The organism is Mesorhizobium sp. P2_E9, from assembly GCF_056403815.1.
The window spans coordinates 1-91227 of record NZ_JBFUET010000022.1 but is presented as its reverse complement, the minus strand read 5'-3'; the positions used below and the strand labels follow the sequence as shown (position 1 = coordinate 91227).

Sequence of the window (91227 nt, the reverse complement as noted above, 5' to 3'; positions counted from 1 at the left end):
GGCCAGTCCAGCCTCGCCCTCGATCCGATAGCGCGAAAGCAACTTGTGGCCACAGGTCCGGCCGATACCGAAGCGCCGGCACAAAAGGCTCACATTCGCCCCAGGCGCTAGCGCCAGGCGCACGAACTCTTCCTTCTGTCTCATAGCGCTTCTGTCCTCGAATGGCATCCCGAACCCCCTCGCGCAAAAAGCGCAAAACTGTTCGCGATGTCCTCGCACACCTGTTCGCGATGTCACCGGTCCAAACAAAGGGGAGAAGGGAAGAGGCGTTTCTCACAGCGCCTTCACTGCTACCTTCACCGGCTGCTCAATCTCGAGCGGGTTGCGCAGCGGAAGGCCGAAATCCCCGGCCTCGATCTCGAACACATCGCCGGCCTCGGTCTTGACGCCGTCGGCGAAGGATAGTGTCGCCGTACCGAACATGTGCACATGCACGTCGCCGGGCTGGCGGAACGCCGAATATTTGAAGTGATGATGTTCGAGATTGGCGATGGTGTGCGACATGTTCGCCTCGCCCGACAGGAATGGCTTTTCCCACAGCGTGTTGCCATCACGCACGATGCGCGACGTGCCGCGGATGTCGGAAGGCAGGTCGCCGATCAGGATCTCCGGTCCGAACGAGGCATTGCGCAGCTTGGAATGGGCAAGAAAGAGATAATTCACGCGCTCGGTCACATGGTCGGAAAATTCGTTCGACAGCGTGAAGCCGACACGGAAGGGGGCGCCGTCATCGCCGATGACATAGATGCCGGCAACCTCGGGTTCCTCGCCGGCGTCCTTGGCGAAGGCCGGTGACAGGAGTGCCGCACCTGGCGCCACGGCCATCGTGCCATTGCCCTTGTAGAACCATTCCGGCTGCACGCCGACCTGGCCTTTGGCGGGTTTGCCGCCTTCCAGGCCCATGCGGAACATCTTCATGGAATCGGTGAGCTGCTCCTCGCCATCGGTGCTGAGCTTCTTGTGCATGGAATCGCGTGTCGCCGCCGAGCCGAGATGCGTCAGCCCGGTGCCGGTGAGATGCAGGTGTGCCGGATCGGGATGGTTGATCGGCGACAACAGCCGCCCCTTCTTGTAGGCGGCATCGAGATCGACCGTCTCGCCAAGTCCCTTGCGCTCGATCAGCGCGACGAGGCCGACGCCGGTGCGGGCAGCCTCCATCGCCAGCGAGTAGACGCTGCGGGCGCCGTTGATGATCCGGGTCTTGCCGCCATTGCGGGCAACGACGCGGATGGTCTCGGCGTCGTCGAGAATCTGCGAGATCAGCATGATCAATCCTCTCTCATGTGTCTTGGCCTGGTTGCCTCTCGGCAAACCCTGACCTGCGCGGCTCGGACCTCGCCGCGCCACGGGTGAAATTCTTCGTCCGGATTGCGCTCGCGGGCTTGATCCCCGGGGGGACTTCTTGATGCCGACTATTTGCCGGCAGCATCGCGATCTAGACCCGTATGCCTTCCTCGTTACCTCGCCGGAGCGGTTCAACCCGCTCCAAGTATTTTGTTTCGAGTCAATCCCTGTGGGAAAACCACGACGCAGTTTTCCTGGAATTGCTCCTGTCAGGCCTTGTTCTTGTTATAGACGTCGAAGATCACGGCGCCGAGCAGAACCAGGCCTTTGACCACCTGCTGCCAGTCGACATTGACGCCCATGATCGACATGCCGTTGTTCATGACGCCCATGATGAAGCCGCCGACGACCGCGCCGATGACCTGGCCGACGCCGCCCATCGCCGAGGCGCCGCCGATGAAGACGGCGGCGATGACGTCGAGCTCGCTGCCCAGACCCGCCGCGGGCACCGCCTGGCCGAGGCGAGCCGCGATGATCAGGCCGCCGAGCGCCGACAGCACGCCCATGTTGATGAACACCATCAGTGTCAGCCGCTCGGTGTTGATGCCCGACAGCTGTGCCGCCTTGGGATTGCCGCCCATGGCGTAGATGCGGCGGCCGATGGTCATGCGCTTGGTGACGAAGACGAACAGCGAGATCAGCACGCCCATAACGAGCAGCACCACCGGCAGGCCCCTGTAGCTGGCGAACTCATAGACCAGGAACAACGCCAGCGCGCTGGCGACCAGCGTCTTGATGATGAACAGGGGGAACGGCTCGGCCTCATAGCCGTGACGTTCGCGCTTGCGCCGCGTCCTCACTCCGAAATAGGCATAGGCCACGACGGCGACCAGACCCAGCACGATCGTCGTCATGTGCAGCGTCAGGCCGCTGCCCATGATGGTCTTGCCGGCCGCATTCACCGTCGGCGGGATCAGCGTCAGCGGGCCGATGACATCCGGGATGAAGCCGGAGCTGAGCATTTTGAAGTCGTCCGGAAGCGGCCCGACCGAGGATCCGCCGCCCAGCAGCGCCTGGCAGATGCCGCGGAAGATCAGCATGCCGGCCAGCGTGACGATGAAGCTCGGTATTCGGTGATAGGCGATCCAATAGCCTTGTGCCGCGCCGATCAGGCCGCCCACGACCAGGCAGACGATCGAAACCACCAGCGGATTGCTGAGCGGTCCGAGCTGCCAGATGACCATCATGTTCGCCGCCAACGCGCCGATGAAACCGGCGACCGATCCGACGCTGAGGTCGATATAGCCGGAAACGATGACCAGCAGCATGCCCAGCGCCATCACGATGATGAAGGAATTCTGCTGCACCAGATTGCTGAGGTTGACCGGCTTGAACAGCGTTCCCGACGTGGTGAACTGGAAGAACAGCATGATGACGATCAGCGCGATGATCAGACCGTATTCGCGCAGGTTCGTCGTCAGCGCCGAGACGGCGATACGTGGACGCTGTTCTTCGGCGACATTACCATGCGGGGCGGGGGCGCTCTCGGTGCTCATGCTGCTTTTCCTTCTCCGCGAACGATGGCGCGCATTATTTTTTCCTGGCTTGCGTCCGCCGCCGGCATTTCGCCGACGATGCGGCCTTCGTTCATGACGTAGATGCGGTCAGTGATACCGAGCAATTCCGGCATTTCCGACGAGATGACCACGATTGCCTTACCTTCGGCAGCAAGGCGCGCGATGATCGTGTAGATTTCATACTTGGCGCCGACGTCGATGCCGCGTGTCGGCTCGTCGAGGATCAGCACTTCAGGATCGGCGAACAGCCATTTCGACAGCACCACCTTCTGCTGGTTGCCGCCCGAAAGATTGCCGGTCAACTGATAGACGCTGGAAGCGCGGATATTGGTCTTCTTGCGATAGTCGTTGGCAACGGCGAGCTCGCGCATGTCGTCGATGACGCTGTGGCGCGAGACGCCGCCGAGATTGGCGAGCGTGATGTTGTGCTTGATATGGTCGATGAGGTTGAGGCCGTAGGTCTTGCGATCCTCGGTCACGTAGGCGATGCCGTGTTGGACCGCCTTGCTTACCGAGGAGACATCGACCGGCTTGCCCTTGAGCAGCACCTCACCGGTGATGCGGCGGCCGTAGGAGCGGCCAAACAGGCTCATGGCGAATTCGGTGCGGCCGGCGCCCATCAGCCCGGCAATGCCGACCACCTCGCCCTTGCGCACGTTGATGTCGATGCCCTTGATCACCTGCCGCTCGGCATGGATCGGGTGATAGACCGACCAATTCTTCACCTCGAACACGACCTCGCCGATGTGAGGCTCGCGCGGCGGATAGCGGTCGTCTAGCGAGCGGCCGACCATCGAGGTGATGATGCGGTCTTCCGAGATGTCCTTCTTGGCCAGCGTCTCGATGGTGCGCCCGTCACGGATGACGGTGACCTTGTCGGCGACCCGGTTGATCTCGTTGAGCTTGTGCGAAATCAGGATCGAGGTCATGCCTTGCCGCTTGAATTCGAGCAGCAGGTCGAGCAGCGCCTGGCTGTCCTTTTCGCTGAGCGACGCCGTCGGCTCGTCGAGGATCAGCAGCTTCACTTCCTTGCTGAGCGCCTTGGCGATCTCGACCAGCTGCTGCTTGCCGACGCCGATATTGGTGATCAGCGTCTTGGGGTCTTCCTTGAGGCCCACCTTTTTCAACAGCGCGCTTGTGCGCTGCTCGTTGGCGTCCCAGTCGATGACGCCGAATTTGGCGTGCTCGTTGCCGAGGAAGATATTTTCGGCGATCGACAGCATCGGCACCAGCGCAAGCTCCTGGTGGATGATGACGATGCCCTTGTGTTCGCTGTCCTGGATGCCTTTGAACTGGCATTCCTGGCCCTGGAAGATGATCTGGCCGTCATAGGTGCCGGAGGGATAGACGCCCGACAGCACCTTCATCAGCGTCGACTTGCCGGCGCCGTTCTCGCCGACCACGGCGTGGATCTCGCCTTCCTCGACGCTGAGGTTGACGTTCGACAGCGCCTTCACGCCGGGAAACGTCTTGGTGATGTCGCGCATCTCCAAAATCGTCGAGGCCATGGTAACTACCGCTCCTTGAGAGGTCGGCAAACACTGCCGGCGAGGTCGGTAACAATACCGGGCTCGCTGGTGAACGAAAAGGGGCCCTGCGTCGCGCAGGACCCCTGATTTTAGAACCGAAATTACTTCAGATCTTCGGCCTTGATGTAGCCGGAGTCGACGACCAGCTTCTGGTAGTTCGACTTGTCGACCTCATGCGGCGTCAAGAGGATCGAGGGAACGACCTTGACGTCGTTGTTGTAGGTCTTGGTGTCGAGGCCATCCGGCTTGCCGCCCGAGAGCACCTTGTCAACCAGACCGACGGTAGCCTTGGCCAGGTCGCGGGTGTCCTTGAACACGGTCGAGTACTGCTCGCCCGTGATGATCAGCTTGACCGAAGCGGTCTCGGCGTCCTGACCGGTCACGATCGGCCAGGGCTGAGCGGCCGTGCCGTAGCCAACGGCGCGCAGCGAGGCGGTGATACCACGCGACAGGCCGTCATAGGGCGACAGAACGCCGTCGACGCGGCTGCCGTCCGAGTAGTTGGCGGAGAGCAGGTTGTCCATGCGGGCCTGGGCGGTCGCCGCCAGCCAGCGCAGCGTGCCGACCTTGTCCATGCCCATCTGGCCGGACTTGATCTTGATCGAGCCGTCGTCGATCAGCGGCTGCAGGACGGAAATCGCACCATTGTAGAAGAAGAAGGCGTTGTTGTCGTCGGGCGAGCCGCCGAACAGTTCGACGTTCCACGGCTTGGTGTTCGGGAAGCGCTCCTTGAGGCCCTTGACCAGCGAATTCGCCTGGATCACGCCGACGCCGAAATTGTCGAACGTGGTGTAATAGTCGACATTGGCGGTCTTCTTGATCAGGCGGTCATAGGCGACGACGACGACGCCCGCATCAGCGGCCTTCTGCAGCGCATCCGAGAGCGTGGTGCCGTCGATCGAGGCGATGATCAGCGCCTTCGGGCCCTTGGTGATTTCGTTTTCCAGCTGGCTGAGCTGGTTGGGGATGTCGTCCTGCGCATACTGCAGGTCAACGGTGTAGCCGAGAGCCTCGAGCTGGGACTTGACGGCATCGCCGTCGTTGATCCAGCGCTGCGAAGTCTTGGTCGGCATCAGCACGCCGACAAGACCCTTGTCGGCTGCGTGCGCCGAATAGGTCATGGCAGCGATGCCAAGCGCCGCGACTGCGGCCAGTGTCTTGATGATTTTCACATAACTCTCCCTGGTTAATGGACGCGGCACCCCGGGGGTCGCGGGCCGCGCAATCGTGCAGAAGCGCCAAGGCACTGCTGCCGTCATATCGATCTCCGGTATCCTCCCATGGCCCCGAGGCGCTGATTTCAATCGATACGATTTTTATCGTCGGCGACCGTCACGTCTCGAAGCGCCGTGAAGTTGCGACCCTTTTGCCATAACTGTCAAATGCGATCTTTGATGGTTGCTATACCGCAAGTGGTATATGTTATGGGCCGTGGCAGGTTGCTGGCAAGTGCCAGAGGGTCGCGCAAGAGGCAAGGAAAATCCATGGCGGCGTTACGGAATCCGACTGAGATTTCAAATGGTTACAATGAGACTCCGGGCGATGGCGAAACCCTGCTGCGCAGTGGTCTCAGCCTGCGTCACATGCGCATGATCGTCGCGCTCGACGACCATGGCCGGGTGAGCGCGGCGGCGCAGGTCATGAACATTTCGCAGCCGGCGGCATCGCGCATGATCGCCGAGATGGAGGCGGTGCTCGAGGTGAAGCTGTGCGAGCGGCTGCCGCGTGGCATCACGCTGACGCCCTACGGCAAGGCGCTGGCCAGGCGCGCACGCTCGATCCTGCTGGAGATGCGCGAGGTCGATCGCGAGATTTCCGAGCTCAAGGCGGGCAAGGGCGGTTCCGTGTTTCTCGGCGCCGTGACGGCGCCGGCGATCGAACTGGCGGTGCCGGCGATTCGCGAAATCCGCCGCATCTACCCGCGCATCGAGATCACCATGCAGGTCGAGACCTCCAATGTGCTGGCGCGCGAACTGATCGCCACGCGCCACGATTTCATCATTGCGCGCATCCCCGACGACCTCAATCCGCGGCTGTTCGAATCGCGTGTCATCGGCGTCGAGAAAGCCTGCCTGATCGTGCGCCGTGGCCACCCGCTGACCAGGGGCGACGTGGTGCGGCTGGAAGATACTGCCGCCTATGACTGGGTTTTCCAGTCGGGCGGTTCGCCCTTGCGTCAGGCGATGGAGAGCAATTTCCTCAACCGCAACATCGCGCTGCCGGACCGGATCCTCAACACCAGTTCGCTGCTCCTCACGCTGGTCATGGTCGCGCACTCCGACGCCATCGCGCCGGTCTCGGTACAGGTGGCGAAATTCATCCAGAATCCCGACGGACTCGCCGGCGCCATCGACGTGGTCCAGACCGAATTCGACATCGAGGTCAGGCCCTACAGCCTGATCACCGTCAGGAATCGCGCGCTGTCGCCGGCCGCCAAGATGCTGCACGACTTCATTCTGCGTGAAGTGGGATGATGGAACAAGACGTGCAGTCGCGCGTTCAGCGAAATCGGCATGCTCGCTGGAGCCCGTTTTGGGCGAGGGAACGGGTGCTGATGTCAACAACTTGGGAGGTTCTGATGGAACGTCGGTTGTTTCTCACTGGAATGCTAGGCGTTGCGGGGGCCGCGGCGTTTGCGAGCCTAGCCGGACCCGGTCGCGCGGTTGCCGGCGTTCCCCAGGGCAATGGAATTCTCGATGAGCTGGACAAGCAGGATGCGGCTGTCTTGGAAGGCGATGACGGCGTCGAGCTCGAGCAGGTTTCCCATCGTCGTTGGCATCATCGCTATTACGGAGACCGCTACTACGGAGAGAGGCGGCGGCGGCGGCGCGGTTGGAGACGAGTTTGCCGCCGCTACTGGCGCCACGGACGCCGTCATGTGCGTTGCTGGCGCGAGCGGGTATGGCTCGGCGTCTGGCTGTAATTAACCGTTGACGAAAAAGGGCCGGCCACCGCAGCGTGGCCGGTGTCGTCTCTGCACAGACGCGTAGGGTCCAAGGCTTGCGTGTTGTAATGCCTGGCTTGGCACAAACCACCCAACCGTGACGGAATCGTCCGTCCCAGTTATCCTAAGATCGAATTGACGGAATCATATTAGACTTTACTAATTGAAATGCCCGTCAGATAGAGGTGTGACCATGCCGAGTGGCCATTAAGGAGCAGAACCATATCCCGTAACACCGGCCACACGTTTGCAGACCAGGGGCAATCGGCACGCATGAAAGGCGTGGCGATACTGACCGAAGCCCGCAGCGGCTCCGAATGGCTTGGCAGCCTGGCAAACAGCACCGGAATAATGGGTCAATCGGCAGAATGGCTCGACACGGGCACGCTGGGGTCCAAGCCGAAATCTTTCAATGAACTCCTGTCCGCGGTGATCGATCGCGGCGGGACCGCAAATGGCAGGTTCGCTGTAAAGCTGTTTCCGCGGCATCTTCACTGGTCGCAGGCGAAATATGGAGCCGACTTCCTCGCGGAATGCGTCCGGCGCCATGACATGGGTCTGGTCCTGCTGGAGCGGCGGGACCGTCTTCGCCAGGCGATCTCCTATTGCAGGGCAAAGGCGTCGGGCCGTTGGCGAAGCACGATGGACGTTGCTGATCTGGTGCCGCAATACGATTTCGCCGGTATCTGCCAGGCCTATTTCCTGATCGAGCAGAGCTATGCCTTCTGGGAGGCCTACTTGCGTCTGGCCGACCTGCCTTACGACCATTTCTTCTATGAAGATCTTCTGGACGATCCTCATCCTTACGTCGCATCGGTTGCCCGGCAGTTGTCTGTTGAAATGCCCAGCGGGAAGCTTGCGACGAATTTGCGGTTACAGCGAGACAGCCGCACCGAAGAGTGGGCCGAGCGGTTTCGGAACGACGCCAGGTCCGGGGACCTGCTGGCGCATCTCCCCAAGAAGGTGGCGCCGCGAAACATCAGCAACCTCGCCCGGTTCCTCCTCAAGAAGCAGATGCGCGTTGGCCAGGCTTAGCTTCGCTGCATCGGCAGGATTCGGCTCAGTGAGGCCGTAAAGAGAACATAGGCTGTAAAACTGTCAGTTTCAGGGTTCTCCAAATCAGGTGCAACCCTTGCGGCTTATGCTGGAGCGGGTAGCGGGAATCGAACCCGCGCGTTCAGCTTGGGAAGCTGACAGGCTACCATTACATCATACCCGCGCGTGCCCTCGTTACCATGAGGTTCGGCCTTCGGGCAATCGCAAAGCGATCCCTGAACAGACGCTTTCGCGGTTCCCCCAGCGCTGGTCCGCGATTTCTATTTCGCCTTCGCGACTTTGTTGCTGGCGGCAAAGCTTGGCCAGTATTTCGAGATGGCGAGCGTCGCGCCGGCGGAAGAGAAATGGCCGTAGTCGAAGTAGAGAAACTGCCTGGTGCCCGCGTCGGCATAGGAACAGCCGGCCGAGTCGCAGAGATAGGCCAGCGGGTCGATGAAGGTGGCCCCTTTGGTAAACGGCAGCACCTGCTTATTGATGTCCGGATCCATGGCCATCGGCCAGGATGTGTTGGCGACATGGTCCCGTCTCGCGAAGAAGGCGATTTTCTGGACGTCGGCGATGAATTCCGGAGACTGGCCGATGACATAGACCTTGACGCCCATGTCGCGCAGCCGGTCAATCGTCTTCTGCAGGCCGTCAAAACCCCTGGCCTGGTAGTCGGTCCATCGGCCGCTCAAGATCACGGCCTGGATGTTGGCTTCGCGGATGATCGACAGCGCCCGTTCGTTGAAGCGCGTGCAGGCCGGCCGGGCGTAGGAAAAGTAGCTCAGGTTGGGTGGGCAGCCAGCATAGGTGTACTGGATGACATTGGCCTGGATCTTCTCGGCATTGGCCTCCAGCCCCGACACATAGTGAGCCGCGAAGGAATCGCCCCACAGCAGCACGTTGGTGGCAAAGCCATGCGTGCGGGTGCAGTCGGCGAGGTTCCAGTCCTCGATCCGGTTCGCGCCCTCGTTGAAACAGACGCCGTTGCGCCAGTCACCCACCACGACCCGTTGCGTCGAGAAGTCCGGGAACCGTTGCGGAAAACCCTTGCCCAGCACATCGGCCAGGCCGCCGACGCACAGCAAGGCGATCGCCGCGGCTGAGAAAGCGAAGATGGGCAGCGGGGCGGTGAAGGCCCCCTTCTGGCGGAAGGGCTGCTCGACATACTTCCACGAGAATGTCGCCAGCGCGACGCTCGCCACCGTCATCGCCATGATCGTCGGCACGTCGATGGCTTTCAGCGAGAGGTAGTGGACGAACGAATTGATCGGCCAGTGAACGAGGTAGAGCGAATAGGAGATGAGCCCGACCCAGACCAGCGGAGTGAGCTGAAGCACGCGCGTCGCGACAGGCACCGGCCTGTCGGCATGCGCCTGGCCCGCATAGATGAGCAGCGCCGTTCCGATGCAGGGGAACAGGGCATTGTAGCCCGGAAACGGGTCGCTCTCCGAAATCGTCAGGAAGCCGAATGCGATCAGGCCAAAACCGGCGAGGCCGATCAGTTCCGTCAGCGGACGGCTGGTCAGTGCCGGCGGTTTTTTCAGCATCAGAATGGCGCCCAGCGCCAGTTCCCAGATGCGTGTCGGCAGGAGGTAGAAGCCGGCAGTCGGCGCCAGCGTGGTTGCCATGACCGCCAGGGCAAAACTGCCGATGGCGATCGGCAGCAATATCGTCAGCCAGCGCTTCGAGGCGTATCGGTAGATCAGATACACCAGGATCGGCGCGAAGATATAATACTGCTCTTCGACCGAAAGCGACCATGTGTGCAGCAGTGGCCGCAGTTCCGCGTCGATGGAGAAATAGTTGGTCGTCTTCCAGAAATAGATGTTCGACCAGAAGGTCGAGGCCGCGATCACGCTGAGGCTGTATTCGTGAAGGTCGGACGGCAGCAGGATGAACCAGGCGGCGATGCTCGCGAGCAGGATGACGAAAGTCAGCGCCGGCAGGATGCGCCGCGCACGGCGCCAGTAGAAGCGGCCGATCGAGAACTGGCCGCGCTCGAGATCGTCGAGCAGGCTGCCGCTGATCAGATAGCCCGATATGACGAAAAAGATGTCGACGCCCGTGAAGCCGCCGGGAATGGCGGACACGCCGAAATGGAAGAGCACGACGGGCAGCACCGCAACGGCCCGCAGACCATCGATATCGCGTCTGTAATTCATTCGGCCGGTCCGTACGCCGTGGCCCATGGCAGTCGTGCGGCGGAACCTGACATGCTGCTCATACGGCGATCCCCGTCGTAGTCGTGGCTTGTGGGGCCCCGGACTGTGCTCTGCAGCAGAAGTTTGCTGCACTGCAACATGCATGTCAAGGCATATGCCGCCCTTTGAACGCTGGCGAAGCCGTTTCGCGGGAGGTAGATCAGGCGCCGGGCAGGTAGATCACGGCGTCGTCGTCCGCATAGGCCCGCTTCCAGCCCAGCTCCGCGAAGAACGGAATGCGGGTGTCGTCGGCCGTAAGAAGTGCCCAGCCTATCGCGTATTTCTTCAGCTGTGCCTCGAGCAGCGGTTTTCCGTCGCTGTGTCCCGTTGCCTCGTCGGTTTTCGTGAACCCGCCCAGGAACAACTGGTCCGTCCTGCCGTCGATATAGGTCTTGATGCCGTGGAAGATCAGCGTGCCGCCGAAATTGTAGGAATTCAGCACGTTGCCTGTGAGGTGGTGATCCCTGGCGAATGCGAGGGCGCCACTGGCCGATGTCTTCGGGCTCGGCGCCACCTGATAGGCACTGCCGAGGACCAAGACCGAGCCGAACAACAAGACAGCCATCGCGCCGCAGATCGCGTAGAACCGGCTGGCGAAGAGTTTTTCCAGCCCGTCACGCTTTTCGGCCAGCCAGCTCGTGGTTGAGAGCGAAGGGTATTGCAGTGCGACCTCGACCGCGATCACCAGGGGAATCAACAGGAAGGGCAGATATACAAATCGCAGATGGGCGAGATAGACATGCAAGGCGAAGACGATGAACAACGCCTTGGCCCAGCCGATCCGCAGCCTCGATACCAAAAGCCCGAAAAGCGCCAGCAGCATCGCCGCTTCCTGGAAGAGCTGCTCCTGGGCATTGAACGGTCGCCACTCCAGGATAAGGGGCACGGCCTCGTTGCCATAGGCCACGGTGAACGTCGCCAGGATGGCTTTCACGCCATAGGGATGCAGCAAGCTGACCAGTGGGCAGAGCAAGCCGAAAGCGACCCATTTTGCCAGCAGGACGGGTTTCGACAGGCCCAAGCGCGCCAGCAGAGCGAGCCCGGCAAAGGCGGCGATGACGAAACTCAGGGTGAACGTGGCATGCAGGTTGGCCCACAAGACGACGAGCACGAGCAGCCACAAAGGCGGGGCCTTCTCTTCTTGTGCGGCACGAAACAGCATTGCCGTCCAGACGACGATGATCGGCAAGGTGAGGACGTGGGGGCGCGCCGTGTAGATCGGGGCGATCAGGAAAGCCGCCGCGAAGGCCAGCGCTATCGCCAGTATCGGCTTCAGCCATGCGCTGAGGAACCATCCCATCAACAAGACGGTCAGGCCGACCGTGGCGATGATCAGGGTGACGACGCCATTCCAGCCGCCCGCACGGTAGGCAAGGGCCAGAAAGACCTGCCCCAGCCATTCCTTGGCGATCCAGGGCTGGCCGGCGAACGTATAGGAATAGGGATCGACGGCCGGAAACGTCCGGTTTTCCAGGAAGTCCAGTCCGACCTTCACTTGCCACCAATTGTCGGGATCCTGCAGGATCGCACCGGCAAAGGCGGTGAGCACGAATGCCACGATGCAGGCGCCGAGAAGGCAGAATACCAGCCGTATGCGTTGCGCGTCCCCGAGTGAAGGCGTCGCCGTCACGATAGTTGCGGCCTGGTTCATGTTATCGCCATTTCGCGTTCGTTGCGGCCACGGGATCATCCGCGCCGCCGACAAAGACGAACCGGGCCGAGCCAAGATAGAAGATTATCGAGTAGAGGCAATTTCCCGCCAGATGGACAAACGGGTTCTCGATGAAGCCGGCAGACATGGCGGTAATCACGACGCCCAGATTGGCGCCATAGGCGACGACGAAAGTGATCGCGTATCGAGTGACCCCGCCGGGGCGAAAGCCGCCGGCACGTCCGAATGTCCATTGACGATTGAGGAAGAAGCCAAGCGTGAGGCCCGCGGCATAGCCTGCCGCATTGGAAAGGATATCGCCGAGGCCCAGCGCCAGCCCGGCCAGGATCAGCGTATATCCAAGCGCCGTGTTGACAAGCCCGACGGCGCCGAAGCGCAGCATCTGCGAGATATCAGACGGAAGAGCCGACCGCATCCTGCCCATGCCGTTCCCGTTGCTTCCGGTCGACCTTCGCCTCAGCCACGCGCGGCTCTTTTCGCCATCTCCTGCAGGCGATGGACGGGCAGGTCGCTGTCCTTGGCCGGCCGGTCGCGCGCAACGATTTCGTTGACGAAGTAGAGCGGCCGCCGCTTTGTCTCCATATACATGCGGCCGAGATACTCGCCGAAGATGCCGAGCACCAGAAGCTGGACGCTGCCCATGATCAGCATGATCGCGGCAAGACTCGTCCAGCCGGGCACCACATTGCCCCTGGACCATTCGAACAGCGTGTAGCCGAGCACGACCAGTCCGAGCAGACCGAACATCATCCCCAGCAGCGAGGCAAACCGCAACGGCACGATCGAAAAGCTGGTCATCGCGTCGACCGCCAGAAGAACCATCTTCTTCAGGGGATAGTGGGTGGTGCCGGCAAAGCGCCGGTGCCTTTCATAGGGAAAGGCGACTTGCCTGAGCCCTATCCAGCTCACCATGCCGCGAATGAACCTGTAGCGCTCGGGCATCGCATTCAGATGGTCGAGCGCACGGCGGCTCATCAGCCGGAAGTCGCCGGAGTCCGGTGCGATCTCGACATCGACCATCCGGCCGAGCAGGCGGTAGAACAGCGACGCGGAAGCAAGCTTGAACCAGCTTTCGCCGTCGCGCTTCACCCTCTGGCCGTAGACGACGTCGAAGCCTTCATCCATCTTCGCCATCATCGCGCTGAGCAGTTCGGGCGGATCCTGGAGGTCGGCGTCGAGAATGAGAATGCGCTCGCCGCGGCAGAATTCCAGCCCGGCGCTGAGCGCGATCTGGTGGCCGTAATTGCGGGCAAGGTCGATGGCGACGACATGGTCGTCCTTTTCGGCCAGTTCGAAGATCGCCTCGCGGGTGCCGTCGGTCGCTCCGTCGATGACAAGCACGATCTCGTAGGAAGGGCTTTGCTCGAGGCACACGGCGCTGACGCGTCGGTGAAGCTCGGCCACGCCGTCGCGTTCATTGTAGCATGGCACCACGACCGACAGGGCGATTGCGCGGTGCGCGCCGATTTTTCCCGTTCCCACCAAAGCCTGGCTCCCGCTCTTGGAATGGCAATAGCCGCAATTGGTTAGAAAACAGATAAGCCAGGGATCGACACGGGGTCATCGGCCGGCCGACGCCATGGGCCCGACACCGTCACGAAAGCACCGGCAACTCCATGCGGATGCGGGCGCCGCGCCATGAGCCCGTCAGGATGCGGATCGTGCCGTCATGCAGCAGCGCGATCTGCCGGGCGAGATTCAGTCCTAGCCCCGCCCGGCGCGACTGCGGCTGCAAGCGGTAAAAGGGTTCGAAGACGTTCTCATGCTCTTCCGCCGGAATGCCGGGGCCTTCGTCGCGCACCTCGACGCCACCGGTGCCGTCGATGGCGATCGTGATCGTGCCGCCGCCGCCGCCATGCTCGATGGCGTTGCGCACGAGGTTGGCGAGCGCGCGCTCGATCTGCAGGACATTGACCTCCACCTGGGCCTTGCCGGGTGGAGGCTCGAAGGCGAGGTCATAGCCGGCCTCGATGGCCAATGGGGCGAAGTCGGCGGCGACCCGGCTGACGAGATCGTCGAGATCGATGAACTGGCGCTGGTCCGACGGCCGGTCGAGCAACTGATGGTCGAGCAGTTGCTGGGCAAGATGCGACAGGCGCTCGATGTCATGCAGCAGGCGCACGCTCTGCGGCTCCTGCTTCAGCAGTTCGGCGCGTGTGCGCAGGATGGCGATCGGCGTGCGCAGTTCATGCGCCGCGTCGGTGAGGAAGCGGTTGTGGCGGTCGTAGCCTTGGGCGACGCGGGCGAGCGCCTCGTTGAAGGCATGCACCAGCGGCGCGATTTCCTGGGGCACCTGCTTGACCGGCAACTGCATGGCGCGGGTGCCGATGTCGATGCGCGTGGCCTGGCGGACCGTTTCGACAAGGCCGGCGAAGGAGCGGCGCACCACGGCTGGCGTCGTCACCAGCGTCGTGGTTCCCATGACCAGGACGATCGGCAACAACAGGATGAGGATGATGACCGCAAGCGCGGGGAGTGCCTTCTCCCAGTTCCTGCTGCCATCGGGGTTCCTGGCGACGTCGATCGTGGCCGAAATGCTGAGCTCGAGGCCGTCGGTTTCTCGCGACGACCGCGTCCCGGCGATGATCTGTACCGTGCCGGCCCTGGTCGCGGCCTTTTCAAGATAAGCCTCCGGCCTCAAATCATCTTCGGAAAATCCGATGGTGGCGTGATCGGCCTCGCCCAGCAGGTCGCCAAAATTCCGGGCGTAGACGTCAGGCACGGTGCCAAAGCGCACGCTCTGGCCGCTGCCGTCGCGAACGATGTACCAGACATTGGGGAAGCCCTCGCGAAAGCTGGTAAGCTCCTCGGTCTCAAGCACGATCAGTTTGCCGTTGCCGTCACGGCCGACCGCTTCCTTGATGGCGGCAACGGCCGCCTCGTTGTCGATCAAAAGGCGCGGATTGGCGATCCAAAGCGCTGCCGCGCAAAGCACGATGAAGATCAGCAGCGTCGCCGCCTGCAGCAGGATCAGCCGCCGGACGAGGATCCACTGCAGCGAGCGCGTGCGGACCTTCTTCACGAGACCGCCCGCAAGAGGTAGCCAAGGTTGCGGATCGCCCGGATCTCGATGCCGGCGGCGACATCGTCGAGCTTGCGGCGCAGCCGCGAAATATGCGCATCGAGTGCATTGGAGCCGATCTCGTCATCCAGCGCGTAGACGGCTTCCTCCAGCGCGCTGCGCATGATGGTCCGCCCCGGCCGGCGGATCAGCGTTTCGAGCACCAGCCTTTCGCGCCGCGGCAGATCGAGCGTCTGGTCCTCGACCAGCGCCTCGCGATGGCGGAAATCATAGGTGAGGCGGCCGACCATCGTCTGGTTGGCGCGCGACGTGAACGAGCGCCGGTGCAAGGCATGAAGCCGCGCGACGAGTTCCACCGTGGCAAAGGGCTTGACCATGTAATCGTCGGCGCCGGCATCGAGCCCGGCGACCCGGTCGTCCAGCCCGCTCATCGCCGTCAGCGCGATGACCGGCACATCCAGATGCAAGGCGCGCAGGCGCGGTATGAGGCTGAGGCCGTCGCCATCCGGCAGCCGGCGGTCCAGCACCACCGCGTCATGATAGCCCAGGCGGGCCATCGCCTCGGCATCGGCCAATGTCGCGGCATGGTCGACGATGATGTCCAGACGCTCGAGAGCGGCCTTCAGCACGGAGGCCATTTCCGGTTCGTCCTCGATCAACAGGACGCGCATGAATATTCTCCTTTATCCGCGGCCGGTCTGGGTCTTCGGCCGCGGCAAATCATTCGCATTCCAGCTTTGGCTGGCGGAAATTGGTGATGAACCAGCGGCCACCGGAGGCGCGGGCGTAGAATGTGTAGAAGCATTCCTGATGCTCGATATAGCCGGGCATCTCGGTCTCTTCATAGACGGTTCCGTGTTTTGTGTGGCGAACCTCACCGCTCGAGGTCCCGGAAACCGCTGACGTCGATACCTTGCGCCACTGATAGGCGCGTTCGCCCTGGCCAAGATCGACGATCGCCGTTGATGGACCGTAATCCAGGATGACCGATTCGACCGGCTGTCCGACATAGTTCTTCATGATGTCGGAGGCACAGCCCGCGAGCGCGAGCGCGACTGCGACGAACACTATCTTCGAGCCCCGTATGAGGAGGCCGGCGCCATATGTGAACATATCGGAACAGATTCCCATCATGAAAATTCACGTGCGGGGACCTAGATCGCGAAGATTGCATCGACATTGCGAAGAGGCGCGGGAACTGGGTCCGTTACGGAAAAAGCCGACCGCCGCCTCAGGTCTTGGCGCATGCCGAAACGCAGGATTGCGCGATGCCGGCTGGCATCGCGCAATCCGACCCAACTGTTCTAGAACCGGTAGTTGATGCCGGCCTTCAGCTCATGGCTGCCGATCGTCGTCTTGGACGTGCCAAGGGCCGATGTCGTCTCGACGCCGGGGGTGCGGACATAGTCGTACTCGACCTTGGCGGATAGCCCACCGGCAAAGCCCTGCTCGATGCCGGCGCCCAGCAGATAGCCCACCTTCCATCCATCGGCGCTGCCGACATTGTCACCCTTGTCGAATTTGGTCAGGGCAACGCCGCCGGTTCCAAACAGCAGCGTCTGGTCGAAGCTCACGCCTGCCTTGGCCTTGGCGGCACCACGCCATTTCTCCTTGATCTTGCCGCCCTGGACGTCATGTTCGGCGCCGCCCAGATAGGAGCCTTCGATCTCGGCGCCGAGGACCGCCGGACCCATCTGCTGGTTGTAGCCGGCCTGAACGCCGCCGCTGAAGCCATTTCGATCGGCGAACGGATTGGGCATCCTTGTGAACGCCGTGCCGCCATGGACGCCGACATAGGCGCCGCTCCACTGGAAGGCGGGGGGATCATTGTAGGTCGGTGAAAGGTCGGCGGCCATCGCCGGCCCGAGAAGGCAGATGCCAAGGACACCGGCCGTCAAGACGATCTTTGCTTGAGAGGACACGAGCATTACTCCAACACAAACGCGCATCCGGCAAATCGGTACGCAGGTTAACTCCCGGGGAGCCTGGCCGTTGCGGCGGTCGGGCTCCGATTTGGTGTCTTTCAGGGATGGCTGCACGGTCCTGAAACTGGCGTTCGCCAGCTGTGGTAGGGGGTCGGAGCGTCATGCAATCAGTCACCTGAAAGACGCCGACTGTCTCGCAGGTGAAAATTGCACGCACATTGCGCAAAATTCGAAAATGACGATTTTGTACTTTATTTTCAATAAATTAAAGTGATTTTGTTTACCTATATTTAAGAATTGCGGGCCTTCGCAAGCCCGGAATTTCGATCACTTGTTCGAGATGAACAGTCCCTCCAGTTGCTCGACTCCCATGCGGCAGCGTACAAAATCCGTGGGCAAATGGCCTCCGGCCGGAGGCTTCGGTTTGCTGTGCCCAGGGCAATTCGGGGGAATTTGCTTTGCGGATCATCTATTTCCATTCGGATACGCATCCGTATGACAAGGCGATCTACCCGGGTGTAGGCCCGGCCTTCGCCAGACCGTTGTCGTGGGAGGCCCGGCCGATCAGCCAGATCGGCCAGGGCGATTGCGAGGTCGCCGTCGTCGACAATCGTCTCGAACCCGGCGATGTCGAGGTGCTCAAAAAGCATCTGGCGGTTGCCGCCAGCCGGCGGCCACTGCTCTTCTTCCGGGTCAGCGATCCGGACATGCCGGAGACGGCCAATCCCTGTGTCAGGTACATCTTCGATTGCGCCGACCATCCCGGCGTCCACTATGCGACGACCTACGATCCCGAGGGACCATTCCTGGCCTTCGTGACGACGCTGAAAGTCTCTCGCGTCGTCCACTTGCCCTACGCATACGATTCCTCGCGAGAACTCGATACTCCGCTTTCTGGCCGTCGCCGAAAGATCTTCCTGTCGGGCAGCAATTCCAGGACCCTGTATCCGTTGCGCTATGCCCTGCGTCGCAAGCGCTCCCGGTTTCCCTGGTTGAGGCCGTTTCTTTTCGATCTCAAGCATCCCGGCTATCCGGAGGATGGAAAGCCGCCGCGTCACGACATCACGCACGCGCGCTTTGTCAGCCTTGCCTCGCAATTCACCCATTTCTTCCTTTGCGGGGCGCTCCACAATGTCGAGCTGATGAAATATGTCGAATGCGCCTATGCCGGCTGTGTGCCGGTTGGCGTGCCCGCAACCTCGCTGAATGCAACGGCTGGACGGTATTTTCGGCCATACAACGCCCGCGGGCTCGATCTCGTCAGGGATGTTTTCCAGGCAATGCCCGTGCTTGAGGAACGGGCGGCGGGCTACAGGGCCGCGATGCGTGAACTGAGGTCGCCAGCCAGGATCATCAAGGATTTCTCGGCCGGGGTCAGGAGCATCGAGCGCCAGTGACCGCCCTGGATACCGAACGTCCAGCAACAAGGCCGGACAGCGCCATCGAGCCAGTCGTCAACGCCGTCTGGATCGGCGCGTCTCTGGACGATCTTCACGCCTCCTGCTTGCGTTCCTTCGTGCTGGCTGGGCACCGGATGGTTCTCCATTGCTATGACATCCCGCGCAATGTTCCGCCCGATGTGGAAACCGCCGACGCGTCGAAACTGATGTCGAGGGAGCGGGTCGTCTATTACAAGTCGAACGGAAGCCCGTCGCTCTTTTCCAATCTTTTTCGTTTGAAGATCCTGGAGGCCGGGCTCGGTCTGTACGTCGATTGCGATGTGTTCTGTGTCAGACCAATACCGAAGCAGGACTATATTTTCGGCTATCAGACGGGTGATCAGCTCAACGGCGCGGTGCTGAAATTACCGGTCGGCAGCCAGACACTGATCGAGATGCTGAAGTTCGCGGACGACCCCTACTACATCGTGCCATGGCTCGTGCGCTCCAAGCTGCTGCGCTACAGGTTCCGCAAATTCATCGGCTTGCCGATCCATATCTCCAATTACAGCTGGGGCAAGCTGGGACCCGAGGCGATCACCTATTTCGCCCGCGAGGCCGGTACCATTCATCACGCGGCACCGATCGACGTCTTCTACCCGGTCAGCCATCACCAGGTCGCCTTGCTGGTCGATCCGCATCTCTCGCTTGCCGACATCGGAACGCCGCGCACCCTGTGCATCCATTTGTTCGGTCATACGCTCAGCCAGTGGATGAAGGGCCGTGCCATTCCGGCGAGCTCGCCGCTCGGCCAGATGCTGGAGCGGTGCGGATTGACCGTCAGAAGCTAGCAACGGATACCGGCTCGGCGCACCCGGTTCAGCGCACAGGCCGCCCTGGCTTGATGGATGGCCGCCAAGCACGTATCTCTGGACTGTGCCCATGAGTCCGGGCATCTCAATCGGGAGACGGCCTTGTCCGCACTGACGCGCTTTCTCGGCGACTCGCCATTCAGGGTGATCCTGAAGCTACTGGTGGTGTCGTTCCTCGTCGGCCTTGTCATGAATGCCTTTGGCTGGTCGCCGATGGATGTGTTCTACGGCATCCAGAAATTCTTCATGGACCTGTGGAATCTGGGCTTCCATGCCATCGACCGCTTCCTCGGTTACATCCTGCTGGGTGCCGCGATCGTCGTGCCGGCTTTCATCCTGCTCAGGATCGCCAACTACCGGAAATGAGCTTCTAGGCGTAGCTCGACGCGACCTCGAACAGAATGGCGTGCCGCGACGCGAGTGTCGGCACATCCGTGGAATAGCCGCCGCCGATGACACCGCAGACGGGAATGCCGATCGCGCGGAAATGATCGATCACCATCGTATCGCGGGCGCGTAGCCCGTGATTGGAAAGCGCCAGCCTGCCAAGCCGATCCTCGGCATGGACGTCGACGCCGGCATTGTAGAAAACGATGTCCCAGTGCCCCCGGGCAGACAGTTCCGGCAGGGTGGCGGCCAGCCTTTCCAGATAGGCAGCATCGCCCGTGCCGTCGGGCAGCGCGATGTCGAGGTCGGAAGCGATCTTGCGCACGGGGTAGTTACGCCCGCCATGCATGGAGAAGGTGAACACGCGTGGCTCATCGCTCAGAATGTCCGCGGTGCCGTCACCCTGATGCACGTCGAGATCGACGACCAGGATGTTTTGTGCGGCACTCTCGGCGAGCAGCACCAGCGAGGCGACGGCGACGTCGTTGAAGGTGCAAAAGCCGGCACCTTGCGCGCGCCGCGCATGATGGCTGCCGCCGGCGGTGTTGCAGGCAATGCCGTGGCGCAAGGCAAGCCGCGCCGCCAGTATCGTGCCACCGGCGGCAAGCTGCGCGCGCAGCGAAACGCGGGGGCCGACCGGAAAGCCGATCTCGCGTTCGATTTTTTCCGGCACCGAACAGCTGATGACCTGGTCGACATAGTCGGACGCGTGGGCAAGCTTCAGCCATGACGCCGGCGCGGGTTCCGCTGTGTTGAGCGCCCCGGGCCCGGCCAGGCCGCGTGTGCACAAGGCCTCCATCAGCAAGGGATACTTGCTCATCGGGAAGCGGTGGTTGGTGGCAAAGCCGGCGTCGTAGTCGGGGTGGTGGACGATCTGCAGGGGCATGAACAGGATCCGGCGGCTACGCGCCAGACCGGGATTTCGGTTGGCCATCGCGGGAAGAGTGATTGCGCGGTGGCCGGAAAATGGGGCACATCGGCTCTTCGATCAAGCCGCAATCAGCAAGGTAGCAATCCCTTGGACAAGGGTGCAATTCCAGCCGACGCCAGATCTTTCGTCGTCACCAACCGTTCCGTGCTCGCCATTGCGGTGCCGATGACGCTTGCCTATCTGACCACGCCGATGCTCGGCCTCGTCGACACGGCTGTTGTCGGCCAGTTCGGCGACGCGGCCCTTCTCGGCGGCCTGGCTGCGGGATCGCTGGTGTTCAGTGTCGTCTTCACCAGCTTCAATTTCCTGCGCTCCGGCACCACCGGCCTTGTCGCCCAGGCTTTCGGCCGTGGTGATGCGCTCGAGGAACAGGCGGTGTTCTGGCGCGCCGTGCTGATCGCGGTCGTTGCCGGCATTGTCCTGGCGGCGCTTTCACCGCTGATCGCTGTCGGCGGCCAGTGGTTCATGGGCGCCGAACCGCGCGTCAGCGAGGCGATGAGCGTCTACATCAGGATCAGGCTGCTTGCCGCACCCTTCTCGCTGATCAACTATGCCATCCTCGGCTATGTGCTGGGGCGCGGCGAGGGCGGGCTCGGTCTTGTGCTGCAACTGGTGCTCAACGGCATCAACATCGCGCTCTGCTTCCTGCTTGGCCTGAAGCTCGGCTGGGGCGTTGCCGGCGTCGCCTGGGCGACCGTCACCGGCGAATTCCTGGCCATGCTGCTGGGTCTCGCCATTGTGGTCCTCCGCTTCCGCTCGACCCCGCCCTTGCCGCGCCATCGGCTGCTCGACATGAGCGCCTTCCTGCACATGCTGTCGCTCAACCGGGACATCATGATCCGCTCGTTCTCGCTGCTCGCCGCCTTCGCGCTGTTCACTCGCCAGGGCGCGCAATTCGGTACGGTGACGCTCGCCGCCAATGCGGTGTTGATGAACTTCTTCCTCGTCGCCGGCTATTTCCTCGATGGTTTTGCCACCGCCGCCGAACAGCTCGCGGGCCGTGCCGTCGGCGCGCGCGCCGAGCAGCCCTTCCGGCAGGCGGTGCGGTTGACCCTGTTCTGGGGTTTCGGGCTGGCCGGCGCCGCCACCCTGGTGCTGCTCTTGGCCGGCGCCAATCTGGTCGCCGTCGTCACGACGTCGCAGGAGGTGCGCTCGGTGGCCGACATCTATTTGCCCTGGGCGGCATTCACCGCGCTCAGCGGCGTGCTGGCGTTTCAGATGGACGGCGTCTTCATCGGCGCCACCTGGTCCCGCGACATGCGCAACATGATGCTGCTGTCGTTCCTTGTCTTCGCCGTCGCGCTGCTGACCTTGGCGCCGGCCTTCGGCAATCACGGCCTGTGGGCGGCACTGCACGTGTTCCTGCTGGCGCGCGGCTTCAGCCTGTTGACGATCCTGCAATTGCGGGTGCGCACGGCGTTCTAGTGTCTGATTTTTCAGTAAGGTGGAAAATGGACCTAGACTGTTTTACCCTTCAGGAATTGAGGGCGACTGACATATCGGGGGCAATGGAGACATGGTCGAACTGGTCGAGCCAAGGATCATAAGAGGATCACGAGGTAAAACATTCCTGTTGCTTCTAGCATGCCCGCTTGTCTTCTTGGCAGGAATTGGGACGGTGCGGAGCCCAGCTGGCGTGCATGCAGTCGGATGGATCGGGATATTTTTCTCTGGGTTGAGCGTGCCATTCCTGATCCGGTCGCTCATCCGCCCTCACACTTTGACCTTGGACGATAGCGGCTTCATGATAGATGCTGGTCCGAAGAAAGTTGCATGGCAAGATATAAAGGGGTTCCACGTCTGGAGGCCGCGTAACCGCAGCAAGCTGATCGGTTACAACTTCGAACCTGGCGCCAGGAAGGAGACCTCGCTCATGCGAATTAACAGAGGTCTTGGAGCCGAGGGCTGCCTTCCCGGAGGATGGCAATTTTCAACCGACAAGATGGTAGAGATTCTGAATGCCTACCGGGTGCAAGCCTTGCCACGACAAGCCGAACACGCTCGGTTGAATGGACTTGGATTGGTCGGAACGCGGAGCTGAGATTGTCTCAGGAAGGTCGCGAGCCGACGGATTCAAACCAAGGCCGGTCATCTTTCGAGCAAACGCTTTAGAGCGGCCTCATTACCCATTGATCGAGATGGCTGTCGCGCAATTCGCGAATGGACTTGAGCTGTGACGTCTCGACGAAGCGTGCCATCCCGGCAATGATCCTGCCCGGAAGCACCGGCCCGGCATAGATCATGCTGGTATAAAGCTGGACGAGATCGGCGCCCGCGCGGATTTTCTCCAGTGCCGTCTCGGTGGAATCCACACCGCCGACCCCGACGATGGCGATATCCGGGCCAAGCAGCTTGCGCATCTTCGCCAGCACGATGGTCGAGCGCTCGAACAGTGGTTTTCCCGAAAGCCCGCCGGTCTCGCGCGCGGCGTCGCCGCTGCGCAGCGGCGGCCGCGAAATGGTGGTGTTGGAGACGATGACGCCGTCGATCTGTTTTTCAATAACCTCGGCGGCGATGTCCTCCAGCTCGGCCTCGACCAGATCCGGCGCGATCTTCAGGAAGATCGGCGGTTGTGCTGTTGCAGCTGCGCGCGCGGCCATGGCCCGCGACAATAGCTCGCCGAGCTGTTCGCGCGCCTGCATGTTGCGCAGGCCAGGTGTGTTGGGCGAGGAGATGTTGACCGTCAAATAGTTGGCATAGGGCGCAAAGCGGGCGACGCCGCGCTCATAGTCCCTGACGCGGTCGGTGCTGTCCTTGTTGGCGCCGATGTTGATGCCGACAATGCCGGAGCGCCCCTTGCGCGCGGCAAGGCGTTTTTCGGCCGCCGCATGGCCTTCATTGTTGAAGCCCAGCCGGTTGATCACCGCTTCGTCCGCCGTCAGCCGGAAGATGCGCGGTTTCGGATTGCCGGCCTGCGGCAGCGGCGTGACCGTGCCGACCTCGGCAAAGCCGAAACCGAGGCCAAGCAGCGCGTCCGGCACCTCGGCGTTCTTGTCGTAGCCGGCCGCCATGCCGAGCGGGTTGGGGAAATCGAGGCCGCAGAGGCTGACCTTCAGCCTGGTGTCGCGCATCGTCCGCGCACCGACCGGCAGGCCGCAGCGCAACGCCGCGATCGACATGCCATGCGCGGTTTCCGGATCGAATGTGAACAGCAGTTTTTGGCCAAGCCGGTCGAACAGACTCATTCGGCCTCCAGTGCCGGGAAGAGGTGGGTGCCATCGGCGCCGAGCGGCAAGGGTTTGACCCACAGCACGGTGTCAAGTTCCAGAACGCCGTAAAGGTGCGGAAACAGCGCGCCGCCGCGAGAAACCTCGTATTTCAGCGCGTCGCCCAGGCTGGCGCCGTCTATGGCGACCAGCAGAAGGTCCGTCTGGCCGGAAAAATGCTTTGCCGCGGTTTCCCGGACCTGCGCTGCCGTGGAGAAATGGATGAAGCCGTCGGCGACGTCGATCGGCGCGCCGGTGAAGCGGCCACTGGCTTCGGCCTCGCGCCAAGGCGCTTGCGGGGTTATCTTGTAGATAAACTGAGACATGGTTGCGCTATAGTCCGAACCAGCCACTCGGGAAAGGCCACGCCAAGGGTCTTCCCCATTTCCGGCGCAAACATGCGATATTTCAGGCCTTGGCCATGGAGGACAACATGCGTCTGCAACACATCTTGATCCCTGCCGCGCTCGTTTCACTGGTCGCGGCCTCCGCCTATTCGGAAGAAACCGACCGCTACCGGTTGGAAAAATCCGCCAACGGCTATGTCCGCTTGGACACGCAGACCGGTGCGATGTCGATCTGCGAGGAACGCTCCGGTCAACTCGTCTGCAAGGTGGCGGCCGACGAACGCGCCGCTTTCCAGGACGAAATCGACCGCCTGCAAACCTCGATGAAGGCAATGGACGAACGCGTCACCAAGCTCGAGAATTCGCTGTCCGCCCAGCTGGAATCGAAACTGCCGAGCGAGGAGGATTTCAACAAGACGATGAGCTACATGGAGCGCTTCCTGAAGGGCTTCATGGGCATCGTCAAGGATATGGACAAGGACAACGGTGGCGGCGCGCAGCTGAATTCGCAGAAGACCTGAGCGCTGTAGACAAGGGAAAACGCGGCGCGCTGGTTTTGCCGCTTGAAAACAGCGCGCAGCCTCTCATAATCGTCCGACTGGTCCCGAAAAGCTTAAAAATCATCGACGGGATTCGGGGAGGGACATTTGCCGTCAGGCTATTCTTTCGTCATCGCCGACGATCATCCGCTGTTTCGCGGTGCTCTGCGTGAGGCGCTTGCCGGCATCGGTAATGTCGCCACCATTCACGAGGCCGGCGATTTCGAAAGCGCAAAGGCGCTGGTCGTGGCCAATGAGGATGTCGACCTAGTGCTGCTCGACCTGTCGATGCCGGGCGCCAGCGGCCTCTCCGGCCTGATTTCGCTGCGCGGCATCCATCCGGCGGTGCCGCTTATCGTGGTTTCCGCGCATGACGATCCGGCGACCATCAGGCGCGCGCTCGATCTTGGCGCCTCCGGCTTCATCTCCAAATCGGCCAGCATGGAGGAAATCCGGAACGCCGTGCAATCGGTGCTGGCCGGCGACATCGCCGCGCCCGTCGGTGTCGATCTCGGCGTCGAGCGCGATCCCGAGATATCGGACCTCATCAAGCGCCTGCAGGCGCTGACGCCGCAGCAGACCCGCGTGCTCGGCATGCTGGCGGAAGGCCTGCTCAACAAGCAGATCGCCTATGAGCTTGGAGTCTCCGAGGCGACGATCAAGGCGCATGTTTCGGCCGTTCTGCAGAAGCTCGGCGTCGACAGCCGCACCCAGGCGGTGATCCTTTTGTCCAAGATCGGCAGCGATCCGTTGCAGACCACCAGCTGAGTGCCTGCGTCGCCCGCTCAATCGGAACACTGAGCCTCTCTCCGCGCCGGCTGGGCGTTGAAGCTCACGAAGCTGATGGCGGCCATGATCCAGACGCCGATGCCGCCATAGAGCATCACCCAGCCAAAGCCGTTGCGCAGTGCATCGTCGACGACGGATGCGGCAAGACCGGGGTTGGGATTTCCGGCTGAGATCCCCTCGGCGAAGAGACGCAGCTGGCTGCCGTCGAGATTTGGCAGCGCTTCGCTGAGATGCGCCAGCACGCCGCTCACCAGGATGAAACCCATCACCGCTATGTTTACCGCCAGCGAAACCATGCGGGCGCTCATGTCGATGCCCGAGGCCATGCCGGCGCGGTCGCTCGAAACGGAGCCCGTCGTCGTGTTGGTGACGGGCGTGTTGGTGATCCCGAGGCCGGTACCGGCGATCAGGCAGCCGGGCAGCATCGTCAGCCAGTCCGGCCGAGCGGCGGCGCTGCCGAACTTCATCAGGATGAAGCCGACGCCGATGGTGGCGAGCCCGGCCGGAATGATGATGCCGGGCCGGTAGCGCAGCGAAAGCCGCTCCGCCAAGGGCGGCATGATGAGCGTCGGCAGCGTATAGGCAAGCAAGGCAACGCCGGTCGAGATGCTGTCATAGCCGAGCCCGGCATGGAACCAGATCGGCAGGTAGATCATGAAAGGCCAATAGGAGAGGTTCATCGCCGCCGAACCGACGATGGCGCCGGAAAAGGGCCGGATCCGGAAAACCGAGAAGTCGAACATGGGCCGCTTGCTGACCTTCTCGGCGATGAGGAAGGCGATGAAGCTGGCGATCGAGATGCTAAGAATCGTCAACGCGGCCGGACTGGCGAAACCCAGATCCGGTCCCTGCGTGATGTAGAAGACGAGACAGAAGACCGATGGCGACAGCGTCACGATGCCCGCCAGGTCGAGCTTGCCCGCCTGCGGGTCCTTCGATTCATGGACGCCCGTCAAAGCCAGCACGAACGCCACGACCGCTGCCGGCACATGGGTGAGGAACACCCATTCCCAGCTCGAGGCCGCGACGATGCCGCCGCCGATGATGGGTCCGAAGCCGAGGCCGACACCGAAGATGACGCCCCACCAACCCCAGGCGACGGCGCGTTCGCGCCCGTCCCTGAATTCGTGCGACAGCACGGCGAGCTGGCAGATCAGCATCGCACCGCCGCTCAAACCCTGCAGGAACCGAGCAACGATTAAGGTCGATACGTCGTCCGCCATGCCGCAGATCAGCGACGTCAGGCCGAAGGCGGCGATGGAAACCAGGAAGACACGTTTGCGTCCATAACGGTCCGCGATGGTGCCGACCGCCATCAGCACGGTCGTGACCGCGATCGTGTAAGCGTACATCACCCATTGCAATTGCTTGAAGTCGGCGTGCAGCTCTTGCTCCAATGTCGGCAGGACGGTGGGAACGCTTGAAATCTCCAGCCCGAACATCAGGCACGCCAGGCATGCGGCGGACAGAACGACGATGCCTCGACGGGTCAGGGCAGTGGGCATGATTGAAACCTTTCGACTTCTTACGCGGGACGACTCGGTATGACGGCCGCCGCGCCCAACCCAAACTAGGGCAGGCTTGATCATTTTAGAATTGCATGATTGGCTATTTCAGAGACAACAAAGCGAGATAGCTGACATGACGCTGGACGTAGATGCGGTGAAGGCTTTCGTCGCCGTCGCCGAGTTGCGCAGTTTTACACGCGCGGCCGAGGCGCTTGGCAGCACGCAAGGCGCAATCAGCGTCAAGCTGAAGCGGCTGGAGGATCGGGTGGGGCAGAAGCTGATCGAGCGGACGCCGCGACTGGTGCGCCTTTCAGCGCGTGGTGCGGTGTTCCTCGAACCGGCGCGCGATCTGCTCGCTGCGCACGACCGTGCCGTCGCCAGCCTCGCCGCTGTTCGCCGCCACTTTCGGCTGGGCATTGCCACCCATGTCGGCGGTGCCGAAGTGCCGACCTTGCTGGCGCGCCTCAATGCCCATGATCCGGCCTTGACCATCGAGGTGCGGCTCGACGATACGCGCGAGTTGATCGCCGCGTTCGATCGTGGCGACCTCGATGCCGCGATCGTCCGGCGCGAGGACGACCGCCGCGACGGCGAGGTACTGGCGCCCGAACATTTCGGCTGGTACGCCACGCCGGATTTCGTCTACCGTGCCGGCGAGCCACTGCGGCTGGCGGCCTCCGCCCCATCTTGCAGCATCCGCGACGTCATCACCGGCACGCTCGATTCGGTTGGAATACCGTGGACGCAGGTTTTCCTGGGCTGCGGCTCCTTCGCCGTTGCCGAGGCCGTTTCCGCCGGCCTCGCCGCCGGAGCCTTCTCGTCTCGCCTGGTTCCGCCCGGCACCATCGAGGTCAGCCGTAAGTTCGGCCTGCCGCCGCTGCCGGCGTCGGAGATTGTGCTGCTGTCCACGCTCTCAGACCCCCAATCGCGCGATGCATTGCGCACCCTTGCCATGGCGTTTCGTGAGCATCGTCCGTCGCCGGCGGCCAACCGCGCGAAGCCCCGGTTCCCCAATTCGCAGATGGTCGACAGCCCCTTTTGAGGCTGCGGACCCGCGTCTGTGCGATGATGCCGGACAGGTATCTCAGCGATAGTTTTCGACAGCTGCGCCCAGTTGCAGCGTGGCATCATCCTCGGTCTCCCGCGAAGGGCGCCGCGCCCGGCCGATTGCCGCGCCAAGGCCGAGCGATGCGATCGCCACCAGCGGAATGCCGGCGATCCAGGGCAGGCGCGGTGCCAGCGCGTAAAGCGCCGTGCCGATCGATGGCCCCAGCGAGTCCTTGAGGTCGACCGCCACCGACGAAGCAGCCATGTAGGAGGCGCGTCGTGCGGGCGGCGCCAGCGCATTGACGGCGGTCGGCACCAGCGGTCCGACCAGCATCTGCGCGATCGAACACAGGCTGACCGCCCCGATCAGCGTCAGCATCGCAGGCGACGCGGCCAGCAGCGCAAAGGCGAGTATCGTCGCAAGGCCGGCACCGACCGTCAGCCACAGAGCGGACCGTGCCTCGACCATGCGGCTGACCAGCATCTGCAGGCCGACCGTCAGCGCGGCGGCGTAGGCGAACAACGCGCCGACGCCTGATGGCGTCAGCGTTCCGGCGTCATGCGCATAGAGCGGGATCACCGCCTCGATCCAGTTGCCGGCGACTTCGAACAGCACGACCCAGAGCAGCAGCTTTGCCAATCGGCCGTCGCGAAAGGCCGGCAGCAGCGCGGACAGGCCTTCCTCCTCTTCATCGGCCTCACCGTCGTGGCGATCGTCGCCGGCGGCGCGGCCGATGCCGATCGTCTCGTTGAGGGCGAAGAGCATCACGATGCCGCCCAGCACGAGCATCGCACCGCCGGCAAGAAACACGCTGCGCAGCGACATGAGCGCCAGCAGGGCGCCGCAGGCTGGCCCGAGGATCTGCCCGGCGCTTGAGCTCACGCGCGCCAGGCTGAACCAGCGCGGATGCGCGGATGGCGGGGTCATGTCGGCGATCGCGGTCAGGATCGTCGGATGAAGCACCGACTCGCACATGCCGGTCAGCAGCAGCATGATTGCGGTAACGGCGACACCGTGCACGAAGAACAGGGCCAGGAAGCCGGCGCCGACGCCGAGCGACGAGGCAATCAGCACCGGCCGCCGGCCGACCCGGTCGGCGATGCCGCCGACCAGCGGCGCCGCCAGAAGTTCGCCGCCCGCATAGCAGCCGAACAGCAGGCCGATCGCGCCGACAGGAATGCCGGCCTCGCTGCTCGCCCAGAGCGGAAAGAAAGGCATCAATGCGCCATCGGCGAAACCGGCACAGAAGAAGAGCAGAAGTCCCAACAGGGCTGGGCGCGGGGCAGCGCGCCAGGAGGAAAAGAGTGTTTTGATCATGACGTCACCTGCGCATGGAGGCCCGACTGTCGTCGACGGCCCGGAAGATTGCGCGTTGGTTGACGTAAACGCCTACGGCCGCCCTGGAGCGACATGGAGGTTTGAGCCGCGTGGTTGAATCCCGTGCGGCGATGGGACCGGCTTCAGCCGAGCCGCACGGACAGTTCGACGTCCTCGCTGAAGGGCGAGGACATGTAGCCCGATGCCGGCGAACGCACCCGTTCCAGATATTCGGGAGAGAAATCGGCATTGTCGGCAATGATCAGTGCGCCTGGCCTCAAGCGGCTCTCGACCAGGCTGAGGATCTCCGGATAGATCGCCTTGGCGCCGTCGAGCAGCAACAGGTCGATTGTCTCCGGCAGGTCGACGCCCAACGTCTCAAGCGCATCGCCCTCGCGGATCTCCACCAGGTCGATGAGGCCGCCCTCGGTCAAATTGGCCTTGGCCCGCATCACCTTGGACGGTTCGAATTCGGTGGTGATCAGGCGGCCACCGCCATTGTCCCTGAGTGCTGCGGCAAGATAGAGCGTCGAGATGCCGAACGAGGTGCCGAACTCAATGATGATGCGCGCGCCGCTGCTGCGCGCCAGCATGTAGAGCAGCGTGCCGGTCTCCGGCGAGATCGCCAGCCAGAGGTCCTTCAGCCGTCCGTAGAAATCGACATATTCGGTCTTGCTGTTGAGCAGGCGCGCCCGCTCCTCGTGCGAGAGTGCAGCCACCGCCGGACTGGTTGCGGCATTGGCTTCTTTGAACAGGCGATCCAGCAAGGGGGCCAGCGGGGCGTTGGTCAGCGTCGTCATGAAAGTCTCCGGTCGAAAAGGACTGCGTTCTTGTGTGTTGTGCTGAACAATACGAATAATCCTTCAGGTTTCCAATTCGCATTGCCGAGCCGAGACATGACCGGACGCTCAAGCCCTTCGATTTCCTCACGAAAACAGCCCAAACAGGCACGTGCCACGGACCTTGTCGCGGCGATTTTGGAGGCTGCTGTTCAGGTTTTGGCGAGCGAAGGCGCGCAGCGTTTCACCACCACGCGCGTGGCGGAAAAGGCCGGCGTCAGCGTCGGTTCGCTCTATCAGTATTTCCCCAACAAGGCGGCGCTCCTGTTCAGGCTGCAGAGCGATGAATGGCGGCAGACGGGTGGCCTGCTGCGCACCATACTCGAGGACGACCGACGCCCGCCGCTCGAACGGCTGCGTGGCCTTGTCCACGCCTTCATCCGCTCGGAGTGCGAAGAGGCTGCGGTGCGCGTCGCACTCAATGACGCCGCACCGCTTTATCGCGACGCGCCAGAGGCGCACGCGGCAAGGGCGTCGGGCGAACACACCGTCCAGATATTCCTGAGGGAGGCATTGCCTGATGTCCCGAGTGCTGTCCGTGCCCTGGCGGGCGAGCTGATCATCACCACACTCAGCGCGGTGGGAAAGGACTTTTCGGGAAGTCCGCGAACACCGCTCGAAATCGAAACCTATGCCGACGCCATGGCCGACATGTTCTGCGCTTACCTCGAAAGTCTAGGACATCGCTAAGACAGAACCGGGCTTGGGCCTATTCGGCGGCCGAGGCCAGCGGCCTGACCCGGGCCATCATCGAGCGCAGCACCGCCGGTTTCAGCGGCTTGTTGATCACCGGAACGTCGAGTTCGCTTGCTGCGGCGCGCACCTCGTTGGAACGGTCGGCGGTGACCAGCACGCACGCAAGATCCTGGCCGTAGGCCACGCGCAGGGTCCTGATCGCGTCGAGCCCGGTAGCGCCGTCGAGGTGATAGTCGGCAAGCACGACATCGGGCCGGCGCGCGCCGGGCCGCAAAAGATCCCCTGACCCCGAGGCGGTGTCGACGCTGCACCCCCAGCCTTCGAGCAGCAGCCGCATGCCGTCAAGGATACGCGCGTCGTTGTCGATGCAAAGCACGGTCAGCCCGGCAAGCGAAGAACCCGCGCGCGCTGGTGCTTTCTCGGTCTCGCGCCGCGCTACCGCCACCGCCGCCACCGGCAGGATGACCGAGAAGCGCGTGCCCTTGCCGGGATTGGAGAAAATGCGGATTTCGAGCCTGAGCACCCGAGCGATGCGGTCGACGATGGACAGGCCGAGACCGAGTCCCTCGGCCTCCCTCGCGCCTTCGTCCAGCCGGGTGAACTCATGGAAGACTGTGTTCAGCTTGTCGCCGGCGATGCCGATGCCGGTGTCGATCACCTGGATTTCCGCCAGTTCGCCGCGCCGCCGCACGCCGACCAGGATGCGGCCCGTGCGTGTGTATTTGATCGCGTTGGAGACCAGGTTCTGGATCAGGCGACGCAACAAATTGCGGTCGGTCATCACGGTGAGCGACGAGGCCATTATGGCCAGCTCAAGCTTCTTTTCGGCTGCCATTGGCCGAAAATCATTGCCGATCTGGCGCAGCAATCCGTCGAGGTTGAAGGCGGTATCGTCCGGCTTCATCGCACCGGCGTCGAGGCGCGAGATGTCGAGCACGGCGCCCAAAATGGTCTCGACCGATTCCAGCGAGGATTCGATGTTGATCGCCGCCTTGCCGGCCGGACCTTTACCGGCCTTCTCGATCAGCGACGAGCAATAGAGCCGGGCGGCGTTCAGCGGCTGCAGGATGTCGTGGCCGGCGGCGGCGAGGAAGCGTGTCTTGCCGAGATTGGCCTCCTCGGCCAGCATCTGCGCCTGCGCCAGTTCCTCGTTGACCCGGGTCAACTCGATGGTGCGGGTCTTGACGCGCTGTTCCAGCGATTCATTGGCGCGCTTCAGCGCCAGATCCTGTTCGACGCGCCCGGAAATGTCGGCATAGGTGGCGACTATGCCGCCATCCGGCATCGGATTGGAGCGCAGCTCCAGGATGCGGCCGCTGGTCTTCAACTCCATCTGCCAAGGGCTGACGAAGCTGGTCAGCCGGTTGAGCATCGCCACGCGCTGGTCGGCGGGGATGTCGCCGCGCTCGGCGAGATGGCGCAGGATCTGGTCGAGCGAGACGCCGACCTGGCCCATGTCGTCGGGCAGGTCGAACAGCGCCCGGTATTGGCGGTTCCAGCAGATCAGGCGGAAATCGCGGTCGAAGACGGTGATGCCTTGCTCCATCTGGTCGAGCGCGATCTGCAAGAGGTCGCGATTGTGCTGCAGCGCCTCGGTGGCGTCGTCGAGCAAGCGGAAGGCATCGCGGGATTCGCGGTCATGGCGCCGGAACAGCAGCGACAGGATCAGCCGCGCCGAGGAGGAGCCTACGGCACTGGCCAAAAGCTGCTCGGAGAAGCGGATGACGTCCATGCTCGCCTGCTCCTTGCCGAGCAGCGTGGTGCCGTTGGTCTTCTCGAACGACTGGAAGGAGCGCTCGGTGCGCTCGACGCCGAGGTAGCGCCCGATCGTGTCCTTGAGGTCGTTGACGGTGATGGCGGTGCGGAAGCGGCGCAGGCTCGGCATCGGGCCGGCATCCCTTGGCACGAAGATCGACGCCTGGATGCGCTCCAGCGGCACCGACGCGCGCGACAGCGAGCCAAGCACGAAAAACAGCGTGTTGATTGACAGGCTCCACAACACGCCGTGATTCAGTGGTTCGGCCACGGTGCCGAAGAGCGCCTGCGGCCGCAGCGCCTCGAAGCCGAATAGCCCGTGCAAGAGGATATCGGTATCGGGCGCGACAAGTGACGGCAAAAGCAGCGTGTAGCCCCAGACCAGGATGCCGGCGACCATGCCGAGTGCCGCACCTCGGCCGTTGGCGCCGCGCCAGATCAGCCCGCCGACCAGCGCCGGCGCGAACTGCGCGATCGCCGCGAAGGACATCAGGCCGATCGATGATAGGCGCGCGCTGTTGGTGCTCTCGCGGTAGTAGAGGAAGGCGATGAACAAAAGGATGAAGATCGCCCCGCGTCGCACATTGAGGATCAGCGTCGACCAGTCCTCGTTCTCCGAGGTCGAAGTCTTGAGCAGGCGGCGCACGAACAGCGGAATGACGAGGTCGTTGGAGATCATGATCGACAGCGCCACGCTTTCGACGATGACCATGGCGGTTGCCGCCGACAACCCGCCGATGAAGGCCGCCATGGCGAGCACATCATGGCCGCTGAACAGCGGCAGCGACAGCACGTAGAGATCGCTGCTGGTGCCGGTGCCGACGAGCGACAGGCCGGCGAACGCGATCGGCAGCACGAACAGGTTGATCGCCACGAGGTAGAGCGGAAACACCCAAGTCGCGGTGCGCAATTCGGCCTCGCCGCGGTTCTCGACGATGGTGACGTAGAACTGCCGCGGCAGCATGATGATGGCGCAGCCGCTGAGGCCCGTCAGCACCAGCCAGGTGGCAAGCGAGGTGTTGTAGCCCATCGCCTGCCGCACCTGCCCATTTTGCGCCAGCTTGGCGAACATGTCGCCCGGGCCGCCGAAGATCAGGAAAGTGACCATCAGGCCGATCGCCAGGAAGGCTGCGAGCTTGACCACGGTTTCGACCGCCACCGCCAGCACCAGCCCATCCTGATGCTCGGTGGCGTCGGCATGCCGCGTGCCGAACAGCACGGCAAACAGCGCCAGCAGCATGGCGACGACCAGCGAGATGTCGCTGACGAACGGATCGAAGGAGGGCGGTGAACCCGTATAATGCTCGACCATCAGGCTGACCGAACCGGAGATCGCCTTCAGCTGCAGGGCGATATAGGGCACCGCGCCGATGGTGGCGATCAGCGTGGCGATGGCCGCGACGGTAAAACTCTTGCCGTAGCGCGCGCCGAGGAAGTCGGCGATCGAAGTGATCTTCTCGGTCTTGGCCAGCCGCACGATGCGGTTGAGCAGCGGAAAACCGAACACGAACACCAGCACCGGGCCGGTATAGATGCCGAGGAATTCGAGACCGCGTTCGGAGGACAGCCCGACCGAGCCGAAGAAGGTCCACGAGGTGCAGTAGATGGCCAGGCTGAGCGCGTAGATGAAAGGCCGCGCCCGGCTCGGCCCTGAAATCGCCGAGCGGCGGTCGCCCAGGCTGGCGATGGCGAACAGCAGTGTCACATAGGCGATCGCAATGATGACGATGAACAAGCCCTGCACGCCTGGAATTTCCTCCTTTGCCGTCTTTTTATCCGGCTTGTCTAAACGCAATCACAGCTTGGCGCTGGAGTCCATTGCGGCTTTGGCAGCATGATCGCGGCCAGGGAGCGGGCCTGGGTGCCGCCCAAGTTGCCGTAACGGAAGGAGAAAGCGGTTGTTTTCCCCTTTTTGCCCCATGTTGCAACCGGAGGTTTTTGTTATGTTGCCTTCAGGTCGATGCCGCAAGGACGGAGCGGCAGCGCGGCCTGTCATGACAAGGAGGGTCGAATGCTGAAAGAATTCCAGGAATTCATTTCCAAAGGCAATGTGATGGACCTTGCGGTCGGCGTCATCATCGGCGCTTCCTTTGGCACTATCGTCAAGTCGCTGGTCGACGACGTCATCATGCCGATTGTTGGTGCGATTTTTGGCGGACTGGATTTCAACAATTATTTCCTGCCTCTGTCCCTGGACAACAAGGCCACGACGCTGGTTGATGCCAAGGCGCACGGCGCCGTCCTCGCCTATGGCAGCTTCCTCACCGCGGTGCTGAACTTCCTCATCCTCGCCTTCATCATCTTCCTCATGGTCAAGGCCGTGAACAATCTGCGTAAGAAGCTCGAGCGCGAGAAGCCTGCGGCCCCCGCCGCACCGCCGCCGGCCGATATCGCGCTGCTCACCGAAATCCGCGATCTGCTCGCGAAGCGATAATTCAGCCAACTATTGCTGGACCAAAACCCCGGTCGTTCGCGGCCGGGGTTTTCTGTTCTCGTATCTGGTAAGAGCGACAAAACTGAGAGGAAACGGATTTGTCCATGCGCCTGATCGACAGCTTTCGCGCCGAAGCCCGTGCCGCACCGGAAAGCGGCATTGTCGCCGTCGTCAATTACGGCCGCCTGCGCGAGGGTCTGATCCCGCTCTGGGCTGGCGAGGGCGACCTGCCGACGCCCGCCTTCATCACCGATGCGGCGTCGAAGGCGCTGGCCGGCGGCGAGACGTTCTACACTTGGCAGAGGGGTATTCCCGATCTCAGGCAGGCGCTGTCACGCTACTACGCCAGGCATTTCGGCAAGACGTTCCCGGAGGAGCAATTCATCGTCACCGGGTCGGGCATGCATGCCATCCAGATGTCGCTGACCGCTCTTGCTGGTGCCGGCGACGAGGTGATCTATCTGTCGCCGGCCTGGCCGAATTTCGATGCCGCCGCAGCCCTGTCGGGAGCTGTTCCGGTGGCGGTCACGCTCGACCATTCCGGCAATGGCTGGTCCTGCGACGTCGAGAAGATCGCCGCGGCGATCACGTCGCGCACCAAGGCGCTGTTCATCAACACGCCGTCGAACCCGACCGGCTGGACCGCCGATCATGAGACCTTGCAGGCGATCCTCGATCTCGCGCGCGCCAGGAATGTCTGGATCATCGCCGACGAGATCTATTCGCTGTTCCACTATGGCCATGGCCGCGCGCCGTCCTTCCTCGACATCGCGACACAGGAAGACCGCATCCTGTTCGTCAACTCCTTTTCCAAGAACTGGTCGATGACCGGTTGGCGTGTCGGCTGGATCAAGACGCATCCGAGCCTGCAGCAGGTGTTCGAGAACCTGATCCAATATTCGAATTCCGGCGTCGCCCAGTTCATGCAGCGCGGTGCGGTCGCAGCCCTTGACGAGGGCGATGGGTTCGTTGCCGAACAGGTGGAGCGGGCGAGGAAGGCGCGCGATCTGGTCTGCGGCATTCTCGGCGCTACCGGCCGCGCCCGGTTTACCGTGCCGCAGGGCGCGTTCTATTTGTTCTTCACCGTCGATGGAATCGCGGATTCCCGCACGGCGGCCTTCGACATCGTCGACAAGGCCAATGTCGGCCTGGCGCCGGGCACAGCCTTCGGTCCCGGCGGCGAAGCCTTCCTCAGGCTGTGCTTCCACCGCCGCCTCGACCAGGTCGAGGAAGCCGCGCACCGGCTGGCAAAGTGGATGAAGACTGTCTAACTGAGCCGCCGACGAAGCCCGAATTGAAAATCGCTCCGACGAGTCAGCTGGCGTGGGTTTCGAGAACCGGAGCGCAGCGGACATTCAGGTCCGTGAGCACCGGAAGCGCAGAAACCTGCGTCAGATGGCCGTCGGAGTAGAGTTTCAAACGGGCTTCAGCCGCCTGACTTGGGCACCAGCAGGGGAACAATCCGATCGCTTTTGGCCACGGCGGGCCGGCCGGCGGAACCGTAGGGAATACCGAGCGCATCCCAGGTCTCGACCAGCGCGTCCTGCAACCCCGCGATCAGCGTGTCCGAATGGAACGGCGTCGGTGTGATGCGCAGCCGCTCGGTGCCGCGTGGCACGGTCGGGTAGTTGATCGGCTGGATGTAGATGCCGTGCACGCCAAGCAGGCGATCGCTGGCCATCTTGCAGAGCTCGGGGTCGCCGACCAGCAGCGGCACGATATGGGTTGGCGACTCCATCACCGGCAGGCCGGCCGCCGACAGGATCTGCTTGGTCCGGCTCGCYTGCTGCTGYTGCGCGTCGCGCTCGGCCTGCGAGCGCTTCARATGGCGGATCGAGGTGGTGGCCGCTGCGGCGATCGCCGGCGGCAGCGCCGTGGTGAAGATGAAGCCCGGCGCATAGGAGCGCACCGCGTCGATGACTGCACTGGTGCCGGTGATGTAGCCGCCCAGCGTGCCGAATGCCTTGGCCAGCGTCCCTTCGATGATGTCGATGCGGTCGGCGAGGCCCTCGCGCTCGGTGATGCCGCCGCCGCGCGGYCCGTACATGCCAACGGCATGGACCTCGTCGATATAGGTCATGGCGTTGTAGCGCTCGGCGAGTTCGACGATCTGCCTGATCGGCGCGATGTCGCCGTCCATCGAATAGACGCTTTCGAAGAYGATCAGCTTGGCSCGTTCGCGCCCGGCCGCCTGCAACAGGCTTTCCAGATGCGCGACGTCATTGTGCCGGAAGATCTTCTTCTCGGCGCCCGAGCGCCGCACGCCCTCGATCATCGAAGCGTGGTTCAGTTCATCCGAGATGATCAGGCAATTGGGCAAAAGCCGCGCAATGGTCGAAATCGACGCCTCGTTGGAGACGAAGCCGGAGGTGAAGACCAGCGCCGCGTCCTTGCCATGCAGGTCGGCAAGCTCATGCTCGAGCTCGACCAGCGGGTTCGAAGTGCCGGAAATGTTGCGGGTGCCGCCGGCGCCCGAACCCATCTTGCCGGCCGCTTCCTGGAAAGCGGCGATGACGTCGGGATGCTGGCCCATGCCGAGATAGTCGTTGGAGCACCAGACGGTGATTTCCTCGGCACGGCCATTCGAACGCCATATGGCGCGCGGAAACTTGCCCGCGATACGCTCAAGGTCGGCGAAGACACGATAGCGACGCTCCGCGTGGAGCTGGTCGATCGCTTCTTCGAAGAACCGCTGGTAGTTCATGTCGGCTTCCCAATTTTGCGCGGGATCATAATCATTGCCCTATTGGTCGTCCACCGGACCTTTTTGGTCAAAATGCCACGCCCCGGACCTGTTCCTAACGACCACGGATCGTGGCCTATTCCCTTGATGTGGATCAACTTTGTTTCAGGACGATGCCACATGCCGGTCATGCCGGTTACCACGAGTTCTAATGGCCATGCGGCGGGCTTTCCAGTAGAGCGGGGGTTGAGACAGTTTCCGATAAATCTTGAGATGCGAGGTCGCGGATGACAGTGTTGGTGACAGGCGGGGCCGGCTATATCGGCAGCCACATGGTCTGGGAGTTGCTGGATGCCGGCGAAAGCGTGGTCGTTCTCGACCGTCTTTCCACCGGCTTCGAATGGGCGGTGGCGCCGGAGGCAAAGCTCGTCGTCGGCGATGTCGCCGACAAGGAATTGGTCGGATCGATCATCCGGGACAATCATGTCGACGCCATCATCCATTTCGCCGGCTCCATCGTGGTCCCGGAATCGGTCGCCGACCCGCTTGCCTATTACGAGAACAACACCTCGAAGACACGCACGCTGATCGAAACCGCTGTGCGCGAGGGTGTGCCCAATTTCATCTTTTCCTCGACCGCCGCCGTGTATGGCGGCGCCGGGTTGGAGCCGGTGCGCGAGGATGCCCGCCTGGCGCCGGAATCGCCTTACGGCCTGTCCAAGCTGATGAGCGAATGGATGCTGCGCGACGCGGCGACAGCGCATCCCATACGCTACACCGCGCTGCGCTATTTCAACGTCGCCGGCGCCGATCCGAAGGGCCGCACCGGCCAGTCGACGCCAGGCGCAACTCATCTGATCAAGGTCGCCTGCGAGACGGCACTCGGCAAGCGCCCGTTCATGCAGGTGTTCGGCACCGACTATCCGACGCCGGACGGCACCTGCATGCGCGACTATATCCATGTCAGCGACCTGGCGGCGGCGCATCGCCTCGCCCTGCAACGGCTGCGCGCCGGGGGCACGAGCCTCGTCGCCAATTGCGGTTACAGCCATGGCTATTCCGTGCTCGAAGTCATTGAGAGCGTGCGGCGCGCCTTCGGCCATGATTTCGAGGTCAAGATGGGCGACCGGCGTCCCGGCGATGCGGCGGCCGTGGTCGCCAATTCGGATCTCGCACGAGCGGAACTCGGCTGGACGCCGCAACGCGACGACCTCGACCAAATCGTCGCCGATGCGCTCGCCTGGGAGCGCATCCTGACCAGCAAGAACTCCGCGCGCGGCTGAGCCAGACTTTCCCGAGGGCTCGCAAGGCGCGCGGTGACGCGCTATGGAAGGCGTTCGCGGCAAGCGTGGAGGCGCTGCGCCGCGAACAGCTTTGGGGGATGGCATGAAGATAGTGGTGCTTGGAGCCGGCGTTGTCGGTACGGCGGCCGCTTATTATCTGGCCGCCGATGGCCACGAGGTCACCGTGATCGAGCGCCATCCGGCGCCGGCGCGGGGCACCAGCCAGTCCAATGCCGGCCTGGTGTCGCCGGGCGATGCCACCGCCTGGGCCTCGCCGGCGGCGCTGAAGACTTTTTTGCGCGCGCTCTACAACCATGATCTCGGCATCAAGGTGCGGCTGCGCTTCGATCCCTATTTCCTCGCCTGGAGCCTGCGCTTCCTGCGCCAATGCACGGTGGCGCGCCTGCGCGCCAACAGCCAGGTCAAGCTGCGGCTGGCGCTCTATTCGCGCGACTGCATCAACGCCATCTCCGCCGACACCGGCATCCACTATGATGAGCGCAAGAAGGGCATCCTCTATTTCTTCCGCTCGCAGCACAGCCTCGACACCGGCACCGACAACTACCGCTATCTGGCCGAGCATGGCCTGCCGATCGAGATCGTTGGTCGTGACCGGCTGGTCGAGCTCGAACCAGGGCTTGCCGGGGTGAAGGAAAAGATTGCCGGCGGCGTCTATTCGCCGATCGACCAGACCGGCGATTCCAGAATGTTCGTCGACAATCTCGCCGCCTATGCGCGCGAAAAGCTTGGCGTCAAATTCCTGTTCGACACCACGGTCGAAGGCCTCGATATCGACGGCGACCGCGTGCGCGCTGTGATGACCTCGGCTGGTCCGATTGCAGGTGACACCGTGGTCATCTCGATGGGGCCGGAAAGTGGCCTGCTCGGCCGCCGCTACGGCATCGACCTGCCGGTCTATCCGGTGAAGGGCTATACGGCGACCATTCCGCTGGAAGACGAGAGCAAGGGACCGACCATGGGCGGCGCCGACGAGGACCAGCTGATGGCCTATTCGCGCCTTGGCAATCGATTGCGGTTGGCTTCGACCGCCGAATTCACCGGCTTCGACCGCACCCACAAACCCAGCGACTTTGCCACCATGTTCCGGACCGGCAAGGACCTGTTCCCCGGCGCCTTCGACGAGAAGAAAGCCGTACTCTGGGCAGGCCTGCGGCCAATGATGCCGAACTCCGTGCCGGTCATCGGCCAGGCGCGCTACAAAAACCTCTATCTCGACACCGGCCACGGCCATGTCGGCTGGACCATGGCCTGCGGCTCCGGCAAATTCCTGGCCGACCTCGTCGCCGGCCGCAAGCCCGAGATCGACCCGCAAGGGCTGGTCTACAGGGGATAAAGATGTCGGGACCGCAAGTTGCCATCGACCTTGGCCGCATCGAGCGCAACGCCCGCACCATCGTCGACCGCTGTGCACTTTCGGGCATAAAGGTGTTCGGTGTCACCAAGGGCACCTGCGGCATGCCGCAAGTGGCGCGCGCCATGCTGCGCGGCGGCGTCGCCGGCATTGCCGAATCGCGTTTCGAAAACATCCGCCGGCTGCGCGACAGCGGCATCAACGCTCCGATCATGCTGCTGCGCAGCCCGCCCATGGCGCGCGTCGAGGAGGTGGTGCGCACCGTCGACGTCAGCCTGCAATCGGAACTCGCCACCATTCGCGAGATTTCGCGCATCGCCGAGCGCATGGGCCGCGTCCACGACATCATGCTGATGATCGACCTGGGCGATCTCCGGGAGGGCATCTGGCCGAGCGACCTGATCCCCACCGTCGAGCGGATCCTCGAGTTCAAGGGCGTGCGCATCGCCGGCATCGGCACCAATCTCGGCTGCTTCGGCGCCATCATGCCGACGCCGGAAAATCTCGGGCAACTCGTCGCCCATGCCTACAAGACCGAGCGCCTGTCGGGCAAAAGCCTCGACTGGATTTCGGGCGGCGCCTCGTCGTCGCTGACACTGCTGCTCGAAGGCACGCTGCCGGCCGGTATCAACAATCTCAGGGTCGGCGAGGCGATCCTGCAAGGCGGCGTCGAGACCTTCCGCGATGTGCCGTGGCCGCAACTCGAGCCGGATGCCTGCCGCCTGACCAGCGACATCATCGAGGTCAAGCTCAAGCCCTCGCGGCCGATCGGCGAATCCGGCTACGATGCTTTCGGCAACCAGCCCGTCTTCCCCGATGAGGGCGACCGGCTGCGTGCCATCGCCAACATCGGCCGCGAGGACGTGCTGGTCGAAGGGCTGACTCCCATCGCAAAAGGGATACGTGTGCTCGGCGCCTCCAGCGACCACCTGCTGCTCGATGTGCAGGATGCCGATCCGCGGCCCACCGTCGGCGACCGCGTCGCCTTCCGCATGAGTTACGGTGCCATGCTGTTGGCGATGACCTCGGAATATGTCGAGAAGGCGCCGATGCACGATGTCGCCGACTTTTCCGGCCGCAGAATGGTGTCGATCTCCGCCGAACAGGAAGCCGCCGGCATCCTCGCTCGTGAGGGAACCGGCGCGCGACTGGAGGCGATGAATTTCGATGTCGTCGAACTCGCGGACATCGAGCGGCCACCCTCCGGGCTGATCCGACTGAGTGTTGGCACCGACCGCCGTATCGCCCACAAGGCGCTGACCGCGACGGCGCGCGCGACCCATTCGTTCGGCCTGATCTGGATCGATTCCATCGCCGCCCTGATGCCCGAGGATGAGGACGGCATAGACCTGCCGGAAGGCTCGGTGCTGGCGCGTACCCTTGGTCTCGACCATAAGGCCGGCGCGCTGCAGCCGCAGCTGTCGCCGGAAAATGTCGTCATTGTCGGCCTGCGCCATGCCGATCCGGCGGAGGCGCGGGTGCTGAAGGATTCGCGGGTGTCGGCCTTCACCATGACCGATATCGACGCCATGGGCATGCGCGACCTGATGCATGAGGCGATTCGCATCGCCACATCGGGCACGCAGGGTTTTCATGTCAGCTATTCTCCGACGGCCACCGAATTCGCCGGCTGGGCTGCCGGCTCCGGCGGACTGACGGTGCGCGAGACGCATCAGGCGATGGAGGCGATCGCGCTCTCCGGTGGCCTGCTGTCGATGGATGTTTCTGGCCTGACCGCGGATCTGGATCCGCGGATCGGCACTGACACGGTCAACTTCGTCATGTCTGCCTTCGGCAAGCGGATCCTGTGATCACCCCAGCGCTTTGACCGCCGCGCGCCATGCGTTGACATAGTCGATCCAGACCGGGTCGGTTGGCGGCTCTGTTCTTTCGCCCGTGCCGTGCGTCGTTACCTGATCCGATGCCAGCAATGCTGCGCCTATGCTGGTGCCGGTGGCGGCCTCCGATGCGACGACACTGCGTGCGGTCGCCGCCGCCAGCATGCCGACAAACAGCCGGTTGCGGGCAAACGGCCCTTCGACAGTGGTTGGGCCGTCGGCGCCGATCAGGTCGAGACAGGTCGCCGTCATCAGCGCCAGATAGAACGAGATGGCGGCAAAACGCCGGCCGATGTCGATGCCGTCGGCATTGAGCCACGTCGCGGCATGATGCGGGAACGGCCCTGATCCCTGCTGGGTCGACGGCAGCAGCAAGGTCTTGTCTGCCAGCACCGCCAGCACATCGCTGCCGCTGCAATCCTGCGGCTTGTCCGCAGTGAGCAGCGAAAACTCGCGGCCACCCATGAATCGGGCCGACGGCACGGGCTCACCCAGCGCGCTGACATTGACCAGCGTATCGCGCGCCACGTCGAGTGCAATCTCTCTGCCGCCCACCGCCATCGATACGACCCAGGTGCCGGTCGAGACGACCGAGAAGGGCGGCGCGTCGGACAGGAGATGTGGCAGCAGCGAGGCGTTGGAATCATGCAGGCCGCAGAACACAGGTGTTTGCGGATCAAGGCCGGTTCGTGCGGCCAGCGCAGGCAGGATCGGGCCAAGGCGATCCCTGGCCGGCCGCACCGGAGCCATCAGCCCGCGCCAATCCAGACGATCGACCATCGTCGAAAAGTCAGCACGCCATGGGTTCCACAGATCGGTGTGGCAGCCGAGCGACGTTACTTCGTTGGCGGCCACTCCTGTGAGCCGCAGCGCCCAGTATTGCGGGTACATCAGCATCGCGGCGGCCCTGGCGAACTCGGCCGGAAAGCGCTTCTGCTGCCAGAAGAACTGCGCGCCGAGATTGAAGCCGAGCGGCAGCCGTGGCGTGCCGGTTTCAGTGAAGGGCGGACGGATCGCGTCATACTCCGCCGCCAACCTGTCGGGGCCGTCGAACTCATAGTCAAGCACCAGCAGCACCAGTTCGCCCTTGGCATTGACCAGCGCGCCCGTCGCACCGTGCGTGGTGATCGAAATGGCGTCGATGCGCTGTTGGCGGTTGAGGCTGGCCAGGCTGTTGAGGATGAACGTCCACAGCGCCTCGACATCGTGATGCGGGTAGGGCGCCTGCCGCACCGGCGCATTGGCCATGCGGCGCAGCGCCACCTCGCTCAACGTGGCGAGATCGACCAGCGCCACCTTGGCGTTGGTCTTGCCGATGTCGATAACGGCGATATGGCGCAGAGCACTCATGCCATATGGAACACGGTTTCCAGGGGCACGGCCAGCGGCTCGTTGTCCGGTTTGGTTTCCATGATGTCGGCCATGTCAGCCCACCAGCGCTGCATCACCGGATGCTTAGGCAGGTCGGCCATGCCATGGTCGTCGCGCCGCCACAGCACGCCGAACAGGATATTGGTCTCCTCATCGAGATGGATGGAATAATCGGACACGCCAGCCTGCTTCAACAGCGCGACCAGCGATGGCCAGATCTCGTCGTGGCGCTTCTTGTATTCGGCCTTCATGCCGGGCTTGAGCTTCATCTTGAACGCATATTTCTCAGCCATCAGCGTCCCCCGCGCAGACGCCGCCAGACGATCGGCAGGGCGATGACAATGATCAGCAGCAGGCCGATGAAGATCGACATGACGATGCCGGGCACGTTGAGCAGGCCAAGCCCGAAGGTCACCAGTCCCATGATGAAGGCGGCGAGCACGACGCCGACAATGCTGCCGGCGCCGCCCAGAATGCTGACGCCGCCGAGCACCACCATGGTGATGACTTCGAGCTCATAGCCTTGCGCGATCGACGGGCGGGTCGAGCCGAGGCGCGACGTGATCAGCACCGAGGCGATGCCCGACATCAGCCCGGTCAGGCAGAACAGGATGAATTTGATGCGGCCGACGCGCACGCCCGAAAACTGGGCAGCTATCGGGTTGTTGCCGATGGCAAAGACGCGACGACCGAAACTCGTGCGGTGCAGCAGGAACCAGTAGACGACGGCCGCGATCAGGAAGAGCACCAGCTCGAACGATACCACCCACCAGACGTAGCCCTGGCCGAAGAAGGCGAAGCTCTCGGGATAGCCCTTATAGGCCTGGTCACCGAGGATGATGAAGGCGATGCCGCGGAACAGGCTCATCGTGCCGATGGTGACGACGATGGAGGGCAGGCCGAGCCGTGTGACGAGCAGCCCGTTGAAGGCGCCGCAGCCGAGCCCGACGACGAAGCCGATCAGCACCAGCACCGGCGTGCCGGCGCCAGCCTGCACCGCCATGCCCATCATCGTCGATGCGAGCGCGATGATGGCGGCCACCGACAGATCAATCTCGCCAGAAATGATCAGCAGCGCCATGGCGAAGGCGATCAGGCCCTTCTCGGTGAAGTTGAAGGTCAGGTCCGACAGCGAATAGGGGTCGAGGAAATAGGGCGAGGCAAAACTGTTGATGGCGAAGATGGCGACGGCCACCACGACCAGCAGCGCCTCCCAGGAAAAGATCGCCGAGCGGAACGGCTTGTCGAGCCGGTCGGGAATGTGGCGCGGGGCAGGGATGTCGGTCATGTCGCCTCCGCCTTTCTCAGGATGATGCGGCCCTGCTGGCGTTCGCCGCGCGCATTGAGCACGACGGCCAGGATGATGGCGCTGCCGGAAATCGCCATCTGCCAGAAGGGCGAGATGTTGATGACCGGCAGTGCGTTGGAGATAATGCCGAGGAACAGGGCGCCGAGCACCGCGCCGCCGACCGAGCCGATGCCGCCGGCGATCGAGATGCCGCCGATGACGCAAGCGGCGATGATGTTGAGCTCATAGCCGTTGGCGACCTCGACCGAGGCGATCACGTAGCGCGAGATCCAGAGGTAACCGGTAAGGCCACCGATCATGCCGGAGATGCAAAAGACGATGAATTTCGTCCGGCCGACGTCGATGCCGGCATAGACCGATGCCGTCGGGTTGACGCCGATCGCATAGATGGAACGGCCAAGCGCGGTGCGCGTCATCAGGATGAAGAACAGTACGATGACCAGGATGGCGATCCAGGACAGCACCGGAATGCCGAGAAAGGCGGCGCGCTGGAAGCCGATGAACTCCGGGCTCATCTTGTCGGCATTGACCCAGGCGCCGCCGGACAGGACGAAAGTGGCGCCGCGATAGATGGTCAGCGTGCCCAATGTCACCACGATCGAGGGGATATTCAGCCGCCACACCAAAAGGCCGTTGATCGCGCCAAGCACCAGCCCGACGGCAAGCGCGATAACGATCAGCAGCGGGATCGGGATCGCCGGATGCGCTGCGTTCAGCATCGCCACCACCATGCCGGTGAAGCAGAGATTGGAGGCCATCGACAGGTCGATCGAACGGGTCAGGATGACAACCATCTGGCCGAGCGCCAGGATCATCAGGATCGAGGTGTCGTTGAACACCTGGCGCAGATTGCCGGGGTCGGCAAAAGCCGGAAAGCGCGTCGAGATCAGGCCGATCAGCACGACGATGGCCGCAGCCAACCAGATTTCGCGGTACTTCAAAAGAGCCTTCATGCCGCGATCCCCGCTGCCGTCCGGACCAGCGTTTCGGCGTCCAGGTCCTTGTTGTCGTAGACCGCCGCGACAAGGCCTTCGCGCATGACGACGACGCGGTCGGACATGCCGAGAATCTCCGGCAGTTCCGACGACACCATGATCACCGACAGGCCTTGTGCGACGAGCTCGGCCATGAAGCCGTGCACGGCGGCCTTGGAGCCGATGTCGATGCCCTTGGTCGGTTCGTCCAGGATGATCACCTTGGGCGCGGTCGCCAGCCATTTGGCGATGACGATCTTCTGCTGGTTGCCGCCCGACAGCGTGCCGACATCCTGGCTGAGCGACGAGGCTCGGAGGTCAAGCCGCTCGGTGTAGGAGCGGGCGAGTGCAAACTCCTCCGACAGCCGCAGCAGGCCTGACTTAGACGTGCGCTTTAGTGAAGGCAACGAGACGTTCTGGAAGATCGGCAGGCCGATCACCACGCCTTGCTTGCCGCGCTCTTCCGGCACGTAGACGATGCCGGCCTCGATCGAATCCGCCGCCGATTTCGGCGCGATCGCCTTGCCGTCCAGCGTGATCGTGCCGCCCGAGGTGCGGGTGATGCCCGATATCGCCTGCATCACTTCGCTGCGCCCGGCGCCGACAAGACCGTAGAAGCCGAGGATTTCGCCCTTGTGCAGTTCGAAGCCGATGTCGTTGAACTCGGTCGGGTGCGACAGGCCGGCGACGGACAGCACCGGCGCGCCGATCTCGGCCTTGCGCTGCGGAAAGATGTGGTCGACGGAGCGGCCGACCATCATGCGCACGATCTGGCTCTGGCCGGCGTCCTTGATCAGGCCTTCGCCGACCATCTCGCCGTCGCGAAACACGGTGTAGCGGTCGGCGATCCGATAAATTTCGTCGAACTTGTGGCTGATGAACAGGATCGCCTTGCCTTCGCTCTTGAGGAACTCGATGAGCAAAAAGAGCTCCTCGATCTCCTTCATCGACAGCGCAGCGGTCGGCTCGTCCATGATGACGATCTGCGCGTCGATCGACATGGCCCGCGCAACGGCGACCAGGTGCTTGTTGGCGATGCCGAGGTCCTTCAGCCGTGCGTCGGCGTCGATATGGCCGGCATGCATGGTGTCGAGCACTTCGCGGGCATTTTTGCGCATCGTGCGCCAGTCGATGGTACCGAAGCGCGAGCGCGGCGCATGGCCGAGAAAGATGTTTTCGGCGACGCTCAGATCGTCGAACAGCACGGTTTCCTGATGGATGGCGGTGACGCCATGGCCGAAGGCGGCATGCGCGCTGTGCAGGGCGACGGCCTGGCCGTCGATGCTGATCATGCCGGCGTCGGGCTGGTAGATGCCGGTCATGATCTTGACCAGCGTCGACTTGCCGGCGCCGTTTTCGCCGATCAGCGCCGTCACCTGGCCGGGATAGAGCGACAGGCTGACATCGTGCAGAGCCCGCACGCCGGGAAAGCTCTTGGAGATGCCGGACAGCGTCAGGCGTGGCGTGGAGGCCAAAGGCCTTTCCTTCACCGTGCCGTTGTGGGCTGTCGTGTCCATATCAGTATCAAGCCCTGAAACTAGGTCCGTTTAAAGCCGCGGCGGGACGTGAGCCCCGCCGCGTCAGCTTGAGAGAGCTCCAGATCAATAGATCTTGGAGAACTTCTCGATGTTGGTCTTGTCGAACTGGAAGGGCGGAGCCATCGCAGCCGAGTTGCTGTCGTCGAGCGTGACCTTGCCAACGCGGCCGATCGACAGCGTCGCACCGGGCTTGGCCTCTTCCTTCTTCACCGCCAGATCATGGGCGAGGTAGACGGCGGAGTAGCCGAGATCGATCGGGTTCCACAGCGCAACCGCCTGGCTGGCGCCGTTGTCGATGAACTTCTTGAACTCGGACGGCAGCGCCAGGCCGGTGACATTGACCTTGCCGATCAGGTTCTCGTCGGTGACGACCTGGGCGGCGGCAACGACGCCGACGGTGGTCGGCGCGATGATCGCCTTGAGGTTCGGGTAGGACTTCAGCAGGCCCTTGGCTTCGTCGGTGCTCTTGGCCGAATCGTCATCGCCATAGACGGTGGCGACCAGTTTGATCTTGGGGAATTTCTCCGGCAGGATTTTCTTGGCCGCGTCGATCCAGGCGTTCTGGTTGGTCGCGGTCGAGGACGCCGACAGGATGGCAACGTCGCCGCCCTCGGGCAGATAGTCGGCGGCAAGCTTGATGATGGTCTCGCCGATCAGGCCGGTGTCGGACGGGTTGAGGTGAAGCTGGCGGCCTTCCTTGGCGACGCCCGAATCCCAGGAGATGACGGTGATGCCGCGCTCCATGGCCTTCTTCAGCACCGGCACCAGCGCGTCGGCGTCATTGGCGGAGATGGCGATGGCGTTGACCTTCTGGGCGATCAGCGAATTGACCACTTCGATCTGCGCTTCGGCGGTCGCCTTGGTCGGGCCGGTGTAGATGATGTCGACATCGCCGAGTTCCTTGGCCGCCTCTTCGGCGCCCTTGTTGGCGGCGTCGAAGAAGCCGTTGCCTAGCGACTTCACCACCAGCGCGATCTTGACGTTTTCGGCGTAGGCTGCGTTCACGAACATGGCGGCAGAAAAGGCCGCCGTAACCATCAATTTCTTCAGAAAGCTCATCGAATATCCTCCCTTGAGCGTTGCATTCCATCGTCGCTGCGGGCGTGAGGGTGTCTCAGGCCTGCAGTGAAGATTCTTCCTTTGCAGACTTGCGGGCGACAATCAGCGTCACGCCTGCGGTCTCCAACATCTTGGCTTCGCGATCCTCGATGCCGTCATCGGTGATGACGGTGGCAATGCGCGACAGGCCGCACAGGATCAGGCTGGAGCGCTTGCGGAATTTCGAGGAGTCGACCAGCACCACCAGCTCGTCGGCCTGGTCGATCAATTTCTGTTCGGCCTGGATCAGCAGCGGGTCGCCTTCCATCAGGCCGAGTGGCCCCAGCCCTTGCGCGCCCATGAACATGCGGCGCGCATAGAAATTGCGCGTCACGTCATTGTCGAAGGGCGACAGGATAATGTTCTGCTCGCGGTAGATCGTGCCGCCCGACAGCATCACCGTGTTCTTGGAATGCTTGAGCAGATGCTCGGCGATCGGGAACGAATTGGTGAAGATCGGCATGCGGCGGCCGGTCAGGAAATGCACCATCTGGAAGGTGGTGGTGCCGCCATTGATGATGATCGGTTCGCCATCTCCACAAAGCTCGACCGCTTCGCGAGCGATGGCCCGCTTTTGCGAAGCGTTGATTGTTTCGTTGACGGAAAAGGGCCGGCCGGCCAGGCCGATGAACTGTGGCGGCGAGATTGCTTCGGCGCCGCCGCGCACCCGGCGCAGGCGCTTTTGCACGTGGAGAGCCGCGATATCGCGCCGGATCGTCGCCTCGGAAGACTCCGTCAGGTCGACCATCTCTTGCACCGTCACCACAGGTTTTTCCTGGACGGCGGACAGAATGATCCTGTGGCGCTCTTTTTCGTGCATGGTTCCTCCCTGCCTGGCCATCTAGGCATTCAAAACGAGCAGTGTCAATCATTTCCGATCATATAATTTCATTGTGCAGTGCAATATGATCGATCTTGATCGTTTATGATTGACAAGCGACGTGCTTGCGTAGACATTCCCGGCAAAATGGACTGCGGCTTTTAGCGTCCCAGGGAGGATACCTATGCTCGACAAGCGCTCCGGCTCGCGCCTTGCCAATCTGTGGGATGATGCGAAAGCCAAGGGGATGAGCGACCCCGAGCTTCTGGTCTACCGATCGAACACGCTCGGCTCCGACAAGCGCGTCACCAACTATGGCGGCGGCAACACCTCCTCGAAAATATGGCAGAAAGACCCGCTGACCGGCGAGAACGCCGAGGTGCTTTGGGTCAAGGGCTCCGGCGGCGACAGCGCTTCGATCAAGCTTGACGGTTTCGCCACGCTCTACATGGACAAATTGCGCGCGCTCAAAGGCCTCTATCGCGGCGTTGAGCACGAGGACGAGATGGTCGGCTTCCTGCCGCACTGCACTTTCAACCTCAATCCGCGCGCGGCCTCGATCGACACGCCGCTGCACGCCTACGTGCCGAAGCCCTTTGTCGACCACATGCATCCCGACGCCATCATCGCGATTGCCGCGGCGAAGGATTCCAGGGCGCTGACCAAGGAGATCTTCGGCGACGCCATCGGCTGGCTGCCGTGGAAGCGGCCGGGCTTCGAACTCGGCCTGTGGCTGGAGAAATTCTGCCTCGAACATCCCGCCGCCAAGGGCGTCATCCTGGAAAGCCACGGCCTGTTCACCTGGGGCGACACGCCCAAGGAGTGCTACGAGACGACGATCTCGGTGATCAACCAGGCGATCGAGTGGTTCGAGCGTCGCTCCGAGGGGCTGGCGATCTTCGGCGGTGAAGCGGTCAAGTCGCTCGATGCCGCTGAACGCCGTGCCATCGCGGCAAAACTGATGCCGAAAATCCGTGGCCTGATCTCGGAAAAGAGCCACAAGCTCGGCCATTTCGACGATTCCGCTGCAGTGCTCGAATTCGTCAACTCCAGGGATTTGCGACCGCTGGCGGCACTTGGTACGTCATGCCCCGACCATTTCCTGCGCACCAAGATCCGCCCTCTGGTCATAGAATTCGATCCGGCCAAGCCCGATGTCGATGCAGTGATTGCGCGCCTTGCCGACGATGTCGCCGAATATCGCGTCGGCTACCAGGCCTATTACGACAGCTGCAAGCATCCGGATTCACCCGCTATTCGCGATCCCAACGCTGTCGTCTACCTGATGCCTGGCGTCGGCATGTTCACCTTTGCCGGCGACAAGGCGACAGCGCGCATCTCCGGCGAATTCTACGTCAACGCCATCAACGTCATGCGCGGCGCCTCGACCGTCTCGTCCTATGTCGGCCTGCCCGCGCAGGAGGCTTTCGACATCGAGTACTGGCTGCTCGAGGATTTGAAGCTGCAGCGCATGCCGAAGCCGAAGTCGCTCGCTGGCCAGATCGCCCTGGTGACCGGCGGCGCCGGCGGCATCGGCCGCGCGACCGCGAACCGCCTGCTGCGCGAAGGCGCCTGCGTCGTGCTGGCCGACATCGACGAAACAGCACTCGCTGGCGCCAATGAGGAACTGGCCAAGGTCTATGGCAAGGATTTTGTCCGGCCGGTGCTGATCAACGTCACATCGGAGGATCAGGTTGTCGCCGGCTTTGCCGAGACAGCGGTCGAATTCGGCGGCATCGACATCCTGGTGTCGAACGCGGGCCTCGCCTCCTCGGCGCCGATCGAGGAGACCACGCTGGCGCTGTGGAACAAGAACATGGACATTCTGTCCACGGGCTACTTCCTGGTTTCGCGGGAAGCATTCCGGCTTTTCAGGGTGCAAAAGATCGGCGGCAACGTCGTCTTCGTTGCTTCCAAGAACGGACTTGCCGCTTCGCCCAACGCCGCCGCCTATTGCACCGCCAAGGCCGCCGAAATCCATCTCGCGCGCTGCCTGGCGCTGGAAGGCGCGGAGGCGCAGATCCGGGTCAACGTCGTCAATCCGGACGCCGTACTGCGCGGCTCGAAGATCTGGACCGGCGAGTGGAAGGAACAGCGCGCAGCCGCCTACAAGATGTCGACCGACGACCTCGAGGAACACTATCGCTCGCGCTCGATGCTGAAGCGCTCGGTGTTTCCGGAGGATATCGCCGAAGCGATCTATTTCTTCGCTTCCGACATGTCGGCCAAATCGACCGGCAACATCATCAACGTCGACGCCGGCAACGCGCAGAGCTTTACGCGCTGAGCTGACGGCGGAGCGCTCCCTTCTCCCCGTTCACGGGGAGAAGGGAGCCCGAAGGGCCGGATGAGGGGCAGCGCTGACGCAACGCATTTGGGAGGAATAGCAGTTTGTCCGAAACCATCATCTCCGCCGATCTCGTCGCAAGCCACAACACCGCGCGCAAACCCGACCTCGAGCGTGACTACGCCTCGCTCGGCGAACGCCTCGACCGTCGCGGCATCGCCATCGACGCTATCCGCGACAAGGTCGAGAAATTCGCCGTGGCGATCCCCTCCTGGGGAGTCGGCACCGGCGGCACCCGCTTTGCCCGCTTTCCCGGCGCCGGCGAGCCGCGAGACATCTTCGACAAGATCGAGGATTGCGCCGTCATCAGCCAGTTGACGCAGGCGACACCAACTGTTTCGCTGCACATTCCATGGGACAAGGCCGATCCGAACCGGCTGAAGCAGGCCGCCTCCCGCTTCGGTCTCGGCTTCGACGCCATGAACTCCAACACCTTTTCCGATGCCAGGGATCAGAAGCTTTCCTACAAATTCGGCTCGCTGTCGCATGCCGACGCCGGCACGCGCCGTCAGGCGGTCGAGCACAATCTCGAATGCATCGAGATCGGCAAGACTCTTGGGTCGAAGGCGCTGACGGTATGGATCGGCGACGGCTCGAATTTTCCGGGCCAAGTCAACTTCGCGAGAGCCTTCGAGCGCTATCTCGACGCCATGAAAGAGGTCTATGCCGGGCTGCCCGCCGACTGGAAGCTGTTCACTGAACACAAGATGTACGAGCCGGCCTTCTATTCCACGGTCGTGCAGGATTGGGGCACCAACTACCTCATCGCCAAGGAACTGGGCGACAAGGCGTTCTGCCTAGTCGACCTCGGCCACCATGCACCCAACGTCAACATCGAGATGATTGTCTCGCGGCTGATCCAGTTCAAGAAGCTCGGCGGCTTCCACTTCAACGATTCCAAATATGGCGACGATGATCTCGATGCCGGTTCCATCGATCCCTACCGGCTGTTCCTGGTCTTCAACGAACTGGTCGATGCCGAACTGTCCGGCGCCGAGGGTTTCGATCCCGCCCACATGCTCGACCAGAGCCACAACGTCACCGATCCCATCGAAAGCCTGATGCTGTCGGCGGTCGAGGTGCAGCGCGCTTACGCGCAGGCGCTGCTGGTTGATCGCAAGGCGCTCGAAGGCTTTCAGGACGGCAATGACGCGCTGATGGCGACACAGACGTTGAAGGCGGCCTACCGCACCGATGTAGAGCCGATTCTCGCCATGGCGCGGCTCAACACCGGCGGCGCCATCGATCCGGTCGCCGCCTACCGGGCGGCGGGCTACCGCGCCAGGGTCGCGGCCGAACGCCCGGCTGTTGCGGGCGGTTCAGGCGGCATCGTCTAACGCCGAGCCAGCCCCCTCATCCGGCCGCTTCGCGGCCACCTTCTTCCCGCTGGGGAGAAGAGACGCCAGCGCCGACAGCTCCTCTCCCCTCGGGGAGGGGTCTGATTGGCAATCCGGGTGAGGGGGCTCTTTCTCCCGCTCCTCCAATTGTTAGTGGACTCAATCAGTCCAACACGGTCTTCTAGGCGTCCCCCGCCAGGAGAACCCGCAATGCATATCACCCGTCGGACACTGATCGCCGCCAGTCTTTCCATCACCTTTGCCCTGGCGCCGTTGACGAGCGTCTTCGCCGCGTCACCCGCACCAGCCAAGGGCGAACACGGCATGGTGGTGACGGCCCAGCATCTGGCGTCGGAAGTCGGTGTCGAGGTGTTGAAGAAGGGCGGCAATGCCGTCGATGCGGCTGTGGCCGTCGGCTATGCTCTGGCTGTCGTCTACCCCAATGCCGGCAACATCGGCGGCGGCGGCTTCATGACCATCCGTTTCGCCGACGGCAAATCGACCTTCCTCGATTTCCGCGAACGGGCGCCGTTGGCTGCGACCAAGACCATGTATCTCGACAAGGACGGCAATCCGGTGAAGGGCGCCAGCCTCGACGGCTATCTCGCCGTCGGCGTGCCGGGTTCGGTGGCCGGTTTCGAAATGGCCCGCGAGAAATATGGTACCTTGTCCCGCCAGGACTTGATGGCGCCGGCGATCGGCTATGCCAAGGATGGCTTCATCCTCAATCAGGGCGATTCCGCTTCTTTTGCCAGCAGCGCGGATCGGCTGGCGAAAGACCCGGCCGCGGCCGCAGCCTTCCTCAAGCCCGACGGCAAGCCCTATGGCATCGGCGAGCGGCTCACCCAGCCCGACCTTGCCGCCTCGCTCTCGGCCATCTCTGAAAAAGGCCCCGATGCCTTCTACAAAGGCGCCATCGCCGACGCCATCGTCAAGGCGAGCGGCGCCAAGGGCGGCATCCTGGCCAAACAGGATTTCGAACAATATGCGGTGCGCGAGCTGAAACCTGTGACCTGCACCTATCGCGGCTACGAGATCACGTCTTCGCCGCCGCCGAGTTCCGGCGGCGTCATCATCTGCGAAATCCTCAACGTGCTGGAAGGCTATCCGCTATCCTATCTCGGTGCCGGCTCGGCCGAGACGGTGCATGTCATGGTCGAGGCCATGCGCCATGCCTATGTCGACCGCAATTCCGCCCTCGGCGACCCTGATTTCATAGACAATCCGGTCTCGAAGCTCCTGGACAAGGCCTACGCCAAGGGCATCCGCGACAAGATCGATCCGTTCCGGGCCGGCGTCTCGCAGGATCTGATGCCGAAGGGCTTTGGCGAGTCGAAGGAGACGACGCACTATTCGATTATCGACAAGGACGGCAACGCGGTCGCGGTCACCTACACGCTGAACGGCTCCTTCGGCGCCGGCGTGGTTGCCGACGGCACCGGCATCCTGCTCAACAACGAGATGGACGATTTCACCCAGAAACCCGGCGTGCCCAACCTATACGGTCTGGTCCAGGGCGAGGCCAACGCCATCCAGCCGAAGAAGACGCCTCTCTCATCGATGAGCCCGACCATCGTCGCCAGGGACGGCAAGCCGTTCATGGTCATCGGCAGCCCGGGCGGCTCGCGCATCATCACCATCACGCTGGAAGCGATCGTCAACGTCATCGACCATGGCATGAACATCCAGGAAGCGATCGACGCGCCGCGCATCCACCACCAATGGCTGCCCGATACAGTCTATGTCGAGCCGTTCGGCCTGTCGCCGGACACCGAAAAACTGCTGGCCGGCATGGGCTACCACCTCGATCTGAGTAACCAGACCTGGGGGCAGGCGGCCGGCATCTTGGTCGGCGGCAAGAGCCTGGCGGAAATCGAGAAGGGCGGCGGCGCGCGCTACAATGGCGCCATTGACAGCCGAGCGACATCGGGCGAAGCGCTCGGATACTGATATCGGCTTGGACTCTCGGCGAGGTTCTGGCTCACGGCCTGGCCGGGCCGTCAGGTCACCAGCGTGATGGTCGATGCGATCAGCATCAGGGCGGCGATGCCGACGAACAGCGCGTAGATGCGCGGCCGGTCGAGCAGGAGCGCGTTTCCGGAGATCCAGGCTGATGTGGCGCCGCCAAGTGCGAAGAGGAACCCGTTGCGATGGCCGAAGGTCATCGATGCGGCCATCAGACCGCCAATGATCAGGGCGCCGAACACGATGATCACGGCGACAGCGTATTTCTCGAAATCGTTGTTGCCGATCCCCGGGCCGATTGCGTTCAGATTGGGCAGGTCGTCCGGATCGAAGGGGTTCGCCGACCCATATTCGTCTTGACCGATGGATTCTCGCATCACTCGTTCTCCGCTGACCGGCAACAAACCATCAACACCTGCCGAGTGCAACCCGATCGCACATCCCTCTATGTGTTGACGGTCATCTTCAACACGTTCCGGTCGCACTTGTCACCGCTTTTTCGGGCGCCTGGCTCGGATGCAACAGGCGTCCGTACGCGGATGGCACGCCACTATATCATTCCATATGGACCGAGTTCGCGGGGAAAAGATGATGCCGCCGATCAATTTGGCGTCGGCATGCGTTGCGCGACTGCGGCGGCGAGTCGCAGCGCCCGACATGCGACCGCTAGATTGTTCACTCCTAGTGGCATCTTTAATATTGACTATGAAAGTCATGTTTCATAGTCAACCGGCATGGGCCGCTCGAGGCCAGAGTTCCAGACAGGCACGCCAAATTGGAAACAGACCAGGAAACCCGGCCCTGCAGGACAGCCGATCGCGCGCCCGGCTGGATAACCCGGCGCGGCGCGTTCGCGCTGTTTGGATTGCCTTTGGCCGCACTCATGCCACGGGCGGCCAAGGCGAAGCCGCCGCTGCGTATCGTCTGCCTGGATGATGGGCTGGCGGAGACCTTGCTCACCCTCGGCGTTACGCCAATCGCCGTCGCCGACCGCGAAATCTGGGAGAAGTGGGTGGTCGAGCCGTCACTGCCGCCGCAGGTAGCCGATATCGGCACAATACTGGAGCCAAACCTCGAATTCCTGCAGCAGCTTCGCCCCGACATCATCCTCTCCACGCCCTATCTCGACGGCATCAAGCCGCTGCTCGAACGCGTGGCGCCGGTGATGACGATCGGCATCTACACGCCGGACGGCCAGCCTTATCGGCGCGCGATCGAGGCGACCCGGCAACTGGCAGCTCTTGTCGGCAAGGAAAGCGAAGGAGAAGCACTGATCGCGGCGACGGAGGCTTATTTCTCTGATGTCAGGCAGCAGCTGGAACCGCTTTCGGCGCGGCCGATCTACGTCGTCAACTTCCTCGATCCGCGCAATGTGCGCATCTATGGCGAAAAGAGCCTGTTTCAGGCGGTATTCGACCGCATCGGCATCCGCAACGCCTGGACTGGCGAGACAAATTACTGGGGATTTGCAACCGTCGGCATCGACGGCCTGGCGACCTCGAGCGACGCGCGCCTTGCCTATCTCGAACCCTTGCCCGAGGGGGCTGTGGGCACGCTGACCGAGAGCCCGGTCTGGAACGCCATGCCTTTCGTGCGCAACCGCTCGATCATGCGCCTTGCCCCAGCGCTGATGTTCGGCGCGCTGCCTTCGGCGAGCCGCTTTGCCCGGCTGTTGGCTGCGGCGCTGACGGCGGAGCACGCCGGTGGCTGAACAGCAAGCGATCTTGGCCGGCGACGCCAGCCTCGTCTCCGATCGTGCGTCGTCGTCTCGCATATCAGACAGATATCCCCTGGGCGCGATTCTGCTTTGCGTCGTGCTCCTTGGCGCTGCAGCCGCAGCGACCCTCTCCAACCTCGTCGTGCAATTGCCGCCGGCGCTCTGGCTCGATGCGCTCGCAAGCCCCGATATTGACGACATGCAGCAGGTGCTCGTCCACTATGCCTTCCTGCCCAGGCTCGCCGTCAGCCTTCTCTGCGGCGCGGCCCTCGGACTGGCCGGGACGGTGCTGCAACAGGTCCTGCGCAACCCGCTCGCCTCGCCCGAAACCGTCGGCGTCTCGGCCGGCGCCCATCTTGCGCTGGCGCTGGCGACGCTTCTTGCGCCGTCCCTGCTTGCCTTCGGCCGCGAATGGGTGGCGCTTGCCGGCGCCTTCACGGCTCTCGCCGCGGTCTTCGCGCTGTCCTGGCACAAGGGCCTGTCCCCGCTCTCGGTGGTGCTCGCCGGGCTAGTCGTCAGCCTCTATGCCGGCGCCATTGGTGCGGCCCTGGTGGTGCTGCGGCATGAATGGCTGGCCAGCCTGTTCATCTGGGGCGCCGGTTCGCTCGGCCAGCAGGACTGGTCGACGACGCTTTGGCTTTTGCCGCGCCTGGGTCCCGCCGCGCTGCTGATCGTCCTGATGGTGCGGCCGCTGACCTTGCTTGGCCTCGACGATGAAGGCGCGCGCAGCCTGGGCGTCCCGCTCGGCGCCTACCGCTTTGCCGGACTGGCGGCGGCGGTCGCGCTGATCGCCTTCGTCGTCGCCGCAGTTGGTGTCATCGGCTTCGTCGGCCTTGCCGCCGCGACGCTCGCCCGCATCGGCGGTGCCCGCCGGCTCGGCCAGCAACTGGTGATGGCGCCGCTCATCGGCGGCGCCTTGCTGTGGACCGCCGATCAGGGCGTGCAGGTCGCGATCGGACCGCAAGGCGATTTGCTGCCGACCGGCGCCATGACAGCGCTTCTCGGCGCGCCGCTGTTGCTCTGGCTGCTGCCGCGCCTGGCGCTCGGCCTGGAAACGCCGGCGCTCGGGTCGCAGCACCTGCCGCGCGCCCGTCATACCGGCCTCTTGCTGGCGGCGATCGGCGGCCTGCTGCTTCTGCTGATTGGGCTGGCCTTGCTTTATGCGCCGGGGCCACATGGCTGGACATTCGCTTCCGGCGACCAACTGCAGCCCTTGTTGTCCTGGCGCCTGCCCCGCGTGTCCGCCGCGCTGGCCGCCGGCGCCATGCTGGCGCTGGCCGGCCTGATGATGCAGCGTCTCACCGGCAATCCGATGGCCAGCCCCGAAGTGCTCGGCATCAGCGCCGGCGCCGCGCTCGGCATGATGGTGGCGCTGTTTTCGCTTTCAGATGCCGGTCGCCCGGTGCAGACTGCGGCCGCCACCATCGGCGCCTTCGCCGCCCTCTTGGTGACGCTGGCGATCGGCCGTCGCGCCGCCTATGCGCCGGAGCGGTTGCTGCTGGCGGGCGTCGCTCTGACCGCCTTGTTCGACGCGCTGATCCTGGTACTCACCGCCACCGGCGACCCACGCGCCATGCTGCTGCTCAACTGGCTCACCGGCTCCACTTATGGCGTCGACGCGGGTTCGGCGGTTTTCACCTCGTCCATCGCCTTTTGCCTTTTCCTGCTTGCCCCGCTCTTCATGCGCTGGCTGGACATGCTGCCGCTCGGATCCGCCACGGTGCAGAGCCTCGGCGTCAACCTGCGGGCAACGCGGCTTCTGGTGCTGTTGATGGTCGCAGCACTCACCGCCGCCTCGACGCTTGTGGTCGGGCCGCTGACCTTCATCGGCCTGATGGCGCCGCACCTTGCCCGCCGCCTCGGCCTGGCGCGCGCGCTGCCGCAAGCCGTCGGCGCGGTGCTCGCGGGCGCGCTGATCATGGTCTGCGCCGACTGGATCGGCCGCACCGCCATCTTTCCGCGCCAGATCCCGGCCGGCCTCGTCGCCACGCTGATCGGCGGCCCGGTGCTGATGTGGCTCTTGCGCCGCCGCTGAATTTTTGTTTCCCGGAGAGTGCCATGACCGCCCCACCGAAGGCATCGCCCGCCTTGATCGCCGACACCACCGTGCATGACTTCGTTCCAGCCGATGGCGGCGCTCCCTGGCGGGTGTTCCTGTATGTGCCTTCAGGACCGGAGCCCGAGGCCGGTTGGCCGGTGCTCTATATGACCGACGGTAATGCCGTCATCGGCACGGCGGTCGACGCCATGCGTGCACAGGCCTTCTATCCCCTGGGCACCAATGTCGGTTGGGGTGTCATCGTCGCCATCGGCTATCCCGTCGCGGGCGCCTATGATCCGCTGCGCCGCTCGTGGGACCTTGGCCCGCCGCCGGGCAAGACCTATCCGCCCTTCTACGAGGGCACATCGGAAGTCAGGACCGGCGGGGCAGGGGATTTTCTAGCCTTCATCGAGGAAGAACTGAAACCCTGGGTCGCTGGCCTGGCCCGGATCGATGAGAAACGCCAGACGCTTTACGGCCATTCCTTCGGCGGCCTGTTCGCGCTCTACGCCTTGTTCACGCGCCCGCATTCGTTCCGCACCTTCATCGCCGCCAGCCCCGCCATCTATTGGGAAGACCGCGCCATCGACCGCTTCCTCGAAGCTTTCGAGGCTTCTGTCCCCGATGGCCTGACGGCGGATGTGATCCTGTCGGCCGGCGAATACGAGACCGAGAAGCTGGCGCCGTTCCAGATCGGCGCCGATGACGAGGAAAAGCGCCTCCAGCAGAAAAAACTGACACGCACCGACGAATTCGCGCGGGCGATGGCCGAGCGCCTTGGTGCATTACCTGGGGTGCGCGCGAGCTTCGAGCTCCATGCCGGCGAAAACCACATGTCGATCCTGCCGGTGACGGTCAACCGCGCGGTGCAGGCGGCCTTCGCGGTCAGGGATGAACGCTAGGCAACCCCGGTCCGAATCTCTGAAATCAACTGTTCCTGCCTTGCGGCCTCCTCAGCCATCATCGCGCCAAAGCGCAAGCCGCAGTGGAATGTTTCCCCAGCGGCGACGCGAACCAGGCGGCCTCTTTCCTTGGCCGCGAGATAGCCATCGGGTTCGGCGGTTGCCGGCAGCACGAGGCCGAGCGCATCCTGATCGGCGCCGCGCGTGATCCAGCGAACGGCATAGTTGAGCTCGGATGGACGAAAGCTGACGAAATCCGCTGTCTGGTCCGGATGGACCTGCAAGGCATGTGCCCAGCCTTCGGCGTCCGCCTTGGCTTTCATCGTCAGCACGAGTTCGGGGTCGATCGGCTCGTTCTTGGTCAGCGTGCGATGGCGCGACGGATCGGCGACAATGGCGTCGCGATAGGCAAGGTAGCTTTCGCTTGGTGTGAAAAAGGGTGGCAGCACCTGGCGCACAACGATGTCCGCGTCATCATCGACAACGCTGTCGACCAGACGGCCGTCATCCGCCGGCCTGAAATTGATGTGCGCCAGATACATCAGCTCCATGGCAGAGCGTTTCAGATTGGTGATGGCGATGTCGACGGCAACGCCGGTGGCGTCGTGCTGCAGCCGCACGGTCGGTTGCGTCACATAGTCGTGGCTGAAGGCGACAGTTTGGCGACAGCGTCCGGTCAGGGCCATGAACGGCCCTTCGGCATTGTCCCCGATGATTAGCTGGACATCCCCATAGGGTGCATTGGGCAGGTCGCCGTGCAGCGGGTGGTGGTCGTCCGGACCCGGATTCCCCATCGCCGTGGCGCCACAGTGAAGGAAAAACGCGCCGTAGTTGGACAGATAGTCCCGGGTCGCAACCGGCTCGTCGAACATCGAACGCATGGTCAGCGAGCGGTTGAGGAACATTGCGTCCCAAATCTGCTGCCCCTGGAACGGCAGCATGACGATTTCGCCCTTCGCATTGCTGATGCGAAGACCGGCAACGCCGGTTCGGTAGCGAAAGGCAGTGGCGACAAGCCCGCGATATCGCGCCACGGTGGTGTCCAACGGACCAAACTGCTCGGGCACGAGGTCGACGAAGACATGATCGGGATAGTCGTAATGCATTGTTTCGACCTTCATCTGCCGCAGCGCACATGCCGATAGTCGCAGGAAGCGTCTGGAAATCAACGGCAGTGAGCCTCAAATGGTCCGCCAAGCCGGCTGACGTTTTCGACAGGGCGGACCGGCAGTTTGGAGATCGCACAGGGGTGTTGATCCGACCCTGGCGAATTCCACCGGACAATGGTCCCAAGTCAGTAGGTACCCGTCAAAGTCGGTAGACTTCTCCGAGTTCGCCAGCTAGCTAGATCGATATCAAAAGAGGGAAGACTCGGGGATCATCCAAAGTGAAAATCAGATACGTCGCCGGCATAAGCTGGCCACGCAGCGGACATCACCTGATGCATCGGCTTGCCCTGAGCTATTTCGGCAACGATTTCAATTACTGCCTGTTTTACCCCACTGATAATCCAGATTGTTGCCGCACCTTCCCGTGCATCCGGCCTGGGGTCAAATTCTCGAAGAACCATGATTTCGATCTATCGGGGCGGATCCTGCCGGATGTTCCTTATCTGGTCCAGCATCGGTCGTTCATGCCCGGAACCGTATCGGACTTTGAACTGTACCTCCTAGACGGCGGGCAGGACACGAAGGAAAGCTTTAAGGAATTCGCACTCATCCGAAGCGATGGATGGGCTGCCTTCATGACAAAGTGGGTGGACACTCGGGCTAAATTCGAGCGCCTGTTGGTGGGGTACGAAGATTTTGTCTCCGACCCGCAAGGGACCATGAGACGCGTCATCCCGTTCTTTGCGCCAGACGAGACACCGGATGAAGGGCGCCTGGTGCAAATCGTGAAGAACGAAACCCACGTCGCTGTCACCAAGCAAGGCGGCGAGGAGTGGACCGCGAATGCCGGTGTCAAGGCGTTCCGAAAAGTCGAGGCCTTTCGTTTCTATGACGCTGGATTGTTCCGGGAACTGGAGTCCATCGCGCAGGAGAAGCGCCGCGGGATTACGAAAGAAGCAGCACCACGCCCCTCGAGTGGCCGCTTCAGACTGCCGCTGTTGAAAGCCATCTTCGGGCGGTAGATCAACAGGCCTCGCGCCATCATTCCTGTGAAGGAGGGGCGCTCAATCGACGATAAGGGACGCCATCGAAGCTTGCCGTCACAAAGTCCCTGACAGAAATCTTGCGCTTGCGTCCGTCGCTGCAGGCGTAAACCGGCCAACCGGCATCGCTGCATTCGCTGGCGGCGCAGATTCGCGCCAGGCAGTTACCGATAGTCAACCGGAAGCCGCCCTTGCCGGCGAAACCTTGCAACAAGCTGCCGTCCGCCGAGCGCCATGTCCGCGCACGGAATTCCGCCCGCAAAAGCGATGGTTCGAGAGGGACCGCAAGATTGGTTTCGCTGCGACGCCCTGTGAGCTGCAGACGGAAGCGCGCCATTGCGGTCGTGTATGCGGTCACAAGATCCGATTCGCGAAAATAGGCGATCGGCAGGTTGGAGCGGTCAAGCAGATGAGACATGCGCTCGCTTGCCTCAACCGGCGTCAGCAAGCCAACAAAGGTAAGAAAGGCGAAGCAAGCTCGCGACATCTTCCAGCAGCCTAATCGATCTCGGCCTGCCGGTTTGGCCCCGGTTGCCCCCAGTAACATCCCGCCAATCGTCGCCCTGCGCAAGCCGCTTGCTGAGGCAGTCCATAAGACGGCCGAGTGTGCAATTCGCAAGGCCACCGGGTTAAAGCGCCTGGAGCCGAGGAGGTAACCCGCATCGACGAATTTTACACGGGCGATGGCGAGGTCATCAGGCGTATACGGCAAGGAGGAACCCCTCTCGCCAACCCGGGTCCTTAGCTGGCGGGCGCTGGTGGCAGTTCGAACAGATTGGCGCCGTTTTCCTGGCCGCTCTCGACATAGCCGATAATGCCGAACCATCTGGCGACGTCAGGCCCCTGCAGCCAGCTGCGCGAGTGGATGGGGAGATTGCCGGCGAGCGCCTGGATATGCCTGATGTGCCGCTTGCAGAAGCGCACGGTCGAGGCGCGGAAGAAATCCTCCTGCGCGGCAAACAGCGTGTCGGCGGCATCGCTGTTCTCATGCCAGGCGATGATCGCCACAGCCTTCTCGCCCTCGACGAGCGCGTGCGCCCGGCCTTCCTTCAAATTCATCATCAGATTGTCGTAGGCGATCTTGCTGTCCTTGCCGGCCGCCGCGTATTCGTCCGACATCCGCTTGGACAGGCCATGAAAGACGTCCTCGAGATCCCCGAGCGTCGCTGCACGTGCTCTCATTTCACCTCCTGCAGCCCCACAGGAAGTTTGCCCTACGGTTGAGGGGGCGCCAAGCAAATTGAATCCCGATGTGGCCCAGTGAGAGCAAAGTTGTTTCGGCAGACTATGGGCGATGGTTCGGAGGAATCGGCGGCAATCGGGTTCTAGGGAGAAGGTTGACAGTCGGGCCGCCGCCAATTGCGCTACGCCTAATGCCGCTCGGCCATGTTTGCCTCAGCCAGCTTTGCCAGCGCTTGCTCGACTTCCTGCGCCGAGGCGTCGGTGCGCTCGATGTGGCGCATCATCTGCCTGGCCAAATGCTCCAGCCTGGCGGCGCGATATACCTCGCCGTGCCTGGCGACCTCCGAGCGGATCGCGATCATCGTGCAGAAGCCTTGTGGGCTGGCGGGTAGATCTTCACCATCCGCCGTTTGGCCTCGCTTACCCGACGTTGAGCGGACCGTATCCGGCCGCATAACGCCAAGCTGATGCCAACGCCGCACTCGTCTTCGAGCAGCTCTTCGGCGCGTTCGAGATCCAGTTTTGCCCGGCCGACACTCTGCCGTGCCCTGGCCACTTCCATATCCAGCAGGTCCATTGTTCCGCTCCCATTGGTTGCGGTCCCTTCGCTTCGTTAACCGCTGATGATCGCGTTGGTTCCGACGACGACCGATCACGAATGGTGTGGAGGGGTGCTGATCACATATTCGGAGCAAGCGTTTGAATGTGATCAGGAGGAAGATGGTGCCCAGAGGCGGATTCGAACCACCGACACGCGGATTTTCAGTCCGCTGCTCTACCAACTGAGCTATCTGGGCCTGTTCCGGCAAACGAAATTGCGTCAACCGGATTTCATCAAGGCGCCGTGGGGCGCCCCTTGAAAGCGCGTGGGTTATAGCACGGGAATTCGGCCTGTCCAGCGCCTAGGTGGTGATTTCCGGCAGGAAAAGAGAGGCTGTGGAAAGGCTGGCTTCATCAGGCGCTTTCATCGCCACAATGGCGCGCGGGCTGGCCCCTTTCGGCCCTTTGGCCTCTGTCCCGGCGCCGCCATGGCGCGCTGCAACTGCCGGGATCCGTCCTGAGCCGACGATCGAGATGCCGCAATGCGCTCGCGTCCACGGGCAAGCGGCAGTCGGTCATCGCTTCTACCTGGCGCTTGGCAGACCCTTGCGGAAATCCGACGGCGTCATGCCGGCCAGCTTGCGGAACGACTTGTTGAAGGCGCTGAGCGAGCCGAAGCCGGAGTCCATGGCAACGCGCAGCACATTGGCGTCCTGATGCATCAAAAGCGCCTGCGCGTAGCTCAGCCGCAGAAGGTTGACATATTCGTTGAGCGTCATGCCGGTCGATTTCTTGAACAGGCTCATGGCGTATTTGGGATGGATGTCGGCCGCCGCCGCTATGTTCACGCAGTCGATGTCGTAGAGGAAATTCTCGGCGATGAAATCGCACATGCGCCCGACATTGCGCGACGATTGCTGGTCGAAGGGGCTGCCGGCTTCCTGCCCGGCCGCCGTTTCGGGCACCAGCTGGTAAGGCTCGAACCGCACCCGCTCCAGACGCAGCAGAAGTTCGTTGACGGCGTGCTCGGCCTTGGCCGGATCGCCCGAGCGGGCGTAGCGGTTCCAGCGCGCGAAATTGTCGTTGTCGGATTGATCGGTGGAGTTCGTCACCAACGTCGCGCCGGTCATCAGCCGGTGGCGGATGTCAGCCGGCAGATGCAGCCGGAAGAAATGCACCAGCGGCAGATGCGCGCCGGCATAGATGGCGTCGTCGCTGAGATCGTCCATCTGGTGTGGCAGGCCGCCCCAGAAGAAGCACATCTCGCCGGCCGAAAGCGAAATCTCGTGGTCGTTCATGCGGTAGTGCACGCTGCCGCGGACGATGAAATTCACCTCGACCTGGGCATGCCAGTGTGGCTTGAGCATCACCAGCGGAGCGGTGTGAAACATCTGCAGGAGCAGCGGCAGGCCTTCCACGCTGCTGGCGCCTGGTTGGTAAAACGGCCGTTCCGGCATCTTACTTTCCGCCAATTCCGTATTCCCTTTGTCGGCGACAAGCCTTCCGCGCCGCCTAGTCTAGCCAGGCTCGCAGAGAGAGCAAATGAAATGGGAGGATTTCAATGCGCATCACACTGACATGCGCCGCGCTAGCGCTTGCCCTGGGCTCAGCCCCGGCCTTTGCGCAGTCCGGCGAAATCACCATCTGGAGCTGGAATGTCGCCGCTTCTTCGCTGAAGGCGACGGTTGCCGGCTTCAACAAGCTGCATCCCGACATCAAGGTCACGGTTCAGGATCTCGGCAACCAGCCGACCTACGACAAGTCGATCGCCGGTTGTGCCGCCGGTGGCGTCGGCCTGCCCGACATCGTCACTATCGAGAACGGCGAGGCCGAGAATTACTGGAGCCAGTTCCCCGACTGCTTCGTCGACCTGCACACGCTTGGTTACAGCGCCGAGGACCAGAAGAAATTCCCCGATTTCAAACGCACCGAGCTCGAGGTCGGCGACAAGGCCTATGCCATGCCGTGGGATTCCGGCCCGGTCGCCGCCTTCTATCGCCGCGACTTTTACGAGAAGGCCGGCGTCGATCCGGCATCGATCAAGACCTGGGACGATTTCATCGCCGCCGGCAAGAAGATCCAGGCCGCCAATCCGGGTGTCTCGATGACCAACGCCGATTTCAACGGCGACACGGAACTCTTCCGCATGATCTCCAACGAGCAGGGCTGCGCCTATTTCGCCGAGGATGGCCAGTCGATCACGGTCAGCGAGCCCAAATGCGTCGACGCCATGACCAAGGTCAAGGAGATGAAGGACGCCGGCGTCGTCTCGTCCGCCGACTGGGGCACCAAGATCACCAACAACACGGCCGGCACCGTCGCCACCCAAATCTATGGTGGCTGGTATGAAGGCACCATCCGCACCGAATCGGCTGGCGAAAACGGCAAATGGGGCGTCTATCTGATGCCGAGCCTCACATCAGACGGTCCGCGCGCGGCCAATCTCGGCGGCTCGTCGCTGGCCATCACTTCGGCCTCGAAGAACAAGGAAGCGGCCTACGAGTACCTGAAATACACGCTCGGAACCAATGAAGGCCAGATCACCATGCTGAAGGAGTTTGGCCTCGTGCCCTCGCTGGTCTCGGCGCTTGACGATCCCTACGTCAGCCAAGGCCTGCCCTACTGGGGTGGCCAGGCGGTGTGGAAGGATATTCTGGGCACTTTGCCCAAGGTCGTTCCCAGCCGCGGCACGCAGTTCCAGAGCGATGCCGAAATCATCGTTCGCGCGGTGCAGACCAAATATCTGGGCGGCGGCTATCCCGACGCCAAGGCCGCACTCGACGACGCCGCAAAACAGATTGCCGCGGCGACCGGATTGCCGGTCAAATCATAACCTCCCAGGGACGGGGTCCGGGACGGCTCGTGCCGCCCGGACCCTCCGCCTGCGAGCTTGTCTGAAACACCTGATATGATGGAGGAGGAGGAAGATGCGCAACCGCAACGCCACGGCGTATCGTTTCCTCGCGCCCTATCTGCTGATCTTTTCCGTCTTCTGGGTGTGGCCGATCATCTCCTCGTTCATGATCTCGTTCCAGGCGACACGTACCGTGCCCTGGCGTTTCGCGCCCGGCTTCAACTGGGGCCGGCTGATCGGCGATCCGGCCTTTTTCAACGCGCTGAAGAACACGCTGCTCATCCTCGTCATCCAGGTGCCGGTGATGATCGCGCTGGCCATGGTGATGGCGGTGCTTTTGAATTCGCCGCTCTTGAAGGCGAGGGGGCTCTACCGCTTCGCCTTCTTCGCTCCCGTCGTCGTCGGAGAGGTCGCCTATTCGGCGGTGTTCCGGCTGATGTTCAGCCTCGATTTCGGCATCGTCAACAAGCTCCTGAACAGCATCGGGTTGCCCAAGATCGACTGGTTCTCCAACGTCACGCCGGCCATGGCGCTGATCATGATCGCGGTCACCTGGCGCTGGGCCGGCTACAACGCCATCATCCTGCTCGCCGGCATGCAATCCATCCCAGAGGATGTCTACGAAGCGGCGACGCTCGACCGCGTCAGCAAGCTCAAGCAATTCTTCTACATAACCTTGCCGCTCTTGAAGCCGGTCATCGTGTTTTGCCTGGTGCTGTCGATCATCGGCACCATGCAGCTGTTCACCGAGCCCTTCCTGATCACCGAGCGCGGCGGACCGGGAGGCGGCACCGAGACGCTCGGCCTGCTGCTCTACCGCCAGGGGTTCCGGTCGCTCAATTTCGGCTACGCCTCGGCCGTCGCCTACACCATGGCGGGGCTGGCGATCGCCATCACGCTGATCCAGTTGTGGCTGACGAGGGAAAAGCAATGAGCTCGCTCTCCTCCGCCCGCCTCAGGCGCAGCATCGCACTGCATCTCTTCCTGACGCCGCTGGCGCTGATCTGGCTGTTTCCGCTGTGGATGATGGTGGTGTTCTCGACCATGCCCGACAACGGCATCTTCAGCCCCGGCATCGAGCTTTTGCCGCACGGCAATTTCGTCGACAATTTCAACAATCTGCAGCGCGACACCAACTTCGTCGGCGCCATCGGCATCTCCGTTTCGGTGGCGGTGACCTACACCGTCCTGTCGGTGCTGCTGACCTCGATGGCCGGCTGGGCGCTGGCGCGCTACCAATTCTTCGGCAAGGGCGCGGTCGTCGGCATCATCTTCGGCACCATCACGCTGCCCTATGCCGTGGTGCTGATCCCGCAATTCATCATGGTGGCGCGCGACTTCCAGCTCGCCAACACCTGGGTGGCGCTGATCGTGCCGCCGCTGTTCAATTCGCTCGGCGTGCTGTTCATGCGTCAGAGTTTTTCGATGATGCCGGATGATCTGTTCGACGCCGCTCGCGTCGAAGGCGTGAAGGAATGGCGCATCTTCCTCTTCGTCGCGCTGCCTTTGGCGCGGCCGATGCTGGCGGCACTTGCCATCATCCTGTTCCTCGCCTCCTGGAACAACTACCTCTGGCCGCTTTTGATCAACAGCCAGCCCGGTTCGATGACGGCGCCGGTGGCGCTCGGCACGCTGATCGGCCTCACCAAAGTGTCGTGGGGCGGCATCATGGCGGGCGCCGTGATGCTGACCGTGCCGATGCTCATCGTCTTCGTGCTCCTGCAGCGCCATTTCATCGCCGGCATCGCCGCCGGCGCAGTCAAGTAAGAGGTAGCATGGCGACCGTTACACTCAACAATGTCGTCAAGCGTTTCGGCGCTTTCGAAGTCGTCCATGGCGCCAACATCGACATCAAGGATGGCGAGTTCGTTGTCTTCGTCGGCCCCTCCGGCTGCGGCAAGTCTACTCTGCTCAGGATGATCGCCGGGCTCGAGGACATCAGCGGCGGCGAGATCGCCATCGGCGGCAAGCTGGTCAACGATGTCGAGCCGGCCGATCGCGGCATCGCCATGGTCTTCCAGTCCTACGCGCTCTATCCGCATATGAGCGTCGAGCAGAACCTCTCTTTCGGCCTGCGCATGACCGGCAATCCGAAGGCGGACACCGACCGGCGGGTGAAGCGCGCGGCCGAGATCCTGCGCATCAGCGAATTGATGGACCGGCGTCCGAAAAAACTCTCCGGCGGCCAGCGCCAGCGCGTCGCCATCGGCCGCGCCATCGTGCGCGAGCCGCAGGTGTTCCTGTTCGACGAGCCGCTCTCCAATCTCGACGCCGAACTGCGCGTCCAGATGCGGGTTGAGATTTCGCGCCTGCACAAGGAACTCGGCGCCACCATGATCTACGTCACGCACGACCAGACCGAGGCGATGACGCTGGCCGATCGCATCGTCGTGCTGCGCGCCGGCCATATCGAGCAGATCGGCCGGCCGCTCGATCTCTACGACGATCCCGACAACCAGTTCGTGGCCGGTTTTGTCGGCTCGCCGAAGATGAACTTCATCAAGGCCCATATTGTCGGGCACGATGCGCGTGGTGTTGTGGTCGAGCTGGCGGGCCAGGAGAAGACCCGTATCACCCAGCCGCTGACCGGCGCTGCACCCGAGCTGGGAAGCCCCAAAATCGGAAGCAAAGTCATCGTCGGCGTGCGGCCCGAACATTTCGGCGATGCCGGAGAAAGCGACACCGATCTTGTCGTCGGCATCGACGTGGTCGAGCACCTCGGCGGTACGAGCTTTCTCTACGCCCGAACGGCCCATGGCGAAGACGTGGTGATCCAGCGCGACGCGGCGAAGGTTCCCACCACCTCCGAGGTCACCGTTTCCATTCGCAAATCCTACCTGTTCGACGAAAACGGGCTGCGGCTGCGCTGACCAGCCGCCCCTTCCAGCCTTCAAGGAGAATGACAATGACCGCAACCACGCCCATTCGCTGGGGCATTCTCGGCCCGGGCAGCATCGCCCTTGCCTTTGCCGGCGGCGTGGCCGCTTCGCGCACCGGAAGACTGGTCGCCATCGGCGCGCGCAACCCCGCCAAGCCGGGCCTTGCCGAGAAATTTCCCGGCGCCCGCATCGTCGACGGTTATGAAGCGCTGCTTGCCGATCCGGAGATTGATGCCGTCTACATCGCGATACCGCATCCCGGCCATGCGCAGTGGGCGATCAAGGCGGCGGAAGCGGGCAAGCATGTGCTGTGCGAAAAGCCATTGGCGCTGACCGCCTTCGAGGCCGATGCCATGATCCATGCCGCGCGCAAGGCCGGCACCTTTCTTGGCGAAGCCTTCATGTACCGGCTGCATCCGCAGACGCTGAAGCTTGTGGAACTGATCAAGTCGGGCGTCATCGGCGAGATCAGGATGATCAAATCGAGCTTCGGCTTTGCCATGCCGGGCTTCATGCCGGAGCATCGGCTGTACGCCAATGATTCCGCTGGCGGCGGCATACTGGATGTCGGTGGCTATACCGTCTCCATGGCGCGGCTGATTGCCGGAGCGGCGACAGGACTTCCCTTTGCCGAGCCGGACAAGGTCGTGGGTACCGCCCATCTTGGCCAGTCCGGCGTCGACGAATGGGCCTCGGCGCTGCTGCATTTTCCCGGCGGCATTGTCGCCGAGGTCTCCTGCAGCATCTCGCTCAACCAGGACAATGTGCTGCGCATCCTCGGCACCAAGGGCCGCATCGAAGTGCCGGACTTCTGGTTCGCCGGGGGAAATCGCGATGTCGGCCTTGGCCGGATCGACGTGATCGGCGCCGACGGCTCGCGCGAAACGATCAGCGTCGACGAAAAGCGCCATGTCTATTCCTTCGAGGTCGATGGCGCCGGCGAGGCGATCCTTGCCGGGCGGCAGGAATTCGCCTGGCCGGGCATGGACTGGGCCGACAGTCTCGGCACCTTGCGCGTGCTCGACAGATGGCGTGCTGCCGTCGGGCTGGAATACGAGATCGAAAAGGCGCCGCTGCGCACCAACACCATCTCCGGCCGGCCTCTGCGCTCCAGCGGCACCGCGATCGGCAAGCGCGCCATTCCGGGCCTGGCGAAACCGGCGTCCGTGGTGGCGCTCGGCTTCGAGGATTTCCGCACCTTCTCCTCGGGTTCGATCCTGCTCGATGCCTTTTTCGAGGCCGGCGGCAATCTCTTCGACACCGGTTTTGTCTACGGCGCCGGCTACACCGAAAAGCTGCTTGGCGAGTGGTTGGAAAACCGCGGCGTGCGCGAGCAGTCGGTGATCATCGCCAAGGGTGCGCATTCGCCGCTCTGCTATCCCGATGTGATCGGCAAGCAGCTTGCCCAGTCGCTCGACCGCTTGCAGACCGACCATGTCGACATCTATTTCATGCATCGCGACAATCCGGACGTGCCGGTCGGCGAGTTCGTCGATGCCATGGACCGTGAGGTGAAGGCAGGTCGCATTCGTGGCCCGTTCGGTGGCTCGAACTGGACGATGCAGCGCATGGACGAGGCGATTGCCTATGCCGAGAAGAACGGCAAGCAGAAGCCCGGTGCGCTCTCCAACAATTTTTCGCTGGCCGAAATGCTGGAGCCGATCTGGGCGGGTTGCGTCACCTCGTCCACCGATGACTGGAAGGCCTGGCTGACATCCAGGCAGATGCCGAATTTCGCCTGGTCGAGCCAGGGTCGCGGCTTCTTCACCGACCGCGCCGGGCGCGACCGGCGCGACAGCGAGGAACTGGTGCGGGTCTGGTATTCGGAGCGCAATTTCGGCCGCCGCGACCGTGCAATCGAGCTCGCCGCCAGACTGCGCAAGAGCCCGATCCACATAGCTCTGGCCTATGTGCTCAACCAGCCTTTCCCGTCGGTTCCATTGATCGGGCCGCGCACGCTGGGTGAGCTCGACGACAGCCTGCGGGCGCTGGACATCGCGCTTTCACCGGCCGATCTCGAATGGCTGGACGGCGGCAGCCTGCACGCGGCCTGATAGGCGAAGCGGCGTCAGGTCTCGTCGTCAGACACCCTGACGCCGCGCTTGGTCGGGGTCCGCAGATTGGCATACATGCCGGTGGTGCGGAATTGGCTGGGTGTGGTGCCGTAGAGGCGGCGGAACACCTTCGAAAAATAGTTCGCGTCCTCGAAGCCGCACAGGATGGCGACTTCCTTCACCGGCAGGAAGTCCGCCTTGGTCAACAGCTTCGCCGCCCGTTGCAGGCGTTGCTGCAGCACGAATTCGGCGGGCGGCAGGCCTTCGCTCTCGGCGAAGCAGCGCGAGAAATGGGCGCGGCTGAGCCCGCTGATCTGGACGAGGTCCGCCACCGGCAGCGGTTTGTCGAGATTGGCGTTGATATGGTCGATGACCGGCTGCATGGCGCTCTGTTTCTCGGCAAAGGCATGGGAGCCGAAGACATCGTCATAGAGCGCCATCGCCGCCTCGTAGGCGATAGCGGAAGCGGCACCCGGCGACGCCGCCCCCTTGACCAGACGCAGGCTGCAATCGGCAAGGTGATCGATCGTTGTCGGCTTCAGCCGGAACACCGGACCGGAGACGCTGAGGATCGACTTGTGGATGCGCAGCGCCTCCTCGCCATTCATCGAGATCCAGAAATATTCCCAGCGCTCGTCCTTGGCCAGCCAGTAGCGATGGTTGTGCGGCACCAGCACCAGCAGCGTGTCGTTCTCTTGCAGGCGATAGTTGCGGTTCTCGTAGCGCAGCCGGCCGGTTCCGCTGATCGTGTGCTGGAGCACGGTGAACGGCGTCTGGCCGCGCTTGCGCCCATCCCAGTCGTAGGTCTCGTCCTCGCGCACCTCATAGCCGGTGCTCGTCGGCATGGCATGCAGGCGCTGTCGGCCCCGCGGCAGCGAGATCGTGCGCATCGACTGTCCGTTGGCGATCAAATCCCGCAGCACAAAATTACCCTTGAAAGCATAATCCTTCTCTGGTCGCGCTCGTGAATAAGGGCATAATCGCCCCGGAAAAGCGAGAGAGATCCGCAGGCGAGGAGCGGACAGGGAGGTTGGCAGGCCGGAATCCGGCTTGTCGCGCACACATGTCACGGCATGTGGCTGCAACCCATCCCTGTCATTTCCGGCCTGTCATTGGAACAAGATGAGGTGCGGCGGATGAGTTTCAAAATCGCTATCATCGGTGCGGGCAGCGTCGGATTCACCAAAAAACTGTTCACCGACATCCTGTGTGTGCCTGAATTCAAGGATATCGAATTCGCGCTGACCGACCTCAGCGAGCACAATCTCGGGATGATCAAGGCGATCCTCGACAGGATCGTCGAGGCCAACGGATTGCCGACAAAAGTGACGGCGACGACCGATCGCCGCAAGGCGCTCGAAGGCGCGCGCTATGTCATCAGCTGCGTGCGGGTCGGCGGCCTCGAGGCCTATGCTGACGACATCCGCATTCCGCTGAAATATGGCATCGACCAATGCGTCGGCGACACGATCTGCGCCGGCGGCATCCTCTATGGCCAGCGCAACATCCCGGTGATCCTCGACTTCTGCAAGGATATCCGCGAGGTCGCCGCGACCGGCGCCAAATTCCTCAACTATGCCAACCCGATGGCGATGAACACCTGGGCGGCGATCGAGTATGGCAAGGTCGACACGGTCGGCCTCTGCCACGGCGTCCAGCACGGCGCCGAGCAGATCGCCGAGGTTCTGGGTGCGAAGTCCAGGCACGAGCTCGACTATGTCTGTTCCGGCATCAACCACCAGACCTGGTTCATCGATCTGCGGCTGAACGGCCGCAAGATCGGCAAGGACGAGCTGATCGCCGCCTTCGAGGCGCATCCTGTCTATTCGCAGCAGGAGAAGCTGCGCATCGACGTCTTGAAGCGCTTCGGTGTCTATTCGACCGAAAGCAACGGCCATCTCTCCGAATACCTGCCCTGGTACCGCAAGCGCCCCGATGAGATCACCCGCTGGATCGACATGTCGGACTGGATCCATGGCGAGACCGGCGGCTATCTCCGCTACTCCACCGAAACCCGCAACTGGTTCGAGACCGAGTATCCGCAATTCCTCGAGGCGGCGTCGAAGCTGATCGATCCGGCAAAACGCTCCAACGAACATGCCAGCCACATCCTCGAGGCGCTGGAGACCAACCGGGTCTATCGCGGCCACTTCAACGTCAGGAATGACGGCGTGATCACCAATTTGCCCCAGGACGCCATCATCGAGTCGCCCGGCTTCGTCGACCGTTTCGGCATCAACATGGCCGCCGGCATCACGCTGCCGGAGGCCTGTGCCGCCACCTGCATCGCCTCGATCAACGTCCAGCGCATGTCGGTGCATGCCGCGATATCGGGCGACATCGATCTCTTGAAGCTCGCCGTGCTGCACGACCCGCTGGTCGGCGCGGTGTCGACGCCGGAGGAGGTCTGGCAGATGGTCGACGAAATGGTCGTCGCCCAGGCCGCCTGGCTGCCGCAATATGCGCATGCGGTACCGGCCGCCAAGGAGCGGCTGTCGAAATCCGTGGTCAAGACCCGCGAATGGGCTGGTGCCGCTCGGCGCAATGTCCGCTCGATCGAGGAATTGCGTGCCGAAAAGGCCGCGCTGAAGCAGACCGGCTAAAACCCGGACGCAGCGGCGGATCCACGGGAGGCAGGTCCACCGCAGTCGGCGTCCAGGCAGAAGACGAGCAGCAAACATCTGAACACGAGGGAGGAGTTAATGAGGAACCTACGCAGCATTGGCATTGCCGCCGGATTGGCGCTGAGCGTCTCCGTTCCGGCACTCAACGCTTTCGCATCCGAACCGACGGTCCCGCCGACACCGGCGACATTTCCGGCCGAGGGCAAGATCAAGTACGTGGCGCGCGACTCCATCCTGGAGTTCAAGGCGCTGCCGGAATATCACGAGCCCGACTGGGTCACCGAAAAATATGTCAAGACCGGCAAGCTGTCGCCGGTGAAGGACCGGCTGCCGAAGGAGCCGCTGGTCTTCAAGACGGCCAACATGCCTGATGGGATCGGCGTCTATGGCGATACGATGCGCCATGTCATCGGCGGACGACCGGAAGGCTGGAACTATGGCGCCGGCCAGACTCAAGGCTGGGGCGGCATCGATATCGGCCTCTCCGAGTGCCTGACGCGCACCGCGCCGCTGTTCCAGGTCGAGGCCAAGGACACCGAGCCGCTGCCGAACCTCGCCAAAAGCTGGGACTGGTCGAAGGACGGCCACAAGCTCACCATGCATCTAATCGAGGGCGCCAAATGGTCCGATGGCGTGGCCTTCAACGCTGACGATGTCATGTTCTACTGGGATGACGAGGTCGTCGATCCGAACGTCTCACCGCTCAACGGCGCGACGCAGGAAACCTTCGGCGTCGGCACGACGCTGAAGAAGATCGACGACTACACCGTCGAGTGGACCTTCAAGGACGCCTTCCCGAAGCAGTATCTCTACGCCATGGCCTACGGCACCTTCTGCCCCGGCCCCGCGCATATATTGAAGCCGCAGCACCCGAAATATTCGAAGAACACCTACGACCAGTTCAAGAACGCCTTCCCACCGGAATATATGAACATGCCGGTCATGGGCGCCTGGGTGCCGGTCGAGTACCGCGCGGACGACATCATCGTCATGCGCCGCAACCCCTACTATTGGAAGGTCGACGAAAAGGGCAACCAGCTGCCTTACCTCAACGAGCTGCAGTACAAGCTGTCGACCTGGGCCGACCGCGACGTCCAGGCGGTCGCCGGCTCTGCCGACTTTTCCAACCTCGAGCAGCCGGAAAACTTCGTCGCCTCGCTGAAGCGGGCGGCGGAGGCGAATGCACCGGCACGGCTCGCCTTCGGCCCGCGGCTCATCGGCTACAATCTGCGCCTGAACTATTCGGCCAATGGCTGGGGCAACCCGGACGACCGCAGCCAGGCGGTCCGCGAGCTCAACCGCAATGAGGATTTCCGCAAGGCCGTCACCATGGCGCTCGACCGCAAGGCGCTCGGCGACTCGCTGGTCAAGGGGCCGTTCACCGCCATCTATCCCGGCGGCTTCTCCTCGGGCACCAGCTTCTATGACCGCAAATCCACCGTCTATTATCCCTTCGACCTCCCGGGCGCCAAGGCCGAGCTCGCCAAGGCCAGCCTCAAGGACACCGACGGCGACGGTTTCGTGAACTTTCCGGCCGGCACCGCCGGCGGCAAGAACGTCGAGATCGTCATGCTGGTCAACAACGACTACGGCACGGACAAGAGCCTCGCCGAAGGCGTCGTCGCGCAAATGGAAAAGCTCGGGCTTCGGGTCGTGCTCAACGGCCTCAACGGCACCCAGCGCGATGCTTCGCAATATTCCGGCCGCTTCGACTGGCTGATCCGGCGCAACGACCAGGAATTGACCTCGGTCGTGCAGAACACCGAACAGCTCGCGCCCGTCGGCCCGAAGACCAGCTGGAACCACCGCGCGCCGGAAAGCGGCGAGGTCGACCTGATGCCTTTCGAAAAAGACCTCGTCGACATCGTCAACAAGTTCGTCGCGTCGGAGGACAACGACAAGCGCGCCGGCCTGATGAGAGAGTTCCAGAAGATCTCGACGGAACACATCTACAATGTCGGCCTGACGGAATATCCCGGCGCGCTGATCGTCAACAAGCGCTTCTCGAACATTCCGCAGGGCACGCCGATCTTCATGTTCAACTGGGCCGAGGACTCGATCGTCCGCGAACGCGTCTTCGTCACGGCCGACAAGCAGGCGAAATACGAATTGTTCCCGCAGGAGCTTCCAGGCAAGCCTGGAGACAAGGGTCCGATGTAAGTTTACCTCCCCTGACCAAGAGAGACCCGGCCGCGCTGCTGGCGCGGCCGGGACAGACCAACCCTTCGAACGTCCCTCAATGGGAGCGTCCGGCGAGATGAGGAAGCGGACCGTCCATGCTGCGATTCTTGGCTATGCGCATAGCGTCGGCAATACCGGTCCTCGCCATCCTGAGCCTCGTCACCTTCGCCATCATCCAGGCGCCACCCGGTGACTATGCCGACTACATCCGCTCGCAGCTGATCAACCAGGGCGGCGCGTCCTTCGCCGAGGCGGATGCGCAGGCCCAGGCCTACCGCGTCGAGCATGGCCTCGATAAGCCGCTGCCCGTCCAGTATCTCAACTGGATCGGCGGCATCATCACGCGCGGCGATTTCGGCTACAGCCTCTACTACAACAAGCCGGTGGCCGACGTCGTCGGCGAGCGCCTGCCGCGCACGCTGCTCCTGGCGCTGGTCTGCCATTTGCTCGCCTCGGTGCTCGGCATCACCTTCGGCATATGGGCGGCGACCCGGCAATACACCTGGATCGACTCGACGCTGTCGGCGATCTCCTTCCTCGGCATGACGGTGCCACGCTTCCTGATGGCGCTGATCATCGTCTATCTCCTGGTCTTCCAGTTCAACGTCTCGGAGATCGGCTCATTCTTCTCACCGCAATATGGCGGGGCGCCATGGTCGTGGGCGAAGTTCGTCGACCTGGTCAAGCATGTCTGGCCGGTGGTGGCGATCGCCACCTTCGGCGGCCTCGCCTACAATATGCGCGTCATGCGCGGCAATCTGCTGGATACGCTCAACGCCCAATATGTCGAGACGGCGAGGGCCAAGGGCCTGACCGGCAGCGCCGTCGTCATGCGCCATGCCGTGCCCAATGCGCTGCATCCGCTCGTCATGTACCAGGGCGTGGTGCTGCCCTACATGCTCACCGGCGAGATCGAGACGGCGATCATCTTCGCGCTGCCGACCGTCGGCCCGGCGGTTGTCGGCTCGATGGCGGTCGGCGATGTCTATGTCACCGCCACCTTCATGATGGTGCTGGCGGCGACGCTGATCGTCGGCAACATCATCGCCGACATGCTGCTCGTCCTGCTTGACCCGCGCATCCGCCAGTACGGAGAGAGCTAGATGCTGGCGCGCGATCCATCACCACCACCCTTGCCGGCAGAAGGCCCCATCGTCGTCAAACCGGCGCGCGGCAATGAGAGCTACATGGCGCTGGTGTGGCGCCGGCTGAAGCGCTCCTGGACCGGCATGGCCGGGCTCTGGCTCGTCGTGCTGCTGCTGGTGATGGCCGTGTTCGCCGAGTTCCTGGCACCGATGGACCCGAAGGCGACCGATGTCGGCTTCGCGCCGCCGCAATTGCCGTCCTTCCACGACAAGGACGGCAATTTCGTCGCGCGGCCGCGGGTCTATGCGCTGGCCGATTCGGCCGACCTCGATCCGGTCACCTTCCAGCCCGTCGTCGGCCCCGACTACGACCATCCGAGGTTGCTTGGCTTCTTTGTCGAGGGCGCGCCCTACAAACTCTTCGGGCTGATCCCGGCGGACCGGCATTTCTTCGCCTCGACGGACGGCCTGCCGGTGCATTTCCTCGGCACCGACAAGTTCGGCCGCGATGTGCTGTCGCGCGCCATTCATGGCTCGCGCGTCTCGCTGATGATCGCGCTGACGGTGGTCTTCATCATCACCGTCATCGGCACCACCGTCGGCATGGTCTCGGGCTATTTCGGCGGCAGATTCGACATCTGGATGCAGCGCTTCGTCGAACTGGTGCTCGCCTTCCCGCAACTGCCGCTCTATCTGGCGCTGACGACGCTGATCCCGGTCACCGCGCCGACCAATGTGTTCCTTGCCTTCGTCATCATCGTCATGTCGGCGCTGGGCTGGGCGCAGATGTCGCGCGAGGTGCGCGGCAAGACACTGGCGCTGGCGCGCATCGAATATGTGCGCGCCGCCATGGCGGTCGGCGCCACGGACCGGCGCATCATCCTGCAGCACATCTTGCCCAATGTGATGAGCCACGTGATCGTCGCGGTCACCTTGGCGATCCCGACCGTGGTGCTGCTCGAATGCTTCCTCGGGTTCCTCGGTTTCGCGGTCAAGCCGCCGCTGATCTCCTGGGGCCTGATGCTGCAGGACACCGCAACCTATTCCGTCATCGGCACCTATCCCTGGATCCTGTCGCCGGTCGGTTTCGTGCTCGCCACCGTTTTTGCTTTCAACGCGCTGGGCGACGGCCTGCGCGATGCCGTCGATCCGTATTGAGGTGGCTGGGATGACCGTCGTACTCGCCGAGTCCTTCGCACCCACCGTTCGTCATGACCATGACGGGCGCGAGGACCAGCCCATCATCGATGCCCGCAACATCGAGGTCGCCTTCAAGGTCGAACACGGCGTCGTCGAAGCGGTCAAGGACATCTCGTTCCAGCTCTATCGCGGCGAGACGATCGCCATCGTCGGCGAGTCCGGCTCCGGCAAGTCGGTGACGGCGCGCGCCGTCATGGGGCTGCTGTCCAGGCGGGCCACCATGTCGCCGAGATCGAGCATCTGTTATGACGGCCAGAACATCCTGAAATACCCCGAGAGCGAGCGGCGCAAGCTGCGCGGCAACCGTATCTCGATGATCTTCCAGGAGCCGATGAGTTCGCTCAACCCGATCTACACGGTCGGCAGTCAGATCGTCGAGGCCATCAGGGTGCACCGCAAGGTGAGCCGCAAGGCGGCCTGGGCACGGGCGCTCGAGCTGCTGCGGCACGTGCAGATCCCCGAGCCGGAAGCGCGGCTCAAGCAATACCCGCACCAGCTCTCGGGCGGTCAGCGCCAGCGCGTGATGATCGCCATGGCGCTCGCCAACAATCCCGACGTCTTGATCGCCGACGAGCCGACCACCGCGCTCGACGTCACCGTCCAGGCGCAGATACTCAACCTGATCCGCAATCTGCAGAAAGAGCTGCGGATGGCGGTGATCCTGATCACCCACGACCTCACCGTGGTGCGCAAATTCTCCGACTACGTCTATGTCATGCAGCACGGCGAGATGTGCGAGCACAACGTCACCGAACGGCTGTTCGCCGATCCGCAGCATCCCTACACGCAGCGGCTGCTTGCCTCCGAGCCGCGCGGGCGGCCGCAGCCACTGCCGGAGGGGAGCGGCACCATTCTCGAAGCGAATGGCGTGCGCGTCTGCTTCATGCTGCGCCATGGCAGCTTCCTGAAGCCGGACTGGCGCGAACTGGTCGCCGTCGACGATCTCGGCCTCAAGCTTTGCCGCCACGAGACACTGGGGCTGGTCGGCGAATCCGGTTCCGGCAAGACAACCTTCGGCCAGGCACTGCTGAGGTTGACCGACGCCAAGCGCGGTGAGATCCGTTTCGACGGCAAGCCGATCCACAGCCTGTCACGCAACGAGATGCGGCCGTTTCGCTCGCGCATGCAGATCGTCTTCCAGGACCCGTTCTCATCGCTCAACCCGCGCATGACGATCGGCCAGATCATCGAGGAAGGGCTGATCGTCAACAGCATCGGCACGACGCGGGCCGAGCGAGTCGACCGGGTGCGTGAGGCACTGGTCAGCGCCGGCATGCCCGGCGATATCCTGTCGCGTTTCCCGCACGAATTCTCCGGAGGCCAGCGGCAGCGCGTCGCCATCGCCCGCGCCATCGCGCTGGAACCCGAATTCATCCTGCTCGACGAGCCGACATCGGCGCTCGACCTCTCCGTTCAGGCGCAAATCATCGACTTGCTGCGCAAGCTGCAGGACGAGCGCGGTCTGAGCTACCTCTTCATCTCGCATGACCTCAAGGTGGTGCGCGCGCTGTGCCACCGCGTCATCGTCATGCAGCACGGCAAGATCGTCGAACAGGGACCCGTCGACGAGGTCCTCACCAATCCCAAGACCGCCTACACCGAACGGCTCGTCAGGGCCGCTTTCGACGTGGCCTGAACATATGCCGGAGACCAGCATGGCAAGACATCCCAGGATCACTTTTATCGGCGCCGGCTCGACGGTGTTCATGAAGAACATTGTTGGCGACGTGCTGCAGCGGCCAGCTCTGTCGGGCGCAACAATTGCATTGATGGATCTCAACCCGCAGCGGCTGGAGGAGAGCGCCGTTGTCGTCAACAAGCTGATCTCGACGCTTGGCGTGAAGGCCAGGGCCGAAACCTATACCGACCAGCGCAAGGCACTTGCCGGGGCGGATTTCGTCGTCGTCGCCTTCCAGATCGGCGGCTATGAACCCTGCACCGTCACGGATTTCGAGGTACCGAAGAAATACGGCCTGCGTCAGACGATCGCCGATACTCTCGGCGTCGGCGGCATCATGCGCGGCCTCAGAACCGTGCCGCATCTGTGGAAGGTCTGCGAGGACATGCTCGCCGTCTGCCCCGAAGCGATCATGCTGCAATACGTCAACCCGATGGCGATCAACACCTGGGCGATATCAGAGAAATATCCAGAGATCAGGCAGGTCGGCCTCTGCCATTCGGTGCAGGGCACCGCGATGGAACTGGCCCATGATCTCGACCTTCCCTACGACGAGATCCGCTACCGCTCGGCCGGCATCAACCACATGGCCTTTTATCTGAAGTTCGAACATCGCCAGCCCGACGGCTCCTACCGCGACCTTTATCCCGACCTCGTGCGCGCCTATCGTGAGGGCCGCGCGCCCAAGCCGGGCTGGAATCCGCGCTGCCCCAACAAGGTGCGCTACGAGATGCTGACGCGGCTCGGCTATTTCGTCACCGAAAGCTCCGAGCATTTCGCCGAATACACGCCCTATTTCATCAAGGAAGGCCGCCCCGATTTGATCGAGAAATACGGCATTCCGCTCGACGAATATCCCAAGCGCTGCATCGAACAGATCGAGCGCTGGAAAGACCAGGCACAGGCCTATCGTTCGGCTCAGCGCATCGAGGTCGAGGAGTCCAGGGAATATGCCTCCTCGATCATGAATTCGGTGTGGACCGGCGAACCCTCGGTGATCTACGGCAATGTCCGCAACAATGGCTGCATCACCTCGCTGCCCCGCGATTGCGCCGCCGAGGTGCCGTGCCTGGTTGATGCCTCCGGCATCCAGCCGACCTATATAGGCGACCTGCCGCCGCAGCTGACGGCGCTGATCCGCACCAACATCAATGTGCAGGAACTGACGGTGCGGGCGCTGATGAGCGAAAACCGCGAGCACATCTACCATGCGGCGATGATGGACCCGCACACGGCGGCAGAGCTCGATCTCGACCAGATCTGGTCACTGGTCGACGATCTCCTCGCTGCTCATGGCGACTGGCTGCCGGCCTGGGCGCGGACAAGCCGCAAGACCGAGGCCGCCTGACCAATGCATGTCGCCCAAAAGTGGCCCCGGTTTTGGGACAACGACATGCATAGAAACAAAGCCGGCCTTACTTAGGCTCGTCGGCGTCCGGCTCTTCCTCGTCGTCGCGGGCGGAGATGACGTAGGCGCCCTTCAGCCAGCGATTGAGGTCGATGTCCTTGCAGCGCGTCGAGCAGAACGGAAAGGTCTCGCGCGCCGAGGCCTTGCCACATTCGGGACAGGGGCGCTTTGGGCGCAGCGGCGTGACTTTGGGGTCGGAATTCATGGCCGTGCGGACAGCCAGCTTTGATGGATCTTGAAACCTTCGCCAGATAGCAGCGCCACCGTCTCATAGAGCGGCAGGCCGACGATGTTGGTGTAGGAGCCGACCAGCTTGACGACGAACGAGCCGGCGAGACCCTGGACGGCATAGCCGCCGGCCTTGCCGCGCCATTCGCCCGAGGCGACATAGGCGTCGATCTCTTCGCGCGGCAGCCGCTTGAAACGCACGCGCGTCTCGACCAGCCGCTGGCGCAATTTGCCGCCCGGCGTGATCAGGCAGATGCCGGAATAGACCCGGTGCGAACGGCCGGACAGCAGCCCGAGGCAGTTGGCGGCGTCGTCGAGCGTCTCGGCCTTGGGCAGGATGCGCCGCCCGACCGCGACCACCGTGTCGGCGGCCAGCACGAAGCTTGGCGCATAGTCCGTCTCGATCTTCAGCGACGCGAACGCCTTCTCGGCCTTTTCCTTCGACAGCCGTTTGGCCAGCGAGCGCGGATGCTCGGCACGCAGCGGCGTTTCGTCGATATCGGCTGGCAGGATACGGTCCGGCTCTATGCCGGCCTGCTGCAAGAGTTCGATGCGGCGCGGCGAACCCGAGGCAAGCACCAGCTTCTGCAAAATGCTCATCGCGGACCAGTCGAGCCTTGATCTTACTTGAAGCGGTAGGTGATGCGGCCCTTGGTCAGGTCGTATGGCGTCATCTCGACCAGAACCTTGTCGCCGGTCAGCACGCGGATGCGGTTCTTGCGCATGCGGCCGGCCGTATGGGCGATGATCTCGTGTTCGTTTTCGAGCTTCACCCGGAACATCGCGTTCGGCAACAATTCCGTCACGACACCCGGAAACTCGAGGACTTCTTCCTTCGGCATTCGATACCTTTGCTTGGATGGCAGTTCCAGCGCCCCGGCTGGAATTTCGGCGGAACCTATATGATAATCGTTCGCTTGTGAACACGCTTAATCCGTCGTGTTTTTTGCCTCTGGAAGCAAAAAACGTCGGCCTATGCGCAACTTCAGCCGCTCGCGCACGTCGCGATAGGCCGCCATGATCTGCTCGCGCGTGCCGCTGGCGCCGGTCGGGTCCTGTGTCGGCCAGTATTCGACCTCGACGGCGAGCGAGCGGGTGAGCTCCAGCGCGGCATGGTGCGCCTCCGGCGCCAGCGTGACGATCAGGTCGAAATAGTCGTCCTCGAGATCGTCCAGCGTCCTGGGATGACGCTCGCCCAGTGACAGGCCATCCTCGGCCAGCACGGCATCGACGAACGGATCGCGCTCGCCGGCGCGCACACCGGCCGAGGCGACGAAGATGGTGGCCGGCAGCATCCGGCGTGCCAGCTGCTCCGCCATTGGAGAGCGCACGGCGTTCATGCCGCACAGGAACAGGACCGATCGGGGCAGGGGTGCCAGGACTAGCCCCGCCAGTGCAGCACGCAGACCAGCGTGAACAGCCGTCGCGCCGTGTCGAAGTCGATGTCGATCTTGCCGGCGAGCCGGTCCATCAGCGTTTGCGACCCTTCATTGTGCAAACCGCGCCGGCCCATGTCGATCGCCTCGATGTGGCTCGGCGTCGAGGAGCGGATGGCGTCGTAATAGCTTTCGCAGATCATGTAGTAATCCTTGACGATGCGCCGTAGAGGCGTCAGCGACAGGATGTGGGTGACCACCGCGGTGCCATTCTCGCGCGCCACGGCGAAGACCAGACGCTGCTCGGCCAGCGACAGTTTCAGCCGATAGGGACCCGGGCCGCTGTCGTTGACGGGCTGAAAACTGTTCTCCTCGATCAGGTCGAAGATCGCCACCGCCCGCTCATGCTCGACATCGGGCGTCGAACGGCCGATCGATTCATCGAGTTCGACGTCGATCAGCTTTGCGCGGGTTTGATCGGAGCCCGTCATCTCAGCCTACATGTTCAGCCGTATGGCGACGGAGCGGCCATGCGCGTCGAGCCCTTCCGCCTTGGCGAGCGCGATCGCCGCCGGTGCCAGCATGCGCAACTGCTCCGGCCCGAGTTTCAGGACCGAGGTGCGCTTGACGAAGTCGAGCACCGACAGGCCCGACGAGAAGCGCGCCGAGCGTGCCGTCGGCAGCACGTGATTGGAGCCGCCGACATAGTCGCCGATGGCTTCCGGCGTGTGGCGGCCGAGAAAGACGGCGCCGGCATTGCGCATCCGCGATAGGAAGCCTTCGGCATCGTCGATGGCAAGCTCGACATGCTCGGCGGCGATGCGGTCGACCAGAGGCAGCGAGGCATCGATGGTCGGGACCAGGATCACAGCGCCGAAATCGCGCCAGCTCGCCGCGGCCGTCTCGCCGCGCGGCAGGCTCTGCAACTGGCGTTCGATCGCCTGTTCGACCGCTTTGCCGAAGGCCGGATCGTCGGTGATCAGGATCGACTGCGCCGACACATCGTGTTCGGCCTGGGCGAGCAGATCGGCGGCGATCCAGTCCGGATCATTGTTGCCGTCGGCCACCACAAGCACTTCCGAGGGCCCGGCGATCATGTCGATGCCGACGGTGCCGAACACCTGGCGCTTGGCCGCCGCGACATAGGCATTGCCGGGGCCGACGACCTTGGCCACCGGCTTTATCGTTTCGGTGCCATAGGCAAGAGCGGCGATCGCCTGGGCGCCGCCGACGCGGTAGATCTCGGAAACGCCGGCAATATCGGCCGCCACCAGCACCAGCGGCGGTATGGCGCCACCGGAGGCCGGCACGCAGATCGCGATGCGGTCGACGCCGGCAACCTTGGCCGGTATGGCGTTCATCAGCACCGAGCTCGGATAGCTGGCAGTGCCGCCCGGCACGTAGAGGCCGACGGCTTCGATCGCCGTCCAGCGCCAGCCAAGCTCGACCCCGGCAGCATCCGTATAACGATTGTCCTTCGGCAGCTGCTGCTCGTGATAGGCGCGGATGCGGTCGCGGGCGAATTCGAGCGCCTTGATCGTCTGCGCGTCGGCGCCGTCATAAGCGGCGGCGATTTCGGCCTTCGAGACGGCAATGCCGACGCTTTTGAGGTCGGCACGGTCGAATCGGCTGGAATAGTCGATCAGCGCCGCATCGCCCTCGGCGCGCACCCGCGCGATGATCGCGCGCACTGCCGCCTCGACATCGGCGGACACTTCCCGCTTGGTCAGCAGGAAGGCGGCGAAGCGCTGCTCGAAATCGGTATCGGACTGGGCAAGCGTGATGGCCATGGGGCGCTCAAGCCTTGTGGACGGGACGTGACGTGGCTTCCCACGCGCCGCCGATGTCGGCAAGGCGGGCCTCGATGCATTCAACATCGAGCATGATGGTGCCGCCGCCTGAAAAGATCAGCTCGACGATGCCGGCAGGCTTGCTGATCTCGATGAAGCTGATCGCCAGCAGGGACAGCACCTCGGCCGGCTTGTTGCGGGCAATGCCGTTGGTCTTGGCGCCGAGTACCCGGTCGAAATGCAGCACGGCCTGCCGCCGCTCATTGTGCTGGCGGAACAGGCCCGACTTCGCCTCCCAGACGAAACGGTTCATGGTCAGCACGAAACGCTTGGCCGCAGGCAGGAATTCGAGATCACTGACTTTCAGGACAGCGTCCTGGACATGAGCCGAAACGATGCCCAGATCCTGGTCGTCGAGCGCGATAAGCTTGAGGGCCATGCGGAATTTGCACCTAAGGTTGGTTTCAGCCTTCTGTTAGAGCATGATCCCGAAAAGTGGAAACCGGTTTTCGGAAAAGATCATGCTCAAACGAGAAAACTAGAGCCTGTTTTGTCCCGATCTCGTCGAGATAAAACAGGCTCTAGGCGGTCTTTCCGGCCGGTGCAACCGCGACACGACTTCCGCCCGAGGCAATTGCCTCGGGTTTGCGGTATTGGCAGGGGGATGAAGGCGGTACGGAGCACTCTCCGTCCGAAGTTGCTGCCTTCCGATCGTCAGGCCGAAATCCGCTCGATCACCGCGCCGCAGTTGGACAGCTTTTCTTCCAGCCGCTCGAAGCCGCGGTCGAGATGGTAGACGCGGTTGACGGTGGTCTCGCCTTCGGCAGCGAGGCCAGCAATGACCAGCGAGACGGACGCCCGCAGGTCGGTGGCCATGACCGGCGCACCTTTCAGCTTTGCCACGCCGTCGACGATCGCCGTCTGGCCCGAAAGGGTGATGTGAGCGCCAAGCCGGGCCAGTTCCTGCACGTGCATGAAGCGGTTTTCGAAGATCGTCTCGGTGATGCGCGACTTGCCCTTGGCCATGGTCATCAGGCCCATGAACTGCGCCTGCAGATCGGTCGGGAAGGCCGGGAAGGGCGCGGTCGTCACGTCCACCGGCGAAATGCCGGCGCCGTTGCGCCTGACCCGGATGCCGGAATTGGTCGGCGTGATCTCCGCACCCGTCTGCGAAATGACGTCCAGCGCGGTCTGCAGCAGCTCTGGCCGTGCACCTTCGAGCACGACGTCGCCGCCGGTCATGGCGACCGCCATGGCATAGGTGCCGGTCTCGATGCGGTCAGGAATGACGCGCACACGCGCACCCGACAGCGATTCGACGCCATCGATGGTGATGGTTGGGGTGCCGGCGCCGGAAATCTTGGCGCCCATGGCATTGAGGCATTCGGCGAGGTTGACGATTTCGGGCTCGCAGGCAGCGTTTTCCAGCACGGTCTCGCCCTTGGCCAGCGAAGCCGCCATCATCAGCACATGGGTGGCGCCGACCGACACTTTCGGGAACACGAAGCGGTTGCCGATGAGGCGGCCATTCTTGGTCTTGGCGATGACATAGCCGGTGTCGACGTCGAGATCGGCGCCGAGCGCCTGCAGACCTTCGAGGAACAGGTCGACCGGGCGCGTGCCAATGGCGCAGCCGCCGGGCAGCGACACCTTGGCCTCGCCCATGCGGGCCAGCAGTGGCCCGATCACCCAGAACGAGGCCCGCATCTTCGACACCAGCTCGTAAGGCGCCGTCGTGTCGACGATGTTGCGGGCGGAGAAGTTGATGGTGCGCGAATAGCCTTCGTTCTGCTTCTCGCGGCGGCCATTGACCGAATAGTCGACGCCGTGATTGCCGAGGATGCGGATCAGCTGCTCGACATCGGCCAGATGCGGCACGTTTTCCAGCGTCAGCGTGTCGTCGGTCAACAGCGAGGCGATCATCAGGGGCAAAGCGGCATTTTTCGCGCCCGAGATCGGAATGCTTCCGGAGAGCTTGTTGCCCCCGACAATTCTGATGCGATCCATGGAAGAAAGTCCCTCTCGGCCAAAAAGGCCGGTTCAATCGTTTGAGTATCGGCCCGTCTAGACCATTGACCGTCTTGGTTCAAGAAATAGGATTTCCCAGCATCCCGGCCAAGAGTGGCTGATTTGAGTTAATCTTTCTGTATTTCCTTGGCCGAACCGAGCCCATCCGGCCGCTGGTCGGCTTCACCTGTACGGCGCGAGCGCGACTGCGCCTTGCGTTTCTGCAGATTGGCGCGCAATTGCTCGGCGAGCCGGTCCTTGCGGTCCGTACCGCCCTTTTTGGCTGGAATTGTCTTATCGCTCATCGTCCCGCCCCGGCCGGCGACCGGCCAACCCTGCTGCTCAGGGATAGTCAACATTGTGGCGCCGCCATGTCATTGAAAGCTATCCGGCAAAGGCTTTCACAGAAGCGTTGTTCTTGGCCTTGCGCTTACCGGTTCGATATGGCAGAAGCCCCGCCATCGGCGGCTGCGGTAGCTCAGTGGTAGAGCACTCCCTTGGTAAGGGAGAGGTCGAGAGTTCAATCCTCTCTCGCAGCACCAGTCTATCTCCTTGAAATCATTGAAGTCATTGACACTCAACGGTTTCTGTCCATTCTGACGTTACAAATGCCGTAACAAAACGGATGGAATTGATGACAGGCCGCGTTCGAAATCTGCTGAATCGGGACGGCCGCTATTTTGCACGACTTGTCGTCCCGAAAGAGCTTCGACCGTATATGGACGGCAAGACCGAACTGCGAACACCGCTCGGTCCCGACTATCGAACCGCCCTAAAAACACTCCCTGGTGCTGTCGCCGCCCTTCAGCACAGTATGGCCCTAGGCGAGCGCCGCGCCGTCGCGGCTGGCGAACGGTCCATCACTATCGGCCGCTATCCACTTTCTCCACCACAGATAGCGGGTCGGGACTACCAAGCTCTTCTCGCCTTCGACGCAGAGATCCGGGCACATTATCATCAGTATGCGGGCTTTGAGGTCGACTATGAGAAAGGCGAGCGTTTGCGCAATGGATATGCTGGTAAGCTGTCCGACGACGACCTTGATCAGCTTGTCGGCGATCGTATCGAACGTTTCAAGGCTCTCGGCAATCACACTGAGGTGAAGGGGAGTCTGAAGTGGCGCCTGATCGCACAGGCGCTTTGCGTGTCGGCCTACGAGGCCATGGCGAGACAAGACGAAAGAAACGACGGTGATTTCAATGGCAATCCCTCGCACCCGTTGTTAACGACCTCTCAGCCGGCCGAGGATGACCGCCAGCCGGTCTCACTGAAAGGTCTGCTTACTGACTACCTGGACGAACGCGCTGCCGACGGGAAGGGCAGGGAGGCACGTAAGCGCTGGACGCCTGTTTTCGCTAACTTGTCCAAGTTTATACGCCATGACGACGCCCGCAAGTTGACCAAGCAGAATCTCCTCGATTGGAAAGATGCGAGCTTAAAAACGCTAGCCAGCAAAACCGTCGCTGGCGTGTATTTGGCGTCCGTGCGGACGATCCTGAAATGGGCGGTGAACAACGATCGGCTCGAAATCAACGTGGCGGAAAATGTTCGTATCAAGGTTTCGAAAAAGCAGCGTTCGCGCGAACAGGGCTTTACCCTGGATGAGGCGATCGAGGTTTTGAAGGCCGCTCGTGACCATCAACCGAGGCATTCTGACAATCCACAGACGCGGGAAGCACCGCAGACAACCGCCGCAATGCGATGGTCGTCCATCCTGTGCGCCCACACCGGAGCGCGGATTGCCGAGATTACCCAGCTCCGGAAACAGGACTTTCGCTATGAGAAAGAGGTGCCGGTCGTCCGCATCGCGCCGGACGCGGGTTCGGTAAAGGCGGGCAATTATCGCGATGTTCCATTGCACCAGCAACTAATCGACCTGGGCTTTATGGATTTCGTGAATGGCGCTCCCGACGGCCCCCTCTTCTATCCAGCCTCCAAAAGGAAGAACGGCGCGCTCCCCGCGAGAACGGTGGCGGGCCGGATAAGTGACTGGTTGCAGGCAAAGAAGGTCATCCCTCAAGGTGTCAGCCCCAGCCATGGTTGGCGCCATCGTTTCAAGACGGTCGGTCGGGAGGCCGGGGTTGCTGATCGGACGCTTGACGCCATCCAAGGCCATGCAGGACGAACTGCCGGCGACGACTATGGGGACGTGACAATCGCGGCGAAGGCGGCTGCGATTGGACGATTGCCGTCTTACAAGTTTTGAATACTGAATGCCTTACTGGACTTCTTCGTCCAAATTTAACGACCGATTCGCGCAAAATAGTTACGGAAGTCATAAATAAAAATAACATACACTGTGAAAAGACCCATGTTTGTTTCGCTATATATTAGATAGATAAACTCTATCGTAGCGAGAAATGAAATGAATAATACCGCAGGTCGCCCAAATGCGCATACGGAAATCGCGAAGTTCATAGACGGTCGCATCGATCAATTGAAGGGGAGGAAAAGCCAGAAAGACGTAGCCGTCCAAGCTGGGTTTACCAACGTTAATTTTCTCTCGATGATAAAGTCGGGCGCCGCGAAAGTTCCGTTTGACCGCGTTCCCGGACTCGCGAAAGCGCTGGAGTGCGACCCAGCAAGACTTTTCCTCCTGGCGCTCGAGCAATACTTTGAGAGCAGCGCGTTGGTGGCGATCAAGCAGATTTTCGGAACTGTCGTGAGCGAGAATGAGATTTCGTGGATTGAGGCGCTTCGCAAAGCCTCCGACAATACTGATCCGCACTTAACCGCTAAGCGCGCAAAGATCTTGCGCGCCATATTTGGAAAGATCGGACCTTACCCGGGTCAATGACGGCTGCCGTGGGAGCAATCTAACGACGCTTGGGTCGAAACCTCGCCGCCGGCGATCGCTCCCACACGGTTGGCCAATATTTCGGGAGAGCGGGATATGTGTCCGTGGCTATCGCATGCGAACAAGTGCGAACCGCGGTGCCAATGATCACAGGTGCCAGGGTCGAAACCCGATCACCGTGAGCGACCGGCTTCCACCCCGTTGCCGTGATTCAGTTGCGAGCGGTGCATGACGCGATCTGACCCAATGCGGGCGCTTGACCAATAGGAGCGTATCGGCCGCTTTGCTGCCAATAGCTGTCATCACCACGGTAACCACGTCGAACTCCGTGCCCCGATTCTTCCAGAGGAACCTCCAGCTTCGACAGAAATCCGGGTCTAGAGCATTTCCCTGGCATCTGAGTTAATATTGCGACTGAGGGACCCGAATTAAGCCTTGGGAGAGCTGGTGTGGACGTTGCCGCTTGGTTGCGAGGGCTCGGCCTCCAGCAATACGAGCAGGCATTTCGCGACAACGCGATCGACGCGGAAGTCCTGCCGGAGCTGACCGATGCCGACCTCGAGAAGCTCGGTATGCTCCTCGGTCATCGCAAGCGATTCCGCAAGGCGATAGTGGGGCTCGTGCCGTCGTCAAGCCATCCCGACGCGAGCACGGATGACATCGCGGCTCAGAGCCGCACCCGGGAATTAAGCGCGGAGCGTCGACAGCTGACCGTCATGTTCGTGGATCTCGTCGGCTCGACGGCGCTGGCGACGCGTCTGGATCCCGAGGACCTGCGTGAGACCATCGGACTGTATCATCGCTGTGTCGCCGATACGGTCGCCCACTTCGGCGGCTTTGTCGCCAAGTATATGGGCGACGGAGTTCTGGTGTATTTCGGCTACCCGCAGGCGCACGAGAACGCCGCCGAGCAGGCGGTGCGCGCTGGCCTTGCTCTCGTCAATGCCGTTAGGCGACTCCCCGACCCCGAGCCATTGCAGGTTCGTATCGGCATCGGCACCGGACAGGTCGTCGTCGGCGATCTGATCACCGCCGGCGAAGGGCAAGAGCGCGGCGTCGTGGGCGAGACGCCGAACCTCGCCGCCCGCCTGCAAGCTCTTGCCGAACCCGACGCGGTCGTAATCGGGCCGCAAACGCGGCAGCTGGTCGGCGATCTTTTCGAATATCGCGATCTTGGCGCCGTCGAGGTGAAAGGCTTTCCGGAGCCGATCCATCCCTATCAAGTGTTTCGTGAGAGCGCTGTCGAAAGCAGGTTCGAGGCGCTGCATGGGACGACGCCCACGCCGCTGGTCGGGCGTGAGGAGGAGGTCGACCTGCTCCAGCGCCACTGGCATCGCGCGAAAAGTGGTGAAGGT

83 protein-coding genes and 3 tRNA genes are annotated in these 91227 nt (G+C 62.8%); 38 read left to right on the top strand and 48 right to left on the bottom strand.

Translation table 11 applies throughout. From position 1 onward, the window contains the following. From AC1D05_RS31645 to chvE, 5 genes are all read right to left on the bottom strand, one after another. A partial coding sequence (locus AC1D05_RS31645; RefSeq protein ID WP_477446339.1) for a helix-turn-helix domain-containing protein occupies positions 1–144 on the bottom strand: 144 nt, incomplete at its 3' end. 129 nt (positions 145–273) lie between these two features. After that, on the bottom strand, positions 274–1266 hold the full coding sequence (araD1, locus tag AC1D05_RS31640; protein WP_477446331.1) for an AraD1 family protein: 993 nt from the start codon (positions 1264–1266) through the stop codon (positions 274–276). A gap of 287 nt (positions 1267–1553) precedes the next feature. Beyond that, complete coding sequence (mmsB, locus tag AC1D05_RS31635; protein WP_477446329.1) at positions 1554–2840, bottom strand: multiple monosaccharide ABC transporter permease; 1287 nt, start codon at positions 2838–2840, stop codon at positions 1554–1556. Further along, entirely contained in the window at positions 2837–4369 is a 1533-nt protein-coding gene (gene mmsA, locus AC1D05_RS31630) for a multiple monosaccharide ABC transporter ATP-binding protein (RefSeq protein WP_477446327.1), read from the bottom strand. The genes mmsB and mmsA overlap by 4 nt, the downstream gene beginning before the upstream one ends. Before the next feature lie 122 nt (positions 4370–4491). Continuing rightward, on the bottom strand, positions 4492–5562 hold the full coding sequence (gene chvE, locus AC1D05_RS31625; protein WP_475453518.1) for a multiple monosaccharide ABC transporter substrate-binding protein: 1071 nt from the start codon (positions 5560–5562) through the stop codon (positions 4492–4494). Positions 5563–5874: 312 nt separating this feature from the next. Here chvE and AC1D05_RS31620 point away from each other — a divergent pair, with 312 nt between their 5' ends. Then, positions 5875–6864 carry a LysR family transcriptional regulator gene (locus AC1D05_RS31620; protein ID WP_477446325.1) on the top strand — a complete coding sequence of 330 codons (990 nt, stop codon included), beginning with the start codon at positions 5875–5877 and terminating at the stop codon, positions 6862–6864. 167 nt (positions 6865–7031) lie between these two features. On the opposite strand, the gene AC1D05_RS31615 is transcribed toward AC1D05_RS31620, so the two are convergent. Beyond that, on the bottom strand, positions 7032–7157 hold the full coding sequence (locus tag AC1D05_RS31615) for a hypothetical protein (protein WP_477446323.1): 126 nt from the start codon (positions 7155–7157) through the stop codon (positions 7032–7034). Positions 7158–7607: 450 nt separating this feature from the next. Here AC1D05_RS31615 and AC1D05_RS31610 point away from each other — a divergent pair, with 450 nt between their 5' ends. Then, complete coding sequence (locus AC1D05_RS31610) at positions 7608–8369, top strand: Stf0 family sulfotransferase (RefSeq protein ID WP_477446321.1); 762 nt, start codon at positions 7608–7610, stop codon at positions 8367–8369. Between the two features lie 110 nt (positions 8370–8479). On the opposite strand, the gene AC1D05_RS31605 is transcribed toward AC1D05_RS31610, so the two are convergent. The 9 genes from AC1D05_RS31605 to AC1D05_RS31565 form a co-directional block, all read right to left on the bottom strand. Further along, a tRNA-Gly gene (locus tag AC1D05_RS31605) sits at positions 8480–8553 on the bottom strand. 97 nt (positions 8554–8650) lie between these two features. Further along, the gene (locus tag AC1D05_RS31600) at positions 8651–10537 is read right to left on the bottom strand and encodes an acyltransferase family protein (RefSeq protein ID WP_477446319.1); all 1887 of its coding nucleotides are present in this window, start codon (positions 10535–10537) and stop codon (positions 8651–8653) included. Positions 10538–10736: 199 nt separating this feature from the next. Beyond that, a complete protein-coding gene (locus tag AC1D05_RS31595) occupies positions 10737–12227 on the bottom strand; it encodes a hypothetical protein (protein ID WP_477446317.1) in 1491 nt (496 codons plus the stop codon). Position 12228: 1 nt separating this feature from the next. After that, the gene (locus AC1D05_RS31590; RefSeq protein WP_477446315.1) at positions 12229–12672 is read right to left on the bottom strand and encodes a GtrA family protein; all 444 of its coding nucleotides are present in this window, start codon (positions 12670–12672) and stop codon (positions 12229–12231) included. A 32-nt stretch (positions 12673–12704) separates the two neighbouring features. After that, positions 12705–13730 carry a glycosyltransferase family 2 protein gene (locus tag AC1D05_RS31585; RefSeq protein WP_477446313.1) on the bottom strand — a complete coding sequence of 342 codons (1026 nt, stop codon included), beginning with the start codon at positions 13728–13730 and terminating at the stop codon, positions 12705–12707. A gap of 112 nt (positions 13731–13842) precedes the next feature. Continuing rightward, positions 13843–15270 (bottom strand): sensor histidine kinase, encoded by a 1428-nt coding sequence (locus tag AC1D05_RS31580; protein WP_477446311.1) that lies wholly within the window; start codon positions 15268–15270, stop codon positions 13843–13845. Beyond that, positions 15267–15941, bottom strand: a complete 675-nt coding sequence (locus AC1D05_RS31575) for a response regulator transcription factor (RefSeq protein ID WP_477446309.1) — start codon at positions 15939–15941, stop codon at positions 15267–15269. Before AC1D05_RS31575 ends, AC1D05_RS31580 begins: the two co-directional genes overlap by 4 nt. A 49-nt stretch (positions 15942–15990) precedes the next feature. Beyond that, complete coding sequence (locus tag AC1D05_RS31570; RefSeq protein ID WP_477446337.1) at positions 15991–16290, bottom strand: hypothetical protein; 300 nt, start codon at positions 16288–16290, stop codon at positions 15991–15993. A 284-nt stretch (positions 16291–16574) separates the two neighbouring features. Next, positions 16575–17192: an outer membrane protein gene (locus AC1D05_RS31565; RefSeq protein WP_477446307.1), complete on the bottom strand. Its 618-nt coding sequence runs from the start codon at positions 17190–17192 to the stop codon at positions 16575–16577. A gap of 461 nt (positions 17193–17653) precedes the next feature. Between AC1D05_RS31565 and AC1D05_RS31560 the strand changes: the two genes are divergently transcribed. From AC1D05_RS31560 to AC1D05_RS31550, 3 genes are all read left to right on the top strand, one after another. Further along, on the top strand, positions 17654–18592 hold the full coding sequence (locus tag AC1D05_RS31560; RefSeq protein WP_477446305.1) for a hypothetical protein: 939 nt from the start codon (positions 17654–17656) through the stop codon (positions 18590–18592). Then, positions 18589–19425 (top strand): hypothetical protein, encoded by an 837-nt coding sequence (locus tag AC1D05_RS31555; RefSeq protein ID WP_477446303.1) that lies wholly within the window; start codon positions 18589–18591, stop codon positions 19423–19425. The genes AC1D05_RS31560 and AC1D05_RS31555 overlap by 4 nt, the downstream gene beginning before the upstream one ends. Positions 19426–19548: 123 nt before the next feature. After that, positions 19549–19812: a DUF6460 domain-containing protein gene (locus tag AC1D05_RS31550; protein ID WP_172234501.1), complete on the top strand. Its 264-nt coding sequence runs from the start codon at positions 19549–19551 to the stop codon at positions 19810–19812. Positions 19813–19816: 4 nt separating this feature from the next. On the opposite strand, the gene AC1D05_RS31545 is transcribed toward AC1D05_RS31550, so the two are convergent. Further along, positions 19817–20719 carry a histone deacetylase family protein gene (locus tag AC1D05_RS31545; RefSeq protein WP_477446301.1) on the bottom strand — a complete coding sequence of 301 codons (903 nt, stop codon included), beginning with the start codon at positions 20717–20719 and terminating at the stop codon, positions 19817–19819. A 132-nt stretch (positions 20720–20851) separates the two neighbouring features. Between AC1D05_RS31545 and AC1D05_RS31540 the strand changes: the two genes are divergently transcribed. Together AC1D05_RS31540 and AC1D05_RS31535 are read left to right on the top strand one after the other, a co-directional pair. Then, positions 20852–22189, top strand: coding sequence for an MATE family efflux transporter (locus tag AC1D05_RS31540; RefSeq protein WP_477446299.1), 1338 nt, complete (start codon positions 20852–20854; stop codon positions 22187–22189). 91 nt (positions 22190–22280) lie between these two features. Next, positions 22281–22805 carry an STM3941 family protein gene (locus AC1D05_RS31535; protein WP_477446297.1) on the top strand — a complete coding sequence of 175 codons (525 nt, stop codon included), beginning with the start codon at positions 22281–22283 and terminating at the stop codon, positions 22803–22805. Positions 22806–22872: 67 nt separating this feature from the next. Here the strand turns inward: AC1D05_RS31535 and AC1D05_RS31530 are convergent, their stop codons facing one another. After that, positions 22873–23949, bottom strand: coding sequence for a quinone-dependent dihydroorotate dehydrogenase (locus AC1D05_RS31530; RefSeq protein WP_477446296.1), 1077 nt, complete (start codon positions 23947–23949; stop codon positions 22873–22875). After that, the gene (locus tag AC1D05_RS31525) at positions 23946–24296 is read right to left on the bottom strand and encodes a DUF952 domain-containing protein (RefSeq protein WP_477446294.1); all 351 of its coding nucleotides are present in this window, start codon (positions 24294–24296) and stop codon (positions 23946–23948) included. The genes AC1D05_RS31530 and AC1D05_RS31525 overlap by 4 nt, the downstream gene beginning before the upstream one ends. Positions 24297–24403: 107 nt before the next feature. Here AC1D05_RS31525 and AC1D05_RS31520 point away from each other — a divergent pair, with 107 nt between their 5' ends. Both AC1D05_RS31520 and AC1D05_RS31515 read left to right on the top strand, forming a co-directional pair. Beyond that, positions 24404–24838, top strand: coding sequence for a hypothetical protein (locus AC1D05_RS31520; protein WP_477446292.1), 435 nt, complete (start codon positions 24404–24406; stop codon positions 24836–24838). A gap of 126 nt (positions 24839–24964) precedes the next feature. Continuing rightward, positions 24965–25624: a response regulator transcription factor gene (locus AC1D05_RS31515; protein WP_477446290.1), complete on the top strand. Its 660-nt coding sequence runs from the start codon at positions 24965–24967 to the stop codon at positions 25622–25624. A 17-nt stretch (positions 25625–25641) separates the two neighbouring features. Here the strand turns inward: AC1D05_RS31515 and AC1D05_RS31510 are convergent, their stop codons facing one another. Then, on the bottom strand, positions 25642–27150 hold the full coding sequence (locus AC1D05_RS31510; RefSeq protein WP_477446288.1) for an MFS transporter: 1509 nt from the start codon (positions 27148–27150) through the stop codon (positions 25642–25644). Between the two features lie 136 nt (positions 27151–27286). On the opposite strand from AC1D05_RS31510, the gene AC1D05_RS31505 reads away from it, so the two are divergent. After that, positions 27287–28195 (top strand): LysR family transcriptional regulator, encoded by a 909-nt coding sequence (locus tag AC1D05_RS31505; protein WP_477446286.1) that lies wholly within the window; start codon positions 27287–27289, stop codon positions 28193–28195. Between the two features lie 42 nt (positions 28196–28237). Here the strand turns inward: AC1D05_RS31505 and AC1D05_RS31500 are convergent, their stop codons facing one another. Beyond that, positions 28238–29518, bottom strand: a complete 1281-nt coding sequence (locus AC1D05_RS31500; RefSeq protein WP_477446284.1) for an MDR family MFS transporter — start codon at positions 29516–29518, stop codon at positions 28238–28240. Positions 29519–29661: 143 nt separating this feature from the next. Continuing rightward, entirely contained in the window at positions 29662–30318 is a 657-nt protein-coding gene (locus AC1D05_RS31495) for an O-methyltransferase (RefSeq protein WP_477446282.1), read from the bottom strand. A gap of 96 nt (positions 30319–30414) precedes the next feature. On the opposite strand from AC1D05_RS31495, the gene AC1D05_RS31490 reads away from it, so the two are divergent. Beyond that, positions 30415–31047 carry a TetR/AcrR family transcriptional regulator gene (locus AC1D05_RS31490; RefSeq protein ID WP_477446280.1) on the top strand — a complete coding sequence of 211 codons (633 nt, stop codon included), beginning with the start codon at positions 30415–30417 and terminating at the stop codon, positions 31045–31047. Between the two features lie 19 nt (positions 31048–31066). On the opposite strand, the gene AC1D05_RS31485 is transcribed toward AC1D05_RS31490, so the two are convergent. Then, positions 31067–34552, bottom strand: a complete 3486-nt coding sequence (locus tag AC1D05_RS31485; protein WP_477446278.1) for a PAS domain-containing hybrid sensor histidine kinase/response regulator — start codon at positions 34550–34552, stop codon at positions 31067–31069. 267 nt (positions 34553–34819) lie between these two features. On the opposite strand from AC1D05_RS31485, the gene mscL reads away from it, so the two are divergent. Together mscL and AC1D05_RS31475 are read left to right on the top strand one after the other, a co-directional pair. Continuing rightward, entirely contained in the window at positions 34820–35242 is a 423-nt protein-coding gene (gene mscL, locus AC1D05_RS31480; protein ID WP_477446276.1) for a large conductance mechanosensitive channel protein MscL, read from the top strand. A gap of 104 nt (positions 35243–35346) precedes the next feature. After that, positions 35347–36513, top strand: a complete 1167-nt coding sequence (locus tag AC1D05_RS31475; protein WP_477446274.1) for a pyridoxal phosphate-dependent aminotransferase — start codon at positions 35347–35349, stop codon at positions 36511–36513. 155 nt (positions 36514–36668) lie between these two features. On the opposite strand, the gene hemA is transcribed toward AC1D05_RS31475, so the two are convergent. Continuing rightward, positions 36669–37946: a 5-aminolevulinate synthase gene (gene hemA, locus AC1D05_RS31470; protein WP_477446272.1), complete on the bottom strand. Its 1278-nt coding sequence runs from the start codon at positions 37944–37946 to the stop codon at positions 36669–36671. A 266-nt stretch (positions 37947–38212) separates the two neighbouring features. Between hemA and galE the strand changes: the two genes are divergently transcribed. From galE to AC1D05_RS31455, 3 genes are all read left to right on the top strand, one after another. Next, positions 38213–39208 (top strand): UDP-glucose 4-epimerase GalE, encoded by a 996-nt coding sequence (galE, locus tag AC1D05_RS31465; RefSeq protein WP_477446271.1) that lies wholly within the window; start codon positions 38213–38215, stop codon positions 39206–39208. A gap of 103 nt (positions 39209–39311) precedes the next feature. Further along, positions 39312–40562, top strand: coding sequence for a D-amino acid dehydrogenase (locus AC1D05_RS31460; RefSeq protein ID WP_477446269.1), 1251 nt, complete (start codon positions 39312–39314; stop codon positions 40560–40562). Positions 40563–40564: 2 nt separating this feature from the next. After that, entirely contained in the window at positions 40565–42391 is a 1827-nt protein-coding gene (locus AC1D05_RS31455; protein ID WP_477446267.1) for an alanine racemase, read from the top strand. Here the strand turns inward: AC1D05_RS31455 and AC1D05_RS31450 are convergent, their stop codons facing one another. From AC1D05_RS31450 to AC1D05_RS31420, 7 genes are all read right to left on the bottom strand, one after another. After that, positions 42392–43768 carry an FGGY-family carbohydrate kinase gene (locus AC1D05_RS31450; RefSeq protein WP_477446265.1) on the bottom strand — a complete coding sequence of 459 codons (1377 nt, stop codon included), beginning with the start codon at positions 43766–43768 and terminating at the stop codon, positions 42392–42394. Then, positions 43765–44082, bottom strand: a complete 318-nt coding sequence (rhaM, locus tag AC1D05_RS31445) for an L-rhamnose mutarotase (RefSeq protein WP_477446263.1) — start codon at positions 44080–44082, stop codon at positions 43765–43767. Before rhaM ends, AC1D05_RS31450 begins: the two co-directional genes overlap by 4 nt. Beyond that, on the bottom strand, positions 44082–45077 hold the full coding sequence (locus tag AC1D05_RS31440) for an ABC transporter permease (protein WP_477446261.1): 996 nt from the start codon (positions 45075–45077) through the stop codon (positions 44082–44084). Before AC1D05_RS31440 ends, rhaM begins: the two co-directional genes overlap by 1 nt. Beyond that, positions 45074–46051, bottom strand: coding sequence for an ABC transporter permease (locus AC1D05_RS31435; RefSeq protein WP_477446259.1), 978 nt, complete (start codon positions 46049–46051; stop codon positions 45074–45076). The genes AC1D05_RS31440 and AC1D05_RS31435 overlap by 4 nt, the downstream gene beginning before the upstream one ends. Beyond that, positions 46048–47589 carry a sugar ABC transporter ATP-binding protein gene (locus tag AC1D05_RS31430; RefSeq protein WP_477446257.1) on the bottom strand — a complete coding sequence of 514 codons (1542 nt, stop codon included), beginning with the start codon at positions 47587–47589 and terminating at the stop codon, positions 46048–46050. The genes AC1D05_RS31435 and AC1D05_RS31430 overlap by 4 nt, the downstream gene beginning before the upstream one ends. Positions 47590–47673: 84 nt before the next feature. After that, positions 47674–48669, bottom strand: a complete 996-nt coding sequence (rhaS, locus tag AC1D05_RS31425) for a rhamnose ABC transporter substrate-binding protein (RefSeq protein ID WP_183456234.1) — start codon at positions 48667–48669, stop codon at positions 47674–47676. A 55-nt stretch (positions 48670–48724) separates the two neighbouring features. Then, positions 48725–49528 carry a DeoR/GlpR family DNA-binding transcription regulator gene (locus tag AC1D05_RS31420; RefSeq protein WP_013897232.1) on the bottom strand — a complete coding sequence of 268 codons (804 nt, stop codon included), beginning with the start codon at positions 49526–49528 and terminating at the stop codon, positions 48725–48727. A 184-nt stretch (positions 49529–49712) separates the two neighbouring features. Between AC1D05_RS31420 and AC1D05_RS31415 the strand changes: the two genes are divergently transcribed. From AC1D05_RS31415 to ggt, 3 genes are all read left to right on the top strand, one after another. Further along, the gene (locus AC1D05_RS31415) at positions 49713–51815 is read left to right on the top strand and encodes a bifunctional rhamnulose-1-phosphate aldolase/short-chain dehydrogenase (RefSeq protein WP_477446255.1); all 2103 of its coding nucleotides are present in this window, start codon (positions 49713–49715) and stop codon (positions 51813–51815) included. Positions 51816–51919: 104 nt separating this feature from the next. After that, on the top strand, positions 51920–53212 hold the full coding sequence (rhaI, locus tag AC1D05_RS31410; protein ID WP_477446253.1) for an L-rhamnose catabolism isomerase: 1293 nt from the start codon (positions 51920–51922) through the stop codon (positions 53210–53212). Between the two features lie 210 nt (positions 53213–53422). After that, a complete protein-coding gene (ggt, locus tag AC1D05_RS31405; protein ID WP_477446251.1) occupies positions 53423–55162 on the top strand; it encodes a gamma-glutamyltransferase in 1740 nt (579 codons plus the stop codon). 50 nt (positions 55163–55212) lie between these two features. Here the strand turns inward: ggt and AC1D05_RS31400 are convergent, their stop codons facing one another. Continuing rightward, positions 55213–55554, bottom strand: coding sequence for a hypothetical protein (locus AC1D05_RS31400; RefSeq protein ID WP_080511918.1), 342 nt, complete (start codon positions 55552–55554; stop codon positions 55213–55215). A 455-nt stretch (positions 55555–56009) separates the two neighbouring features. On the opposite strand from AC1D05_RS31400, the gene AC1D05_RS31395 reads away from it, so the two are divergent. Genes AC1D05_RS31395 through AC1D05_RS31385 form a run of 3 tightly spaced genes read left to right on the top strand, consistent with a single transcriptional unit; the run spans position 56010 to position 59837 of the window. After that, entirely contained in the window at positions 56010–56888 is an 879-nt protein-coding gene (locus AC1D05_RS31395; protein ID WP_477446335.1) for an ABC transporter substrate-binding protein, read from the top strand. Continuing rightward, positions 56881–58929: a Fe(3+)-hydroxamate ABC transporter permease FhuB gene (gene fhuB, locus AC1D05_RS31390; RefSeq protein ID WP_477446249.1), complete on the top strand. Its 2049-nt coding sequence runs from the start codon at positions 56881–56883 to the stop codon at positions 58927–58929. Before AC1D05_RS31395 ends, fhuB begins: the two co-directional genes overlap by 8 nt. Before the next feature lie 23 nt (positions 58930–58952). Further along, positions 58953–59837, top strand: a complete 885-nt coding sequence (locus AC1D05_RS31385; RefSeq protein WP_477446247.1) for an alpha/beta hydrolase — start codon at positions 58953–58955, stop codon at positions 59835–59837. On the opposite strand, the gene AC1D05_RS31380 is transcribed toward AC1D05_RS31385, so the two are convergent. Then, positions 59834–60958 (bottom strand): DUF4432 family protein, encoded by a 1125-nt coding sequence (locus AC1D05_RS31380; RefSeq protein WP_477446245.1) that lies wholly within the window; start codon positions 60956–60958, stop codon positions 59834–59836. The genes AC1D05_RS31385 and AC1D05_RS31380 overlap by 4 nt on opposite strands. 266 nt (positions 60959–61224) lie before the next feature. On the opposite strand from AC1D05_RS31380, the gene AC1D05_RS31375 reads away from it, so the two are divergent. Continuing rightward, a complete protein-coding gene (locus AC1D05_RS31375) occupies positions 61225–61968 on the top strand; it encodes a hypothetical protein (RefSeq protein ID WP_477446243.1) in 744 nt (247 codons plus the stop codon). 19 nt (positions 61969–61987) lie between these two features. Here the strand turns inward: AC1D05_RS31375 and AC1D05_RS31370 are convergent, their stop codons facing one another. From AC1D05_RS31370 to AC1D05_RS31345, 6 genes are all read right to left on the bottom strand, one after another. Further along, the gene (locus AC1D05_RS31370) at positions 61988–62701 is read right to left on the bottom strand and encodes a hypothetical protein (protein WP_477446241.1); all 714 of its coding nucleotides are present in this window, start codon (positions 62699–62701) and stop codon (positions 61988–61990) included. A 29-nt stretch (positions 62702–62730) separates the two neighbouring features. Beyond that, positions 62731–63171, bottom strand: a complete 441-nt coding sequence (locus tag AC1D05_RS31365; protein ID WP_477446239.1) for a hypothetical protein — start codon at positions 63169–63171, stop codon at positions 62731–62733. A gap of 188 nt (positions 63172–63359) precedes the next feature. Beyond that, on the bottom strand, positions 63360–63533 hold the full coding sequence (locus AC1D05_RS31360; protein WP_477446237.1) for a hypothetical protein: 174 nt from the start codon (positions 63531–63533) through the stop codon (positions 63360–63362). Further along, positions 63530–63748 carry a hypothetical protein gene (locus AC1D05_RS31355; protein WP_477446235.1) on the bottom strand — a complete coding sequence of 73 codons (219 nt, stop codon included), beginning with the start codon at positions 63746–63748 and terminating at the stop codon, positions 63530–63532. Before AC1D05_RS31355 ends, AC1D05_RS31360 begins: the two co-directional genes overlap by 4 nt. Positions 63749–63892: 144 nt before the next feature. Next, a tRNA-Phe gene (locus AC1D05_RS31350) sits at positions 63893–63968 on the bottom strand. Between the two features lie 327 nt (positions 63969–64295). Beyond that, positions 64296–65168: a helix-turn-helix domain-containing protein gene (locus AC1D05_RS31345; RefSeq protein WP_477446233.1), complete on the bottom strand. Its 873-nt coding sequence runs from the start codon at positions 65166–65168 to the stop codon at positions 64296–64298. 104 nt (positions 65169–65272) lie between these two features. Here AC1D05_RS31345 and AC1D05_RS31340 point away from each other — a divergent pair, with 104 nt between their 5' ends. From AC1D05_RS31340 to AC1D05_RS31320, 5 genes are all read left to right on the top strand, one after another. Further along, positions 65273–66544 (top strand): extracellular solute-binding protein, encoded by a 1272-nt coding sequence (locus AC1D05_RS31340; protein ID WP_477446231.1) that lies wholly within the window; start codon positions 65273–65275, stop codon positions 66542–66544. A gap of 94 nt (positions 66545–66638) precedes the next feature. Next, positions 66639–67499, top strand: a complete 861-nt coding sequence (locus AC1D05_RS31335; RefSeq protein ID WP_477446229.1) for a carbohydrate ABC transporter permease — start codon at positions 66639–66641, stop codon at positions 67497–67499. After that, the gene (locus tag AC1D05_RS31330) at positions 67496–68332 is read left to right on the top strand and encodes a carbohydrate ABC transporter permease (protein WP_477446227.1); all 837 of its coding nucleotides are present in this window, start codon (positions 67496–67498) and stop codon (positions 68330–68332) included. Before AC1D05_RS31335 ends, AC1D05_RS31330 begins: the two co-directional genes overlap by 4 nt. Before the next feature lie 8 nt (positions 68333–68340). Further along, positions 68341–69435: an ABC transporter ATP-binding protein gene (locus AC1D05_RS31325; RefSeq protein ID WP_477446225.1), complete on the top strand. Its 1095-nt coding sequence runs from the start codon at positions 68341–68343 to the stop codon at positions 69433–69435. Between the two features lie 35 nt (positions 69436–69470). Continuing rightward, positions 69471–71498, top strand: coding sequence for an aldo/keto reductase (locus AC1D05_RS31320; protein WP_477446223.1), 2028 nt, complete (start codon positions 69471–69473; stop codon positions 71496–71498). A 14-nt stretch (positions 71499–71512) separates the two neighbouring features. Here AC1D05_RS31320 and AC1D05_RS31315 read toward each other — a convergent pair whose 3' ends face one another. Continuing rightward, the gene (locus AC1D05_RS31315) at positions 71513–72421 is read right to left on the bottom strand and encodes a helix-turn-helix domain-containing protein (RefSeq protein WP_477446221.1); all 909 of its coding nucleotides are present in this window, start codon (positions 72419–72421) and stop codon (positions 71513–71515) included. A 213-nt stretch (positions 72422–72634) separates the two neighbouring features. Here AC1D05_RS31315 and melA (AC1D05_RS31310) point away from each other — a divergent pair, with 213 nt between their 5' ends. From melA (AC1D05_RS31310) to melA (AC1D05_RS31285), 6 genes are all read left to right on the top strand, one after another. Continuing rightward, positions 72635–74101, top strand: coding sequence for an alpha-galactosidase (melA, locus tag AC1D05_RS31310; RefSeq protein ID WP_477446219.1), 1467 nt, complete (start codon positions 72635–72637; stop codon positions 74099–74101). Positions 74102–74200: 99 nt separating this feature from the next. Then, positions 74201–76282, top strand: coding sequence for an ABC transporter substrate-binding protein (locus AC1D05_RS31305; RefSeq protein WP_477446217.1), 2082 nt, complete (start codon positions 74201–74203; stop codon positions 76280–76282). A gap of 116 nt (positions 76283–76398) precedes the next feature. Continuing rightward, the gene (locus AC1D05_RS31300; RefSeq protein ID WP_095198262.1) at positions 76399–77406 is read left to right on the top strand and encodes an ABC transporter permease; all 1008 of its coding nucleotides are present in this window, start codon (positions 76399–76401) and stop codon (positions 77404–77406) included. Beyond that, positions 77407–78546, top strand: a complete 1140-nt coding sequence (locus AC1D05_RS31295; RefSeq protein ID WP_477446215.1) for an ABC transporter permease — start codon at positions 77407–77409, stop codon at positions 78544–78546. A 10-nt stretch (positions 78547–78556) separates the two neighbouring features. Continuing rightward, the gene (locus tag AC1D05_RS31290) at positions 78557–80224 is read left to right on the top strand and encodes an ABC transporter ATP-binding protein (protein ID WP_477446213.1); all 1668 of its coding nucleotides are present in this window, start codon (positions 78557–78559) and stop codon (positions 80222–80224) included. 19 nt (positions 80225–80243) lie between these two features. Then, on the top strand, positions 80244–81614 hold the full coding sequence (gene melA / locus AC1D05_RS31285; protein ID WP_477446211.1) for an alpha-galactosidase: 1371 nt from the start codon (positions 80244–80246) through the stop codon (positions 81612–81614). Positions 81615–81681: 67 nt separating this feature from the next. Here the strand turns inward: melA (AC1D05_RS31285) and yacG are convergent, their stop codons facing one another. From yacG to AC1D05_RS31240, 9 genes are all read right to left on the bottom strand, one after another. Continuing rightward, the gene (gene yacG, locus AC1D05_RS31280; protein WP_477446209.1) at positions 81682–81879 is read right to left on the bottom strand and encodes a DNA gyrase inhibitor YacG; all 198 of its coding nucleotides are present in this window, start codon (positions 81877–81879) and stop codon (positions 81682–81684) included. After that, the gene (locus tag AC1D05_RS31275) at positions 81876–82502 is read right to left on the bottom strand and encodes a Maf-like protein (protein ID WP_477446208.1); all 627 of its coding nucleotides are present in this window, start codon (positions 82500–82502) and stop codon (positions 81876–81878) included. The genes yacG and AC1D05_RS31275 overlap by 4 nt, the downstream gene beginning before the upstream one ends. Positions 82503–82525: 23 nt before the next feature. Next, positions 82526–82744 carry a translation initiation factor IF-1 gene (gene infA / locus AC1D05_RS31270; RefSeq protein WP_006200926.1) on the bottom strand — a complete coding sequence of 73 codons (219 nt, stop codon included), beginning with the start codon at positions 82742–82744 and terminating at the stop codon, positions 82526–82528. A gap of 87 nt (positions 82745–82831) precedes the next feature. Continuing rightward, positions 82832–83296, bottom strand: coding sequence for an arsenate-mycothiol transferase ArsC (locus AC1D05_RS31265; protein ID WP_477446333.1), 465 nt, complete (start codon positions 83294–83296; stop codon positions 82832–82834). Continuing rightward, positions 83284–83769, bottom strand: coding sequence for a UPF0262 family protein (locus AC1D05_RS31260; RefSeq protein WP_477446206.1), 486 nt, complete (start codon positions 83767–83769; stop codon positions 83284–83286). The genes AC1D05_RS31265 and AC1D05_RS31260 overlap by 13 nt, the downstream gene beginning before the upstream one ends. Before the next feature lie 6 nt (positions 83770–83775). Continuing rightward, the gene (hisD, locus tag AC1D05_RS31255) at positions 83776–85068 is read right to left on the bottom strand and encodes a histidinol dehydrogenase (RefSeq protein WP_477446204.1); all 1293 of its coding nucleotides are present in this window, start codon (positions 85066–85068) and stop codon (positions 83776–83778) included. 7 nt (positions 85069–85075) lie between these two features. After that, positions 85076–85507 (bottom strand): DUF2948 family protein, encoded by a 432-nt coding sequence (locus AC1D05_RS31250; protein ID WP_477446202.1) that lies wholly within the window; start codon positions 85505–85507, stop codon positions 85076–85078. A 275-nt stretch (positions 85508–85782) separates the two neighbouring features. Beyond that, positions 85783–87075 carry a UDP-N-acetylglucosamine 1-carboxyvinyltransferase gene (gene murA / locus AC1D05_RS31245; RefSeq protein ID WP_477446200.1) on the bottom strand — a complete coding sequence of 431 codons (1293 nt, stop codon included), beginning with the start codon at positions 87073–87075 and terminating at the stop codon, positions 85783–85785. Between the two features lie 128 nt (positions 87076–87203). Next, positions 87204–87380 carry a hypothetical protein gene (locus AC1D05_RS31240; RefSeq protein ID WP_477446198.1) on the bottom strand — a complete coding sequence of 59 codons (177 nt, stop codon included), beginning with the start codon at positions 87378–87380 and terminating at the stop codon, positions 87204–87206. A gap of 162 nt (positions 87381–87542) precedes the next feature. Here AC1D05_RS31240 and AC1D05_RS31235 point away from each other — a divergent pair. The 4 genes from AC1D05_RS31235 to AC1D05_RS31220 all read left to right on the top strand — a co-directional run. After that, positions 87543–87617: transfer RNA gene (locus AC1D05_RS31235), tRNA-Thr, on the top strand. Positions 87618–87709: 92 nt separating this feature from the next. Then, complete coding sequence (locus AC1D05_RS31230) at positions 87710–89281, top strand: hypothetical protein (protein WP_477446196.1); 1572 nt, start codon at positions 87710–87712, stop codon at positions 89279–89281. Positions 89282–89440: 159 nt separating this feature from the next. Next, complete coding sequence (locus AC1D05_RS31225; RefSeq protein WP_477446194.1) at positions 89441–89872, top strand: XRE family transcriptional regulator; 432 nt, start codon at positions 89441–89443, stop codon at positions 89870–89872. A gap of 449 nt (positions 89873–90321) precedes the next feature. Beyond that, positions 90322–91227: adenylate/guanylate cyclase domain-containing protein (locus AC1D05_RS31220; RefSeq protein WP_477446192.1), on the top strand; the 906-nt coding region annotated here is incomplete at its 3' end.

Coding starts and splice junctions, on each gene's coding strand:
- araD1 (WP_477446331.1), bottom strand. CDS start 1,266: ATGCTGATCTCGCAGATTCTCGACGACGCCGAGACCATCCGCGTCGTT.
- mmsB (WP_477446329.1), bottom strand. CDS start 2,840: ATGAGCACCGAGAGCGCCCCCGCCCCGCATGGTAATGTCGCCGAAGAA.
- mmsA (WP_477446327.1), bottom strand. CDS start 4,369: ATGGCCTCGACGATTTTGGAGATGCGCGACATCACCAAGACGTTTCCC.
- AC1D05_RS31620 (WP_477446325.1), top strand. CDS start 5,875: ATGGCGGCGTTACGGAATCCGACTGAGATTTCAAATGGTTACAATGAG.
- AC1D05_RS31615 (WP_477446323.1), bottom strand. CDS start 7,157: ATGGGAAACCTGCTCGAGCTCGACGCCGTCATCGCCTTCCAAGACAGC.
- AC1D05_RS31610 (WP_477446321.1), top strand. CDS start 7,608: ATGAAAGGCGTGGCGATACTGACCGAAGCCCGCAGCGGCTCCGAATGG.
- AC1D05_RS31600 (WP_477446319.1), bottom strand. CDS start 10,537: ATGAATTACAGACGCGATATCGATGGTCTGCGGGCCGTTGCGGTGCTG.
- AC1D05_RS31595 (WP_477446317.1), bottom strand. CDS start 12,227: ATGAACCAGGCCGCAACTATCGTGACGGCGACGCCTTCACTCGGGGAC.
- AC1D05_RS31590 (WP_477446315.1), bottom strand. CDS start 12,672: ATGGGCAGGATGCGGTCGGCTCTTCCGTCTGATATCTCGCAGATGCTG.
- AC1D05_RS31575 (WP_477446309.1), bottom strand. CDS start 15,941: ATGCGCGTCCTGTTGATCGAGGACGAACCGGAAATGGCCTCCGTGCTG.
- AC1D05_RS31570 (WP_477446337.1), bottom strand. CDS start 16,290: ATGAAGAACTATGTCGGACAGCCGGTCGAATCGGTCATCCTGGATTAC.
- AC1D05_RS31545 (WP_477446301.1), bottom strand. CDS start 20,719: ATGCCCCTGCAGATCGTCCACCACCCCGACTACGACGCCGGCTTTGCC.
- AC1D05_RS31535 (WP_477446297.1), top strand. CDS start 22,281: ATGGTCGAACTGGTCGAGCCAAGGATCATAAGAGGATCACGAGGTAAA.
- AC1D05_RS31530 (WP_477446296.1), bottom strand. CDS start 23,949: ATGAGTCTGTTCGACCGGCTTGGCCAAAAACTGCTGTTCACATTCGAT.
- AC1D05_RS31525 (WP_477446294.1), bottom strand. CDS start 24,296: ATGTCTCAGTTTATCTACAAGATAACCCCGCAAGCGCCTTGGCGCGAG.
- AC1D05_RS31520 (WP_477446292.1), top strand. CDS start 24,404: ATGCGTCTGCAACACATCTTGATCCCTGCCGCGCTCGTTTCACTGGTC.
- AC1D05_RS31510 (WP_477446288.1), bottom strand. CDS start 27,150: ATGCCCACTGCCCTGACCCGTCGAGGCATCGTCGTTCTGTCCGCCGCA.
- AC1D05_RS31505 (WP_477446286.1), top strand. CDS start 27,287: ATGACGCTGGACGTAGATGCGGTGAAGGCTTTCGTCGCCGTCGCCGAG.
- AC1D05_RS31500 (WP_477446284.1), bottom strand. CDS start 29,518: ATGATCAAAACACTCTTTTCCTCCTGGCGCGCTGCCCCGCGCCCAGCC.
- AC1D05_RS31495 (WP_477446282.1), bottom strand. CDS start 30,318: ATGACGACGCTGACCAACGCCCCGCTGGCCCCCTTGCTGGATCGCCTG.
- AC1D05_RS31490 (WP_477446280.1), top strand. CDS start 30,415: ATGACCGGACGCTCAAGCCCTTCGATTTCCTCACGAAAACAGCCCAAA.
- mscL (WP_477446276.1), top strand. CDS start 34,820: ATGCTGAAAGAATTCCAGGAATTCATTTCCAAAGGCAATGTGATGGAC.
- AC1D05_RS31475 (WP_477446274.1), top strand. CDS start 35,347: ATGCGCCTGATCGACAGCTTTCGCGCCGAAGCCCGTGCCGCACCGGAA.
- galE (WP_477446271.1), top strand. CDS start 38,213: ATGACAGTGTTGGTGACAGGCGGGGCCGGCTATATCGGCAGCCACATG.
- AC1D05_RS31460 (WP_477446269.1), top strand. CDS start 39,312: ATGAAGATAGTGGTGCTTGGAGCCGGCGTTGTCGGTACGGCGGCCGCT.
- AC1D05_RS31455 (WP_477446267.1), top strand. CDS start 40,565: ATGTCGGGACCGCAAGTTGCCATCGACCTTGGCCGCATCGAGCGCAAC.
- AC1D05_RS31450 (WP_477446265.1), bottom strand. CDS start 43,768: ATGAGTGCTCTGCGCCATATCGCCGTTATCGACATCGGCAAGACCAAC.
- rhaM (WP_477446263.1), bottom strand. CDS start 44,082: ATGGCTGAGAAATATGCGTTCAAGATGAAGCTCAAGCCCGGCATGAAG.
- AC1D05_RS31440 (WP_477446261.1), bottom strand. CDS start 45,077: ATGACCGACATCCCTGCCCCGCGCCACATTCCCGACCGGCTCGACAAG.
- AC1D05_RS31435 (WP_477446259.1), bottom strand. CDS start 46,051: ATGAAGGCTCTTTTGAAGTACCGCGAAATCTGGTTGGCTGCGGCCATC.
- AC1D05_RS31430 (WP_477446257.1), bottom strand. CDS start 47,589: ATGGACACGACAGCCCACAACGGCACGGTGAAGGAAAGGCCTTTGGCC.
- rhaS (WP_183456234.1), bottom strand. CDS start 48,669: ATGAGCTTTCTGAAGAAATTGATGGTTACGGCGGCCTTTTCTGCCGCC.
- AC1D05_RS31420 (WP_013897232.1), bottom strand. CDS start 49,528: ATGCACGAAAAAGAGCGCCACAGGATCATTCTGTCCGCCGTCCAGGAA.
- AC1D05_RS31415 (WP_477446255.1), top strand. CDS start 49,713: ATGCTCGACAAGCGCTCCGGCTCGCGCCTTGCCAATCTGTGGGATGAT.
- ggt (WP_477446251.1), top strand. CDS start 53,423: ATGCATATCACCCGTCGGACACTGATCGCCGCCAGTCTTTCCATCACC.
- AC1D05_RS31400 (WP_080511918.1), bottom strand. CDS start 55,554: ATGCGAGAATCCATCGGTCAAGACGAATATGGGTCGGCGAACCCCTTC.
- AC1D05_RS31385 (WP_477446247.1), top strand. CDS start 58,953: ATGACCGCCCCACCGAAGGCATCGCCCGCCTTGATCGCCGACACCACC.
- AC1D05_RS31380 (WP_477446245.1), bottom strand. CDS start 60,958: ATGAAGGTCGAAACAATGCATTACGACTATCCCGATCATGTCTTCGTC.
- AC1D05_RS31365 (WP_477446239.1), bottom strand. CDS start 63,171: ATGAGAGCACGTGCAGCGACGCTCGGGGATCTCGAGGACGTCTTTCAT.
- AC1D05_RS31360 (WP_477446237.1), bottom strand. CDS start 63,533: ATGATCGCGATCCGCTCGGAGGTCGCCAGGCACGGCGAGGTATATCGC.
- AC1D05_RS31355 (WP_477446235.1), bottom strand. CDS start 63,748: ATGGACCTGCTGGATATGGAAGTGGCCAGGGCACGGCAGAGTGTCGGC.
- AC1D05_RS31345 (WP_477446233.1), bottom strand. CDS start 65,168: ATGCCGGAACGGCCGTTTTACCAACCAGGCGCCAGCAGCGTGGAAGGC.
- AC1D05_RS31340 (WP_477446231.1), top strand. CDS start 65,273: ATGCGCATCACACTGACATGCGCCGCGCTAGCGCTTGCCCTGGGCTCA.
- AC1D05_RS31335 (WP_477446229.1), top strand. CDS start 66,639: ATGCGCAACCGCAACGCCACGGCGTATCGTTTCCTCGCGCCCTATCTG.
- AC1D05_RS31330 (WP_477446227.1), top strand. CDS start 67,496: ATGAGCTCGCTCTCCTCCGCCCGCCTCAGGCGCAGCATCGCACTGCAT.
- AC1D05_RS31325 (WP_477446225.1), top strand. CDS start 68,341: ATGGCGACCGTTACACTCAACAATGTCGTCAAGCGTTTCGGCGCTTTC.
- AC1D05_RS31320 (WP_477446223.1), top strand. CDS start 69,471: ATGACCGCAACCACGCCCATTCGCTGGGGCATTCTCGGCCCGGGCAGC.
- melA (WP_477446219.1), top strand. CDS start 72,635: ATGAGTTTCAAAATCGCTATCATCGGTGCGGGCAGCGTCGGATTCACC.
- AC1D05_RS31305 (WP_477446217.1), top strand. CDS start 74,201: ATGAGGAACCTACGCAGCATTGGCATTGCCGCCGGATTGGCGCTGAGC.
- AC1D05_RS31300 (WP_095198262.1), top strand. CDS start 76,399: ATGCTGCGATTCTTGGCTATGCGCATAGCGTCGGCAATACCGGTCCTC.
- AC1D05_RS31295 (WP_477446215.1), top strand. CDS start 77,407: ATGCTGGCGCGCGATCCATCACCACCACCCTTGCCGGCAGAAGGCCCC.
- AC1D05_RS31290 (WP_477446213.1), top strand. CDS start 78,557: ATGACCGTCGTACTCGCCGAGTCCTTCGCACCCACCGTTCGTCATGAC.
- melA (WP_477446211.1), top strand. CDS start 80,244: ATGGCAAGACATCCCAGGATCACTTTTATCGGCGCCGGCTCGACGGTG.
- yacG (WP_477446209.1), bottom strand. CDS start 81,879: ATGAATTCCGACCCCAAAGTCACGCCGCTGCGCCCAAAGCGCCCCTGT.
- AC1D05_RS31275 (WP_477446208.1), bottom strand. CDS start 82,502: ATGAGCATTTTGCAGAAGCTGGTGCTTGCCTCGGGTTCGCCGCGCCGC.
- infA (WP_006200926.1), bottom strand. CDS start 82,744: ATGCCGAAGGAAGAAGTCCTCGAGTTTCCGGGTGTCGTGACGGAATTG.
- AC1D05_RS31260 (WP_477446206.1), bottom strand. CDS start 83,769: ATGACGGGCTCCGATCAAACCCGCGCAAAGCTGATCGACGTCGAACTC.
- hisD (WP_477446204.1), bottom strand. CDS start 85,068: ATGGCCATCACGCTTGCCCAGTCCGATACCGATTTCGAGCAGCGCTTC.
- AC1D05_RS31250 (WP_477446202.1), bottom strand. CDS start 85,507: ATGGCCCTCAAGCTTATCGCGCTCGACGACCAGGATCTGGGCATCGTT.
- murA (WP_477446200.1), bottom strand. CDS start 87,075: ATGGATCGCATCAGAATTGTCGGGGGCAACAAGCTCTCCGGAAGCATT.
- AC1D05_RS31240 (WP_477446198.1), bottom strand. CDS start 87,380: ATGAGCGATAAGACAATTCCAGCCAAAAAGGGCGGTACGGACCGCAAG.
- AC1D05_RS31230 (WP_477446196.1), top strand. CDS start 87,710: ATGACAGGCCGCGTTCGAAATCTGCTGAATCGGGACGGCCGCTATTTT.
- AC1D05_RS31225 (WP_477446194.1), top strand. CDS start 89,441: ATGAATAATACCGCAGGTCGCCCAAATGCGCATACGGAAATCGCGAAG.